Below are 109,711 nucleotides of genomic sequence, written 5' to 3'. Positions count from 1 at the left end.
GGACGATCAGATCGACGCCTTCCTGCGGGAGCATCTGGAAAGCGCCTATCATCCCTGCGGCACCTGCCGGATGGGCTCGAAGGACGACCCGATGGCAGTGGTCGATCCGGACACCCGCGTCATCGGCGTCGATGGCCTGCGTGTCGCCGACAGCTCGATCTTCCCGCACGTCACCTACGGCAATCTGAATGGCCCCTCGATCATGACCGGCGAAAAGGCGGCCGACCATATCCTCGGCAAGCAGAGGCTGGCCCGGTCCAACCACGAGCCCTGGATCAATCCACGGTGGGAGACGAGCGACCGATAACGGTATCGCTCGTCCTTTGTTGCCGCGAGTATCCAGTCTGCACACACAGGGTCAGCGAGCGAAGTGAAGTTCTGTAAGACAGTGTGACTATCTTAAGACCTCGTTTTTAAGCAGATTGTTCGAACAGAATCCGCAAGGACCTGTCCATCAATCTATCGGTCACAAGTCATATGCCCCCCATATACCGCAAGTCCAAGCTGCTCCGCCGTTCCCGCGTCTTCTGGGGTTCGTTTAATCTCTGGCGGCCGCGATTGGTGTTCGGGACGGGGGCTCTGGCGATCGGCGTCATCAGCGTCGGCTTTGCGAAACTCGCCGATCTGGCGCAACGCGCTTTCACCGGCCTGACCACGTCGGGAGAATGGACCTGGCTGCTGCCGCTCGTGCTGACGCCGCTCGGCTTCGTGCTGTCAGCCTATCTGGCCACGACCTTGTTTCCCAACGCGCAAGGGAGCGGTATTCCGCAGGCAATCGCGGCCCGGCACCTGCATCACGACGAGGACAGAACGAAACTGCTGTCGCTCAAGGTCGCTTTCGGCAAGATCGTGCTGACCATACTAGGGCTCTTTTGCGGCGCCTCGATCGGCCGCGAGGGACCGACAGTGCAGGTAGGCGCGTCCTTCATGCTGGCCGTTGCCCGGTTCGGCGGCATGGCACAGGCGAAGGGGTTGATTCTTGCCGGTTCCGCCGCAGGCATCGCGGCAGCATTCAACACGCCGCTTGCCGGTATCGTCTTTGCTATCGAGGAGATGAGCCGCACCTATGAATCGCGTGCCAATGGCCTGGTGTTGACGGCCGTCATCCTCTCCGGTCTTGCTGCACTCGGCCTTTCCGGCAGCTATAATTATTTCGGCACCGCCGATGCCGCGCCGACGATGCTCAGGGATTGGATCGTCATGCTGATCTGCGGCGTCGGTGGCGGCGCTCTCGGCGCCACCTTCAGTGGATTTGCGCTCTATACCGGCATCCGCATCCGTCGCTGGGCGCAGCCGCAGCCACTCCAGCGCATGCTGATCCTTGCCGGCCTGTGCGGCCTGGTCGTGGCCGCCATCGGGGTCCTCTCTGGCGGCCAGACCTTTGGCACCGGCTACGACCAGGCCCGCGGCGCTGTGGAGGGACATGCCCTGCCCACGCTCTTCTTCGTCGAAAAGCTGCTTGCGAGCTTCCTGTCGATGATCTCAGGCATTCCCGGCGGCATCTTCGCACCATCGCTTGCCGTCGGCGCCGGCTTCGGCAGCACCGTCGGCACGCTTGTCGGCGGCGGTGCCGCGCTTGCGGCCATCCTCGGCATGGCCGGCTATTTCGCCGGCGTCGTCCAGGCGCCGATGACAGCCTTCGTCATCATCCTTGAAATGACGGGCGACCATCAGGCAGTCATTCCAATCATGGCAGTCTCGATGATCGGTTACGTCACCTCGCGGCTGCTGTCGCGCGAGCCGCTCTATCACGGCCTATCGCGCGTCTTCATCGCGGCGGCGATCCGCGCGCGGCGTGCCATGGAGAAGGAAGCGGGGGAGGAAACCGCCGCTCACTAAAGGTCAGGCCATCAGCCTCGTCACCTCAGCACCGTCAGGCTGCGCCACCGCATCGGCGATGGTCGTCGAGAAAAGAACCTTGCGGGTCGCATCAGCGACCCTGGCGAAGACATGCCGGATTTCGCAGGTCTGCTCACCGTCACAATCGTCGCAACGACGATAGGCGGTGAGCGACAGACAGGGCAGCGGCGCCAGCGGCCCGTCGATGACGCGCAGGATCTCGCCGAAGGTGATTTCGTCGGCCGGCTTGCGCAGGAGGTAACCTCCCTGCTTGCCGCGCCGGCTGATCACGATGCCCTGATGTTTCAAGTCGAGAAGAATCTGCTCCAGAAACTTTTTCGGGATCCTTTGCTGCGCCGCGATATCGGAAATCATCATCGGCTCGCCTGCCTCGGACTGGGCAAGGGCCGATAGCGCACGCAGCGCATATTTTGCTTTCTGAGTAATCATTTCGAACCGCTTACACACACATGCGATACGTTCGGCCGATCGGTTCAGCCGGATCGTTTGAGAACTCTGCAGACTTCGTCCACGGCTAATTCCGGAGCGAAGACACCAATGGGGCAACGTCGGGAAAACGCTGGCAACCCAGCCTTGTTTTCATTCTTTTGTCGCTATGCTCATAGTTTAGCTCAAAATCCGCTAACACGCATCATTTTGGCCATCACTTCCGATTTCCGTTTGACAAGCTATGTGTAACTCTACTATTTCTATAGACATTAAAGCAAGCACTTAAAGATGGCTAGCCATTTCAGGTGCTTCCGAACAGCCGCTTCAGGTGGCAAAACGCCTTGGTTAACAGCCGAGGCGGTCGCTTTTCCTTATCGGCGCAGCTTCATGGAGATATTTACTCTCCAGCCGCTTGCTTTCGAAATCTATTTTTCTGTCCGCTGCCCTTACGAGCTGCGATACTCCTGAGAATATCAGGACAGGATCCCCCATGACTGCCATTACCCTTATTGAAGACGCCGCGACGCTGAACAGCCGCTTGGCATCGCTCGATCTTGCAGGCCGTCTGTCCCTGGTCGCCGGTCTCGGCGGCCGTGTCGTGTTCACGACCTCGCTCGGAATAGAAGATCAGGTCATCACGGCCGAGATCGGTAACCATCGTCTGCCGATCGAAGTCGCGACGCTGCAGACCGGCCGCCTCTTTCCCGAAACGCTTGCCTTGATCGACGAGACGCAGAGCCAGTACGACATCCATATCGTCCGCTACGAACCGGAACAGGCCGACATCGACGCCTATGCGGAGAAGTACGGTCTCAACGGCTTCTACGAGAGCGTCGAAGCCAGGCATGCCTGTTGTGGCGTGCGCAAGCTGAAGCCGCTTGCGCGCGCACTTTCCGGCGCCACCATCTGGATCACCGGCCTGCGCCGCGGCCAATCCGCCAACCGCGCCGATACGCCGTTTGCCGAATTCGATCCCGAGCGCAACCTGATCAAGATCAATCCGCTTGCCGATTGGGATATCGATGTTATCCGCACCTACATCGCGGATAACAGTGTCCCGGTGAACCCGCTGCATGCACGCGGCTATCCGTCGATCGGCTGCGAGCCCTGCACCCGCGCCATCAAGCCGGGCGAGCCCGAGCGCGCCGGCCGCTGGTGGTGGGAGAACGACGAAAAGCGCGAATGCGGCCTGCATGTTCACGAAGAGGCCGCGATCGCAGCGCAGTGACATACCCCGCCGGCTCCCGGCACCGATCCGAAGCGCGTTTCATCGCCGCCGATCTGCCGGGAACCAACGCAGCCATTCTTGCCGACCGGCCCTCCCGGTCGGGACAGTTGAAAGTTCTGGAGTCATACATGCCCGATAGCCGTCCGGATACGGAACTCTCCAATCCGCAAAGTGCCAAGCCGCCGCTCGATCCGCATCTGAAGGCGCTGGAAAACGAAGCCATCCACATCTTCCGCGAAGTCGCGGCCGAATTCGAGCGTCCCGTGATGCTCTATTCGATCGGCAAGGATTCCTCGGTGCTGCTGCATCTGGCCCGCAAGGCCTTCTATCCCGGCCGCATCCCCTTCCCGCTGCTGCACGTGAACACCGGCTGGAAATTCGCCGAAATGATCACCTTCCGCGACGAGATCGTGAAGAAATACGAGCTCGACCTGATCGAGCACATCAACCCGCGCGGCAAGGCCGAGAACATCACCCCCTTCACCCATGGTTCGGCTGGCTATACCGACATCATGAAAACGGAAGCCTTGCGTCATGCGCTCGATGCCGGCCAGTTCGATGCTGCCTTTGGTGGTGCCCGCCGCGACGAGGAGGCTTCGCGCGCCAAGGAGCGCATCTATTCCTTCCGCACGCCCGACCATCGCTGGGATCCGCGCAACCAGCGCCCGGAGCTCTGGAACGTCTATAACGGCCAGATCCGCAAGGGCGAAAGCGTGCGCGTCTTTCCGCTCTCCAACTGGACCGAGGTCGATATCTGGCGCTACATCCAGGCCGAAAACATTCCGATCGTGCCGCTCTATTTCGCCGCGAAGCGCCCGGTTGTCGAGCGCGACGGCATGATGATCATGGCGGCCGATCCGCGGCTCGAATTGTTGCCGGATGAAGTCAAGCGCGAGGAGCTTATCCGTTTCCGCACGCTCGGCTGCTTCCCGCTGACCGGCGCCATCCGCTCCACCGCCACGACCCTTGAAGAAATTATTGCAGAGCTGGAAATCGCCACGGTTTCCGAACGTCAGGGCCGCGCCATCGACCGCGACCAGTCCGGCTCCATGGAAAAGAAGAAGCGTGAAGGATATTTCTGAGATGACCGCAAACGCCAACGCCGTCGCAATGCCCGCTGTTGGGGCCGCCGCCGAGCCCGCCAAGGCCGTCCGCGACTCGCGCCCGCTTCGCCTGATCACCTGCGGCAGCGTCGATGACGGCAAGTCGACACTGATCGGTCGCCTGCTCTGGGATACCAAGGCGGTCAAGGAAGACCAGGCCGCCACGCTCCGGCGCGATTCCACCGGCAAGCAGAACGATCTCGGTCTGCCCGACTTTGCCCTGCTGCTCGACGGCCTGCAGGCCGAACGCGAACAGGGCATCACCATCGATGTCGCCTATCGCTATTTCTCGACCGACAACCGCTCCTTCATCGTCGCAGACACGCCCGGCCACGAGCAGTATACCCGCAACATGGCGACCGGTGCCTCCACCGCAGATCTCGCCATTCTGCTGGTCGATGCACGCCTGGGCATCCTCGAACAGACGCGCCGGCATGCGACGATCGCTTCGCTGCTCGGCATCAAGCAGTTCGTGCTGGCCGTCAACAAGATCGACCTGACGAACTACGACCGCGCCGGCTTCGAAAAGATCTCCCATGATTTCCGTGAATTCGCGCTGTCGCTCGGCGTCAAGCAGATCACGGCCATCCCAATGTCGGCGCTGAAAGGCGAAAATGTCGTCTATTCCGGCCAGGCCGTCATGCCCTGGTACGCAGGCCCGACGCTGGTCGAGGCGCTGGAATTGGCCACGGTGCGCTCGGCACAGGCGGTCGGTTTCCGGCTCTCCGTGCAGCGCGTCTCGCGCCCCGGCGAGAGCTTCCGCGGCTATCAGGGCACGGTTGCCGGCGGCTCGGTGAAGCCGGGCGACAGCGTCATGATCCTGCCTTCGGGCATGGTCGCCAACGTCTCGAAGATCGTCACCTTCGATCTCGTGCGCAACGCCGCCGTTGCCGGCGACGCGATCACACTCGTCCTTGACCGCCAGGTCGATGTGTCGCGCGGCGACATGATCGTCGCGATCGACAGCCAGCCGCAATCGGGCCTTTCCTTCGATGCGCAGATCGTTGCGCTACAGCCTGAGGGCATCGAGCCTGGCAAGCGCTACTGGCTGAAGAGCGGCAGCCGCCGCCAGCGCGTGCAGGTGCAGCCGATCGCTCAGCTCGAGCTGAAGACCGGCGCTTGGGCACCGGCGCAATCGCTGTGGATGAACGCCATCGGCAAGGTTCGCCTTTCCTTCGATGAAGCCGCCGTCTTCGACCCATACGACCAGAACCGCTTGACCGGCTCCTTCATCCTGATCGATCCCGAGAGCAACAACACGGTCGCCGGCGGCATGATCACCGGCAAGCGCACCGATGTCGGCGGCATCCACAAGGAGGGCCAGCGCGTTCTCCTGTCCCTGCCGGCCGATCTCGCCGAGCAGATCATGGCGAGCGAACTCTTCGCCAGCCGCCGCGACGAGACGGAAGTCCGCCGCGTTACCGCAGCGCAAGCCGCCGAAATCTGGACGAACGCGGCCAGCGATATCTGAACGCGGCACCGCGTATAGTAGCAACGAGGCCGGCCTTGGTCGGCCTCTCACAAATTCCGGCGCTGCTACGCTTGGGATCAGCGCAATATTTCGCCGAGAGCTGCGAGCAGCCGATCACATTCGGCGTCTGTTCCAATGGTGATGCGAAGGTAGTCACTGACGCGCTCCCCCGAAAAACGCCTTATCAGAATTCCCCGGCTCCTGAGTTGTGCCGCCAAGTCCGCACCCGATTGATCCGGGTGCCGCGCGAACAGGAAATTGGCGGATGACGGAAGAACCTGGAAGCCGAGTTCTCTTAGCGCGATGGCCAGGCGTTCCCGGCTGGCAATGATCAAATCGCGATGTTTCTCGAACCAGTCCCGATCTTTCCAGGCGGCGATCGCGCCTGCCAGGGCGAGCCTGTCGATAGGATAGGAATTGAAGCTGTCCTTGACCCGTTCCAGGGCTTCTATCAGCGGTCTTTGCCCGACAGCAAAGCCGACGCGAAGTCCGGCAAGGCCGCGCGACTTCGAGAATGTCTGGATCACAAGGAGATTGGGGTATTTGCGGACGAGCGGGATGGCGCTCTCACCACCGAAGTCCACATAGGCTTCATCGATGACGACCATCTGGTCAGGGCGCTCTTGAACCAGAGCTTCAACATCCGCCAGAGGTAGACCGATCCCCGTCGGTGCGTTGGGATTGGGCAGAATGATCGCGCCGCAGGGCCGGCGGTAATCGTCAAGCCGAACCCGCATCTCGGCATCGACGGGAACTTGCTGGAACTTGACTCCATAGAGACGGCAATAGGTCGGATAGAAGCTGTAGGTGATATCGGGGAAAAGCAGCGGCTCTTCGTGGTTCAAGAGCGCCTGAAACGTATGCGCCAGAACCTCGTCCGACCCATTGCCGATGAAGACTTCGTTCTTATCTAATCCATGGGTTGCGGCAATTGCTGCTCGCAGCCCCTGCGCTGTCGGGTCCGGATAGAGCCTAAGCGTGTCGGTCACGGCCCTCGAAATCGCCGCCAGTGCATGAGGAGACGGGCCGTATGGGTTTTCGTTGGTGTTCAGCTTGACGATATCGCTCACAGCGGGCTGCTCGCCGGCGACATAGGGGATCAAGGAGTGAACAATAGGACTCCAGAAACGGCTCATCGTGATTTCCAATTTTTGGCGGTTGCAGACGGGTTTGGTATCGCGTGGTTCAATGTTACGGTCTGATGTAGCAAATGCCACCATCGAACGGCATCTCTCGGCCCTAAGCGGTCAGTCAGATGGTCCGGCGATGATCGCTGATTAACACCTGTAACGATATTCCCACTCGCCAATGCCGTCGATCTTCAGCATCGTTGTTTCGGGGCTTTTACCAGCAGCTTCTTCTGAACATTTCGCCTTGAGAAATACATCAAGAGCACTTCGGTCAAAGCGGGGCAAAAAGATTATATTACGCCCGCTTGTCACCTCATGCCCGTGTTCCCGCGTGAACCAGGGAAGTGAACACACAAGAACACTGAATGCATCCTGGCCGGTTTCATCACCGATATAGAAGTCCATCCAGAATCCGAAGTCACTCAGGTCTTCAGGCTCCCAGTCATCGTCTTTAGGAATGTAGAACCCCTTATATTCCCAAGCCATGGTAACCAACATCAATGACAAATTACTGTTCGGGGGATAAGGGTAAAGGCCGACACGAATGCCTGCAAGCTTCCAGCGAGCAGTGACCGCAATTGGCGCAAAGTTGCCGCCAGACAAAGGCGGCAGTTGCTACCTCATTCGGCAATTTGGCGTAGCCGTTGAAGATTGGCCAACATCGGCCTTAGTTCATGCCTTGGGGGCAACGGGCAAGACTTCGCAGCTCTTTGCGAAAAGCCGCTCGCCAAGAAAGTCAACAAACACGCGAACCTTGGGCGACAGATGGCGGCTCGATGGCCAGAGCACATGGAAATGGCCGGGCTCGTCGATGAAATCATCGAGAACGGTTTGCAGCTTTCCTTCGGCAAGCGAACTGCGCACCAGGAAATCCGGCATGCATCCGATGCCGAGGCCGGCGACCGTGGCGCCGCGCACGGCCTCCATATTATTGCAGGAAAAAGCCGTTCGCAGGCGCAGTTCGGGCTCGCCCTCCGGCAAGGTCAATGGCCAATCCTGCAGCTTGCCGCTGTTCGGAAAGCGAAACCGCACCGCCACATGCTCATTGAGCGTGCGCGGGCAATCGGGAACGCCGTGGCGCTCCAGATAGCCGGGGGCTGCGCAAATCAGCATCTGGAACGGTCGCAAGGTGCGCGACATCAGACGCGAATCCGGTAGATCGCCGCTGCGGATGGCGACGTCGACACCCTCCTCGATCATATCGACGATGCGGTCATTGAAATCGATGTCGAGTTCGACATCGGGATAGCGCGCCACGAATTCCGGCACTACCGGCAGCAGGAAATGATAGCTGACGATCGGCACGCTGACGCGTAACCGTCCACGTGGCACCGCCACCGCCTGTGCCAGCGAAGCCTGAGCATCATCGAGATCGTCAAGTACGCGCCGGCAGCGCTCGTGAAAGAGGCGTCCTTCCTCCGTCAGCCGGATGCTGCGGGTGGAGCGCTGCAGCAGCCGAACGCCAAGCTGCCGTTCGAGATTGCTGACCGCCTTGCCGACCGCGGAGGCCGAAAGGCCGAGCACGCGGCCGGCGGCGGCGAAGCTGCCGAGATCCGCTGTTCGGACGAAAGCATTCAAGCCACTCAGGCGATCCATGCACACCTCATTCGAGCGTTTTTTTCCGGTATATGTGGAGTTATAGCCTCATTATCATCCAATTACAGTAAAACTATCTTCACTGGGTCATTTGAAGCCCATGGGCGAAGGCGTTCAAGCCTTCATCGTTCCCAAGACGCCCACGGGCTCGCCCTTGCTCAAACCCAACGGAAATCCCGATGACCCTCAGCAAGACAAAGGTCGCCACTGCGACCGAAAAACTCTTCGTCCTCGTCGCGGTCTGCTGCGCCGCAGCGGCGATGCCCCTGACATTCACCGGTCCGGCCGTTGCCTTGCCGGCCATCGGCCGAACGCTCGGCGGCAGCCCGATCGCCCTCAACTGGGTGACCAATGCCTTCATGCTGACCTTCGGCAGTTGCCTGATGGCTGCCGGCGCGCTTGCCGACAGTTTTGGCCGCCGCCGTATCTTCCTGACTGGAGTGGGTTGCTTCGCACTGTTCTCGGCCGGACTGGCCTTTGCCGGCAACATCGTCTGGTTCGACATATTGAGAGCTCTGCAGGGTCTCGGCGCTGCCGCCGCCTTTTCGGGCGGCATGGCGTCCCTCGCTCAGGAATTCGATGGCGCAGCACGTATGCGGGCCTTCAGCATTGTCGGCTCGAGCTTCGGCGTTGGTCTGGCTTTCGGGCCGATTGCCTCCGGCCTGATGATCGACGCGTTCGGCTGGCCCTCGATCTTCCTTCTCGTCGTCATACTGGCTCTATTCGCTCTCGGCCTCGGCGCACGCTTTCTACGCGAATCCAGCGATCCCGATGCGGCCGGGCTCGACTGGCCGGGAGCACTGAGTTTCACGCTTGCCCTGACGCTCTTCACCTATGGCGTGCTGCGCGCGCCGGAAACCGGCTGGAGCGACCTGCTTGTCATTGTCTTGCTCGCCGGCGCCGCATTGCTCTTCCTGGCCTTCGGCATCATCGAACGTAGCGTGAAGCGGCCGATGCTGGATCTCACTTTGTTTCGCTATCCGCGTTTCGTCGGCGTGCAATTGCTGGCGGCGGCGCCGGCCTATGCCTTCGTCGTGCTGCTGATCCTGCTGCCGGTGCGCTTCGTCGGTATCGAAGGCATGAGCGAGATTGCCGCCGGGCGCATGATGATCGCCCTTTCGGCGCCGCTTCTGATCCTACCGATCGTTGCCGGCCTTTTGACACGCTGGTTCAGTGCCGCCACGATCTGCGGTGCCGGCCTTGTCATCTCGGCTGTAGGTCTCTTCTGGCTCAGCCATTTCGCTGCCGGCTCGGCGTCGTCGGCGCTGATCGGCCCGCTGCTGACGATCGGCGTCGGCATCAGCCTGCCCTGGGGCCTGATGGACGGGCTGGCCGTCAGCGTCGTTCCGAAGGAACGCGCCGGGATGGCGACCGGTATCTTCAGCACCACCCGCGTCGCCGGCGAAGGTGTCGCCCTTGCGGTCGTCACCGCTGTTCTGAGCGCCTTCATACAGTCCAATCTCGGCACATCGGCGGGCGAGCACACAGCCGCCACAGCGCAACGGCTCGTCACCGGCGATCTTGCCGCCGCAGCATCGAACGCACCTGCGATCGGTCAAGCCGCACTGATCCAGGGTTATAGCGATGCCTTCAGCGCACTGCTTTGGCTCCTGACCGCCATCACCGCAATCACCGCAATCGTCGTCTTCTCTTCCCTCGGCCGAGGCTCGTCGGGCGGCGCCAGCGAAACCGCGAACCAGGTGCCCGACGACGAAGAGGCGCTCACGGCGTCGGAGGCATAAGCCGCCGCGACGCATGCCAGCAAGGCAAATCGAAGGCCAAAGAACGCAGAAATCTTTTCCACGACGCAACAGAATGTTTCGCCGCCACATAAATTGTGCGCGCCGCATCGCATCGATCGCAGCCTTTGGAATGGCAGAAGACTGGAGTTTAAATGTGCCGCTGGTATATGATATCCCAATGATATCAGACCGGTTTTTTAAGATTATCGCATGGACCTATATCGCGGCGCTCATCGCCGTGACCTTTGCGCATCTCAATTGGCAAGCCGAGTTTGGCAATCCCTTCGACCTATTTCGTGCCGGCGCGCTTTGCGTGGCCGGCATGCTTGCGCGACTGGCCTACCCGCAGTCGCCATCCTTCACCTGCCTGCTGATGATCGGCAGTGTGTTGGTACTTTGGCTTTCGCATTTCCTGGCGAGCGGCGACTCCGGTTCATCCCTTGATATCATCATCGGCATGATCAGCGGTCTTTGGGGCATCATGATCGGCGCGGCGCTCAGCAAGCTGATATCTCCGTCTTCGAAACGAACCGTATCGTATTGAGGAAACCGCCGTCCGCCTCCTAACGCGCCAGTTTGACGGTGGCGCAGGCACAGTGGCTTTTGCCCCAGCCTGAACGCGTGTCGTTCGATCTTTCCACCCTCATACCTCGCTCCCAGGGCGTTTCGAACAAGCGCCAAGGCCGTCCTTTTCAGCGATCTATTCTTAGTAATGACTATTGCGCAGCCAATATTATGGCGCCCTTACTATCTATGTTTGTAGATGTTGCTTTCCTGCAACTAGAATTTAAAAATCACGGAAAAGTCATTCTAAGAAAAATATATCATATAACTTTACAGGAATTCGTCTTTAATAACGACCAGAAGCGGGTGGGGCCCGTTTCTCCCGAGTCGGGGTTTTTAAACAGGGATAGGGTCAGGCACGTCGATTTTTCGGCGCGATAGCCTATGCCCAATCTATATTGGATTGGAGTTTTTATGAACATCAAGAGCCTTCTTCTCGGCTCCGCTGCTGCATTGGCAGTAGTTTCTGGCGCTCAGGCAGCCGACGCTGTCGTCGCCGCTGAGCCGGAACCGCTTGAGTACGTTCGCATCTGCGACGCATACGGCGCTGGTTATTTCTTCATCCCGGGCACTGAAACCTGCCTGAAGGTCGGCGGTATGGTTCGTACCGAAGGCAAGTGGTACAACGCTTACAACCCGGCTGACCGTTACGGCACGCTGTGGCACACCCGCGCTCAGCTGAGCGTCGACACCGCAAGCGACACCGAATACGGTCCGCTGAAGACCAACACCATCTACCGTTTCGACTGGCAGGATGGCGGCACGACTGGCGTCAAGCTGCTGTTCGCTAACATCAGCCTCGCTGGCTTCACCGTCGGTAAGCTCGACTCGCAGTATAACCTGTACATGGGTTATGCCGGCAACGTCATCAACGACGACGTTGTTTATGACGGCCCGTATGAACTGAACCAGTTGACCTACAACTACGATGCAGGCAACGGCTTCACGGCTGTCGTCTCGCTCGAAGACAGCAACTCCGGTTCTGGCGCCAAGGGCGTCAACGGCGAAGACAGCTCCGACCACTACGCTCCGGACGTTGTTGCCGGTGCCGGTTACAAGGCTGGCAACTTCGGCTTCAAGATCGTCGGCGGCTATGACTCCATCGTCGAAGAAGGTGCAGTCAAGGCTCGTGTCGATGCCGACTTCGGCGTCTTCAAGGCCTTCTTGATGGGCGGCTACAACACCGACGGCGACAAGCTGAACAAGTATGCAAGCTCGAACGGCGCTGGCCCGGCCAAGACCATCGGCTGGGGTGACTGGGCTGTTTGGGGCGGCGTCACCGTTCCGATCGACGCCAAGCTGCAGGCTAACGCACAGGTTGCCTACACCGACTCGAAGATCTTCGCAGCGACCGCCAACCTTCGTTGGAACCCGGTCAAGAACCTCCTGGTTCAGCCGGAAGTTTCCTACACCAACTGGGACTCCATCAACCAGGACCAGTGGGCTGGTATCCTCCGCTTCCAGCGTAGCTTCTAAGACCTCGTTTCCGAGATCTGATCTGACTTGACCCCTGATCGGATGGGGGCCTGCCCGACTTCCAGCGAAGTCGGGCAGGCCCTTCCGAGGCAGGGGTTAAATTTTGGGGTCCATGCCTCTCAAACGAACAGCAGCGGCATCCGCAGAAAATTGTAGAATATCTCACCCGGACCAACGATCCGCAAATAGGCGCTGAAGACCAGATTTGACAGTGAGATGGAATGGCGCCGCCGCGGCCAAACCTCTTTGATTTCCCCCACATCAACATCATCGACATCAAGCGTTTTTTGTCGTAGAGACAGCCCATGTCGATCACCTATGCATACGCCTCGCGATTTTATTCGTACCGCTGCTCTCAGCGGAGGCGGGCCTGTGCGTAGTTAAAATCGACGCGACATCAAAGACCCGAACAGCCGCTAGTCTACCTGGCGGCTTTTTTGTCGCCACGGTGACCCTACAAGGAACCGATACCGTGCTGAATTCCACTGATGATTTGCGCATTGTCGAGATCACGGCGCTCACGCCGCCCTCACGCATTATAGATGAGATCCCCCGCGACGCGGCCGTGACGACAACCGTCACCGAGGCGCGCAACGCCGTCCATAACATCCTGCACGATGACGACGACCGGTTGATCGTGGTCATAGGCCCCTGCTCCATCCACGATCCCGTCGCCGCGCGCGACTATGCGGCGCGATTGAGGGAGCAGCGCGACCGGTTCGCCGGCGATCTCGAAATCATCATGCGGGTCTATTTCGAGAAGCCGCGCACGACCGTCGGCTGGAAGGGGCTGATCAACGATCCCCACCTTGACGGCAGCTACCGTATCGAGGAAGGACTGCGCATCGCACGCAAGCTTCTGGTCGATGTCAATGAAATCGGTCTGCCGGCCGGTTGCGAATATCTCGATACGATCACGCCGCAATATATCGCTGATCTCGTAAGCTGGGGCGCGATCGGCGCGAGGACAACCGAAAGCCAGGTGCATCGTCAGTTGGCATCCGGCCTCTCCTGCCCCGTCGGCTTCAAGAACGGAACGAATGGCGATGTGCGGATCGCGCTCGATGCCATCGTCGCCGCTTCGCAGCCGCATCATTTCCCGGCAGTGACCAAGGAAGGCCTAGCGGCGATCGCCTCGACACGCGGCAACGAGGATTGCCACCTCATCCTGCGCGGCGGCAAAGAGCCGAATTACGATGCGGCCAACGTGCAGACCGTATCGGAACTGGCATTGAAAGCCGGGATCGAGCCGCGGATCATCATCGATGCCAGCCATGCCAATAGCGGCAAGAATCCGGAAAACCAGCCGGCGGTGGTCCATTCCGTCGCCGAGCAGGTATCGGCCGGCGACCGGCGCATCAAGGGCATGATGATGGAGAGCAATCTCGTCGCCGGCCGCCAGGATCTCGTTCCCGGCAAGGCGCTGGTCTATGGCCAGAGCATCACCGACGGCTGCATCGACTGGCCGACTTCCGTTCGCACGCTGGAGGACCTTGCACGGGCCGCTCAGGCGAGACGACGGCTGGCTCGATAAGGGGCAAGCCCCACCAGAACGGACGGCTTTGATTAAGCGCGTCGATAGTGCGCGAGGCTCAGGTAGTGCTTCCGAGGCCCGCGCACATGCCACATCTCGGCCCAGGCGTCCGGTCCTCGAAAGAAAAGACGGCCCCGGTAAAGATCGGGGCCGCAATGATGGACGACATGCTGCGACGCGCCGTCACCGATACGGATGAATTCGGCAAGATCGGGAAAGCGAACGATGAGATCTTCGGCCGTTCCGTCGAGCCGATAGGTGCGACTGCTTCTAAGCGTCGCGTGATCGCTGTGCGTGTCGCCATGTTCTTCGAACTGGACAGGCGTGACGAACGCCTGCCCTTCGAATGTGACCAGGGACCGATTGAGGCGGTCGATGATCCGGCGCGTCACATCCCATGTGCCGAGATAGGGGTTCAGCTGGCCGATTGAGCTGCTCCCCGTATCAGGATGCCGCGCGCTGCGCTGCGTCGGAATGCCGGACCGGAAGCTTCCAGCCGGGCCTGACGAAGTGGCAGGTATAGCCGTTCGGATAGCGTTCCAGATAATCCTGGTGTTCCGGCTCGGCTTCCCAGAAGTCGCTGACCGGCGCCACCTCGGTCACGACTTTGCCCGGCCACAGGCCGGAGGCGTCGACATCGGCGATCGTGTCCAGAGCGACCCGCTTCTGCTCCTCGCTCGTGTAGAAGATCGCCGAGCGGTAGCTCATGCCGACATCATTGCCCTGGCGATTGCGGGTGCTCGGATCGTGGATCTGGAAGAAGAATTCCAGAAGGTCACGGTAGCTGATCTTCTGAGGATCGAAAACGATCTCGATCGCTTCGGCATGCGAACCATGGTTGCGGTAGGTGGCATTGCGGACATCGCCGCCGCTGTAACCAACGCGCGTCGAGATGACGCCGTTGTAACGACGGATGAGATCCTGCATGCCCCAGAAACAACCGCCGGCGAGAACTGCACGCTCCGTAGTCATCTTACATCCTCCACTTGATCGATATAGGCACCATACCCCTCGGCTTCCATGCGGTCACGCGGCACGAAGCGGAGGGAGGCGGAATTGATGCAATAGCGCAGGCCGCCGCGGTCCTCCGGTCCATCCGGGAAAACATGGCCGAGGTGGCTGTCGCCATGCGCCGAGCGCACTTCGGTCCGCAGCATGCCATGCGAGATATCGCTTAGCTCGCTGACATTGGCGGGTTCGATCGGCTTGGTGAAGCTCGGCCAGCCGCAGCCGGAATCGAATTTGTCGGAAGAGGCAAAAAGCGGCTCCCCCGATACGATGTCGACATAGATGCCCGACTGCTTGTTGTAGAGAAGTTCGCCCGTGCCGGGGCGCTCCGTGCCGCTTTGCTGCGTCACGCGATATTGCTCAGGGGTAAGCTTGGCTATCGATTCTGCTGTCTTGCTATAATTGCCCATGTTGTTCTCCTTGCCCTTGGCACGCATTTCAAACTTGACCGGGACCAGTGAAAGGAGGCCGGGTTGGCGGACATCAAGCTCGATCAGCGTTATGGGAGTGGTTGCGAGGCGAAATATAGGTATCGCCGGACCAATTTGCCATATCGATCACGAGCGCGTGACGCTCCACGGTGCCGGCACTCAATCGTCCGTTTGGCAAGAGGCGGTGTAGATTGCCGCAAGCGCCTCGATGCCGGCCTGATCATCGCGATCGAAGCGGCCGGCAACCGGACTGTCGAGATCGATGACGCCGAAAACCTTTCCATTGCGGAATAACGGCACCACCAGCTCCGAGCGCGAGGCCGCATCGCAGGCGATGTGACCGGGAAAAGCATGAACATCCTCGACAAGGATCGACTCCGCCTTCTCGACCGCCGTTCCGCAGACGCCGCGGCCGACGGCTATGCGAACGCAAGCCGGCTTGCCCTGGAACGGCCCGAGCACAAGCTCGCCACCCGCCCGCAGGAAATAGAAGCCGGCCCAATTAAGGTCAGGCAACATCTGGAAGATCAGCGCGGATGTGTTGGCTGCATTGGCAATCGAATCCGCCTCGCCATCAAGCAAGGCTTGCAGCTGGCCGGCAAGCTCGCGATAGAATTCGGGCTTGCTGTCGTGCTCAATCGTCTTCTCTGCAAACATCGCACACTGCCTTCTTAAGGGTCTCTTCTTTCAGGACCAGCGTCAGTCCTTGTCATCCGGGTCGTCCGGCGGGCATGGCCAGACGGGAGGCGCCTGCAGCCAGGACGGCAGCTTCGTCGTCTTGTCGCCGCAGGCCAGATTGATCTGCGCCTGCTGGAGGCCTGTGGCATTCGTCAGATCAAGACCTTCGATGCGGGTCAGATACATGAAGGCCCCGCCGAACGAGACCTGCCCCTGCATCACCGCGCCGGCGAGCGTCGCGCGGGAGAGATTGGCGAAGGAGAAGTTCACGCCTGACAGGACAGCCTTGTCGAAATCCGCGCGGCCGAGCTCGGCCTTCTGGAAATCCGCATTGGCAAGCTGCGCGCCGCCGAATTCTGCCCGTTGCAGCTCTGAGTTGGCAAAAGAGGCGCCATTGGCCGAAGCGTTGCTGAAGTCAGAGCGATAGGCCTCGATCCTTGAAAAATTCGCGCCGTCGGCACGGACTTTCTTCAACCATGCGCGCACCAGCGTCGCCTTTTCAAGATTGGCGGAGGTCAGATTGGCGTCGCTCAGATCCGTGCTGTCAAAGTGAGCGCCGGCAAGATTGGCGCCGTGCAGATCGCTGCTCGGCAACATGATATTGGTCTTGCTGCATCCACTCCAGTCGAGACCGGGCGCTGCAACATTGCCGCAATCGGCGGCCCGCGCAGAAGTGCCCCCCGAGGCCAGGAGAAATGCGGCACTCAAAGCCAACACACCGAAGCCGGTTGCAACCGTCAACTTTTGTCCGATGGTATTGCGAGACCAGGCGCCACGCCACTGCCACGCAAGCCCCTCTCCGGCCAACCCAGCCACCCTTTCAACAAGACTCATCCCGTCACTCCGCTTCAACACCCGCAGGCCGTCCGATGGTCGAGTCGGATGCATGCGCCCGTTCTTTGTATATGGTGCTTTGGGCGACAAAAAGAGCCGGTTTTGCAAAAGCAGATCTTGAACGTGTTTTGGGTGTCAGTGGCGCGCGAATAACGGCGCCCAGATGTTTTCGTACTGCCGATCCTCGTGATAGAGATTATGCCTGTCAGGGGCGGCCGAGCAGGTCGACGGCGGAGCCTTCCTGAAATCGCTCTCCTCTCCCTTTGTCGGGCTGCGCTCCTGCCCGACGGGCGGCGCAACGGCGAAGAACGCGGCCGACTATCTCTCGCTGACGAACGTCATCTGCGTCACCGGCTCCTGAGTGGCGCCGGACGACGCGGTCAAGGCCGGCGGCGCAGGAGGTGGTGGCTGGCGAAGTCGAAGACCGTCTGCCCGCAATTGACGTGATCTCTTGAAAGTCAGACGATTATGAATCCTTGATAGGCGTCTTCAAACTGGCCTTTCTGGCCTTTCTGGTCTTTCAGTTTTATAGCAACCCACAAGGTGGGATTATTGGGCTGGAGAGCGTCAAGCGCAGGCTTAGCGACTAGTGGCCATACCTTATCTGTGCTGGTAGCAGATTTATCATGAACTACTTCGACGTTAACTTTATCGCTACCATCTGCCTTAGTAGATATATATACGTCCATCTCCTCACTGAAGCCGTAGCCTATGAGTGTAAAGTCCGTCCAACGACCTAATGGAGCTTCCACAGGGTCGGGGTCGCCGATGCGCTCAATTTTAACATTAGGTTTCGCGGCCATGTTAGCCTCCCTGGTCCGTCCTTATCCGCAATTAATCATTATCGCCCGATCTGCGAGGAATGAATCCGCCTGATCTGGACATTACGCCCCCGGAACGGGACAGAGCGCCGCCCGATCTGGACATTCCGCCGCTTGCCATTCCTCTGGGATCAGTCGAAGCCTCGGCCGAGAGCAGGATTTGCTCAAAGGTTCCCGTTTCGGCATCGAGTCTCATCGAGAGATCGCCCTTGTCGTAGATCCAAACCTTCATATCCTTGGCGAGAGCTCCAATTTGGGAACCGAGGCCCGTTCGTGCACTCGAACCTGGGGATCGATACAATCGGTCGTATTCGATATCACCGTCGACGTTCCTCGGTGGGGGATCGTCCGGAACCACGCCGCTGCCGTGGACAACGAAGATTGCCGGCCGACTCAGTTCAATAAAAGCTCCCTCGAACGAGAAAGCGTAGATTCGCGCGAGAGTCGCTTCATCCGCACTAAGCTGGTGCCTCAGAAAATTGTTCGCTCCTACTTCACGTCCGGTCAGAGTGTCGTAAACGCCGCCCCTAAAAATCAGATCGCTAAGTTCGCGCCCAAACAGATATACCGCTGATACGCCGAGCAAGGTTTCTTTGTCTGCCACTTCTCCCTCCATCTACCTGATTATTGACCGATGCCTAATCTCGACAGCAGAAATTTCTCGCGATAATTCATCTTCGGAAGCGCGAGATAATCTATCGGAAGTAACGTGCGCGCAGAGTGGACATGGCTGCGATGCTCGCCGCCTTTGATGTGCGCGCCGGCGTGCAACTCGCCGATGGCGCGCTGCCTGAAGTTTCTGCTGATGATCCTTGCGAATTGGCCGCCACTTTCGACCTGATCAATCGCAAGCATCGTTCTTGCGACGTCACCGTAGTCCAGAAAATCGGGAGCGAGAGCCCACAAGGTTTCCGCCAGATACGTGCCGACGATATCTCGTGCTTCGAGCAGTGCTTCGACAAATCCGTCTGAGTTCCGCGCGAAAGCGCGGTCGAAAGCATGCTGCACCGGCGCCTCAGCGGCCGGATCGAACTCGGCAATATCCGCGAGATTTTCGACGGCACGCGAGATCAGGCCCCGCGCTACCAGGCTCTCATGAAAGATGTCGACAAGGATGTCGAATATCGCGCCGGTGAGCGGCTGCGAGAGTTCGTGCTCGTCCTTCCAGCCACGAGCGAACTCGTCCATCGTCCGTTTGTTGTTTGCCGACCGTATCTGCCGATGCGGCGAAAATTCCGAAAAGCGCGACAGGCGATTTGCACGGTGGAGATTACCGTTTGTCTCCGCGAGAACATTGTCGATCACGGACGGAAAATGCATGGCTGCGATCAGCGACACGCAGTCGGAGAAGGCTTCCTGGAAGCCAAGATATTCGGGGTACTCGGCTCCAGGACGCGGCACGCCAAGCACGCTAAAGATAATCGCATGCCCCACCTCATGGGCAATGACGTCGAAGTCCAGGCTGAAGGGAAGGACGCGTCCGTCCTTCTCGAACTGGCTCCCAACTTCGAGGAAGCCATAGCCGTACTGGGCATTGTCCCATTGCGGAAGGATCGAGATTTGCAGACGGTCGAAGTGATCGTGAAAATGCCAGACAATCGGCTGTCCGAGATAACGCTCCCACACGTCCAATGTGAACCGCACGCAACCGAACACATGCGCGGCTTCGAAGCCAGGCATCCACGGTTGGAAGTGGTCGAAATTGCCATACCCGTCAGGAGCGGCCGGCTCGAGGATTTTTCCGGTCCAAGGTGGCAGATAAATGTACGGCGTTCCCAGCGGCCCGCGGTTGACGCCGTAAGGACGGGTCTTGCCGACCGGCTCCAAAACAAACATGCAGTTGTCGGCCGGACCAGCGGTCAGGCTACCCAGAGGGGAGGACACCTCAATGATCTCGGGCTCGGACCGAGCATCCTCAAATGGCGGCTGTACAAAAAGTCTGAACCGGGTGCCCATCCGCTCCCCCAAAAAGACTTTATTTGGCCAATTCAACCTAAAGTTTCGCAGCTTGGTGCAAGGTTTGGCAAGTCATGAAATAGTGGTAGAGACCTAAGCTAATGGTAGAAGGCTTCACTTGGAAAGCTCAACCAACTTCGAATAGCGCGGATGGTCGCGAATGGAATCAAGGTCGGAATCGTTCTTGAACCACAGCCTCATCTCCGCGCCGACTTGAGGCATCCAGGCTTCAAGCAAGTCGATCGCTCGGTCGATCTCGCCAAGCAGCGCATAAGTGCAGGCGGCATTGTATTGAATGTTTATATCGTTCGGATCGGTCGCCAGGGAACGCGCCAACCATTCCAATGCCCGATCTCGGACACCGAGAAAGGCGAGCGCGGTCGCTCCAAGGCAGGCGACATTGGCGTTCTCCGGATGTAGCCGCATTTCTTCCTCGGCTTTTTTTATCGCGATCCGAGCGTAGCTCTCGGCCTGATCTACCTGCCCGAGTGAACGAAAGACGTTCACAAGCATCATTGGCGCACCATAATCCGCGGGCTTGATTTCCATTGCGCGTTGAAAGTATGTCGCCGCTGGCTCAAACTGACCGTCGGTGACGCAAAACTCGGCATAGTACCGATTAGCCTCGTGGCAATTGGGGTCGAGCGACAAAGCCTGCTCGAATGCAGAAACCGCCTCGACGCGATTGCCGGCGACCGCCAACGCAAACCCCCTTGCCGCATGTGCCTCCGCCAGATTCGGATCGATAGCGAGCGCCTTCGCCGTGTTCGCAAGAATGTCATCCACCGGAATCTGCATGCCAAACTGGGACCGCAGACGCGCATCGCAAACCGCGACGCCGGCATAAGCGCGGGCATAGCGCGGATCCAATTCGATGGCTCTGCCGAAACTCTGTCTAGCCATAAGATGGTTTGAGCTCGAGGCAATGTGGTAGTACTCGCGCCCCCTCAGATAGTGCGTATAAGCTTCCACGCTCTCTGTCGGCGCTAGCTCGATTGCCTTCCTCTCCTCCGGAAGCAGCTTGACCTTAAGTTGCTCGACGATCGCCTTGGTGATCTCGTCTTGCACTTCGAAGATGTCGGTGAGGTCGCGGTCGTAACGCGCGGCCCAGACGTGACCGTCGCTAGCTGCTTCGATCAATTCCGCATTGATCCTCACACGGTTGCCGGCCCTGCGGACGCTGCCCTCGACTACGTAGGCGACGCCAAGTTCCCTGGCAATGAGCTGCAGGTTTTCGCTCCGGCCTTTCCACGTGAAGACGGTGTTACGGCTCAGCACAAATAGGCCTGAGACATTCGATAGATCAGTGATGATGTCCTCGGTGATGCCGTCGCTGAAAAACTCCTGCGCGGGATCGTTGCTGATGTTAGCGAATGGCAGGATTGCAACCGACGGCTTGTTGAAGGATGCCTGCGTGTGGCCACTTGCGGCAGGCGCGACCTCCTCGCCCGAGGCTACGTTGCCCCAATCGGCAAAATAGACGTGTACCGGGCGGGAAATGTTCTTGACTGTCTTGGCGCCCTGGTCTGCGAAATCGAGACCGAGCTTGTTCCCGACTTCGTGGCGCACAGCCGCCGAGCAGGCAATGCCGCCAGGCGCGGCAAGGGCTTGCAGGCGGACGGCCACGTTAACGCCATCCCCGTGAAAGTCATCCGCATCGAAGACGATGTCACCCAGATTTAGGCCTATCCGGAACGCGAAGTGCCTGTCCGCTGGAATCCCGATGTTGCGCTCCAGCATGCCGCGCTGGATTTCGACTGCGCAGCGTGCAGCACTGAGCACGCTGCCGAACTCCACCAGGAAACCGTCGCCCATTACCTTGATTATATGCCCGCCGTGGCTTGCAACGGCGGGATCGAAGAGCTCCCGGCGATGCTGACGAAGGGCATTAAGCGTGTCCTCTTCGTTGGCCTCAAGGAGACGGCTGTAGCCTACCACATCGGCAGCCAAGATAGCCGCCAATCGACGTTCAACATGCTCTGCGCACATGCCCCCGTCTCCCCGACCTGCTGTTAGCAATATTGCACAATTCAAGCGGCTAGCCAGCAATGTTGCCGGACGATTGTGGTACTGACAATGAAAATCTCCCTCTCCCATCAAACCGACAGTTAACATCTGGCAGATTTGGTTGTCTGCGTCACCGCGATGTCGACCCTGGACAATGATGCCGGCACGCCAGAGCCACTTGGCTTGCCCAAGCCGGCGTTGATATCGAGCAGGCAGCAGCATCTTTGGGGATGACGTCGGAGGAGTTTGAGCGGACCTACGCGCACGCAAGCCCTGACTTCCAACAGCAGGCAGCGAACGCTTTCTAACCGGTCCGCTGCTCAAGCGGTCCGTAATCTAGAAAATGGCTTTCGCGGAGGAAGTTTTGTTCGGGATCAAAGCCCTGATTTACAAGGCTTTAGCTGGTCGGAGTGGAGTGATTCGAACACTCGACCCCCACGTCCCGAACAATGAAACAGACGCAAGAAAGCCCGCATTTCCGGGCTTTTTCGCTTTCGTACGTCACATAAAAACACGTTCTGTTCCGCTCATTCATTGCCAATCGTTGCCGTAAGGCGTTTGGCCCCACCACCCGTCAGCATTGCTGGCGGGCGCGCATTCGTGCGCCGTAACCACGGAGAATATAATGCGGGTTCTGTATTGTCACAAACTCAAGGAAGCCAAACAACGTGACTGCGTGGCGTTTGTCGACTTCGAACTTAACGACCACATCAGGCTGTATGCCCTGCGGCTTGTCCGCCAGCCGGATGGTTCATTTTACCTCTACGCCCCGCAAGCCGGAACGCGTCGCACAGCCACGTTCTCGCCATCGCTGGCAGGTCGGCTAACCGAATTGGCTGTCGCAGCCTACGAGGCTGCCAATGACCGGTAAGACGCGAGGTTACGCCTTTGACGTCGATGCTTGGATACAGTTCCATCTCTTGCGATTGGCGTCTTTCCACCCAGAAACGACCAAGGCTGATATCGCAGTGCTTGCCGAGATAATACAGCGCTATTGGGGCAAGTACGGCAACGGCTGGGCTACGCATGAACATCTTGGCGCGGCCGCAGGCATCAGTAAATCCTCTGTTATCAGATCGAAACGTAACCTAGAACTTCTGGGATTCATCACCGTTGTTCAAGCTGGCCGCCGGGGCAGCGCCACCGTCTACAAACCCAATTTCGCGCTCGTCCCACAAAAGGGTGTCACGGATGACACCGAAACAAAGGGTAGCATAGATGACACCGAAACTATCGACATGGGTGTCAGCAATGACACCATAACTCACGAATATGGTGTCACGGATGACACCCCCTCCTATCTACATGACCGGCCCACAAGGGCCGAGTCACAGAAAGATAGAAATGAATTCACCGCGCCTACGGCGCCGCCTGCGGTTGGCCTAGCGGCCACCGCCGCGGTAGCGGCGAAAGATGGATTCGAAGAGCTATGGCGAAAATACGATTACAAGCAGCGTAAGCGCGATGCGAGGGCCGCCTACGACAAGATTGCCCCCAATGCTGAGCTACATGCTGAGATTTTAACTGCAGCCAGCCGGTGGCAAACGTCGTGGGCAGCGCAGGGCAAGACCGATGCGCCGCGCTTCACCTTAGCCAAATGGCTCGAGCGTGAAGAATATGAGTGCGATCCGCCGACCGCGTATCAGCCGAAAGAAAAGAAGCGGAAAGCCGAGCCGACCGCTGGGTTGAAGCCCGCGCCTGCCGAGCAAAAGCCCGCGCCTGACTTTACAATCTATCCAAACAAATTCTTGTCGGCCATCATCGACCACGTCGATGTAGATACGCATGAAGACGGCGCTCTGATAATGACTGTATGGTTCCGCACACCAGACGGCATTAATGTCGACCACATGGTCATCATCGAAAGCCCGGAGCAGCAAGAGCAGGCGCGCGGCAAGGATGAGCTAGGGCTATTGCTAAGCGCGGTCGGCTTGGAGGACATCAACGACTCATCCGAGCTAGTTGGCCTGCAGGCTGAGATTGAAGTCACTCACAATAATAAATTTGTCTCTTGTTCGAAGCCGTGGGTTCCGGCACCCCGGTATCCGCGCAATGTCCCGAAGTTTGCCGACGTGGTCAAAAATACGCCCATGCTAGGTTGGTCCACCAAAATCTGCACTTCGGTGGACGACGAGGAGGAACAGAAGGAGGCGGCATGACTATCGCCAGCCCAGCTCCGCGACATCGCCGATAGGCAGCACGCGCCCGATACAGGCGACCAAATGAGAAGAAAGTAAACGGCATAAAAAGGCCAGCATTCGCGCTGGCCTGGCAATCAACTAAGCACATTCAGGCAAAGCAAGAAGATTGTCGCTCCACTTGCCATCGGCGTGCGTCCGCACGTACTTGCCGTTCGGTCCATTCACGACTGCTATATCTGCCCGCTTGCCATTCACCAAGGTGTAGAAGGTGTTTGTTTTAGCTTCTATGGACTCAATCACCTGGGCCCTCGTCCACTTCCATCCACCGGAAGGGTTTCCAAGGTGGGTGATGCCTTCATGGCTGCTATTGCGATCCCGCTTGTTGACGCAGGTTACCTGTACATCTGCCATTTTTGTTTAGCTCCGAATTAGACAGCAACTAGCAGGCGGCAGACCGAGATCTGCCGCCGACATTTGTCGATGATCAGACGATTACCGCGTCTTAGTGGGATCCACGAGGCGATAAGTAGATCCAGCAAGCGGAGTAGGCGGCAGGGTCTTGCCCTGTACGCCCGTACGCTCCGCCCCTGCGCCGCCGCGGGGGCCAATAATCTGATACTGTCCGGACTTCGGGACGATATCGCCGGGACGAAGAGGAGGCTTACTCATAATTGCGCATTCCCTCTGGCCTTGCCAAATCAGCTAGTGGGCGCTATCTACGGAGCTGTCGAGACTACCGTTGCGAGGCACGGCTTGCTTAGCGGCAAGCCAGGCAACCGCAGCAAACACACAAAAGCACGTCGATTCGTCGACGTGCTTTTTTAATGCCTGATACAACAGGTTAAGGCAAGGTTAATTTTGGGTGCAATTCCCTATGATCGCGGTTATACCCCAATAGTTAACACTGTCAACGCGAATAGTTAACAAATGGATAATTTGTCGCACTTTCTCGCGGAAGAGGCAGCCTTGCCTCTTGAAATTTCAACCTCGAATTACCACTCGCTTGTGGGAAGCTGCTTAACCCACTGACCGGCATAGGAGGTGGGTGGTTTCGCTCATCGCCCGGTTGGCGCTCACTACGGATCGCACTAATGTACCGTTACCGGCTTCATTTCCATTAAAGGTAACAGATGGCAGAAGTTCTCCCAAGCCAAGTAGTCAGCGCAATAGAGAGCATGTTTGGGCCTATGCAAGGCGACCTGCATCAAGACCGGATCAGACTGCAACATCAAGTTGAAGTAAGGTCCCTTCTGGAAATAATTGAGGACGTGCCCCGTGACCTCATTGCGTTGCCATTTACTGATTATCTCGAATTTAAACGTTGTCGCGCGGTTCTTTCCGAGGCTGTGGCGAGATGGAACTTTGGAGACATCCGGCCGGCATTTGGTGTTATGGGCAAAGACCCGGTGGAGCGCATCAAGCGACTTATGGGAAAATGCAGCGACGAGCTTCCACCGCGAGAACCTTTGCTCACCTTCATCGAAGACGAAAATACTCGCCTTTCAATCGAAGATCAGATTAGAGCAGCTTGGACTGACTTCTCTGCGAACGAGTGGATGGGCGCTACAGTGTTCGCAGGAGCGGCGCTCGAGGGAATCCTTCATTGGGCGTTGAAAGGTCGAGTGGACGACGTGAATGGTATGCGTTTGGCCAAAATGATCGAGGAGGCGCGAAATTGCGGCTTGATCAGTGAGGAAGCCAAGCAGCAAGCGAAGCTTGCGAAGGACGCGCGAAATCTCATCCATCCCGGTTGCACTGATCGTTCGGGGAGTGTGTGCACGCGCGCTACCGCTCTGATGGCGCTTGCCGCTGTCTATCGGGTGAGCGACGATCTGCATCGGCATTTTGCCGCGCAAGCTTGATTCCCCTAAGAACAGAGGGGTGCCTCTTGCCTCTCCGGCCGCCTGCCCAAGGTACCGGTCGGCCCCAAACGCACGCATTTTTCCGATTGAAATGTTGAGGGTATCGGACAAAAGGGCCGCCCGTGGGGGACCAAACGGCGGCCCAGTGACTGTGTGGCAGTCGGTAGGCAAAGGTACCTACTATTAAATAATATCATTTACGATTTAAATTTCAACAGATTTTTGAATTAATTAAATTGTTGCGATCACAAATTACAATTTTTGTCAAGTGAAACATTGACAAATTTGTCAAAATAGCTTAAGCTGCTGAAATAATACGAAGCCCGAAACGGGCCACCATCGCCGCTTTTGCGGTCGCCTATAACCGGGAACTTGCGAAATCATGAAATCATCATCGGTACGGCTCATCGAGCCGGCGTTTGCCTATGTCTATGAGGCTGCCAACGACAACGAGCCACGATCACACAGCGCACCAATCACGGCTCGCGCCAAAGCTGGTAGGCTATTTTCATCCGCAGAAGAAAACATACTCGCTGTTCGTACCATCAATCGAATGGATGCGTTGCTGGCGGCGGCCGAGTCCGATCAAACTTATACGACCACCGAATTCGGCAGCATCTCGAGCGACGTGGAAGACTGCGACGACTGGGCGCTTGGGCCCGCGATCGTCGAGGTTGCAGGCAGAAGCGCGGAGCGTGTAATCGAAGACTTTCACAACGGTTCGGTCGCATACCATGACCAGAAGGAGCCTTCAGACTATCCGCCGCTCTATATTCACGGCCGATTCAAGTTTAACGTCGATGGAATAATCATTGGCTACCGGTTGAACCGGGAGAAGCGCGAAGATGATCGCGATATCTGGGTTAGCAAATCCAGCCCGAAGTTTCCCGATAACGTCGCTACGCCGCGTGACCGCGCAACGACAGATCACCGAGGGATTCAGCCAGGGAAAACATCTTCAGTCGAGATCGTGACGCCGGCCAACGACAATTATGATTCCCGGTCGTGCATCACGTGGATCAAGGCCAGGATGGCGCCGGAACACTATGAAGCGGTTTACGACACGACGGCGGGACTAGGCTTCAACGAGATCGGAGTAGCGGCTGGATTCTCAGGTAAGCAGGCGGACGCTGTCGGCAAGGATCGCGTTATTTGCGGGCTTCGGCAGGCGGCCCGATTGCTAGCCGAGTGGGACGACGCATCGTAGGTGCACCAAGAAAGCGTCGTCAGAATCTACTATATGAAAGATCACAATGCCCGCCCTCGTGGCGGGTTTCTTTTTGCCGCTGGCGCTTTCGCAAGTTCATCTGGTGGCCTTTTCTTCCCTACGTCCACGTGCTGCGGATAGCGGGAATGCCTGCCAGTTTATTGGAATTTTCTGGCAGGCAACAATTACTCCGCCCGCTACCCTCGCTCGGTAGCGGGTTTTTTCTTTCCCAAAACCTCAACCTCAAAATCAAAGGCACCAAACCATGGCTACGGCGCTTCAGGCGTGCGAAGCGCTCGACGCAGCGCTGCGCCTATCATCAAAAACAGCAACATGGCATGCCGCTCGCCTACGCGCCGCTGGCCTTTTGCCGTCCACGCAAGGCAAGCCAGAACAGATCAACGCAAAGCATATCGCCGCTATCCTCGTTGCGATCGTCGCGAGCTCGACAGTCGTTTCGGATTATTTCGAAATGCCTTGCTCGTCCGGCGGCGCCAAGTTCGGTGAGACGTTGGCTCACTACATTGAGCGACCCGAAGACCTTTTCGAGGTCGTCATCGACGCAAACTCGCCGGCAGCGACGATCACTTTTCGCGCGGCTGATCATGGAATCCAAACATTATCGTTCGAAGCGCGCGAGCGCCACCCACGGCCAGCATTCGATAAGCAGGTGCGGCTCGGGCCGGATGTCTTCATTCACTTAGCAGCCGCAATCAAGTCGGCGCCCGAGGTTCGAGCAGGGCGTCGACCACTTCGCGAGCGCTACAGGCCATACGAAACAACCACTAAATTTTAGGAAATCCAATGAAACAGAAAACTGTAGTCCGCTCCCTCGAGGACGCGGATGCATCATACGCGTCCGCGAAAGACTTGCTGACAAGGCTGCGTGCTAGCCTTTCGGCCCTTGACCGGGAGGCCGACGACATTCGCACGCGGTTGGCTAGCAGGCCAGTTGCAGCAGAGAAGACAAGTCGCGTCGCCGCTCTGCTCGGCGAGTCAGTCGACGATGACAATGTAGCGCCAGACGGCGTGAGCGCGCGCCTGAAGGCCATCGCAGGCGAACGCGTGGATCTTCGCGCGGCAATCGAGATCGCGGCACAGCGGTTAGCCACTGCCCGCCACGCCGCTTCCAAAACAATCTGCACCGAGATCAAATCAGACTATTCGGCACGCGTCAAAGCCGTGGCTGATACGCTCGTGGCGGCTCACCAAGCACACGCCGAATTGCTAGAATTGTCAGAGCAGTTGAATGATCGGGACATCGCTTGGAGCGGCATCTTGCCGCCAATGCACGCGCACGCGATTTTCGGTCATGATGGGGGCAGGATCTCCGGATATCTGCACGATGCAGTACAGGCAGGCTTCATTGAAAAGAAATCGATCCCGGTGGAGCTACAACGATGACGGAACGCCACTACGCCACTCGCGGTCGCGAAATCGCAACGAAAGGCTCCCGCTCAGCACGTTCCGAAACTGAGATCCGGCTCGTCGCCACCAAGGTCGGAACTAAGACTGAGATGCTGCCGGACGATCCATTCGCCGTTGCCAAGATCCTCAGCGCGCGCAATGCAAAGCGGACGCCTGCGCAGCGCGCAAAGCAGCGCATGGCAGCAGCGTTGAAGAAGCGTGGTCGTTGATGTGGTTCACGGAGTCCGGCAGACCACCGCGACCCGGTGCCAGGACGCTATCTGGATACGCACTGAAATGGAACGTTCGCTCGGCTGTTCGTCCTGATTACGACGAGGTATTCGTGCCTCATTCGCTGGATTTCCCGACCTATGTAACAGCCGATATCAACCACGAATGTGCGCGACAGATCGCCTCAACGACGGACGGCTCGCTGCGCCTGCGGTGCGATGACATAGGACTCTGGGTCGAATTGGATTGCCCAGATAGTCAAGAAGGCGACGCCATGCTGCACGGCTCGCGCTTCGGCACGTTCACTGCGTGGTCAATAGCCTTTCGGGCAACTCGAGAGCGATGGGATCGCAGTGGTTATCGACCTCTGCGCATCGTCGAGCGGGCCAACCTCGGCGCCATCGCCCTTGCCGACCGCGGCGCGCACGTTACCACCATCGGCATTAAGTCAAGGATGACGTAACCATAGAGGGAGGGGCGACTCTTGCCTCTCCGGCCTCTAGCCAGGGACCGCCGGTTCCCAAAAATAAACGCGCACGAATCCCCGGTTGAAATAATTTTTTGGAGGCCATGAAACATCCCAGAAAATCCACTCCCAAAGCCTCCGAAACACTTGCGCGCATCGACCGCGAAGTGGTTTCGAAGTGTCGTCGAGGCCTTCGATCTCGAGGCTCATGATGTCCGATTGCTGACATTGGCGGCTGAATCTTGGGATCGCGGCCAGCAGGCCAGAGAAATCGTCGATCGCGACGGCATGACTTTCGAAGACCGTTTCGGCCAACCGAAAGCACGTCCGGAAATTGGAATCGAGAGAGATAGCAGGATCTCATTCGCCAGACTTCTTCGCGAGCTCGGCCTTGGTATCGGCGCGCCTGATGATGGCCGTCCACCTGGCCTAGCATCGAACAGAGGAAACTAAATGCCACGCAAGTTCCGACAATCCAAACGCCGGCAGGCAACATCGGACGCGTGGCTTGCATGGGCCATCGGTGAACACATCGAGCAATCCGATCCCCGTTGGGCGGAATGCATTATCTTCGAATACATCTTCACTGATGACGATATCGAAGCTCTATGGCGCGCCGACGGGGAGCGCGTCGTTGCAGCTTGGGTCGCAGACTACCCCGGCACCCGGCCGGAACTCTGGTGGCGATTTGACGCGTCGGAAGATCGCCGAACACTGGATGGAAGAGAAGCGTCCTGCACTTTTCCGCGCAAGCGAAACGGTGCGGTTGCTGTTGGCGTGCCGGCTACATACGAGAGCCAGGCCGCCTATCTGGACCGTCTGGGCCTGCTTCCTTCTGGCGAACGAAAGCGCCTTTCTCCGGCAGACTATGAGCCGGAAGTGGTGCGTTAACACGCGCTGATCGCCGCCTAGCCACACACCACCCCACAACCCGACACCCCAGCCTGGCCGCGCGCCGGGCTTCTTTTCTATTGGAGATTCAATGTCACTTCCCCCACCGCTCGCGCCTTCAAGCGCCGGCGCGCCTCTCCACGACTTCAACGACGACACCACACCCGCCTCAGACGTCGACGCGGCTGCCTACGATTTTGGCGACGACAGCGATGATTCAACCTTTGACAATGATTGGAATTCTTAATGCGAGTAGCTCGTAGACTTGCTGGTATCGGCGCCGACGATCTCACCACCACCGCCGCTTTCGATGCATATGTCGGTCCATCTCGTGAAGTGACAGTCGACCCGGCGCGCGGCCTTATCAAACTGCATGATGGGTCGACCGCAGGCGGCATATTCCCTACAGGACTGCAAAGCAGCGTTGTTTCTCGTGCGGCTTTGGCGGCGTTAGATACAACGCAGGTAAAGGTTACCTACCTGAAAGAAGCCGGCCGCGAGGGGGCGTTCATATGGGTGACGGGCGACAAATCTGCACAGATCACGGCAGACACTGCGCAGGGCCTTTTCGTCAAGGCAACGGCAATTGCAGCAACATCAGGCGCATGGCAGCGCGTATATACTGGTCCTATTAGCCCGCTCTGGTTTGGGGCGACGATCGACGGCGTGAATAGCGCAACGGCGTTTGGCGCGTTCATTGATGCCATGACGTTCTTTGGTATTGCGGGCGAGCTGCCGGCGGGCATCATCGATATCAATGGTGCTGTCACGCGAAACATCGGCGCAAAACCGTTTGTCCTTCGCGGCCTTGGTCGGGATATTTCGAAGCTTCGTTTCAATAGCGGCTCGGGTGGTTTTGATATCACTGCGACGAGTGATGCGGCGCACACGCAAATTCAGCGATGCATTGAAGCGACTGACTTCATGTTGCTTACAAGTCAGGCGGGCGGCGGCGAGGCGTTCAAACTTACCATCTCCCCGACTATCGCTTCATCGGTTACCAACGGGTTTCGATTTGATATCGCCGTTCGTGGCGATAATGTTGCTGCCGACTACTGGAACAGTGGCATTCACGTTTTTGGCGGCTGGAACGGCGATATTGTCGGGTGCGACATTAAGGGGTTGGATGACGCCACCTATCCGTTTGATATGGAAGACGGCATCTTTCTTGAGCAGTGCAACGATTGTCGCGTAAACGGAAATCGCGTCTATCACGCAAATAAGGGCGTTCATCATAAGACAACGGTCGTTTCTTACGGCGACGGGACAACGATCAACGACAATCGCTTCGTCGGTGTCGGCTACGGCATTTACGGTGACAGCACCGTGGCAATTGTCGAGGAAGACATCAGCGGCAACCATATCAATGCTTATGTCAGCGGCATTAATATGACTAACTTGTCATCTACGCCGGTTACCAAAAATCTGATCTATAAAACGAATCTGTCCTCGCAACTCGACTGGTCGGGTATCGGGGTGGCAAACGGATCGTTCAACAGCTATGTCGAAAACCAGATTGGCACCCCAGGCGCTCCGGCTGTGGCCTCCAACTTTGGCATCATTCTCAGCAACTGCAACGATGAAATCGTCGGCTTCAACAGTTTCGTTCCGCTTACCGCTGGCGGCACGTTCTACGGAGTGTTCCTTAGCGGCACGTCAGATCGTTGCTCCGTGTTCAAGAATAAGGGACACACGGGAGTCATTACAAACATTGTCGGCTCAAATCCCACATCACTGGGCAAAGCAAACACCTTCGATGACAATAAGCCGTTGGCGGCGGCAGCAACAGCCTTTGCGGCTAACGATGCAACGCCGAGCGTTGGCAATGATCTGAACGGGCAGTGGAAGACTGCAAACTCGTCCGCCACGTCTATCACGACGCTTGACGATATGGCGCTAGGGCAGATAGTTCGTATTCAGATCAACGATACGAACACGACATTTGTCTACTCAGCCAATTTTGCGCTACGGGGCGGCGTCAATGTCACGGCGCCGGCCGGCGCCGGCTTTTTCATTGAGTTTATGAAAACTGCTTCCGGCGTCATCTCAGAAATTGGACGGGGATTCTGAGCGATTGAAGAACATGGCGCCCCAACGGCGCGCAATCTGGCGCAACTTGTAGTGGCGGTCGGTTGATAAAGGGGCGGCCTTCGAGCCGCCTCAAAATCAGTTCGCTGCCGCTGGTACTTTGACTTGAAGTTGCATTTGATATTCACTCGCTAAAATGGCGGGGCTCAATATGAATATCGAAAAGATCGATCCGATCCGGATCAGTTTTAAAGGCTTGGATGCAGACAACCACATGGTGGAGTTGGGCGCACTAGCTGCTTCGCTACAGGGCGCCGCTAAAATCATTGGGGCTGGCGGCCAAGTCGCGCTAACGGGCAGATATGCGAAGCGTGATGTTACCGGAAGCGTGCGAGTGCTCGGCCTGCCTCCGCAGCCTGGCTCATACGAATTTTGGGTAATGGTGACGTCGTATGGTGCTGCAAGCCTGACTCCCGTTCTCCCGATAATTGAGACGGCAGTGCGCACCGCAGCAACGAAAGCGACCGAAGCAATCGTGAACAACACCATTGCCCGGTGGGCGGGGAGAAGCAAAGACGTGGATCAGTCTAACGCCGTCGCCATCAAGGCTCTGGAGGAGATGGGCCATACCACTCGTGCTGCAATGGAAATGGTCGAGCGGGTCGCTCTGTCAAACCACACAGCGGCTAAGATGGTCGTAAACCCGATTGGTCTTTCCGCGGCAACCGTCCAGATAGGTCACATAAGCAGCGGCGCCTTCCCGGTCACGGAAGTAGATCGCCAGACCATTGAAAGAGCCGAGCCCATCGAGATTGGCGAAGAGCGAACGATGCAGGTGCATATCACCGAGTTGGATCTTGTAACCAAGTCTTGCAAGGTCTCGGTCGCAGAGAGCGACAAGCCCGGGAAGCGAATACCCGGCCAGATTACGGACCCGCAAGTGGCTCTCCCCGGCAACCCGTATTCAACCGCATTTGACTCTCAGCTAAAGATATCTGTCAGATGCAAGCCCCAATATTCCGATGGGGAGTTGGATCGTCTGTTCATCTCCGACATTGCTAGAGAGCAACCCTCAGCATCATAGCTATCTGCAGACGTATGTATGTTCGTACTCCGGCCGCCAGATTTCCGAGCTCGTCTTGATCTCGCAAACACGACCAGTCTGCTTAAACCACATTTGAGCGACCGCCTGGTGGGCCTGGACCACGGGATCCAACTTGACTAGGCCCAGCGTCATCCTACTGAACACGGCCGGTCCAGATATAGTCCCAGGTGATGGTGACGTCAGCATCTTCCCTTGATCAGATCGATCAAAGACCCAGAAATTGCCGCCAGGCGTGGGGACGACCCGCTTCCCGACCTTGTTGTATGTGTCCACGATGTAGCCGGCATTTTGGCAACCGGCCAAGCACGCAACCAAGACGGCCGCGCCAGCAATTTTGATTTTCATGATTTCCCTCTTTGCCCGAAGGGAATTACGCACGTGAGGCGAGAGGGATGAATGTAGATTTTCGCGCGCGACACGGCGTCGAGCCACCGCCGCGGTCATCGGCTGGCGCGCGCGAAAGGCGTCTGATTGATATATAAAGGAAATGAGATTCGGAGGCTGAACTTGGAAACCTTACTGAAGATACCTTATGAGCTTCAAATAGTCCTCGTCGCCGGCTATCTCGCCTACAAGATTATAACCATTGGAAAGGCCAGAAACCATCGGACAGAGGACTTCCTTTTGCAGGTTTTGAGCTTCGGAGTCGCTGCTCGTTCTACCACAGCCGCCGCCCTCTGGTTGATTCCAAAGCAAATGCCAATTGCTGTCGACGAGGCTATGTCTATCGCTATGGTCGCGCTTTTGACCTGCGGTATCGCCGCCATCTTTGGGATGGCGTGGCGTGCATTTGGTGAGAGAGCGGTGCGGCGGATCATGAATGCTGCGGGTGTATACCGCGACGATCACGAATCATCTGTATGGCAATCGATTATGAATCAGCCTGCAAAATGGACTGTCGTGCAGATTTTCTTGGAAGATGGGCTAGTATTGGAAGCCAATTTTGGCCAAATGAAACCGTTCCCGAAAGTGCCGGTTATAATGAACGACGATGGCGTGGCAATTTACGTTACGAGGCGATATGCCGCAGACAATACATTCGATAACTTTGACATCACTGGGAATGACGACGATGTCACCCTAACATATATCCCACGGTCATCGATCAAACGCGTAGATATCTCCTGGCAGCTACCGAGCCGCCACATCACTAAGATGGAGACTTAACGCTTCGGTGGCTTAGCGGGAGCGCCAGATCCAGTAGTTACCGGCTGAGCTGACGCGCCTTCGCCGCCGCTTGCAGGCTTAATCGTCATCGGACGCATGCTGTCACCAGTAAAAACGACTGGTTTATTTGCCATGTTAAAACCTCTGATTCTTGATTAACCAACACATCCACTCTGTCACTATTTGGCGTAGGGACACAACATCTCATTAGGTGGTTTGCGTACCCCGTTGGAAATGGTCCACATCTGCTTTGCGGGCTTGCTCTATTCGCGCTCTTGGCTTGAGATCGCAAAAGTCAACAAACACACGTTTTTTTGAATGTTGTGACAGCTTCTGTCTTGCGTGCTGACAGAAGCTGTCTTAGCATGGATTTGTTAGAAAATCAATCCCTTTTGAGTAATTGACCTTTAACCCGAGTCATCCAATATAGTCGTTATATCCGTACGCCCGTAGGCGGGCACGTTTAAAAACCCCTGGGGCGGCATGCTGCTCTGGGGGTTTTGATTTATGTCCAAGAAGGTTGCTGTGCTCATTGACGGAGGGCACACCCGAGTTTTGGCCAAAAGTGCTGGCTACACATATAATCCGGATTACATCGAGAAAATAGCCAAAGCCTGTATAGCAGCAGATGAAGAGCCACTTCGTTTTCTCTACTACGACTGCGCGCCATATGTCGGGAATGCCGTTCTGCCGGTTTCTGGCAGCCAAAAACAGTTCAATGGTTCCGATGTTTGGCTAAAAGAACTGGCGGCAAAGGATCTTTTTGCAATTCGACTTGGCGTCTTAAAATTTCGCGGATTCATACCTAAACAGATTCCTGTCGGTGCGGGCGCTCTGACCGATAATCATTTCAAGCCAAGTTTCGAGCAAAAGGGCGTTGATATGCGCATCGGCCTGGATATCGCAACATACTCCGCCAACAGGTCAGTGGAACGGCTAATTCTGCTGTCCGGCGATACAGATTGCATTCCAGCAATGAAGCATGCGCGCATTTCAGGGCTTCAGGTTGCTCTGGTAAGCTTTCCGAATAGAGCAGCATCACAGGAGATGCTGGGGCACTCCGATATCGAGAGACATATGGCATGGCCTGCGCAATAGATTGCAACGTCTCTGAAGCGAAGACCAAGTTAAGTAATTGCATCTAGAGCGTTTTTTGCCGCCGCCCTAACCGCCCTGCCGCTTCCTTGCGCCCGATGAGGCTCGGTTCGTCGCTACTCATTTGACCCTCTCACTTCTTCGCCCGTTCCCTCCGAAGCTTAGAGAGTGTTCTGGCAGAGCTCTTCATTGCGGAACGTTCACACCGACGCTCCATCCTGTCTATCTTTCGCTCTTCTTGCAGCAGAGCCGGGATGTCGTCGATTGCGATGAGCATGGAGCGGCCAATCTTCTTTGCAATGCCGAGCCGCTTGGCCTTCTCCCAGACCGTTCGGCCGGTCAAATGGATGCCGCTCGACGCTGATATGCGCTCGGCGATTTCGTCAGGCGTAAGAAGTCCTGCTAATAGATCCAAAGGAGCCATCCGCACCTCCAAAAGAAGAAACCATTGCCGCCGGCACGAATGCCGGAAAGCTTTTCAGTGTCCCTCGATGTGGTGGTGTGCGTGGGCTGGTGGCCGCCGTCGGTAGAGGCTAACCGGCGCGCGCTGGTGTGGTCAAGACCTAGTCGTATCGTCAGAACCAAGCCGCAAGAATCCATATCAGAAAGCTCATCACGGCCAGAACGGCACCGGTCCGATATTCGAAAAATAGCTGACGCCTGAACCAACTCCTTATTGGCTGCTCCGGATGGTCGACTTTATAGTAACGACGCATCTCAAAGGATGGCGGTCCGTACGGGAATTTCTCTGTGTCAGAATACAGTTCTGTGAACAGGTCAAACCATCCGCTCAATCGGAGCTGTGCCAATGATGCTAATCCTGCCAAAGCACTGGATGTGTTGAGAAGACGAGGGGTGACGTCGCTCCAGCCAAAAACGATGCCAGCGAGCCCCAACAAAAGAGATATTAGCACGAGAGTGAAGAGCGCAATGAAGAGGAACTTCTCGAAGGCACCCTGACTCACACGTGGAGCACCCATTCTAGCCGCCGCTCCCTGGTCCGCCGTCGCCTTCCAAGAATTCAGGATATTGAATCACTTCCGACTCTTCAATATCGGTCGCCGAACCAGCCGCGGCCCGCAGGCGCAACCCTGGCCCGCCAGGACCGGAATAGATGCCATCGAAAAATATGATGCCGGCTGCTTCTAAGGCGCTGCGAATAGCAGCTAGGTTGTTAGCTATCGGCGTTCGTTTACCCGTTTCAAAGTCGCGTATCGTGGAAACGGAAGCGCCGCTCAGTTCCGCAAGCTGCGGTTGGCTGATATTCAGTAGTGCGCGCGCGGCTCGGCTCTGTGCGGGGGTAATAGGCATATCTCCCTAACAACAATTTTTACAAATTTGTCAAGGTTGGTGCATCTTTGCGATGACATCATATTTTTATGTTTACCTCACGTGCGAATCATGCTTTTAATATGACATCATATTAAAAGGAGGACAAGAGATGAACGCGCACATCAGACCGGAAGCTCTCATGAGCTTGCGTACAATTCGAAACTACGAAGTAATTTGTGAATTTAAGCCCGGCGACCTTGTCACGCAAAGAGATGAATACGTCCCCTGCAGAGTCTTGAGACGATCGCTGTCGGCGCGCGGCCAACGCATATACTATCTGCAAACAATTGGTGAAGCCGAACTCCATTACCGATGGGCACCGGAATTGGCATTGAAAATCATCTTTACTTGGGATGATACCTTGGAGCTTCCGTTTTCGGAAAATCTTTCGATCGACTACGTGCACCGCCATCATCTTCGTCAGATGGAACCAGCTTAAATGGCAAAGCTCCCGCCAAGCTTCTCACTTCAAGCGTCTCCAATCCAATCAGCGCTCGCAGAGGGTCGGACAGAAGACGCCAAAAGAATGGTGGTGGACCTATTAAAGACAGGCCAGGCAGACCCCGTGGTGCAGGCCATTGCTGCGGATTTGATCCGACCGCCGAAGCGCGCCCGCGGCAGGCGGAAGACGCTACCCCAGTATTGGTTTGAGATCGCGCAGGATTTCTATCTTCTCCGCAGCGCTGGACGCGGGTACGAGGAAACATTGGCCGATCTGGCCGCGAAGTTCGGCTTCTCTGAGACTCACATTAGGAACGCCGTTGCCGAATATGACGCGGCCAAGCAAGCCCACGATGACGCTACCCGCACGTAATTGCCTTTTGTTTGCGTAAACAGCACCGAGTGAATCAGTCATCTGTCCTCCTGCCAACACATGAGGAGACAACGATGACAACTGCCATCATGAGCGAAAGAAGACTTCTGACCGGCGCCGATCCGCGCCGGAGAAGACCCGTGCCGGCTGCGCTCAACTTCAGAAGAGGAGACGGTATGAGTAACCTTGCCTGCCGAATTACATTCAGGCCTGAAAACCCAATAGTTCCATCGGTCGAGCTCTTGGCCGCTATGTGCATCATAAAAGATCGACCTCCTTTGCGTTTGCCGGGGCCGGCAAATGAAAACTTGCGGGCCAGCGCATGAGAGCACCGGCTCGCGCCGAATACGCGCCACCCGTCGCAGCCAACGATAACTTCCGGCCTGATGATCCAGTCAGGCTGGCGGATGTGGTTCCTGTTGCCTTTCCGCACGGAGGCATGACCGTTAGCGGTCTTCGCAAGGAGGCCGCGCGCGGACGCCTCGTGGTCACGCGAATTGCCGGAAAGGACTTCACCACACTGCGATCAATAGAGGAGATGAAGCAAGCATGTCGCGTGCCCGCAAACCAGCCCGGTTATGGCTACGGCCAGCAAGTAAAGACCGAGCTGCGGTCTGGATCATCCTCGACGACGGAAAGCAGTTCAGCACTGGCTGCGGCGCGGATGATCGTAGCGGAGCTGAAAAAGCCCTCGCCGAGCACATCGCCCGCCAGTTCATCGCAGCACCGGCAAAAAAGGACCGTGCAGCCTCAGACGTGAGCGTCGCCGAGGTAATAGCCCACTATCTGCAGCTGAAGCGAGACACAGCGACTCGGCCGAAAGAACTGGGTGCGCGAGCGGAAAACCTTCTCGCATACTGGGGTGACAAAACGCTCGACGATATCACCAGTGCGACGTGTGCCGAGTATGTGAAGAAGCGGAAGACGCAAAACGGTGCCCGGCGCGAGCTCGAGGATCTGCGTGCAGCATGCCGCCAGGCAATCGCTGACAACGTGACGCGCCAGTCGGTGACTGTCACCTTGCCGCCAAAAGCAAAGGGGCGAGTGAAGCATCTTGACCGATCGACGATGGCGAAGCTGATCTGGGCAGCATACCGCAAGCGAAGCACGTATCGCGGCCTGCCGAACAAGTGGCGCCCGGCCATCCACATCGCACGCTTCACGCTGTCAGCTGTTTATACAGGCAGCCGATCTGCGCGCGTCTGGCAAGCTTCCTTCATCAAGGAAGAAGGTCGTCCATACATCGACCTAGAAGCAGGCGTCTTTTATCGCGCGTGGGACGGCGAGGTAGTTGCCGCGAATAAGCGCGCGCCCCCGATCAGGCTGCCTGCCCGCCTGCTCGCCCACATGCGCCGCTGGCATCGCCTGGGCGCCAAATATGTTGTCGAGTTTAACGGCAAGCCAGCAGATCCTAAGCGCGCGTTCCGCAATCTCGTAGACACCGTGCTAGGAGAGGATGCCGACGGCGTTGTACGACACACGTTAAGGCATACAGCGGCAACGTGGCTAATGCAGGCGGCAACGGATAAATGGGAAGCGTCGGGCTACCTCGGCATGACACTTGAAACGTTGGAAAAGACCTACGGCCATCACCACCCAGATCATCAAGCAAATGTCGGAGCAGCTTTCACAACCGGGCGCGCTGGGCGCTCGAAAAAATGATCAATCGTTGCCGTATTCATTGCCGTGGAGAAGTCGGCTCGGAAGCCCAGAAACGAAAAAAGCCCGGAAATCCGGGCCTTTTCGCTGGTCGGAGTGGAGTGATTCGAACACTCGACCCCCACGTCCCGAACGTGGTGCGCTACCAGACTGCGCTACACTCCGTGACCAGCGGCGCTTCTATAGACCAGCCATTTTTGATGCACAAGCACCAATCTCAAAAAACCCTTTGATTTTTGACGAAAAGATTACAGGGCCGCTGCCTAGAAAATCGGCAGAAAACAGCCGTCGGAAGGGCCGGCGTGCAAAAGACGCAACAGATTGACTAAAATCCCACTTGTACACGCGGATGGGAATTTTCTTTTGCCGGCTTTGGCGCTAAAGCCCTAGGCGGGACAGGTGGAAACGTCGTGGGACAGCGACCTTTCCGCGACCGAATGCGTGACAGAAGCTCAAGGACGACACGATGAATATCCGCATGACCACCGCGGCGGGACTGTTGCTGGCGCTAGCCGGTTGCAGCACCACGACAGCAACGACAACAGGCCTGCCGCTGATGGCGAGCAACCCCGTTCAGGATCGCTGGGAAGGCCAGTCCGCTGGACGCTTCTTCGCGGCCTACGGCCCGCCGCTCTCCGACCGCGACGAAAGCGGCAATCGCGTCTATACGTGGCGCGGCGGCTACAAGACGATCACGATCGCGACCAAGGATGGCAAGAAGGGCGGCAAGCGCTACCTCAGCTGCAAGGCCGATATCGTCACCAACCAGAGCTATGTCATCCGCTCGGTCCACATCCTCGGCGACCAGCCGGGCGTCAGCGGTTCGTCCTATTGCGCCGAACTTCTGGCACCGCCGGAAAAGGCGAGCTGAAACAGGGACTTTATCGGGACATCAATTCGACGGGCGGCTCGAAGGAGCCGCTCGTTTGACTTCATGCGGCCTCAGCCATTTGCTGCGGCGAACTCGGCGCAGCTCTTCGGCGGCACGGCACCCGCAGGCGGCACGAAGGCCTTGTCGATGGCGTAGAGCTTGGCAAAGGGCGTTTCGGCAGTGAGCCGCACGCCGCTCGGGATCGTGCCGCCAAAGCGATCCTCGACATCCGCGTTCACAAGCAGGATGAAATCGAAGCGCTGCCGCCAATTGACGAGATAGGGCGCAAAGCTGCTGACGGTCCTGATCTCATCGGGGCAATCCAAGAGGCCAACGGAGAAGAGATTGTCTTCCGGCACTGCGATCTCGCTCCAGGGCGGCAGGACGGTCAATGGCTGCTTGCCCGTGGCGGTAAAAAGCGTCGGCACGAAGCTATGCGCATAGGGGACGGCGAGCGTCGGCAAATGCCTGAACGTATTCTGATTCCAGGCGAAGTAACGATGATCGATGACATGCGGTTTGCTCCTCTGCTGCCGCATGACTGGTAGGATCGCCGCGCCTTCCGGCACCGCGGCAAGCACGGTGCGAACGTCGGCGACCTCGGCCTCGCCCTGCCACCAGTTGAAGCCGATCCAGGCAGTCCTGCCGAGCGCAACCGCGGCAAGCACGGTGACGACAAGCAGGGCCTGCCGGCGCGACAGGCGAGGCAAGGGACATATCATCACCATGGCCGCCAGCGCCGCCATGATCGGGAAGCGCCAGCCGATCCAACCGGTTGCCAGCAGATGGCGCGGCGAGACACAGGCGAGGATCAGCAAGCCAACGGCCGTGACCACAAGACCGGCATGCAGCCGCAGCCGGCGTGTGCGCACAGCAAAGGTGCAAACGAGGATCAGCGGGATCAGGAACAGCGTATCCACCAGAAGCGTATAGCTCCAGAACGCCGACATCAGGTTGGCCAGGATCAAAAGCGGTGAATTGTTCCAGGAGGCGTCGAGATTGCCGTCACCATCGCCAGGCAGGACTGGCTGATACAGGAAAAGACAAATCGCCGGCAAGGCGCAGGCGAGCATCGCCACCGCCAGCCTGCCGCACAAGCGCATGAAATCGCGAAATGACTTCATCGCCGCCGTAGTCGGCGAAAACTCGAGCCCGCAGACGAGCGCCATATAGAAGCCGAGCGAAAAGATATGCATGGTGGTGAGCAGCAGACCGGCCAGCAGGCGCCAGACAAACAACGCGACCCGATTTCGCGATTGCAGGGCATGATCGGCTGTAGCGAAGAATAGCGCCATGCCCAGCCCGATCTGGAAATTGATGAAGCCGCCGATCAGCGTTGCGCACCAGGCGAAATAGAGGATGGCGATCTGCCAATAATAGCCGCCGCCAAACAAGCGCCTGTGCAGGGCGATCGCCCCGAGTGGCGGCAGCGCGATCGCCAGGAAAAGCAGGCCACGCGCCAGCAGCGAAACACCGATCAGCGGGCCTAGCCAATAGGCCATGAGATCGATGCCGACATTGGTGAACGTCCTGTTCCAATCGATCGCGTAGATCTGCTGAAACGGCGGCATATCGATGCCGCCGGCAAGCAGCCACATGCGCGCATAGTGGTTCGGATAGTCGAGGATCGGCGGGAATTTGAAAATGGCGACGAAGACGGCGACGACCGCCACGAAGGCAGCGATGACGACATCAGGCTTTTGCCTGACAATGGCAGCGTCAGCCTCGACGGTGATTTGCGTGGGCGCCTCATCCGACAGAGCCGTCGCCCCGCCCCATGACGAATTCGCGGATTGATGGGACATCAACGAGCTATCCTGACTTGCGCTGCGCTGTTTCCCGCCTCAGCCGGCCCGTCCAAAGCTTGCTCCAGTGCACGGCGTTTGGTCGCCGCATCCAGCTCGGAAAAATCGCCGGGGATATCGAGTGAGCGATTACCCTGCACGAGGCTTTCGATCATGAACATCGGCCGTCTCTTGTTCTCCTGCACCAGCCGGCCGACATATTCGCCGATGATGCCGATGCAGATAAGCTGGATGGCGCTGAAGGCGGCGATTGCGGCCATGATGCTCGACCAGCCCAGGACCGTCTCACCCTCCAGCCAGCGCACAAGCGTATAGACGAGCAGCAGGATCGCGCAGGCGGCGGAGACCATGCCAAGCCACGTGCTGATCCGCAACGGCACGGTGGAGAAGCTGGTGATGGCGTCAATCGCGAAATTGATCATGTTGCGCAGCGGATATTTGGTCGCGCCGGCGAAACGCGCATCGCGCTCATAGGGCAGCGCCACCTGCCGCCCGCCGATCCAGCTGACCATGCCGCGAATGAAGCGATCGCGCTCCGGCATCGACAGCAGGATATCGACCACCCGGCGGCTCATCAGCCTGAAGTCACCGACATCGCGCGGGATCGTGACTGACGCAAGCCGGGACAGCAGGCGATAGAAGAGCGAAGCGGAGGCGAGCTTGAACCAGCTCTCCCCCTGCCGGCGCACGCGCTGGCCATAGACGACATCCGCACCCCGATCCATGATCGGCATCATCATCAGAAGGAGTTCCGGAGGGTCCTGGAGATCGGCATCGATGAGCAGCACCCGCTCGCCACGCGAGGCGGCAAGGCCTGCGGTCGCGGCAAGCTGATGACCGTGATTGCGCATCAGACGCACACCGAGCACCTGCGGCGTCTGCTGCGCGAGCGAGGCGATGACCTCCCAGGTGCCATCGGTGGAACCATCATCCACCAGCACGACCTCGAAGGCATCGCCAGCCGCGCCCCGCGCCGTCGCGACCGTCCGCCGACAAAACTCCTTCAGCCCCTCCTCCTCATTGTGGCAGGGGGCAACGATGGAAAGCAGCATTTTTTGGGGGGTCTGGTTCATGATCGCCTGTATCGAGATGATGGCGATCAGAGTGGAGGAAAATGGTCAAACAATATTTAAGCGCTGGGAATAAAGGGGGACAGATACTGGGATTTCTTGGCGAATTTCATTCGTAAGCCAAAGAAAGACTTCTCCGTGTTTCACAAGACGGCAGCCTAAACCAGATGGAGAGGGATACTATGGCTGGGGCGCCTGGATTCGAACCAGGGATGGCGGTACCAAAAACCACTGCCTTACCGCTTGGCTACGCCCCACCAGAGTGAAATGGCTGGTATCTGCGCCAAATCACCGCCTGATTAGCAAAGGTCGCATCGGCTCACAATCATTAAGTTATAGGTGAGCACATATTTTTATACGCTTCCGGAGTGACTATGGTAGGTCTCGCTGCGCTGCAATCCAATCAGGAGATCCGATGAGCCAGTTTCGTGCCCGCCCGCCGGCTGTCCCGACCGTGCTTCTCGACGATGCTGTCGTGCGCATCACCCGCTGGGATTTCGAGCCGGGCGCCGATACCGGGCACCATGTCCACGGTCTCGGCTATGTCGTGGTGCCGATGACGGATTGTCAATTTCTTCTGGAGGAGGCAGGCGGCGGCCGGCGCGTCGACATGGCCAAGGGTGCTGCCTACCGGCGCGAGGCCGGCGTCGAGCACAATGTAGTCAATGCCGGCTCCGAGCCGATGTCCTTTATCGAAATCGAATACAAGCAATCATGAGCACGCCCGACTTCGACCTTGCCTTTGAGCCGGCCTATGGCCGAGCTGTTCCCGTTGCGCCCGGCATCGAACGGATGACGGTCAACAATCCCAGCGCCTTCACCTTTCATGGCACCAACAGCTACATCGTCGGCGGTTCGTCCGTGGCGGTTATCGATCCCGGACCGGAGAACGAAGAGCATTTTGCCGGCTTGATGGCGGCGCTGAAGGGACGCGAGGTCACGCATATCTTCGTCAGCCACACCCATCGCGATCACTCGCCGCTTGCAAAGCGGCTGAAAGAGGCGACGGGGGCACTCACGGTCGGCGAAGGGCCGCATCGCTCAGCACGGCCGCTCTATCACGGCGAGGTCAATCCCTTTGCCGAAAGCTCCGATATGGATTTCCGGCCGGATATCGTGCTTGGTGACGGCGAAAGCGTCTCGGAAGACGGCTGGCAGCTGACCGCGCTGCTGACACCCGGCCATACGGCCAATCACGCCTGCTTTGCGCTGGAGGGCAGCGGCATCGTCTTTTCCGCCGATCATGTCATGGCCTGGGCGACGTCGATCGTCGCCCCGCCTGACGGTTCGATGGCCGATTACATGGCCTCGCTCGAGCGGTTGCTTGTTCGAGAAGATCGCCTGTTTCTGCCCGGCCATGGTGGCCCGGTGAAGGAACCCGCTTCTTTCATGCGCGGCTTGAGAACCCATCGCCGCATGCGCGAACGCGCCGTACTGGAGCGCATCAAGTCCGGCGACCGGCTGATCCCCGATATGGTGAAAGCCATCTATCGCGATACGGACCCGCGCCTCCATGGCGCGGCAGCGCTTTCGGTGCTGGCGCATCTTGAAGATCTCGTGGAAAAAGGCCGGGTGGAAACCGATGGGCCGCCGGCGCTCACCGGGGCGTATAGACCCGCCTGAGCCGCCTCAGCCTCCGGCAATGCCGAGCAGTTCCGCATCCAGCGCCTTCAAGAAGCCGTCCGCCATATCGGCGCTCACGCCGAGATCATCCTGGCCGTAGCGGGAGGAAACGCGGATATCGACGAGCGTCGTCTCGGCCTCCTCGCGAAGACGGATCAGCACATCGCATGGGAGACCATAAATACGGGTTCGGGTCGCCCCCTGCAGAACAACGTCCGTGTTCTGACGGATCAGATCGGCCACGCCATCCCGAAAGGGGCGCGGCGTCGGCACCGGAACGATATCGGGCACGTCGCCGACAGCGCTGTCGTCCTGTGCCGGACCGGTGTTCTGCGGGCGGGTGCGGCGCCTCGGCTTCACATTGCCGTTCGGGTCGGCGACATCTGCGCCATCGGCCTTGACGATGGTGATATGACTGTCCCTCGCAACCTTGCGCACTGCCTCCAATACCCGGTCGGTGGCCCCCTCGTAGCGGCGGCTGATCAGGGCCGGATAGGCTTCAGATTGCGCATCGCGCTCCTGCTGCGTCACCAGATGGCGTGCCGGCAGCCAGATCTGCCTGGCATCCGGCGTCGCCAGCCACTCCGGCGGGTCGCTTAGATCGGTCGATATCTCGTAGATCGGGGGCCGGGTCCAAAAGCGCTCGGCACCGTAACCGACGATGGCCAGGGGCAAGGTGGCATAGATGAGTGCCTTGACGGCCGAAACGCCGCCGATGGCGGCGCTCTGCCAGAGCTGGGCAAGACCGATGATCGCAAGCAGTACCGCCAGGGCGGCACAGCCGGCTGAGATCAACAGCAGCAGCACGAAATAAGGCGTTTCCAACGGTCCGAAACGATGACCGATCAAGGTCACCCCGCAGAGCACCAGCGCAAAGGAAGCGATCAAACGCCCGGCGCGGGCGGCATGTGAAACGGGACGGTCGAAGCGAATGGTCATCAAGGGCTCATCGGCGCGTCGGATCGGAAGCCGGATGCACCGAATCCCGGAAAGCGATCTATGTTTAGAACAAGAAACAGTGAAAATAAATCGAATGTCATGGCGTCGATGAGCAATGTCCCGTCAGAGCTGAAGCCAGTAACGGCTAGAACAAAAATGTGAGCGCTTGCTTAAATTCCTAAAAAAGGCCATTCTTCCAGCGTTTTATCGAGGCTGTGAAAGGACTTGATGAGATGGAACCGATGCTTTCCAAAGACATCGCGGCCAAGTCGCTGCCGGGAGCGGCCATTGCCGCGGCCAATACAGCCGAGCCGATCTTGCCGCTTGAACTTCTCGAGCTTGAGCTTTCGCTCGAAGGTTTTTCCGGTGGCGAGGCCTCTTTCTGCCAAGCCGTGCGAAGCGCAGCTTCGGCCGTGAGCGGCGACTTCCTGTTCGATCTTCCCGCCACGGGGCTGATCCCGGATTGCCGCAGGCTGGCTGTCATCAGGATTCCCGAAGGAGACGCGGCGATGCGTACCCTCTTTGCGGCTCTCGATGAAGACGGCGCGGAAATCCGCCTGCTGCAACCGGATGAGGAAACCGAGCATCTGCTGCGTTTCGCCGATGCCTTCGTCGATCTGCTGCAGCGGCTGCCGGAAAAACCGAGGGAAGCTGCCTGAGCATTCGCGCCGGCAACCGATGATAGGCCTTTCGCGCGGTACCGCGCGGCGCTATAATTTGCGTCTGCATATTTGCGTTGAGGACATCAGGTCATGCGTATCATCGCTCCCGTACTCTCCCTTCTCGCCATGACGTTTGTGCTCTCGTCCTGCCAGACGGCGGAGGAGATTCGAGCGGCGGACGAGGCCAGATGCGGCAGCTACGGTTTTCGGCGCGGCTCGGAAAATTTCGCCAACTGCCTGATGAATCAGGATCTTAGCCGACGCGCAGATCAGCGTGCCTTCATGGAAAGCAATGATGATTTCTTCTGGGGACCGACGATCGTGGTCGGCGGACCGGGATATTACCGTCACCGCGGCTATTGGCGCCGCTGAGCGGCACGGCGTTCCGCCATTAGAGCATTTCCGCTTTTCTTCGAATCGCGAAAACGCTCTATCTTCTTGTTTTTTACGCATTCCGGACGGAAAACCGCTGCGCACTTTTCCTGGAAATGCTCTAGAGAATCAGGCTCGCCCCTTGATCGCCGCCTGTGCTGCCGCAAGCCGCGCGATCGGCACGCGGAAGGGTGAGCAGGACACGTAGTCCAGCCCGATATCCTCGCAGAAATGGATGGAGGCGGGATCGCCGCCATGCTCGCCGCAGATGCCGAGCTTCATGTCGTTGCGCGTGCGGCGGCCGCGCTCAGCGGCGATGCGGATGAGCTCTCCTACCCCGTCGAAATCGAGCGATATGAACGGATCGTGCTCGATGATGCCCTTGCGCTGATAGGTCGGGATGAAGGCGGCGGCATCGTCGCGTGACATGCCGAAGGTGGTCTGCGTCAGGTCGTTCGTGCCGAAGGAGAAGAACTCGGCGGCCTCGGCGATGATATGGGCACGCAGCGCCGCGCGCGGCAGCTCGATCATCGTGCCGACGAGATAATCGATCTTCATCATGGCTTCCGACATGACGGCGCGGGCCACCTCGTCGATCCGCGCCTTGACGTAGTCCAGCTCCGAGCGCAGGCCGACGAGCGGCACCATGATCTCGGGCACGACCGGGGCACCCGTTTCGCGCGCCGCCAGAACCGCCGCCTCGAAGATGGCTCGCGCCTGCATTTCGACGATCTCGGGATAGGAAATCGCCAGCCGGCAACCGCGATGGCCGAGCATGGGGTTGAACTCGTGCAAGGCATCGACGCGCTGGCGCAAAATAGCCGGCTCCATGCCCATGCTGCCGGCAACCTCGGCAATCTCCTCGTCCGTCTTCGGCAGGAACTCGTGCAGCGGCGGATCGAGCAGGCGGATGGTCACCGGCAGGCCGTGCATGATGGTGAACAAGCCGGTGAAATCAAGCCGCTGCATCGGCATCAGCTTGGCAAGGGCGGCGCGGCGGCCAGTCTCGTCCTGGGCTAGGATCATCTCGCGCATCACATGGATGCGGTCTCCCTCGAAGAACATGTGCTCGGTACGGCAGAGACCGATGCCTTCGGCGCCGAACGAGCGCGCTGCACGGGCATCGGCCGGCGTGTCGGCATTGGTGCGCACCGTCATGCGCCGCGAGCGGTCGGCCCAGGCCATGATAAGCCCGAAATCACCCGACAGTTCCGGCTGGATCATCGGCACCTCGCCCTTCAGCACTTGGCCTGTGGAGCCATCGATCGTAATAATATCACCCTTCTTCAAGGTGATGCCGATGCCGATCAGCTTTTCATTGCGCATATCGATGCGCATGGTGCCAGCGCCGACGACGCAGGGAATGCCCATGCCGCGGGCGACCACGGCTGCGTGGCTAGTCATGCCGCCGCGCGTGGTGAGGATCGCTTCGGCGGCATGCATGCCGTGAATATCTTCCGGGCTTGTTTCGATCCGCACGAGAATGGCCTTTCGGCCTTCCTCTTCGGCAATGATCGCCTCCTCGGCCGTGAAGACGATCTCGCCGGTGGCGGCACCCGGTGATGCGGGAAGGCCGGATCCTATGACCTCACGACGGACGCGCGGGTCGATGGTCGGATGCAAAAGCTGGTCGAGCGTCATCGGATCGATGCGCGTGACGGCTTCGTCTTCCGTGATCAACCCCTCAGCGACCATATCGACGGCGATCTTCATCGCCGCTTTGGTGGTGCGCTTGCCGGCTCGGGTCTGCAGCATCCAGAGCTTGCCGCGTTCGATGGTGAACTCCAGATCCTGGACGTCGCGGTAATGCGCCTCCAGCTGCGCGCAGATGCTGCGGAATTCGGCGAACGCCTCCGGCATCACCTTTTCCATAGACGGCCGGTCATAGCCGGACGCGATGCGGGCAGCTTCGGTAATGCTCTGCGGCGTGCGGATGCCGGCAACGACATCCTCGCCTTGCGCATTGACGAGGAATTCGCCGTAAAGTTCCTTCTCACCGGTCGACGGATTACGGGTGAAAGCCACCCCGGTCGCGGAGGCATTGCCGAGATTGCCGAAAACCATCGCCTGGATGTTGACGGCGGTGCCCCAGGCCTCGGGAATATTGTGCAGATGGCGATAGGTGACGGCGCGGGGATTCATCCAGCTGGAAAAGACGGCGCCGACGGCGCCCCAGAGCTGGACCTCCGGCTCCTGCGGAAAGGCCACGCCGAGTTCTTCCTCGATGACGGTCTTGTAGATGGAGACCACGTGCTGCCATTCGACGGCGGAAAGATCGGTATCGAACTCGTGACCGAAGCGGGCCTTCTCATCTTCCAAGATCTCTTCAAAGACCTCGTTGTCGAGTCCCATGACGACATCGGCATACATCTGGATGAAGCGGCGATAGCTGTCCCAGGCGAAACGCGCATCGCCGGCATCATGGCCGAGCGCCTGCACGGTGGCATCGTTGAGACCGAGATTGAGGACGGTATCCATCATGCCGGGCATGGAGGCGCGACCACCCGAGCGCACGGAGACCAATAGCGGCCGCTCCGTATCGCCGAACTTGCGCCCCGTGATGGTTTCCATCTGCTTCAGGCCCTGCATGACCTGTGGCTTCAGCTCATCGGAAACACTACGGCCATTCTTGTAATAGAAAGAGCAGGCTTCGCTGACGATCGTCAGGCCAGGCGGAACCGGCAGGCCGAGGCTGCACATTTCGGCAAGATTGGCACCCTTGCCGCCGAGCCTCTCAAAGTCTCCGGCGCCTCCCTCGGCTTTGCCGCCGCCGAATGTATAAACCCACTTCGTCATTGTCCCCGTCCAACTCCTAGGGTTGAACTTAATTCATTGAGCGGCAAATGAAAATCGACAAATGCGGCAAAATGTTGCGCTGCACAATAAATATGACCCACAGGCTCCCGATTTCAATCGATTGATCGAAATCGGCGCCTTCAGGCCATTCCAAAAGCGCGGGAGAGAGTGGGCAAGGGGCATTTCGTCGCTGCCGTCGGCCGGCATTTAAGCCCCCGCCTCCCGCCGCGCCAGGATCTTGTCGATCCGCATGCCGTCGAGATCGACGATTTCGAAATGCCAGCCGCCGAAGGTGAAGCTTTCGCCGACATCAGGCAGATGGCCGAACTGGTAAAGAGCGAAGCCCGCGAGCGTATGGAAAGTGACGTCTTCCTCGCCCTCGCGCAGGCCGAGCCTCGCAAAGGCATCATAGACCGGCATCATGCCTTCCATCAGCAACGAGCCGTCGGCGCGCTCGACGACATCTGGCGTCTCGTTATCCATATCGGGCAGATCGCCGGCGATCGCTTCCAGGAGGTCCGTCTGCGTGACGATGCCCTCCAGACTGCCATATTCGTCGATGACCATGGCGAGGCGCACGGGTGCGCGCTTGAAGCTTTCGAGCACCTTGAACACCGCCGTCGCCTCATGCACGACCAGCGGTTGGCGGATGACGGCCATCGGGTTCAGCGGCTCGCCGTTCAGCAGCTGATCGAGAAGATCCTTCTTCAGGATCATGCCGATAGGCTCGTCGATCGATCCGCGGGCGACCAGAAGCTGCTCGAAACGGCTTTCGCGAATAGTCTTGTGCATTTCTTCCGGCGTGTCGTCGGCATCGATCCAGTCGACCTCCAGCCGCGGCGTCATGATGTTGGAGACATCGCGATTGCCGATATTGAAGATGCGTTCGACCAGATCCTGCTGCGCTTGCTCCAACAGGCCGGCTTCCTGACTTTCGGCGATCAAAAGCTTGATCTCGGCGGGCGAATGCAGCGAGCCCTCGCCAGTCCCGGGCCGCAGCCCGAAGAGACGCAGGACCAGATTGCCAAGGCCGTTGAGGACTGTGATCGCCGGGCGCAGCAGGAAGAGGAAAAGGCCGAGCGGCCGCACCACGCCGAGGGCCGTATCCTCGCTGCGCTGCAATGCCAGGCTCTTCGGCGCAAGTTCGCCGAGCACGATGTGGAGCGCGGTGATGATGACGAAGGAAATGACGACGGCGATCGCATGGGAGCTGGCCGCGGCCCATGCTCCGGGAAGGAAATCGAGAAGCGGCTCCAGAAGATGGGCGAGTGCCGGCTCACCGACCCAACCGAGGGCGAGCGAGGAAATCGTGATGCCGAGCTGCGTGGCCGCCAGATTGGCGTCGAGATTGTCGACCGCCTTCTGCAGCGACTTGGCGTTCATCCGCCCTTCGGCAACCAGTTCCGTCACGCGGCTGCGACGAACGGACACCAGAGAAAACTCCGCCGCAACGAAAAAGCCGTTGGCGGCAACGAGCAGCAGCACGGCGAGTATTCCGAAGAAATCGAAAATACCGCCACCAGATCCAGACATGCTTCCCTTCCGGGCGGATTAGCGCCACATATTGTTGATCGAAAACAAAACTATCACGCTTTACGGCTGCACGGCAGCCGACACCGCAATTTCTTGTCGATATCAGAACAGTTTTTCCAGCCGGAGGAAAGGCGCTCAGGCGATCTCACGCAGCCGCTCGGCGGTCTGCAGGTCGACGGAGACGAGCTGTGACACGCCCTGCTCCGCCATGGTTACGCCAAAGAGGCGATCCATGCGGGCCATGGTGATGGGATTGTGGGTGATCACAACGAAACGCGTCTCGGTCGATGCGGCCATCTCGTCCATCAGATTGCAGTAGCGCTCGACATTGTGGTCGTCGAGCGGCGCATCCACTTCGTCCAGCACGCAGATCGGTGCGGGATTGGTGAGGAACACGGCGAAAATCAGCGCCATGGCCGTCAGCGCCTGCTCGCCGCCGGACAGCAGCGTCATGGTCTGCGGCTTCTTGCCCGGCGGACGGGCGAGAATTTCCAGGCCCGCTTCCAGCGGGTCGTCGGATTCGATCAGCTGAAGCTCGGCCGTGCCGCCGCCGAAAAGATGCGTGAACAGCCGCTGGAACTGCGCGTTGACGACATCGAAGGCGACGATCAGACGCTCGCGGCCCTCGCGGTTGAGGCTCTGGATTGCCCCGCGCAGCTTCCTGATGGCGTCGATGACATCGTCGCGCTCCTTGATCAGCGCCTGCAGCCGCTCGCTCAGCTCCCTGCTCTCCTCCTCGGCGCGCAGGTTGACGGCGCCCAGGCGCTCGCGCTCGATCTTCAGCCGCTCCAGCTCGCGCTCGACTTCGCGCAAATCCGGCGTGCTCTGCATCGCCGACAGGCCGGTGAGCCGGAGCGCTTCATGCGGTTCGACATTCAGGGTCTGGCGGATACGCAACTCGCTCTCCTGCCGGCGCTCGCGGGCGGACGCCAGCCGCTCCTCGACACGGCCGCGCTTTTCGCGGCTTTCCGCCAGTTCGGACAGTGCTGTTGCCGCGTGCCGATCGGCCTCGCGTTGAACGGTCTCCGCTTCGGCAAGGCAGTCGGCGGCCACGCGGCGCGCCTCCTCGGCCTTCTGCAATTCGTTCATCAACGCGCGGCGCTTGTCATCGAATTCATCCGGCGCGAGATCGAGCTCGGCAGCCTCGTCACGCGCTTCCTCTTCGCGGTCGCGCAGTGTTTGGATATGCTCCTCGGCGCTGGCGGCGCGCTGGCGCCAGGTATCGCGCTCCTGGTGGATCGCCAGGATGCGCCGCTGCCGCGCCTCGTTTTCCCGGTTCAGGCCCTCATGACGGGCGCGGGCCTCGGCCAAAACGCCGCGATCGGTCGCGACTTCGGCCTGCTGAGCATTCAGCTTCAGATCGATGGCTGCGAGATCGGGGGCATCTTCCAGCTCGATGCGGGCATTCTCGTCCTGCATCGCCATGTCTTCCAGCTGCTCCCGCAGCCGGCTGACCGCCTCGATGATCACATCCCGGCGGCGGATGAGATCGCCGGACGCGCGCTCGGCCGCAGCCAAGGCTTCACGGGCTTCAGCGAGATGACGGGCGGCAAGCCGGCTGGCGTCGCGAGCTGTGCCTAGACGCCCCTCTTCCGCCCGGATCGCCTCCGCGGCGGCCGACAGACGCTCTTCAGCCTCGATCAGCACGTCGCGTGCAAGCTCGGCCTCGGCTTCCAGCTCGGAGAGGCGGTTCTTCTGTGCCAGCCGCAGGGCTGCGGCACTCGGGGCATCGGCTCCGGTCACGTGGCCGTCCCAACGGAACACCGCGCCATCCTTGGTGACCAGCCGCTGCCCGGGCTTCAACGCCGGCATCAGCCGCTCAACGTCGCCCGCCGCGACGATGCCGATCTGACGCAGGCTCCGCGTCAATGCCGCCGGCGCACCGACATGTGAAATCAACGGCACGGCTCCGTCAGGCAGGGCCGGATCGGTCGCGCCGCTGCCGTTGTCGGACCAGTAAATCGGCGCCTGGGGATCAAGCGGCGATTCCAAATCATCGCCAAGCGCCGCGCCGAGCGCAATCTCGAAGCCGCGATCGACGCGCAGATCCTCCGCAACCGGCGAAAAGGCGCCTGACGTCTCGCCCGCCGCCAGCATCTTGGAAATGGTGCGCGCTTCCGTTTCAAGCGCGTTCAGCCCTGCTCGTGCCTGCTCGACCGGTCCACGCGACAGGGCTTCGGTTTCGCGCGCTTTGGAAAGAGCCGCTTCCACGAGCTGGATCGCAGCTTCCGCTTCCGCGACGACGTCTTCGGCCGCCTCGACCATGCTGCGCTTTTTGTCGGGGTCGGGCAGATCGGCCATCTTCTCGTCGATGGCGGCAAGCTCGCGGTTCGCCTCGTCGGCCTGGCGTTCCAGCCGCATCTTGCGGTCGGCAAGATCACGGATGGCGCGTTCAAGCTGGTTGCGGGCGGCTGCCGCCTCGGCACGTTCGGCCGTCAGTGCGGCGAAGATCCGTTCACTATCGGCGAGCTTTGCGGCCGCCGCCTCGAACACTTCTCGCGTCTCCTCGGCAAGACGGCCGGAATCGGCAAGGGTTTCGGCAAGATCGGCTTCTTCCGCGTCCAGCCTGGCAAGGATCGAGGCGTTATCGGCGACAAGGCGCTCCTCGCGGCTGATATCCTCGGCCAATTGCGCCAGCCGGCGGGTCAGCTCGTCGCGACGGCGCAGGATGCGGTTGGCATCCTCTTCCAGCTGGTTGCGGGCGAATTGCAGCCGTTGCAGCGCAGCGGCGGCCTTCGCCTCATCCTCGCGCAGTTCCGGCAGCTTGAAGCTGGCGATGCCCTGCGCCTTCGCCGCCTCCATCTGGATCTGTGCCTTTTCGGCAACCAGCACCGTCGCTTGATTGAGGGCGCTGTCGGACTCGGCTTCTGCTTCCTTCGCCTGCACCCAGCGTATATGCAGCAGCATGGCTTCGCGGGCGCGGATATCGGCTGATAACATCTTGAAGCGGCTAGCCTGACGCGCCTGACGCTTCAGGCTCTCGATCTGGCTTTCGAGCTGCGAGGTCACATCGTCCAGGCGCTCGAGATTGCCCTCGGCCGCACGCAAGCGCAGCTCAGCCTCATGACGGCGCGAATGCAGGCCGGAAATGCCAGCGGCCTCTTCCAATAGCTGGCGCCGTGCCTGGGGCTTGGCCTGGATCAGCTCGCCGATGCGCCCCTGCCCGACCATGGATGGCGAGCGCGCCCCGGTCGAGGCATCGGCGAAGAGAAGCTGCACATCCTTGGCGCGGGCCTCCTTGCCGTTGATGCGGTAAACCGAGCCCTGCTCGCGCTCGATACGGCGCGTCACCTGGATCTCGTCGCTGTCATTGAAGGCAGCAGGCGCGGTGCGATCGCTATTGTCGAGGTAAAGGCCGACTTCGGCGGTGTTGCGCGCCGGGCGGTTGCCGGAGCCGGAGAAGATGACGTCATCCATACCGGAGGCGCGCATGTTCTTGTAGGAATTCTCGCCCATAACCCAGCGCAGCGCTTCGACCAGATTGGACTTGCCGCAGCCGTTCGGCCCGACGACACCGGTCAGGCCGCGCTCGATGACGAATTCCCCCGGCTCCACGAAGGATTTGAAACCGACGAGTCTAAGCCTGTTGAATTTCATAGGCTGATCTCCACCCTCCCTTTGAGGGGGAGGGTCGGACCGAAGGTTCGGGGTGGGGTGATCATGCGTTCACCCCAGAAATCACCCCCACCCGCGCGTTCCGCGCGACCTCCCCCCTCGAGGGGGAGGTAATAGAAAGCAGGCGTGCGGCCTCGACCGCCCGCCTGTGCATCAAAAAGGCGCGGATCAGAGAAGGCCGTCGATGAGCTTCGACATGGCACCAACAGACATGTCCCCTGCGTAGCGCTTGCCATTGATCAGGAAGGTCGGTGTCGCATTGACGCCGAAGTCCTTGGCAGCACGTTCCCTTACGGAGTTGACATCATCCAGAAGCTTCTGGTTCGTCAAGCACTTCGTAAAGCTATCCTCAGTAAAACCGGCGAGTTTCGACATTTGCAGCAGTGCGGAGCGGCCATCGACATCCGGAGAAGCCCAGGCGATCTGCTGCTTGAACAGCATTTCGACCATCGGCATGTACTGTTCCTGCGGCGCGCAGCGGGCCAGCATGAAGGCTGCGGCGGCGCGCGGATCGAACGGGAATTCGCGGATGATGAAGCGAACCTTACCGGTGTCGATATACTTCTGCTTGATCGCGTCAAAGGTCGTGACGGCGAAATGCGCGCAGTGCGGGCAGGTCAGCGACATGTATTCGACGATCTTGACCGGAGCATCTTCCTTGCCGAGTGCGATTTCCGGCAGCGGGCCGGGCTTCAGCACTTCGCTCATGTTGACATCGCCATCCGCCGGAGGAACCGCGTCGTCGCCGGAGCTGGTGGTCTCCTGTCCGCCTGCGGCCGTCGAGGCATTTGCGGCGGATGCGGTGTCGGCAAAGACCGCGAACGCCACGGAAAGAGCTGCAACGGCAGAACCGCCCATCAGGTGGCGTTTGGTCAAGAGCATGTCGGACATCGGCATAGAGTCACCCGTCGTTAAAAGAGGTCTTCGAATGTTTCATGCGATATAACGGCTGGTTGCCGCTAACAAGGCACGGTTGGGCAACTTTCTTCAAAGAATTGTGACCTGGCAAAGACGGACAACTTAAATTTCTTCCACAATTCAAGATTTCCTCACCACGGCGCGTCAGCGTCGGAGCTTTCCAAGCAAAAACTTCCCTTATTCGTCTCGACGGCCCATCCGATCGATTTCTGACACATGTTGTCTCTAGCGCGCGCTAGAAAGACATCCAATCTATCAGCGGATAGACGTCCCGTTCCGCCTGCGTATCGACCTTGACGGCCTATCGAGCCGTAAGCCTCCTGACAGAAACTGGCAGGAGGTGGCGGTAAAATCTTCGCACCTACAAATGCGAAGGAGAACGTCATGCCGACCGATATCACCAACAATTTGCCCAAGGTCGTCGCCGATCACATCGCCGCCTGCAACGCTCATAACGTCAAGGCCTGGATGGCGACCCTCGCCCCAGACGCGATGCTCAATGATATCCAGCGTGAGTTCATCGGGACCGATGCGATCCATGGTTTCGGCGAAAAGGAGATTTTCGGGGATAATGTAACGATGGCCGTCCGTCGCGCCTGGGATCGCAATGGCGACATCACCGTCCATGCGGAGCTTGACGGGACCTACGACAAGACCGGCTTGCCTGACCCATTCATCTTGAGTTTCTATTTCAGTCTGCGGGGCGACAAGATCACGCAGCTCATCATCATTCACAACAAGACAGAGGTTTGAACCTCGAGGCTATCGTATTACCGCCGCTTCCAAACCATCGCAGTGCCCAGCCTTTGAATCGCGGCCCGCAACTTCTCGTCCTCGATGCCGTCCATCATGCCTTCGAGCTTCCGGGCCGCCTCGCCCTTCAGCGGCGGCGGCGTGCGGGACCGCTTCGACGCGACCGAGACCGGCTTCTGCACGATGCGGATCTGACTGATGGCGTGGAAGCCGAAAAAACCGTTGATGCGCTGGATGAGCTCGCCTTGCGCATGGGTGAGGAAGAGGGCGCGGGCGCCTTCGCAAGCGATGGTGAGTACGCCGGGCTGGTAGCGGCCGCCATCGCCCGAACCTCCATGCTTTGCCCAGGCGATCTTTTCCGGCCGCGTGCATTCCGCGAAATCCTCCCCGGCGATTTCGTCCCACGAACCGAGCAGCGCCGTGTTGATCCCGGCGCGCTTCGCCAGCACGGGATCGACGATGCCGTTGGTCAGCTCGGAAATCTGCTTCTCGCCACGACGTGACGTTTTCGTTGGGGCAGACCCACTCATTGGGAGGTTATAATCCACTCTTCGTCATCGCGACGATACATTGGCGTCAGCTGGAGCGTCAAAGAGACTCCCCTTTTTCATTTCGTAAAAGAGTGCGAAATGATCTCCACTCTTTCACTGCATTCTTACGCATCAGCACGGTTACAACAAGGCCAATGGAGAAAAACCCCAGCGCTAATAGTTGTAAGGGAAATATGTCCTTCTGGCCCGTATGCCAGGCAGCGACGAGCAATACCACCGATGAAGCGACGTATACACTTACCGCCATCGCAAGGAAGATGAGCACGCCGAAAGCATGATAAAACAACTGCGAGCAACGAGAGCGCCTCATTTGCAGCGGCTGAAACTCTTGCTTGAGATAGGCCAAGAGAAATTTGAACGGCCCGGTGTGCAGCAGTTTCCAAATCGCAGAACCCGCAAACAACAAGAAAAGAATTTCCAATACACAATGGTTCAAAAGCCGCAAATTAGGACTCACATCCACGAGACGATCGAAAAGCTCCATAAGCATGATGAATTCTCCTTCGAGGCTGGCTTTTAAGTAGCCTCATGTTTTCCGACTTTCACTTCCGAGACAATTGCGTCTAGAGAGTTGGATGTAGTCACTTCATCGAAGGAAGTTATGGATCTTTCGTCACAGATATCTTCCCTGAGTGGAAAGCTGCTTGCCTGGTACGACCGCCATCACCGAGACCTGCCCTGGCGCGTCTCGCCGCCCATGGCCGCGCGCGGCGTCAAGCCGGACCCCTATCGTATCTGGCTGTCGGAGGTGATGCTGCAGCAGACGACCGTGCCCGCGGTCAAAGCCTATTTCGTGAAATTCCTGGAGCGCTGGCCGACGGTCGGCGATCTCGCAGCGGCGGCGACCGACGACGTCATGGCGGCCTGGGCCGGGCTTGGCTACTACGCGCGGGCCCGAAACCTGAAGAAATGCGCTGAGGCGGTCGCGGCGGAGCATGGCGGGCGCTTTCCCGATACCGAAGACGGCCTGCGGGCTCTGCCCGGCATCGGCGATTATACCGCTGCTGCCGTCGCGGCCATAGCCTTCAACCGGCCGGCGGCGGTCATGGACGGCAATGTGGAACGCGTCATTTCCCGGCTCTATGCGATCTCGGCGCCATTGCCCGGCGCCAAGCCGCTGATGAAGCAAAAACTGGCCCTGCTGACGCCCGTCGACCGGCCAGGTGATTTCGCCCAGGCAATGATGGATCTCGGCGCGACGATCTGCACGCCGAAGCGCCCCGTCTGTTCGCTCTGTCCCTTTAATGGCGTCTGCGAGGCGCTGGCCGGGCATGATCCGGAGCATTTCCCAGTGAAGGCGGCGAAGGAAGACAAGCCGGTGCGGCAGGGAGCAGCCTTCGTGGCGGTCAATGGCGAGGGCGAAATCTATCTGCGCCGGCGCATCGCCAGCGGCCTGCTTGGGGGCATGACCGAAGTGCCGACCACCGGCTGGACGGCGCGTATCGACGGGGAGACCGGAACCGAGGCAGCCCCCTTTGCGGCCGACTGGCAGGCAGCGGGGACTGTGACCCATGTGTTCACCCATTTCGAACTGCGGCTATCAATCTATCGCGCTCAGGTAGCATCTGGCATCGGCCGCAATGACGGATGGTGGGAGCCGGTTACAAATCTTGAAGCGCAGGCGCTGCCGACAGTCATGAAAAAAGCGATCACTCAGGCTATTCCTCGCGCATTCATTAAAGCCAGTGCCTAAACATCAGGAACTCATTCATGACCACGGAAATACGGCATATCGTTTTCGATATCGGCAAGGTTCTTCTTCATTACGACCCCACCCTTCCCTACAGCCGAGTCATCCCGGACGATGCCGAGCGCGAATGGTTCCTGGCAAACGTATGCACCCATGAATGGAACATCGAGCAGGATCGCGGCCGTACATGGGAAGAAGCGGAAGATCTGCTGATCGCGGCGCACCCGGAGCGGGCCGAACAGATCCGCGCATTCCGCAAGCACTGGAACGAGATGGTGCCCCACGCCTATGACGACAGCGTCGCGATCTTCGAAGGATTGATCGCTGAGGGACGTGACGTCACCATGCTGACCAACTTCGCCTCCGACACGTTTCGCGAGGCTCAGGTGCGCTTTCCGTTCCTCAACAAACCGCGCGGCGTCACGGTCTCCGGCGATATCGGGCTGATCAAACCGGATGTCGCAATCTACGATGCGCATGCCAGGAGCTTCGGCCTCGACCCCGCGTCAACGATTTTCATCGACGATTCGCTCGCCAATGTCGAAGGCGCCAAGGCTGCCGGCTGGCATGCAGTCCATTTCACCGGCGCCGAGAAGCTGCGTAGCGATCTCGCCGCCCATGGCATTGAGGTTTGAACCATGATTTTCGATCCCGCAGAACGTATCGATCTGTTCCACGAGGCCATCAATCGTCTCGACTACGAGGCGATCGAGAATTTCTTCGCGGAGAACGCCACCTATGTATCCAACGGTGTCGGCAGCCTCTCCGGCCGCGCCGAAATCATGGAGGCCTTCCGTGGCTATTTCGATACCTATCCCGATCAGACGGCGTCCAATTCGCTGGTGGAAACGCTGACGCCGCTTTCGGGTCGTGCCGTCTGGTCCGTTCGCGCCACTAACAGCAAGACAGGCAAGCCGCTGATCCGCGAGGGCGAGGAAACGATCACCTTCGACGAGGACGGTCGCGTCGTGCGCGTCGACGTCACGGACTATCAGGACTTTTAAGTCCCGAAGCTAAAAGGACGCCCAGGGCTAGCGCTAGCCCTGGGCGTCTCGCCCTCTTCCCTAACTGGAGGTACACGACGGAAGAAGGCGGGTATGCGGATCTAGCGTAAGTGGCGTCCCGGAAACCGTGGGGCGGTTCTGCAACCGGGCGCGCCCAGGCTCGTGCCCGAGGCTATTCCACCTTTGCCATATCGCTGCGGATGATGGCCCGGAGCTCGTCGATCGGGCGCAGGGACTGCCCGTCGTCGACATGCCAGAACATCCATCCGTTGCATGCATCAAGGCCCTGGACCTTCGCGCCAAGGCGATGAATGGAACCGGCCTCTCCGCCGGAAGCGACCGTACCGTCGGCGCGGACGATGGCGCTATAACGACGCTTCGCATCCGTCAGCACCTGGCCGGGCTTGATGAGACCGCTTTCGATCAGCACGTTGAAGGCAACGCGAACCTCGGCCTTCTTGCCGGTCATGACAGTCAGCTCCGCCTTGCCGAGCGGCTCGACGGCGGCGATGCGGGCGCTGGCCGCATCGATATAATCCTGCTCACGCTCGATGCCGACGAAATGCCGACCGAGGCGCTTGGCAACCGCACCCGTGGTGCCCGATCCGAAGAAGGGATCGAGAATGATGTCGCCGGGCTTCGACGAGGCCATGATGACACGAGCGAGCAAGGCTTCCGGCTTCTGCGTCGGATGTACCTTCTTGCCGTCGTCGCCCTTCAGCCGCTCGTTGCCGTTGCAAATCGGAAACAGCCAGTCGGAGCGCATCTGCACGTCGTCGTTGGCGGCCTTCATGGCATCGTAGTTGAAGGTATAGCCCTTGACCTTGGCGTTCGGGCTCGCCCAGATCATCGTCTCATGCGCGTTCTGGAAACGACGGCCCTTGAAGTTCGGCATGGGATTGGTCTTGCGCCAGACGATGTCGTTGAGGATCCAGAAATTCAGATCCTGCATCGTCGCGCCGACACGGAAGATGTTGTGATAGGAGCCGATGACCCAGATCGTACCCGCCGGCTTCAGCACGCGGCGGCAGGCAAGCAGCCAGGCGCGGGTGAAGGCATCATAGGCTTCGAAGGAGGCGAACTGGTCCCATTCGTCATCGACCGCGTCGACAAGCGATTGGTCGGGACGATGCAGCGTGCCGCCCAGCTGGAGATTATAGGGCGGGTCGGCAAAAATGACGTCGACGGAATGATTGGGCAGTGCTTCAAGAGCCGCTACGCAATCGCCCTTGATGATCGTGTCGATCCAGGCCCCCGGAACTGCTGAGGTCCTGAGGTCGGCAAGCGGGAAAACTGACGCCATGTGATACTCGCTGTTACACTTACTCGATGCTCTTAACTGGGTGTTATGGTTACCTAACTTGGTTACCAAAGGCTAAAGCGGAGAGCATTTTCTCGAAATTCCGGTGGAATGGGTTAAATGGCGCCAACAACGCCAATGGCGCGCATGACCACCGGGGCGGTCCCTGGCAGTCGCAGCCAAAGATCAATCCGTTCGGCAATTTTCACGGCGCCGTCGACTTCGATCGAAGCTGCGTGTGCGCCGTTCGCTTTTGGCGAACTGGTCCTGGAGTTGCGTAGAAATAATAACATTGAGCGGTAAAGCTATCCCATGAAACGCTTTACCGCTCTGGAGTCGACGGAGACGCGGAAATCCGCGGCTCTGCCTTCATACACCTGGCGCCAATGCTTCAGCGAACCTCTTCACCGTATTGCATTGCGTCGAGATCGGCGATCAGCGACGGACCGGTCGGATGCCATCCGAGCCGTGCCCGGGTCTGAGCACTGGAAGCGGGGAAATCCATGCCGGCAAACGCCGACATCCATCCAAAATAATCCGCTATCTTCTCGCCGGAAATGGACACGGCTGGCACATTCAAGCCGCGGCCAATGGCCAGCGCGATTTCGCGGACTTCAACCCCCTCTTCATCAACCGCATTGTAACGTGCTCCCGGTTCCCGCTTTTCCAGCGCGAGCCTGTAGAGACGCGCCACATCGAGCAGGTGCGCGGCAGGCCAGCGATTGCGTCCCTCGCCGGGATAGACTGCGACGCCCTTTTCGCGAGCGATGGCGATGAGCGGCGTGATGAGGCCCTGCTTGCGCGTATCATGGACCTGCGGCAATCGGACCACCGATACGTTCACTCCCGCATTCAACAGCTCAGCGCCCGTCAGTTCGGAAGCGACGCGTGGATTGGGATGGCTGGTGTTGAAGACATCTTCGGTCCCGGGCTGGCCGGGCTCATGATTTCCCATGCCGGTGCCGGAGGTTATGACCAACGGTCGATCCGAGCCGGCAAGTGCGGCGCCGAGCGCCCGGATGGCGCGTCGATCCTTTTCGCAATTTTCCACGAACCTTGAGAAATCGTGGTCGAACGCTGTGTGGATCACGCCGTCCGCCTTCGCCGCGCCGCTGCGCAAGCTCTCCGGATCCTCAAGAGTTCCCCTGTGCACTTCGGCGCCCGCAGCCGCCAGCGATTGCGCTCCGGCGTCCGACCGGGTCATGCCGATCACCTGATGGCCAGCGTTTATAAGTTCAGGAACAAGGGCTGAACCGATAAAGCCGGTCGCACCCGTAAGAAAGATACGCACGATGACGTCTCCTTGTTGGTCGAGTACGCACTATCCGACCATCCTTTATTCTGTTAAAGTAGTGACCTCATCATATTATAATTGCTAACAGGATCGTCATGCCGATCAATACCGGCAACTCATTGGGAGCCTTCCTGAAGGATCGCCGCAACCGGCTTGATCCCGCGACCTTCGGCTTTTCGGGGCGTCGACGCACACCCGGACTGCGCAGGGAAGAGGTGGCCCAACGCGCCAACATAAGCCCCACCTGGTACACATGGTTGGAGCAGGGTCGCGGCGGCTCTCCCTCTTCGGACGTATTGAACCGGATCGCCACCGGGCTGATGCTGACCGAACCGGAGCGCGAACATCTTTTCATGTTGGGGCTCGGGCGGCCACCCGAGGTTCGCTACAAGACCGCCGAAGGCGTCACCCCCCGGCTGCAACGCCTGCTGGACTCGCTCGACGCAAGTCCTGCCTTGATCAAGACCGCCACCTGGGATGTCGTCGCATGGAACCGCGCCGCGGCCGTGGTCTTGACCGACTATGGCGCACTTCCCGTCGAGCAACGCAATATTCTGCGCCTGCTATTCGGCAATCCCGCCATTCGCACTGCACAGCATGACTGGGAGAACCTGGCCCGTTTTGTGGTCGGAGCCTTCCGGGCCGATGCGGCCCGCGCCGGCGCGGTGTCCGAAGTCAGCGAACTTGTCGATGAACTCTGCAAAGTCAGCTCGGAATTCGAAGCGTTGTGGCTTGAGAATAACGTTCACGTCCAGGGGGAAGGAATAAAGCACCTGCGCCATCCCAAACTTGGTCCTATCGAGCTGGAATATTCCGCCTTTGCTGTCGATGGCCGACCCGATCTTGGTTTGATCATCTATACCCCCGCCGACAGCTCGGTTGCCGACCGCATCCGCTCACTTGTCATGCAGGAGCTTTGACTTTGCCGAGGCCGACTATTAGGCCCCAGCCCTTTCGGCTGAATCATGAATTGCCCGGCTATCGGCCGGCGCCTCGTCCCGCTCGTTCATGCCGTAGTCGCGGACGACATGGGCGATACGCAGACGGTAGTCCGCAAAAACAGTTCCTCGACCGGCCTTCTGCGCCGCGCGGTGGGCTTCGCGGTTGCGCCACTCCTTGACCGCCGCCTCGTCGCGCCAGAAGGAAAGCGACAGGATCTTGCCGCTCTGGCTGAGACTCTCGAAGCGTTCGATGGAGATGAAACCATCGATCGTTTCGAGTTCGGCGCGCAGCTTTCCGGCTATGTCGAGATAGTGCTGACGCTCATCGGGATGGGGGACGACTTCGAAAATGACTGCGATCATGGCGATATCCTCGGAGTATGCGGCAGGGATACATTTTTCAGGAAAATACGATCCTCCTGCAAGATGAAACGCTCACGGCGGGAGAAATCGTGATTCGCCTGGGCGAGCGGATCGGCGGCCAGGCTCTTGCGATAGGCCTCGTAGGCGGCCAGGTTCTCGATATTGTAGACGCCGTAGGCTGTCGTCAAAGAGCCCTCATGCGGGGCGAAATAGCCGATGAGATCGGCACCGTTGCGCGGGATGATCTGGCCCCAGGCCTTGCCATACTCGGCAAAGGCATCCTGCTTGAAGGGGTCGATCTGGTAGCGGATGAAACAGGTGATCATGGCTTTCTCCTTTGCTGATGGGGGTGTTTTCGCACATTGCGGAACGGAGATGCTTCGGTTACGATCGAAGTATGAAGGAAGGTCCTGACATAGCGCAGATCGGCTCGCTGATGGGCGATCCGGCGCGGGCGAACATGCTGACGGCATTGATGGGCGGCCGTGCGCTGACGGCGACCGAGCTCGCGGCGGCGGCAGGCGTGACGCTGCAGACGGCAAGCTCGCATCTTGCCAAGCTCGAAGCGGGCGGATTGCTGACGCAACGCAAGCAGGGCCGGCATCGCTATTTCGCGCTGGCCGATGACGGCGTCGGCAAGCTGCTTGAGGGTATCATGGGTTTTGCCGCCAGCCGTGGCCATCTGCGTCATCGCCCAGGCCCGAAGGAGCCGGCGCTGCGCAAGGCGCGCATCTGCTACGATCATCTCGCTGGCGACTTTGGCGTGCGCATGCTCGACAGCCTGATAGAAGGCGGCTCGATTTCGGCCATGGGCGAAGGCCTGAGCCTGACGGCGCAGGGCGAGACCCACCTTGGTTCGATCGGCATAGACGTATCCGGATTGCGGTCGAGCCGGCGTCCGCTCTGCCGATCCTGCTTGGACTGGAGTGAACGCCGCGCCCATCTCGCCGGCAGTCTCGGCAAGGCACTTCTTTCGAATTTTCTCGACAAGGGCTGGGCGCGGCGAACCGAAAACAGCCGCTCGATCTTCTTTACCCCGGAAGGCGAGCGCCGTTTTCTGGCGCTCTTTCCGATCGAGGCGAGCGACCTCTCTTAGGCGTGGCCGATCAGGACGTCGGCGAAATTTCCGGCAGCAATTCGGCTGCAGAGATCTCCCCATTCGCAACCAAGGCAGGCGTGGCGAATCTCGCCGCTGGCGAAATTCCGCCGCAGTTTTGCAAGCAAGGCGGCATCTGGCACCAGTACCGCGCCTATTTCGATTTCTTCGCCCAGCTGGGCCACCACGTCCGCAAGAGCGGCAGCGTCCCGCTCGATGACCGACGTCTTGAAACAGTGCGGCTCCATCTCGTCCAGAAGCGGTGCGCAGATATCGTCCGGGCCGGAGACCAGCTTGATCTCCTCCCCTTTTGTCAGACGCTCGGCGATGCGGCGATAATTGTCGGTGAAAACAGGCGTATAGCCTTCACCGACGAACGTCAGCATGCAGAGCAGATGGTGGGCGCGAAGCCGAACGGTCAATTCAGCTTTGCCTTGCCGCCATAGACCTTGGTCGCCTTCAGCGCAGCCGCCGCAAGGGCGGATTTCAGCACGGCGCCGAGGATGAAGGGAGCGACGCCGAAGAGCCAGCCCTTTTCAGCGCCGATCAGAGCTGCAAGCCATGCGCCACCGATCGCAAGGCACAGGATATTGGCCGAGAGATGGGCGAGGAAACTACGCACGACGCGGTCGCCGTTCCAGCCGCGCTCGGCAAGCCAGCCGACCAGCGCACCAATGATCGGGAAGGAGACGAGATAGCCGGCCGTAGGCCCCATGAAGGGCGCGATGCCGCCTGCGCCACCGGCGAGCACCGGAAAACCGACCATGGCTTCGCCAAGCCACGCCAGAATAGTGATCGCGCCGAGACGCCAGCCGTAGAGAGCGCCGATCATGGTGATCGCAAAGGTCTGCATGGTGATCGGCACCGGCACCATCGGCACCGAAATCTGCGACGCGAGCGCCAGCGCTAGCGTTCCGGCGAGAACGAAGGCGGCCTTGACGACCAGCGACCGTTGAGCAATGCGCAACGGGTCAAAGGCGGTTTCTTCATGATGATGCAGCAGGGACATAAGCTCTCCTTTTAGAAATTATAGATAATTTTTAATTCCCATCTATTTTATGGCCGAGTTTATAGGTCAAGGCAAGCGGAGGCAGTGTAAAATTGCGCTATGGGCAAGATGCCTGGAAATCTGGGGATTCAAAAGGAAAAAAATAGTGGGCGCGCCCTCAGACACAGAGATTTAAATCAGGCTCTGCACCGCCGCTAAGATGGAAAGAGCCGACTCCAGCCGTCGACGGATGAGCCGCGCGAGCGCTCCCACTTCAAATTATCTATAATTTTTTGGACGCTTAACCGACGATCGCGAAGGCTTCACGCGTCGACCCAGAGGGCGTGCGCACAGGAGCGCGACCGATCCATTGGACGTGCTTCTGCAGGATGGCGGCAGCCTCGTCGGTTCGCCCTTGGCGAAGGGCGGCCAGGATGGCGCGATGATCATGGTCCGTGCGCTTTTCCCAGCCGGATTGCCATGCCGAGAAAAGAAAGCGGGCGCTGGCGGCGTGCAGATCGTCGATTGCGGCCAGCAAGCGCGCCATGCCGCAGGGCGCCAGGATGAGACGATGGAAGCGGCGATTGGCCTCTTCCCAGGCACGGACATCGCCGGCGGCATCGCCTTCCCGCGTCGCCTCCTCGGCGGCATCCAGCATGGCAGGCGTCAGGTGCTGCGCCGCATGCTTCAAGGCGAGACCCTCGAGTGCCGCGCGCATTTCGGCGACTTCGCGGACCTCCTTGAGATCGAAGGAGGCGACGCGAACGCCGCGACGCGGCAAGTTGATCGCCAGGCCCTGCGCTTCCAGCCGCCGGAATGCCTCGCGCACCGGCACATGGCTGGCGCCGAACTCCTCGGCGATATGATCCTGCCGCAGCCGGGCATCGGGCGCGATCTCGCCACGGATGATGCGGTCGGCAAGCACCCGGCTGATGCGGCTGGCAATGGTGTCGTCACGCTCCTTGGCCATGGCTGATCCTTAAAGCCGGGCTTACGGATTGTCGAGCGACAAGCCGCAGTCATGAAGCCTTTTGAACTTTGCCGACCCCTTCCCTCAGCGCAGCACAGCCATGCCCGCCAATTGGTTGAGCTTTGCCGGCTTATCGTGTAAAGCGCGACGGTCATTTTTCTGAGCATGTTTCGAGACACGGGCGGTTTTGCCGGAACATGCCGTACCCAGCCCTCATCAAAGGCAGCAATTCTCATGAGCAATGGATTCGACCTCATCATCTTCGACTGTGACGGCGTTCTGGTCGATTCGGAAATCATCGCGGCAGACGTCGAATCCAAACTGCTGACGGATGCAGGCTATCCGATCAGCACCGAGGAAATGGGCGAGCGCTTCGCCGGCATGACCTGGCGCAACATTCTGTTCGAAGTCGAGCGCGAAGCCAGCATCCCGCTCTCCGCATCGCTGCTCGACAAATCGGAAAAACTGCTGGATCTGCGGCTCGCCAACGATGTCCAGGCGATTCCCGGCGTTCCGCTCGCGCTGTCGCGACTGCCGATGCCGCGCTGTGTCTGCTCAAACTCCAGCTCCGCCCGCCTCGACATGATGCTGACCAAGGTCGGCTACATCAAGCTGTTTGCGCCGCATATCTACTCCGCCAAGGATCTCGGCGCCGACCGTGTGAAGCCCAAGCCGGACATTTTCCTGCACGGCGCCGAGCAGATGAACGCCAATCCCGCCAACACAATCGTCGTCGAAGATTCGGTCCACGGCGTCCAGGCGGCGCGCGCCGCCGGCATGCGTGTCATCGGCTTCACCGGCGCTTCGCACACCTATCCTTCGCATGCCGACAAGCTGACCGATGCCGGCGCGGAAACCGTGATTGCCCGCATGGTCGACCTGCCTGGCATCGTCATGGCTCTGGCCGAATGGGATGGCGTTTTGTGAGACATCGCAGGCTGCAAAGAAAAGGCCCTGCCTCGCGGCAGGGCCTTTTCTTTTTCATTTCATCGCGAATGACATATGCGCCCACACAATCGCGGCGCAGGCCGGATGCGCGGGCGACGTGTGCTTAGTGGCGCTTCTTGCGTGCCGGCTTCTCACCCTTGTCAGGCTTCTGCGGCCCCTGGTCGAAACTGACCTGGACGATGGTAAAACCGCCAGAACCACCGGTGACGCTGATATCGTCGTCCGTGAAGAGGAACTGGGCCGTGCTCTCGCCCGGCGGAATTTCAGCTGTGTAGTTGATGGTCTTGCTGTAAAGCGCGGTCTCGTTGTCCATGACAGCGACATGGATCGGCAGGGTCACCTTGCCGGAGCTACCCATCGGGCCGGCGACCAGACGCCCTTGCACGGCGACATGAATCCCGAGATTGGTGCCATCGGTCGTGCACTGGCGCGTCGCCTGCGCCAGCGAGGCCTGATAGGTCAACTGGTTCGGATCATCCTTGGCGCCCTTGGCGTAAATCCGGTAGACGCCTGCCTGGTCGGGGATGGTAACCTGCGGGCATTTGCCGGCGACATAGGCCTGACCGCCGGTTACCTGCGGAGCAGCCCCGATGGTACCCGCCTGCGGTGCGACTGTAACATCCGTTCCCGGCTGCTTGTCACTGCTGCCGCCAAGACCAAGAGAGCTGCAACCAGTCAGCAATACCAGAAGCGAAGCGGAAAAAAGACGACGCGAAACCCTGCCAAACACTATTATTCCACCCTCTCCATACAATTCACATTATCGGCTTGAAGCCTGTCCGACGGGCCTTTTATGACACTTGGCGATGGTCTATACCAGCGACGCAGCGAAAAATCGATTGGGTAGACACCGTTTTGGCTCACTTTTCGAGATCGACATATTGGCACAAACTGCCGCCGGCCGGCGCTGATCCCACGCGCCTTGCGCAAACGCGAAAACCACGCGGCTGATCCGACGCAAAAAGACAGGCTACCGTCGCTTCGTTCCTCTACTCTCTCAACCGAACACTCAGGCAATTTTGCGACCAAAGGAATTCTAGACCGTGGACTATATCTCAACGCGGGGAGAAGCCCCTGCCCTTGGCTTCTGCGACGCCCTCCTGGCCGGCCTTGCCCGTGACGGCGGGCTCTACGTTCCCCGTGAATGGCCTATCCTGACGAAAAAAGAGATCCGCGCCTTCCGCGGCAAGAGCTACCAGGACGTCGCCTTCGCCGTCCTGTCGCCCTTCACCAACGGCGAAATCCCGGCCGATGTCTTCCGCGGCATGATCGACGATGCCTACGCCACCTTCCGCCATCCGGCGGTAACGCCATTGGTGCAGACCGGCCCGAACAGCTTCATCATGGAGCTGTTCCACGGCACGACGCTCGCCTTCAAGGATGTCGCCATGCAGCTGCTCGCGCGGCTGATGGACCATGCGCTGGAAAAGCGCGGGCAAAAGGCAACGATCGTCGGCGCCACATCGGGCGATACCGGCGGCGCGGCGATCGACGCTTTTGCCGGCCGTGAGCGCACCGACATCTTCATTCTCTTTCCGCATGGCAAGGTCTCGCCGGTACAGCAGCGGCAGATGACCACCTCGACCGCAGCCAATGTGCATGCGCTGGCGATCAACGGCAATTTCGACGATTGCCAGAACCTCGTCAAAGCCATGTTCAACGATGCCGGCTTCCGCGACAAGGTCAGGCTTTCCGGCGTCAATTCGATCAACTGGGCGCGAATCATGGCGCAGGTGGTCTATTATTTCACCGCCGCCGTCGCGCTTGGCGGCCCCGATCGGAAAATTTCCTTCACCGTACCGACAGGTAATTTCGGCGATATTTTCGCCGGCTATGTCGCCAAGCGGATGGGCCTGCCGATCGACCGCCTGGTGATCGCCACCAACGAGAACGATATCCTCGCTCGCATGCTGAAGACCGGCCGCTACGAGATGCGCGAGGTCAAGGCCACCAGCGCGCCGTCGATGGATATTCAGATCTCCTCCAACTTCGAGCGACTGTTGTTCGAAGCGCATGGCCGCGATGCCTCAAAGGTGCGCGCCGCGATGGAAAGCCTGAAGCAGTCGAACGGTTTTTCGATCAGCGAAGATGCGTTGAAGTTCATCAAGAAGGACTTCCGCGCCGGCCGTGCCAGCGAAAAGCAGGTGGCCGAGACGATCCGCAAAACACTGGCAGAAACGGGTTATCTGCTCGATCCCCACACGGCCATCGGCGTCTTCGTGGCAGAGAAGAACGAGCGGTCGACGAGCCCGATGGTGACGCTTGCCACCGCGCATCCGGCAAAATTCCCCGCCGCAGTAAAATCCGCATGTGGTATTGACCCAGCGCTTCCAACGTGGCTTGCTGGTCTGATGACCAGGGAGGAGCGTTTCGACGTTCTCGATCCGGAGCTTAAAGCCGTGGAAAGTTTTATCGGCAAGCATGCCCGGGCCGGGGAACAACAGACGCGGAAAGACAAGCGATGACAGTGGAATGCACCCGGCTTGCGTCCGGGCTGACAGTAGCAACCCAATCGATGCCACACCTCGAAAGCGTGGCACTCGGCGTTTGGATCAAGTCGGGTTCGCGTAACGAAACCGAGGCAGAACACGGGATCGCGCATCTGCTCGAGCATATGGCGTTCAAGGGTACGGCGCGGCGCTCCGCCCGGCAAATCGCCGAGGAGATCGAGAATGTCGGCGGCGAAGTCAATGCCGCTACCTCGACCGAAACGACCTCCTATTATGCGCGCGTGCTGAAGGACCATGTACCGCTCGCGGTCGATATTCTTGCCGACATCCTGACGGAGTCCGCCTTCGAAGAGGAGGAGCTGGCCCGCGAAAAGCAGGTTATCCTGCAGGAAATCAATGCGGCGAACGACACGCCGGATGACGTAGTCTTCGACAAATTCTCCGAGGTCGCCTATCGCGGCCAGACACTCGGCCGTGCAATTCTCGGTACGCCGGAAACCGTCGTCTCGTTTTCGCCGGAGCAGATTCGTAGTTACCTCGGCCGCAACTACACGACCGATCGCATGTTCGTCGTGGCTGCCGGTGCGGTCGACCATGAGAGCTTCGTGCGTCAGGTCGAAGAGCGCTTTTCCAGCCTGCCCCTGAAACCGTCCGCTCCACCTGTTATCGAGCCTGCGCGTTATATCGGCGGCAACATCCGCGAAACGCGCGACCTGATGGATGCGCAGATCCTCCTGGGCTTCGAAGGCCGTGCCTACCACACGCGCGACTTCTACTGTTCGCAGATCCTTGCCAATATCCTCGGCGGAGGCATGTCCTCGCGTCTCTTCCAGGAAGTGCGCGAATTCCGGGGTCTCTGCTATTCGGTCTACGCATTTCATTGGGGCTTCTCCGATACCGGCATCTTCGGAATCCACGCCGCCACCGGCGGCGAGAACCTGCCGGAGCTGCTGCCCGTCATCGTGAACGAGCTGCATAAGTCCTCACACGACATCCAGCAGCAGGAAATCGAGCGCGCCCGCGCCCAGATCCGCGCGCAGCTGTTGATGGGCCAGGAGAGCCCGGCTGCCCGTGCCGGCCAGGTCGCCCGACAGATGATGCTTTATGGCCGCCCCATCCCGAACCAGGAGATGCTGGAGCGCCTGGAAGGCATCACCATCGAACGCCTGACGGATCTTGCCGGCCGACTGTTCTTCGATACAGTACCGACGCTTTCGGCGATCGGGCCGCTGGAACAGCTTGCACCGATGGAAGACATCGTCATGTCGCTGTCGTCACCGGCGCCTGCCTCCAGAAGCGCGAGCGGCTAAGGCCACGCCGCGGGCCGATGGGTTCAATTCTCGGGGGAGTGCTTGGCGGCATGCAAAAATCTGTCTTTCGGTTTCTCTCACGTCATCCGGACGCGGTTGAACTCGAAAACGACCAATATTTGCTGCGCCTGCCGCGCTACTCCGATTTCAATCAATGGCACAGGCTGAGAGCCGAAAGCCGCCGCTTCCTGGAACCTTGGGAACCGACCTGGCGGCATGACGAGCTGACGGAAGGTGCCTACCGGGCGCGCATCATCAGGGGCAAGCAGGAATATAGTTCCGGCCAGGCCATACCACTATTCATTTTCCTTCGGGAAAACATGACGTTGGTCGGAGGCATCACGATCGGATACATTCGCCGCGGTGCTGCGCAGAGCTGCATGATCGGATACTGGATGGGCGAGCGCTATTCCGGTCAGGGTCATATGTTCGCCGCACTTCAGTTGGTTATACCCTATATCTTTTCCGGACTTGAGTTGCACCGTATTGAAGCAGCCTGTATTCCGGATAACGAGCGTAGCATGCGGCTTTTGGAAAAGGCCGGTTTCCAGCGAGAAGGTCATTTGCGCGGTTATCTAAAAATCAACGGTCAGTGGCGCGACCATGTGATGTTTTCAAGGTTGGCAGCGGATGCCGACCCGAACCGAAAATACGACCAGCGATGACCACCGGATTGATGCCGACAATGCCGACTGCCAAGCGGCTTTGCGCGCTGCTCGCAACGCTTGCGGCCACCATGCTGCTCCTGCTTGCCGGCATGGCGCACGCAGCCGAGCCCGTGAAGATTTCCCGCGACGATACAGCACTCGACCTGACGGCGACAACGGAGATCTACACCAACCAGGGCGAGGCCTTTCAGGTCTCAACAGCCGCCGGCGCCGACGGCATCCGACGCCGTATTGAGGTACGATCCTCCTCGCCGAACCATCAGGGAGACTGGGCCGTTTTCGCGCTCGCCAATGTTTCCGAAGAGCAGCTGGAACGCGTCATCGTCGCCCCGCATTTCCGGCTGGTGAATTCGAAGGTCTTCTGGCCGGACTTAGGCTCGCAGCGCATCGTTGCCATCACGCCGAGCGAAGGCTTTGCGCTCGACCGGCAACCGAGCGACGAGGCCGATGTGTTCCGCATCACGCTGAACCCCGGCGCGGTCGTCACCTTCGTGGCCGAGCTCTCGTCTCCGAACCTGCCGCAGCTCTATCTCTGGGAGCCCAACGCCTACAAGGATACGGTCAACGCCTTCACGCTCTATCGAGGCATCGTGCTTGGCATTGCCGGCCTGCTGGCGGTGTTCCTGACCATTCTCTTCGTCGTCAAGGGCACCTCGATGCTGCCAGCGACGGCAGCGCTCGCATGGGCGGTGCTCGGCTATATTTGCGTGGATTTCGGCTTCCTCGGCAAGCTCATCATGATCACGTCAAGCGATCAGCGAATATGGCGCGCCTGTGCGGAGGTGGCGCTCGCTTCAAGCCTGGTGATCTTCCTGTTCACCTATCTCAATCTCAATCGCTGGCATGCGCATCTGGGCTACGTCACGCTCGCCTGGGTCCTTGGCCTCGCCCTGCTCTTCGGCGTGGCGATCTACGATCCGTCGATCGCGGCCGGCATCGCCCGGTTGTCGCTGGCATTGACCGCGACGGCGGGCCTGCTGCTCATCATCTATCTCGGCTTCAGCCGCTATGACCGCGCCATCCTGCTGGTGCCTGCCTGGGCACTGATCCTCGTCTGGCTCTTCGGCGCCTGGATGACGGTGACGGGCAAGCTCGACAATGACATCATCCAGCCAGCACTCGGCGGCGGCCTCGTGCTGATCGTCCTCCTGATCGGCTTCACGGTCATGCAGCATGCCTTTGCCGGCGGCGCATTCCAGCAGGGCCTGTTCTCGGATCTCGAACGGCAATCCCTGGCGCTTACCGGCTCCGGCGACACCGTCTGGGACTGGGACGTGGCGCGCGACCGCGTGGTGACGACGCCCGACATCTCGACGAAGCTCGGCCTGTCGCCCGGCACCATGCATGGCGCGGCGCGCAACTGGCTGCCGCGGCTGCATCCTGACGATCGCGACCGCTTCCGCGCCACACTCGACGTGCTTCTCGAACATCGTCGCGGCCGGCTGAACCACGAATTCCGCATCCGCGCCGAAGACGGACATTTCCACTGGCTGTCGATCCGCGCGCGGCCGGTGCTTGGATCGAACGGCGAGATCATTCGCTGCGTCGGCACCATCGTCGATATCACCGAGCAGAAGAATTCGGTCGAGCGGCTGTTGCACGACGCGGTGCACGACAATCTGACCGGGCTGCCGAACCGCCAGGTCTTTCTCGATCGCCTGCAGGCGGTTCTGACGCTGGCGCCGGAGGGCAACCAGCTGCGGCCGACCGTCATGGTGATCGACATCGACCGCTACAAGCTTGTCAACGACACGCTCGGCGTCGCTGCGGGCGACAACATCCTCATCGCGCTAACGCGACGCCTTCGCCGCCTGCTGAAACCTCAGGACACGCTCGCGCGCCTTTCCGGCGACCAGTTCGGCCTCATCCTCGTTTCCGAGCGCGATCCGGCCAAGGTGGCCGACTTCGCCGACGCGATCAGCAAGGCGATCATGGTGCCGATCAACTTCGCCAATCGCGAGATCATCCTGACCGCGTCGGTCGGGCTCACATCCTGGGTCGACCAACAGGAAAATGCAGCCGGCATGCTCAGCGACGCCGAACTTGCCATGTACCGCGCCAAACGCGCCGGCGGCAACCGCGTCGAGCCCTTCCAGCCCGCCTTCCGCAGCTTCGGCACGGACCGCCTGCAGCTCGAAACAGACCTGCGCCGCGCCGTCGAACGCAAGGAACTCTCGCTGGTCTATCAGCCGATCGTGCGGCTTGAAGACGCCGAGGTGGCCGGCTTCGAGGCGCTGATGCGCTGGGAACATCCGAAGCGCGGCAATATTCCGCCAACGGAATTCATCCCCATCGCCGAGGCCTCGGACATTATCGGTCCGCTTGGCATGTTCGCGATGGAGCAGGCGACCAACGATCTGATGGCTTGGCAGCGACAGACCGGCGACCTGCCACTCTTCGTATCCATCAATCTCTCCAGCGTGCAGCTGCTCAACAATGAGCTCTACGACGATATCCGCGCCCTGCTCGCCAAGACCCATTGCGATCCGAGCCGCATCAAGCTCGAGCTGACGGAATCGCAGGTGATGGAGAATCCGGAGCAGGCGCGGCTCGTGCTCGACAAGCTGCGCGAAGCCGGCATCGGCTTGGCGCTCGACGATTTCGGCACCGGCTATTCCTCGCTCGCCTACCTCACCCGCTTCCCCTTCGACATGATCAAGCTCGACAAGGCGATGGTCCGCGACGAGAGCGACAAGAAGGCCATCCTTCTGCGTTCCGTCATTTCCATGGCGCGCGAACTCAACATGCGCGTCGTCGCCGAGGGTATCGAATCCGAAGAGGATGCACTGGAGCTCGCCAAGATCGGCTGCACCTACGGTCAGAGCTTCATCTTCGGGCCGCCGATGGGCTCGGATTCCGTGCTCAGGCTGTTGAAGGAACGCTTTCCCCTGACGAAGCGCGCGTAGGCTTTCTCACTTCGCGCAAAGGGACTGGAGATCAGGCGCTGTTGATCAGGCTGCGGACATATTCGAGCTTCGCGATCACCGGCGGCGACAGGATGAAGGGGTAGGAATCCGGCTGTCCCATGCTGCGCTGGATGGCGTTGATCGCAACGCTCAAGGGGATCCAGGCGTTGACGAGCTGGTCGGCGCTTTCGGCCCTGTAGGGATTGAAATCCACCTCCGCCGCCATTTCGTGATAACCAAAGGGATCGACCGCCAAACCGAAAGAGCGCGCGGTCTCCAGCGTATCGACGACATGCAGGTAATGCGCGAAGCATTCCGCAAAATCTTCCCAGGGATGGGCGCTGGCATAGGCGCTGATGAAGTTTTCCTGCCAGTGCGGCGGCGGACCATTGTCATAGTGATGTTGGAGCGCCATGCCGTAATCCGCTCCCTCGTCTCCGAAGACCGCGCGGAAGGCATCGAACTGGCCGCGGTCGCGAACGAGCTTGTTCCAGATGAAGTGGCCGGTCTCATGGCGGAAATGGCCGAGCAGCGTGCGGTATGGCTCGTTCATGGAGGCGCGCGCCTGTTCGCGTGTCACGTCGTCGGCTTCGGCGGCGCGAATGGCGATCAGCCCCTCTTCATGGCCGGTCCTGGCGGGCACGACATTGCTGCCCTGCATCTCATCTTCAAGAAAATCGAACACCAGCCCGCCCTGAGGATCCTGCTGCCGATCAGGATGCGGCAGGTTCCAACGCAGCAACGAATAGAACAGATGCCGCTCTGCCTGGCCGATACGCCGCCAGCGGTCTATGCCCTGCTGCGTATCGGTATTCGGCACCAGGCGGTTGTGACGGCAGGCTATGCAGAAGGGCTGCGGGTCGTCCGCATCGACAAGCCAATTGCAGATATCGAGTTCGGCGTTGGCGCAGAAACGGACATGGCGGGTCGGCTCGGCGACCAGATGCCAATTCGCTCCTTCCTCAGCCTCCAGCGCATATATTGCCAGCCGATCCGGGACGAAGCCGAGCTGATGACCACAGCGGACGCACCGCCTGTTGTCGAAATGCACCGGCTGGCCGCAATGGTCGCAAGTGAAAAGCCGCATGGAAACCCTCTTCGAAATAACGCCCCATCGACACGAAAGAGCCCGTCGCGTCTCCGAGACAGGCTCTACTTAGCGGGCCGCTTCTGCGGCATTATCTCAGATTGCACAGCGACCTGAAATTGGCGAGTAGCAAGCAGCCGGATCACATCCGGTCAACTGCACCCTTGACCTTATCCTTGGCCTTGCCGACGGCGCTCTGCACCTTGCCCTTGGCTTCCTGGGCCGCGCCTTTTGCGCGCAGCTCCTTGTCGTTCGTGGCCTTGCCGGCCATCTGCTTGGCCTTGCCTGCCACTTCGTTGACCTTGCCGGATACCTTGTCGGTCGTGCTGCCCATGTCAAACACCTCCATAATTGGCACAGCGTCATTGCCGTTGCCCTGTCATGAAAACGTCACGGGCGTTACTTCGGTTCCAATATAATGCAAGTTGGCTCAGCCATGCCCCGCATGCGGCGACAGCATTGCGGGGTTGATACCCATCAGAGCCAAGGCGCGCTCATATTTGTCGTCGAGGCTGCGGTCGAAGATCAATTCCTCTGCGGCGGGGCAATTCAGCCAGCCATTGTTGCCAATCTCGGCCTCCAATTGACCAGCGCCCCAGCCGGCGTAACCGAGCAGCATGGTGGCGCGTTTGGGGCCGCTTCCCTTGGAGATGGCCCGCACAATATCCAGCGTCGCCGTCAGGCTGATGTCGTCGCTGACCGGAATACTGCTGTCGCTGATATAGTCGTCCGAGTGCAGGACGAAGCCGCGGCCGCTTTCGACCGGTCCCCCGGTCTGGATCGGGAAATCCCGCGCGACGGGCGGGAGGACGATCGCATCGTCGTCCTTGATCATATCGAGATGCAAAAGGACATCCGTAAACGTCAGCTTCTGAGCCCGGTTGATGACGAAGCCCATGGCACCGGCATCGGAATGAGCGCAAATATAAATAACCGTCCGGTTGAAGTTCCGATCCTCCATGCCGGGCATGGCGATCAGGAACTGACCGTCGAGAAAACCTCTTTCGCGTCTATTCTTCAGCGTCGATAGGGACATCGTGCCTCCTGACCGCAGTCCATAGCTGCACCGCTAAAAAAATAAGATGGGGCAATGTCATAAATCAATCAACTGAAAATGATCATTTCTTTTTTCCGCCGCGCTGGCTCCGGGCCGGCCAATCCGCTAAATCCTCCTCTCATGATCGGAACAGTCACCCTCTCCCGCCTGGCGACGCTTCTTGCCGGAACGCTCGCCGCAATCCTATGCATCGGTACCGCCGCTTTCGCTGCAACGAGTGATTGGGTGGACAATCCGGGCGGCCGCATGCGCCTGGTGGCGCTGGCACCGGACGCCGAAGGGCATATCCGCGCCGCGCTGCAGATCGAACCCCAGCCCGGCTGGATCACCTATTGGCGCGAACCTGGCCAGAGCGGCATCCCGCCACAGGTGACGCTGGCCCCCAATAGCGGAATAAAGCTGGAGAAGACAGGCTATCCAATCCCGAAAAGGATCACCGTCGGCGCCATCCAGGAAATCGGCTATGACGCGCCCGTGACATTACCGCTCGATCTCCGTGTCGAGGGCAAGACGCCGGCAAAACTGGAATTGACCGCCTTCATCGGTCTCTGCAAGGAGATCTGCATTCCCTTCCAGGCCGAGTATTCGCTGGCGCTGCCGACGAGCGAACAGCCGACGACGCATGAACTGGCACTGCTGAATGCCGCGAAGGCTACCCTGCCGCAGGCTCCATCCTCCGATTTCGCCCTTGAGAGCCACAGCCTCTCAGCGGATGCGAAAAGCCTTTCGCTGCACCTCACCCTGCCTGACGCGACCGGAGAGGCACCGGCGATCTATGTCACCGGGCCGACGGGTTATGTGTTCTTCCAGCAGGCGAATGCGAAGCGGGAAGGCACGACCTACTCGGCCGATATCGCGATCGCCAAACTGCCGAAGAATTACGATATCAAAGGCAAGACCTGGGGCGTCCTCGTCGTCGACGGCGATCGCGCCATGGAAACCACGCTTGCGTTCGAATAGCCCCGATCTATAGTTCGCCCAACAATCCCTATCCAATCGGCGGCCGTTCAAACGCCTCCGAGATCGCCCCCAAGGAGAAAGCCATGACCATCGCAATCGGCGATAAACTGCCTGCCGCCACCTTCAAGGAAAAGACCGCCGACGGCCCGGTGGAAATCAGCACCGAGCAGCTTTTTGCCGGCAAGCGCGTCGTGCTTTTTGCCGTTCCTGGCGCGTTTACGCCCACCTGCTCGCTCAACCATCTGCCTGGCTATCTCGAAAACCGGGACGCCATTCTCGCCAAGAGCGTCGATGATATCGCCGTCATCTCGGTCAACGACTGGCATGTGATGGGCGCCTGGGCGCAATCATCAGGTGGCATGGGCAAAATCCACTTCCTTGCCGACTGGGACGGCTCCTTCGCCAAGGCGCTCGGCCTCGATATCGACCTCTCCGTTGGCGGCCTCGGCATCCGCTCCAAGCGCTATTCCATGCTGGTGGAAGACGGCGTGGTGAAGACGCTGAACATCGAGGAAAGCCCCGGCCAGGCAACGGTTTCGGGTGCTGCCGCGATGATCGAGCAGCTTTGAGATTTCAAGAATGCTGCCAGCAAAAGGGCGCCTCTCGGGCGCCCTTTTTGTTTCCAACGGCCATCCTGGCGACAGATACTCCGATGCAGTCATGATCAATGCTAAATCTGGCGTCCGCCTCTTTTTCGCCATATTCCTTCGGCTACAACACGTAATGTTATTACATAAATGAAAGCCCCCAGCATGCCGCTCAATCCCGATCCCTTCGCGTCCTCCCTGATGGGGCGTTCCGCCTTGACGCGCCTTGCCTATGTCGCGGTCGGCATAGCAGTGCTCTGGGCGGCCATCGGCTGGGCGGTGGCCTTGGCATGAGCGATCTGATCCGTCTCGACAATCTCACTGTCACCTATGAACGCCACCCCGCCGTGCACCACATTTCCGGCACCTTCCGGACCGGCAGCCTCACGGCCATCGCCGGGCCGAATGGCGCGGGCAAGTCGACGCTGTTAAAAGCGATCGTCGGTGAACTCAGGCCGGCGGGAGGATCGATCGATCGCGGGGCGTTGACCCGCAACGATTTCGGCTATCTGCCGCAGGCCGCCGATATCAACCGCCGTTTTCCGATCTCGGTCGCCGACACGATCATGCTCGGCGCCTGGAAGAATTCCGGCGCATTCGGCCGCTTCTCCCGCGAGGATGCGGAGCGGGCGCGCGAGGCGCTTTCGGTCGTCGGGCTTTCCGGTTTCGAGAACAGGCATATCGGTTCGCTCTCGGCCGGGCAATTCCAGCGCGTGCTCTTCGCGAGGTTGCTGCTGCAGGACGCGCGCGTCATCCTGCTGGACGAGCCATTTACCGCCATCGACCAGCGCACGACGCGCGACCTGCTCGACCTCGTTCTGCGATGGAACAAGGAAGGGCGTACGGTGATTGCCGTGCTGCATGATTTCGATCAGGTGCGCGCGCATTTTCCCGAGACGATGCTGATTGCCCGCGAGCTGGTCGGCTGGGGGCCGACGCAGAATATCATGAGCTCCACAAACCTCATCAAGGCACGGGCCATGGCCGAGCGCTGGGACGAGGAGGCCGAGGCATGCCTGCCGGAGGATGGGCTTGCCGAAGGTGATCTCGCAAAGCGGGAGCCGGCCGAATGACCGCTTACGACATATTCTTCGCGCCCTTCGCGGATTATGGCTTCATGCGGCGCGCGCTCATCGCCTGCCTCTGCCTCGGCCTCGGTTCCGGCCCGATCGGCGTCTTTCTGATGCTCAGGCGCATGAGCCTGATGGGCGATGCCATGAGCCATGCGGTGCTACCCGGTGCTGCCATCGGCTATCTCATCGCCGGCTCACTGTCGCTGACGGCCATGGGGCTCGGCGGGCTGGTGGCCGGCCTTTCCGTGGCGCTGCTCTCCGGCTTCGTCAGCCGCATGACGGTGCTGCAGGAGGATGCGAGCTTCGCCAGCTTCTATCTCACGTCGCTGGCGCTCGGCGTGCTCATCGTGTCGCTGCGCGGGTCGAATATCGATCTCCTGCACGTGCTCTTCGGCACGATTCTTGCGATCGACGCCCCTGCCCTTTATCAGATCGGCGCGATCACCACCGTGACGCTGCTGGCACTTGCCGTCATCTACCGGCCGCTCGTCATGGAATGCTTCGATCCGGGCTTCCTGCGCGCCGTCGGCGGGCGCGGGCCGGTCTATCATTTCCTGTTTCTGCTGCTCGTCGTCCTTAATCTTGTCGCCAGCTTCCAGGCGCTCGGCACGCTGATGGCCGTGGGGCTGATGATGCTGCCGGCGGCGATCGCGCAGCTCTGGTCGCGCAGCCTGCCCGTGATGATGGTGATCGCGACGGGGACGGCGGCGGCGGCCGGCTATATCGGCCTCATCGCGTCCTATCATCTCGAATTTGCTTCAGGGCCGACCATCATCATCACGGCAAGCCTGATCTACGGCTTCTCCATCCTCTTCGCACCTTCGGGCCTTGCCCGGCGGTTCTTTCCCCGTCCCCATCTCCGGGGCTAATCCGAACAAGGAGACTTGCATGAACAAACAGAGACTGCTCCTCTCAGCCGCTGCAGCGGCCTTTGTCGCCTTCGGCGTCGCCGGCCCGGCCTCCGCCGAGACGCTTGATGTCGTCGCTTCCTTCACCGTGCTCGCCGATGTCGTCAAGCAGGTCGGCGGCGACCATGTGAAGGTGTCGAGCCTCGTCGGCCCGAATGGCGATCCCCATGAATTCGAGCCGTCGCCTGCCGATGCCAAGAGGCTCAACGCCGCAAAAGTCACCTTCGTCAGCGGCGAAGGCCTGGAAGGCTGGATGGATCGGCTGATCACCGCATCGGGCTACAAGGGAACGCCCGTCGTCGCCTCCGAAGGCATCAACACCCGCACCATGGTCGATGACGGCAAGACGGTCACCGATCCGCATGTTTGGAATAGCCCGGTCAACGTAAAGGTCTGGGTCGCCAACATCGAAAAGGCGCTGTCCGCTGCCGATCCGGCTGATGCCGCCGATTTCAAGGCCAATGCCGAGCGCTACACCAAGACGCTCACCGAGCTGGATGCCTACGCGCACGGCAAGTTCGACAAGATCGCTGACGATCGCCGCAAGGTGCTGACCAGCCACGATGCCTTCGGCTATTTCGGCCGCGAATACAATGTCAGCTTCCTGTCGCCGCTCGGCGTTTCGACGGAAACCGAAGCCTCGGCCGCCGAGGTCGCCAAGCTGATCGAGCAGATCAAGACCGAGCATGTGAAGACCTATTTCTTCGAGAACTCCAACGATCCGCGCCTGGTCAAGCAGGTTGCCAAGGCCACCGGCGCCGAGCCGGGCGGCGAGCTCTATGTCGAATCGCTTTCCAAGGCCAACGGCCCGGCTTCGACTTACGAGAAAATGTTCCGTTATAACGTTGACCAGCTGGCCGCCGCGATGGCGAAGTCGAGCTGAGCCGACTGAACCAACACCGAGCAAACCGGGTCGCAGGTATGTTTTGCCTGCGGCTTGTTCTGCTTAAAGCCCGCTCTGCTTAAAGATTGAGATCGAAGACCAGCAGCCCGGCCAGGCCGCCATCGGTCGAAGAGACGATCCGCTCGCCGACGGCGACATGCTGCGGATGCACCAGATAGGCATCCCGCGCTTCCGGGCTCTCAAACGTCACGGCAAAGCCATCGACAAAGCCGCCATGCAGCCCTTCCGGCGAGACGTTCGGCCCGTATTTGACATCGATGATGCCGGGAATGACCTGCTGCAAAGCGGCCACGGATTCGAAAAGAGCTTTCTTCTCATCCTGTGTCATGGCGGATTTAAGCCGCAAGAAAACGCAGTGCAGGATCATGGATACAGCCTCCCTGGATGTTGGGGTCAGCATAGAGGGAAAGGGGTATTGGGCAAGGTGGGGTGGTGCGATGTTTGTGCTTTTTGACGATGGCTGACTCGATGTTCTCAGTAGACCAGAAGCGGACTTTGAGGGCCTGGCAAAGTCGGTCCTCTTCCCCTACCCCAAAGGCTGATTGGATATGTCCGTATTTCGATGGACGATCCGCCCGAGAACCATTGTTAAAATTGCGATCCCCACCGTTATCTATTTTATGATTGGCCTTCCGGGTGCCATGTTTCAGCGCAAAAGAGCCTTCATAGAGACAACTTGATCGAAGGCTTTCAATCGGTTCTGGAGATAGCATGAAGAAGCTGATGGGCATTGCGATCTTGTGCGCTTGTCTTGTCGTAGGAACGCTCTATGCCACTGCAGGTGGCGATTATCCGCCGCTTCAAGACGGTGATCTGATTTTTCAGACATCGACCAGTAGCCAATCAAGCGCGATCATATTCGCCACTGGCTCCGCTTTTTCGCACATGGGCATCATCAAAAACGACAGTGGCGCAATCACGGTCATCGAGGCCGCGGCACGGGTCAAAGAAACACCGCTGAAAACCTGGGTCAATCGCGGCTTGTTGAGGCGAGTGGCGATCTATCGCGACCCGCCTCACACCCGAAAAAGCGCGGCAACTTCTGTCCTACTCCCGCACGCTCTACGGCAAACCCTACGACCTCTTTTTCTCCTTCAACAACGATGCGATTTATTGCAGCGAACTGCCCTATCTCGCCTACAAGGCTGCCGGCATCGACATTGGCAAGGCACAGAAAATATCTGAGCTAAACATCGATAACATGCTTGTCAAAAACCTGGTTCAGTCGCGATGGCAGCGCGATAGCGAATGCACCGAACGCGGTTACGATTTCGATCAGTGCTATAAATACATCCTCAATCAGAGCCTCGTGACTCCAATCAGCATCGCCAAAGATCCAAATCTCAGGATGATCTATTCGGACTACCCACTGTGATGGATCCGATGCTGACGGCTGACAAAAATCGACGATCGGAGTGGCCTTAAGGGAGAAAATCTGGGCCGAGAACGAACGACACCCACCCCTACTTCCGCTTAAACGGCTCCATCCCCTTCCGCGCCAGCTCATCAGCCCGCTCATTCTCCGGATGCCCGGCATGGCCCTTCACCCAGTGCAGCGTCACCTGATGCCGGTTGCGGGCTTCCTCCAGCGCCTGCCAGAGTTCGGCGTTCTTCACCGGCTTCTTGTCGGCGGTCTTCCAGCCGTTTTTCTTCCAGCCGAAAATCCATTTGGAGATGCCGTCCATCACATATTTGGAATCGGTATGAAGATCGACCTCGCAGGGGCTCTTCAGCGCGTTCAAGGCCGAGATCGCCGCCAGCAGCTCCATGCGGTTGTTGGTGGTCTCCGCCTCGCCGCCGAACAGTTCCTTTTCCACGTCGCCATAGCGCAGCACCGCGCCCCAACCGCCGGGGCCGGGATTGCCGGAGCAGGCGCCGTCCGTGAAGATATCGACATGCTTCATGCCTTCAGCCCGTATTCGGCAGCGGAGGCGATCTGGCGGTGGAAGCGCAGCTTGCGCAGATATTCGATCGGGTCCTTCTTGGTGACCATGGCGCCGGCCGGTGTCGTCAGCCAATCGTAGAGGCGGGTCAGGAAGAAGCGCAGCGCTGAGCCGCGCGCGAGCGTCGGCAACGCGGCGATCTCGGCAGCGTTCAGCGGGCGCACGCTCTGATAGCCGTCCAGCAGCGCCATGCCCTTGGTGATGTTGTAGGCGTGGTCCTTCTCGAAGCACCAGGCGTTGAGGCAGATCGAGACATCGTAGGCGAGCTGATCGTTGCAGGCAAAATAGAAGTCGATCAGGCCGGAAAGCGTATCGCCCAGGAAGAAGACATTGTCCGGGAAAAGATCGGCGTGGATCACTCCGCCAGGCAGGTCCTTCGGCCAATGGTGGCCGAGGAAATCGAGCTCGCTGCGGATCTCGCCCTGCAGGCCGGGCTCGACCTCGTCGGCGCGCGCCTCGGATTTCTCCCAGAGCCCTTGCCAGCCCTTGAGCGAGAGCGCATTCGGGCGGCGGATTTCAAAACCCTCGCCGGCGACATGCATGGCGGCCAGCGCCTTGCCGACCTCGCGGCAATGATGCGCCTCGGGCTTGCGCAGCCACATGCCCTCGAGGAAGGAGATCAGGGCCGCCGGGCGGCCGGAGAGATGGCCGAGCAGCTCGCCGTCACGACGCGGCAGCGGCAGCGGGCAGGAGAGACCCCGGCTTGCTAAGTGCTGCATAAGCCCCAGGAAAAACGGCAGGTCGCCCTTGTCGACGCGCTTCTCGTAGAGTGTCAGGATCAGCGGATCGCGCGTCGTGTGCAGCAGGAAGTTCGAATTCTCGACGCCCTCGGCAATGCCCTTGTAGGAAAGCAGTTCGCCGACATCATATTCCGTCAGGAACCACTTCAAATCGTCTTCGGTAATATCGGTATAAACAGCCACGAAATATTCCCTGTTCGATATACGCCGGCCACCGTCACCACCCGCCATCGTGGTTCGAGACGGCCCTGCGGGCCTCCTCACCATGAGGGCTGATCTTCGGTGCCTGGCGGCGAAACTCTTGTCCCCTCATCCTGAGATGCCCTAGCGATGCAGCGTCAGCGCAAGCGGCAAGGCCTCGAAGGACGAGGTGGCCATTCTTCAATCTCCGTTGACGAAGGCCATGTCAGCACTCGTCAGCTCGATGCTGCGCAGCTCGCGATTGACGAGGAAATTCTCGGTTTCCTTGACCGTCTCGGCAAGCTCCACCACGGCATTGTAGCGGGCGCGGAACGCTTCGATGATCTCGTTGACGATGACCTCTGGCGCAGATGCGCCAGCCGAAAGGCCGACGGTGCTGATATCGCCGATATTGTCCCAGTCGATCTCCGAAGCGCGCTGGACGAGCACCGATTTCGTCGCCCCTGCCCTCAGCGCCACTTCGACGAGACGTTTGGAATTGGAGGAATTCGGCGCGCCGACGACGATGAAGAGATCGCAGCCGGGCGCCGCCTCCTTCACCACTTCCTGACGGTTTGTCGTGGCATAGCAGATCGAATCGGCTGATGGCGCGGTGAGATTGGGAAAGCGCTCCTGCAGCCGCGCGATGACGCCGGCGGTGTCATCAACCGAGAGCGTCGTCTGGGTCACGAAGCCGAGATTGTCGGGATCGGCGGGCTCGTAGACGTCGGCATCCTCGACAGTCTCGATCAGCGACACGGCGCCTTCGGGAAGCTGGCCCATGGTGCCGATCACTTCCGGATGGCCGGCATGGCCGATGAGGACGACATGGCGGCCGAGGCGATTGTGGCGCATGGCCTGCTTGTGCACCTTGGAAACCAGCGGACAGGTGGCGTCGAGATAGAAGAGATTGCGCGCATCGGCATCGGCAGGCACGGATTTCGGCACGCCATGCGCGGAGAAGACGACCGGCTGGGCGCGATGCTCGGCCGGGATCTCGTCCAGCTCCTCGACGAAGATGGCGCCCTTGGCTTCCAGCCCCTCGACGACATAGCGATTATGCACGATCTCGTGGCGGACATAGACCGGCGCGCCATAGGCCTTCAGCGCCAGCACGACGATCTGGATGGCGCGATCGACGCCGGCGCAAAAGCCGCGCGGCCCGCAAAGCCGGATGGTCAGGTCAGGTTTGGAAACGGCTATGTTCATGTCTCTTCCGAAATCCACGACGATGGCAGAGCTATAGATAGGTGTGCCCTGCCGCTTGTCCCATTAGTCCGCATGATCTTATCCAAAAGCCGCTGCGCACTTTTTGGGATCATCCTCTAGCCGAATATTCCATCGAAATGAAGCTATTCTATTGCATGCCTCTATTGTGAAGGCGCGTCCGGATGATGTTTGCGCCACCAGGAAATCGCGACGATAGCGACCAGCGCCACCGCCAGGCCATACCAGGTCACCGCATATTGCAGGTGGCTGTTCGGCAGATCGATGATGGTCACGCCGCCGATCGGCAACCCCTCGGGATTGGGCGTCTTGTCGGCATCGATGAAGAAGGGCAGCACCTTGTCCTTCGGCAGCCCGACGCTGGACGCCATCGCATCCAGGTCCCTCCAGAAGAATATGTTCTTGACCGGATCATTGTCCGGCATGCCCGAGGGCTGATCGGCGAGCTTGGCGCGTGCAAGGCCGGTGACGGTCTGTTCGTCGGTCAGCTGCCCCTGCTTGCGCATTTCCGGCTCTTTGGCTTCGGAGGGCACGAAGCCCCGGTTGACGAAGACATAGCGGCCATCGTCAAGCTGCAAAGGCGTATAGATGTGAAAGCCCGGTTCCTCTGCATAGGTGGCGAGGAAATCTCGTTCCTTGTTGTTGAGATAGTGGCCGGTCGCGGTCACCACGCGATATTCGATATCGCCACCGGAGGCAGCCATCGTCTCGATCACCGAGAGCGGCACGGGCGGCGTGTCCTTGCGCGCGGCAATGTCGGCCAGCAGGCCTTCCTTCCAATGCAGCCGCTGGACCTGCCAGGTGCCCAACCCCACCAGGATGACGAGGACGGCAAGCAGGATCAGCGCCTTGCCGATTTGCCACAGAGGGTTGGCGCGGCGCAGGGGCATAGCGGACTCAGTCACGACTGATCTGCCCTTCACTTGCTTTGTGGCGATACTGCAGCGCTATCAGAATGCCCTTGCACCAGCGCAAGGACAGCAGCGACAGAATGATGGTGAGCGGCGCAAACAGCACGATATAGACCCAGACCGGCGGCGCATAATTGATCTGCATCCACAGGACCAAACCGATGACGATGAAGCCGACGATCAGGATGACGAAGACCGCCGGTCCATCGCCGGCATCGGCAAACGTATAGTCGAGATTGCAGGCGGAGCAACGCGGCTTTATCGACAATAATCCATCGAAGAGCTTGCCATGGCCGCAACGCGGACAACATCCCTGGATGCCGACCTTGAACGGATCGACGGGAGCAAAGAGGGTGCTGTCATCATGGGGTGCCCCGTCGGGGCCTTTGTCTTGCTCTGAGGTCAAAGTTCGGTCTCGATCGGCCTGCCATTGCGGACGAGCATGCTGATCTCGCCCCTGTCATCATCAGTAGCGGCGATGGGTGCGTCCGTCCAATCGAAAAGCTTCGACATCGCCTCGTTCGAGCCGGAATATATGCGAAAGAGACCTATTTCATGGAACACAGCGACGGTGGCTCAGCGGGTCGCATCATCATCCTGAACGGTGCGCCGCGGTCCGGAAAATCCAGCATCGTCGAGGCCATCCAGGCCGGATTCGACGGCATGTGGATGAACCTCGGCGTCGATGCCCATATCAGGCACATCACGCCGGCGCGCTATCGTCCGGGGATCGGCCTGCGCCCGGGCGGTGAGCGGCCCGATCTCGAACCACTCATTCCGCGCTTTTATGCCGCACTGTATGCGTCGATCGCCGCTCACAGCCGCATGGGCTTGAATGTCGTCGCCGAGTTCGGCCATCACGACGCCTATTCGCGCCCGCTCGGCATTGTGGCGGATTGCGCCAGGCAATTGGCCGGGCTGCCCGCTCTGTTCGTCGGCGTGCGCTGTTCGCTCGATGTGATAATGCAGCGGCGGCTGGCGGAAGGCCCGGAGAGGCAAGACAGCTACGTTCCGGTCAGTCCGGATATGGCGGTTCCGGCACCGGTGCTTGCCTGGCAGGAGCAGGTGCATAGACCAGGGATTTACGATCTTGAGGTCGACACCTCAACGAATAGTCCTCAGGCATGCGCGGAAGACATCAGGCAGGCTCTCAATCGTGGCATTCCACGACCGTCAGCATTCGAGCGGTTGGCAGCCGGTAGCTGATCAAGCGTAGCGCATCACGGTCCTAGGATTCGAGCAACCGGATATAGCGTTCAGCGGAACGGGCGACACTGTCCTTTGCGTTGCTCGATATGAACTTGTCTCTCCAGGGGCCGTAGATGCGATCGAAGCGTATTTCTACTGCGCGGTCTGCGATACGCCGAACTTCACGTGCCGGCAACGGGATCAGATTTGGGAAGGAATACATAAAGGTAACCCACCCTCTCTCGGCGACCACGTGAATGGTGTCGCCAACAAGCAGGGCGCCCTTCCCGCTAGCGCCGCCCTGCCACTCCAGAACGCTGCTCCCTTCGAAATGTCCGCCGAGCCGATGCAGGGCAATGCCAGGCAACACGTCATGGCGATCACCCTGCCAAGGCTGAATATGCGCACTCGGGCGCGTAACATAGGCAAGATCGGCCTGGTGCAGCAGGATCGGCACGCCACCCAGGGCTTCGCTCCACTCCACCATGCCGGTGTAGAAATGCGGGTGAGACAGGCAGATGGCCTTGATGCCACCGAGCTCCAGAATGCGATCGCGTGTTTTCTTGTCGAGGATTGCAGTGCAATCCCAAAGGATATTTCCATGGGGGGAAAGCACCAGAAGCGCCCTTTGCCCGATACCGATCGCTGGGGAAACGGCGATTTCGATCAGGTTCGGTTCCAGCTCGCTCCATTCATTTGCATGCGTGGTGACCAGCGCTTCCCGCGCAAGCCATTCCTGGCCGCCTTCAGGAACAAATTGCCGTTCATCCTCGCAAATAGGACAGCTCGCGGGAGGGGCGTCGTTCGGCGGGAAGTGTGCTCCGCATGTCTTGCAGATCCAAATGGCCAACGGAGCAAACCTCCACGAGACGACAGGGGTCCGAGAGCTGTGGCGAGCGAATTGATCTCGTGGCTCTCTCGAAAAAAAAGCCGCCGCAAGAGCCTCGAATAAGGATGGCTTTTGCGGCGGCGGTTATTTCACATTTCGTCTAGGTATCAGCCGACCTTAGCCGGCCGCGACCGGCGCACCCCAGCTGCCCCAGATATAGATGCAGAAGAACAGGAACAGCCAGACGACGTCGACGAAGTGCCAATACCAGGCGGCGGCCTCGAAGCCGAAATGCTGCTTCGGGGTGAAATCGCCCCTGATGGCGCGGCCGAGGCAGACCAGCAGGAAAATCGTGCCGATCAACACGTGGAAGCCGTGGAAACCGGTCGCCATGAAGAACGTCGCGCCATAGATCGAGTTCTTGAACTCGAAGGGTGCATGCGCATATTCGTAGGCCTGCACGCAGGAGAACAGCGCGCCGAGCAGGACTGTCAGCGTCAGGCCCTGGATCATGCTCTTGCGGTCGCCGTGCAGCAGCGCATGGTGCGCCCAGGTGACGGTCGTGCCCGACAGCAGCAGGATGATGGTGTTGTAGATCGGCAGGTGCCAGGGATCGAGCACCTCGACGCCCTTCGGCGGGAACTGGCCACCGAGGAAGGCCGTGCGCGACGCCTGGATCGCCTCGTTCGGGAACAGGCTGACGTCGAAATAGGCCCAGAACCAGGCGACGAAGAACATCACCTCGGAGGCGATGAACATGATCATGCCGTAGCGCAGGTGCAGCGAGACGACGCGTGTATGGGCGCCCTCATGCGCCTCCTTGATCGTGTCCGACCACCAACCGTACATGACGTAGAGGATGACAGCCAGGCCGATGAAAAACAGCCAGGGCTGGGCAAAGTTGATCCCGAACAGATGCAGCGCGCCGCCATTGAGGTAGCGCATGAAGCCGACGCCGCCGAAGGTGATCACGAAGGCCCCAATGGCCGCAATGATCGGCCACGGGCTGGGATCGATAATATGATAATCGTGTTTCTTCTGATGCGCTTCGGCCATGTCAGCAATCCCCGAATAACTTTTTCCCATATTGCTTCCGGTGAAACCGAAAAGCACTCTCCATCAAAGTTTTTTTTCCGCCGGCTGCACTGCGCCGTCATTCGATGCCACGGGCTTTGCGCCCTCCCGCGGGTAGAATGTGTAGGACAGTGTCAGCGCGTTGATCGTCTTGGTTTCCGCAGCCTTGGTGATTTCAGGATCGACGTAGAAGACCACCGGCATCTCGCGCTTTTCCCCGGGCGCGAGGTCTGTTTCATTGAAGCAGAAGCATTGGACCTTGTTGAAATAGACACCGGCTTCGAGCGGCGTAACATTGAAGATCGCCTGGCCACGTTCCACCTTGTCGGACTTGTTTTCCACCAGGAACTTGACCTCGATCGTCTCACCGATCTTCGGGTTCACCGATTTTTGCACCGGCTTGAAATCCCAGGGCAGGCCGGGCGCGACATTGGCGTCGAAGGAAACCTGGATCGACTTGTCGAGAATGACGCTGGATACCTGTTCCGTACGCTGCGTGGTGCCGTTGTAGCCAGTCACCTGGCAAAACATGCGATAGAGCGGCACGGCGGCGGCACACATGGCGCTCATGCCGATGACGAAGCTCAGGCACATGGCAACGACCAGCCCGTTGTTACGGCTGCCGGTTCTTGCGCTCTTCGTGACCTCCTCCTCCATCATCCCTCCTCAAACGTGTCCGGTGCCGACCTTGATGATGGTGATCGTGTAGAACAGGATCACCAGGCCGGCCAATACCAGGCCGAGCGCTATGTTGCGCCCTCGCCGCGATTTCTTCTGCGCTTCTGTCAATTTGACGAGGTCGATCATAGCCAGCCTCCGCCGCCGCTCGACATCAACACGGCAACGAGCCGGTCGATCAGCAGCGCGGAAAAGATCGCAAAGAGGTAGAAGATGGAAAAGCCGAAGAGCTTCTTTGCCGGAACCATCTTCTTGTCGCCATCGGCCATGCGCCAGACGGCGATGGAACAGTGCACGAAGATCGCGCCCAGCACTGCTGCGACGACACCGTAACCCAGGCTCGCAAAGCCCATGAAGGCCGGTACCACGCCGACGATGGCGGTCAGCACGGCATAGACGACGATCTGGTTCTTGGTCGTCGGGATACCAGCGACGTTCGGCAGCATCGGGACACCGACGGCCTCATAGTCGCCTATCTTGAACAGGGCCAGCGCCCAGAAATGCGCCGGCGTCCAGAGAAAGATGATGAGGAAGAGCACAATGCTCTCGATCGACACACTACCGGTGACGCAGGCCCAGCCGATAACAGGCGGAAAGGCGCCGGCGGCGCCGCCGATGACGATATTCTGCGGCGTCGAACGCTTCAGCCACATCGTGTAGATGACGGCATAGAAGAAAATCGTGAAAGCGAGGATCCCGGCGGAGAGCCAATTGATGGCAAGACCGAGGATCACCACCGAAAAACCTGACAGCACGAGGCCGAACGCCAGCGCTTCAGACGCTTTAATGCGGCCCGATGGTATCGGCCGGCGCGCGGTGCGGCTCATCACCGCGTCGATATCGGCGTCATACCACATGTTCAGCGCGCCGGATGCACCGGCACCCACGGCTATGCAAAGAATGGCGATGAAACCGAGAACGGGATTGAGATGACCGGGCGCCAACACCAGGCCGGTAAACGCAGTGAAGACGACCAGCGACATGACCCGCGGCTTCAAAAGCTCGAAATAATCGCGCGCACTCGCTTCCGACAAGCCGGTTTCGCCTTTCTTTGCGAGCGCTTCGTGATTGTCGATGACCGTCATACTCTCTTCCAATTGTCAATTGAGCCGGACGCCGCTCATCACGGCGTCCGGAAACAGGCTACTTGATGCGCGGCAACTCTTCCCACTGGTGGTGCGGCGGCGGCGACGAAAGCTGCCACTCGAGCGTGGTTGCACCCTCACCCCAGGGATTGTTGCCTGCAACGCGCTTCTTCACGAATGCATCTATAACGCCCCAGAAGAAGAAGCAAACGCCTACAGCTGCGACATAGGAGCCGATGGAGGACACGAAGTTCCATCCCGCATAAGCATCCGGATAATCGATGTAGCGGCGCGGCATGCCCGCGCGGCCGAGGAAGTGCTGCGGGAAGAACACCATGTTCACACCGACGAAGGTGATCCAGAAGTGCCAGTTGCCGATCCGCTCGTTGTACATGTAGCCGGTCATCTTCGGGAACCAGTAGTACCAGGCAGCGAAGATGGCGAAGACGGCGCCAAGCGACAACACATAGTGGAAGTGTGCCACTACAAAGTAGGTCGCGTGCAATTCACGGTCGAGGCCGGCATTGGCGAGCTGAACGCCGGTGACGCCACCGAGCGTGAACAGGAAGATGAAGCCGAGCGCCCAGATCATCGGCGTGCGGAACTCGATGGAGCCGCCCCACATCGTCGCGATCCACGAGAAGACCTTCACGCCGGTCGGAACCGCGATGACCATCGTCGCGAACACGAAATAGCGCTGCGTGTCGAGCGAAAGGCCGGTCACATACATGTGGTGGGCCCAGACGACGAAGCCGACCGCGCCGATCGCGACCATGGCATAGGCCATGCCGAGATAGCCGAAGATCGGCTTGCGCGAGAAGGTGGAGATGATGTGGCTGATCATGCCGAAGCCAGGCAGGATCAGGATGTAGACTTCCGGATGACCGAAGAACCAGAAAAGGTGCTGATAAAGCAGCGGATCGCCGCCACCTTCCGGCGAGAAGAACGTCGTGCCGAAGTTGCGGTCGGTCAGCAGCATGGTGATCGCGCCGGCAAGAACAGGCAGCGACAGGAGCAGCAGGAAGGCGGTGACCAGCACCGACCAGGCAAACAGCGGCATCTTATGCAGCGTCATGCCCGGAGCGCGCATGTTGAGAATGGTGGTGATGAAGTTGATCGCGCCAAGGATCGACGAGGCGCCGGCGAGATGCAGCGCGAAGATCACCAGATCGATCGCCGGGCCCGGATGGCCGACGGTACTCGACAACGGAGCATACATCGTCCAGCCTGCGCCGGCACCGTAAGCACCCGCGGGACCCTCGACGAACATCGAAAGAATGAGCAGCAGGAAGGCGGGAACGATGAGCCAGAAGGAAATGTTGTTCAGGCGCGGAAACGCCATGTCCGGCGCGCCGATCATGATCGGCACCATCCAGTTGGCAAAGCCGCCGATCATCGCCGGCATGACCATGAAGAAGATCATGATCAGCGCGTGCGCCGTCACGAAGACGTTGTACATCTGCTTGCCGCCATCGAGGGCAGCATCGCCCGAATAGCCATAGACCATGGACGCCAGACCGCTGAAGATCTGAATGCCGGGTTCCTGCAATTCCATGCGGATGGCGACGGACAGGAGGAAGCCGATCACGCCCGCGAAAATCGCGAAGATCAGATAGAGCGTGCCGATGTCCTTGTGATTCGTCGAATACAGCCATCGCTCGGCGAAGCTCGGCGTGTGGGCGTGATGATCGTCATGCGCGTGAGCGTCCTGAAGATCGTGCGAATGATCGTCGTGTGCCGTGGATCCAGCCATTGTTCCTACCCCTCCTTATTTCGCCGTGTTTTCAGCGACCTTGACGGTTGCCGGTTGGTCGACGGCGGCCATCAGAGCCTTGTTCGCCTTGTTCAGATCAGTTGCAGCGGAGGCCATCCACTGCTTGTACTGATCGTCGGAGACGACACGGATGGCGATCGGCATGAAAGAGTGATCCTTGCCGCAGAGCTCGGAACACTGGCCGTAAAACAGGCCTTCACGGTCAGCCTTGAACCAGGTCTCGTTCAGACGACCAGGAATAGCGTCGATTCTGATGCCGAAGGCGGGCATGGCGAAGGAATGGATGACATCGGTCGGCGCGGCAGTGACGAGAACACGGACGTTCTTGCCGATCGGCACCACCATCTCGTTATCGACGGCGAGGAGCCGAGGATATTTCGACTTGTCTTCCTTGCCGGCGGTCGCCCGATCCGGCTCCTTCAACATGAACGAATCGAAGGCGAGCGGCGTCGCACCGCTGTTCTCGTATTCATAGTTCCACTGCCACTGCGTCGCCGTCGCCTTGACGGTCACGTCCGTCTGCTCCGGGAAAGTCAGCTGATCAGTGAGAAGGTTGAAGGAAGGAATAGCCAGGAACAGAAGGATGAGGACAGGACCTATGGTCCAGGCGACCTCGACCAGCGTGTTGTGGCTCGTCTTGGAGGGCACCGGGTTCTTGGAAGCCCGGAACTTCACGATGACGACGACCAGAAGGACGAGAACAAACAGTGTGATCGGAATGACAAACCAGAGCGTGTATGCCTCAAACCAGCGGATTTGATGCATATTGCCGGTTGCCGCCTCCTGCATACCGGTTTCCCAAGGTCTCGGCTGATCAGCATAACTGCCTGTCGCGAAAAGCAGACAGATCAGAGCCGTCAGAGCCGCGTAAGCTCTCTTAATCACGATGTCTCTCCCTCCAGCGTTTGATCCCAGATCAACCTCAAACGCAGTATCCCTACAGTCTATTGCGCTTCAAACCACAGTTTGGGGTACTCCGCAACAACTCCCGCCATTTGTTAGTGCGGCATTTTTGCGCGAATATGCTGTCCCCTTTTGCCAGCCGGACATGGCAAGCATTTCATCATCATACGAAAAATTGCATCGCGGTCCATGGCGCCACACGGACAAAATGGAGTACACGTCGTATTTCCGCCGTAGTCGATTGGAATCCAGCACGCGGGGCTTTTCATTTGCCAGCCTGGGCTTCAACAATATCGGCACTGATTCGAATCTAGAGGTTTCCATGGGTTTTCGTTCCCTTGCCCGGCTTTGGCTTGTTACCGGCAGCATCGCGGCATCGATCGCTGTGCCTGCATGGGCGCAGCAGGCACAGCAGACTCAGCCGGCGCAGCAGACCCAACAGCTGCAGCCCCAGCAGCAGGGCCAGCCGCAGCCGCATACGCAGCAAGTTCCGACCAGCCAGGTTCCACAACCTCCGGGCACGGTGCGCTCGAGCCACGGGGCCTGGTCCGTCGTCTGCGACAAGCCGGCGGGTGCTTCGGCCGAGCAGTGCGCCCTGATGCAGAACGTGATCGCCGAGGATCGCCCGGAGATCGGCCTTTCCGTCGTGGTGTTGAAGACCGCTGATCGCAAGTCCAAGATCCTGCGCGTGCTCGCGCCGCTCGGCGTGCTTTTGCCGAACGGCCTCGGCCTCAATATCGACGGCAAGGATATCGGCCGCGCCTATTTCGTGCGCTGCTTTGCCGACGGCTGCTATGCGGAAGTCGTGCTCGAGGACGAATTGCTGAAGACGCTGCGCAGCGGCGCCACCGCGACTTTCATCGTCTTCCAGTCACCGGAGGAAGGCATCGGCATTCCGGTCGATCTGAAGGGCTTTGCCGAAGGCTACGACGCCCTTCCCTGACGGCATGGACTTGCTCTTGCGCCATGCGAAGCCTACATCCGCTCTGAACGGAGCACCTGACCCATGAATACCGATCTCCTTACTCTTTTCGATGCCGATGAAACCAAGCTGCGCGGCATCGTCGCCGAGGCGCTTTCGGGCGCCGATGACGGCGAGCTCTTCGTCGAGCATGTCCAGGCGGAATCGCTGACATTCGACAATGGGCGGATGAAGGGCGGCAGCTTCAACACAGAACAGGGCTTCGGCCTGCGCGCCGTCGCCGGCGAGGCCGTCGGCTACGCCCATGCGGGCGATCTCTCCGAAGCTGCGCTGAAGCGGGCCGCCGATGCCGTGCGCGCCGTCACGACGGGTTACGCCGGCTCCTATGCGGCCGCGCCACAGCGCACCAACAAGGTTCTCTACAGCGACGAGAACCCGATCGGCGCGCCGACATTCGAGGATAAGGCGAAGCTGCTTCAGCAGATCGACAGCTATCTGCGCGACAAGGACGGCAAGGTGCGTCAGGTGACGGCATCCATCGCCGCAAGCTGGCAGGTGGTCGACATTCTGCGCGCCGACGGCCATCGCGTGCGCGATATCAGGCCGATGACGCGCATCAATATCTCCGTCGTCGTGGGTGACGGCGACCGGCAGGAGTCCGGTTCCTTCGGCACGGGCGGCCGCATCGGTTTCGGCGATTTCATCACGCAGGACAACTGGCGCCACGGCGCCGACGAGGCACTGCGCCAGGCACTCGTCAATCTGGAGGCGATCGATGCCCCCGCCGGCACGATGGATGTCGTGCTCGGATCCGGCTGGCCTGGTGTGATGCTGCATGAAGCCGTCGGTCACGGGCTGGAAGGCGATTTCAACCGCAAGAAAACATCGGCCTTTGCCGGACTGCTGGGTCAGATGGTCGCCGCACCCGGTGTCACCGTCGTCGACGACGGCACGATCGAAAGCCGCCGTGGTTCGATCACGGTGGACGACGAAGGCACGCCTTCGGCCTATAACGTGCTGATCGAGAACGGCAAGCTGGTCGGCTACATGCAGGACCGGCAGAATGCCCGGCTGATGGGCATGAAGGCGACGGGCAACGGCCGCCGCCAGGGCTATGCTCACACGCCGATGCCGCGCATGACCAACACCTATATGCTCGGCGGCGACAAGACGCCCGAAGAGATCATCGCCTCGGTGAAGAAGGGCGTCTACGCCGTTTCCTTTGGCGGCGGCCAGGTGGACATCACGTCAGGAAAGTTCGTCTTCGGCTGCACCGAGGCCTATCTGATCGAGAACGGCAAGGTCGGCGCGCCGATCAAGGGCGCCATGCTGATCGGCAACGGGCCTGACGCCATGAAGCGCGTCTCGATGATCGGCAACGACATGAAGCTCGATACCGGCATCGGCAATTGCGGCAAGGGCGGCCAATGGGTCCCCGTCGGCGTAGGCCAGCCGCATCTGAGGATGGATCAGGTGACGGTGGGCGGGACGAAGGCCTAGACCGCCCCGCCCCTCACCCTCAATCCTCACGAGGGCGAAAGCACCATTTGCGCTCTATTGCGGCAGCAAGATCGAGGCCGTTTCGGTGGGCGAAGAGCAAGACATGGCCGAGCAGATCGGCCGTTTCGTCGGCGAGCGCCGTCGCCAGTTGTTCGTCGCTCATGCCCTTGCGTCGCCCGCGGCCTGTCGTCTTGTTCCAGATCTGCGTCAGCTCGCCCATCTCCTCCTGAAGTTTCAGGAGGAACCAGTCGTCGTCGCGCTCCAGGCCGTTGTCGGCGGCATAGGTCGCAGAGGCCGTTTCGAATTGCTGCATCAGATCGGATAGCATCTATCGTTCCCTCTATGTTCCAGGTATTAGTGAACGATTCCATACAAAAAGTCGAGCCGGCGGAGTTTTTGCCCCGCCGGCTCGACTTTTCAAACTCTTGCTATGCTCAGCCCTTGTTCGGCAGCAGCATGCAATCGAAATCCTTGCGCTTCAGCGCAGCACAAGCCGAGCTTGCGTCGTCACGGGTGGAGAAACCAACGAAACGAGCGCGATAGACCGTGTTGCCACCCTTGCCGAACGCCTCCGTATAGGGCGAGGCGTTGGCGAGAGCATTGCCAGTCCGAGACTTCGCCTCGGACAGAAGGTCCTTGGCGGCCTGTGCGCTCGGGGTCGCGGCGATCTGCACCTGCCAGCCGCCGGTCGCAGCAGGCTTGCCGGCACTCATGATTTCGTCCATCGCGACGGGACGATCCATCGGCACGGTGACGTTCGACGTGGTGGCATATGCCAGCGGAGCGACTGGAACGACCTCCAGACGCTTGCGCGTCGTGGCGGTGGTCTGCGCGTCGATATCCACGGCGACATCGTCGGACGCCGATGCCACTTCGACCTGCTTCGTTCTCACATTGCCGATGCTTGCAACAAGCCGCGATGTCGAAACCGAGCTCGCCTTCGGCACATTGCGATCAAGCAGCGACGCCATCAGGGCATCTCGGCTGCGCGCAGTCGCGCCGCCCATGACGACGCCGATCACGCGACGGTTGCCGTCACGCACGGCGCTGACGATGTTGAAGCCGGAGGCGTTGGTGTAGCCGGTCTTGATGCCGTCCATGCCCTCATAACGATACATGAGGTTATTATGGCCGCGAACGTAATGGCCACGATAGTTGAAGCTTGCCTGCGAGAAGAGCCGGTATTCCTGGGGGTAGTTGTTGATAAGGGCGACGGCAAGTGTCGACATATCGCGGGCGGTGGTCACCTGCTGCATGTTCGGAAGGCCCGAAGCATTCACGAAAACGGTGCGGCGCATGCCGAGTTCGCGTGCCCTCTGCGTCATCAGCCGGGCAAAGCCGCTTTCGCTGCCGCCAAGAGCTTCGCCCATCGCAGCGGCTGCATCATTGGCTGACTTGATGATCATGCCGTCGACGGCTTCGCGCACGGTGACCGTCCCGCCGGGCTTCAAGCCGAGTTTGGTCGGGGGCTTGGAAGCGGCGGCGTTCGACACCGGGATCCTGGTGTTCCAGCTCAGCTTGCCGCGATGGATCGCCTCGAAGGCCAGGTAAAGCGTCATCATCTTGGTCAGCGATGCAGGATGGTTGAGATCATCCGCGTTGCTTGATGTCAGCACCTTGCCGGTCTTCGCGTCCATGATGAAATAGGCACTGCCCGCGAAGCTTGCCGCAGGAGCGCTCAATAGCAAGACGGCCGCCGACAGGGCCATCAAAAGTCTTTTCATAATTGTCCCCAACCGAATGAATGCCAACACACCGCATCAATCCCTGTATGATTTTGCGACAAAAAACCTGATATCGGTGCGATATTGAGGCAACAGCCTCGATAGTTCCTCAATTTTGCCTTTCCTGGTAAAATAACCATTAACGCATTGGAAATACGGCAAAGATTCAGTAAGACTTAACGGAGGATGCGCTAAAGCCTTGACATTCGTCAACCGGGTCAAGCCGCATGGAACCAGGCATCAAGGTCCGCCTCAAGCGCACGATGATCTCCGGCGGGCTGGAAGTTGCCGCAATTCTTAAGGGCGCGGGCCTAATGCGTGACGTTGCCGGCATGGGCGTCATATTCACCCTGCACCATGTTCGCCCCGCCCTTGCCCGCCGCTTCGCCCCCAATGCGCATCTCGAGGTTTCGCCCGATTTTCTCGACCGCACGATCGTCCGGTTGAAGCAGGATGGCTATGATTTCATTGCCCTCGATGCGCTGCCGGAGCGGGTGGCGAACGCTCACGGCAAACCGCCCTTCGTCGCTTTCACGCTCGACGACGGCAATCGCGACAATCTCGACCATGCCCTGCCGATCTTCGCCCGCCACGACACGCCGTTCACCGTTTTCGTTGCCCAGGGGCTTTCAGAGCGGACCCATAGCCTATGGTGGGAAACGCTGGCCGTGCTGCTTGGCCGGCTGGATCGGCTGACCTTCGATTTCGGTGCCGGTGAGGAATTTCTGCCGCTCGGCAAGGAGAGCCAGCGATACGCCGCCTTTGCGCGCTTCGCCGCCTTCGTTCATGACAGCGACGAAACCGAAGCCATCGCCCGGATCGATGACGTTGCGCGAAAGACGGGACTGGAGCCGCTCGACATCGTGAGCGCGTCGATCATGGACCGGACGGAGTTGAGGCATCTCGCCCGTCATCCGCTGGCTTCGCTCGGCGCGCATAGCGTGAGCCACCGGGCGCTGGCCAGGCTGCCCGAAGCGGAGGCTGCGGTCGAAATGGCGCTCTCGGCCGACTATGTAGCCGATATTACGGGACGGCGGCCGATGGCGATCGCCTATCCCTATGGCACGGCCCAGGCGGTCTCGTCGCGCGAAGGCAGCCTTGCCGCGGAGCTCGGCTTCTCGGTCGGCGTTACGACACGCCCCGGAACGATTACAGCAAACGGCAATGCCCTCACGCATTTGCCGAGACTATCCCTGAACGGTCATTACCAGAAGGCGCGCTACGCCTCGGCCCTCGCCTCCGGCATCCCCCTGCGGCTGATGGGTCGCAGGGAAACGGCGTAGGCCCGCCGCCGGATTGGCGTAGACCTTACGGATACATCCGCACCTTTTGCCAGGCGCCTTCCGGCACGTCGCGGCGAAATTCGATGCGGTCGTGCAGGCGGAATTGGCGATCGTGCCAGAATTCGATCGACAGCGGCCGAATACGGAAGCCGGACCAATAGGGCGGGCGTGGAATGTCGCCTATGACATAACGGGCCGTATATTCTGCAACAGCCTTTTCCAGCGCAAACCGACCCTCCAGAGGACGAGACTGTTTCGAAGCCCAGGCGCCGATGCGGCTGCCCCGCGCCCTCGTCTTGTAGTACTCATCGGCCTCCTTGTCGCTCACCACTTCAACCAATCCGCGCAGGCGCACCTGTCGGCGCAGCGATTTCCAGTGGAAACACATGGCTGCTTTCTTCTGGGAAAGAATTTCTTGACCTTTCTGGCTTTCGAAATTCGTATAGAATACGAATCCGTCGCTATCAAAACCCTTCAAAAGGACCATGCGGACATTTGGCAATCCATCCTTATCCACCGTTGCCAGGGCAACCGCATTCGGATCATTTGGCTCTGTGGTCTCTGCTTCGCGCAGCCAGGCCGCAAAAAGAGTGAAAGGCTCGTTCTGTTCGGTGAAGTCACCGCTTGTTAACTCGTTTTCCGACATATTAGTTCAAATACTCCGCAATTCCTAAAAATCGCCAGCCCCTCAGGCAGGCCAAGATATTCGGGTGGAAGTCATAGCAAAGTCGACCGTTCATACAAAGCGCAAGCTTGCAAAAGGCGTGACGACGGCTGTCGCCCTTGTCTCCTTTTTCACCCTTGGCGGCTGCGTCGGCGGCGGCATGGACTATCTGAGCTCGGCCAAGGTCGACCGCAGCGTATCAACGGGCACGGTCCCGACTGCTCCGGTGACCACCGACAGTATCTCCGACGAAGCCACAGTGCGCAACGCTGTGACCTCGGCGGATCTTCACAAGCTCAACGGGCAACCCATTCCCTGGGCGAATGCCTCCACCGGCAGCGCCGGCGTCATCGACACGATCGTTGAGAACAATGCTGCGGGTCTTGTCTGCCGCCAGTTTCGCACGACCCGTCATTCCTATGACGGCATCGCCAATTTCTCCGGCCGGACCTGTCTCGTCGGTCAGGGCGAATGGCAGTTGCTGAGCTTTCAGCAGGCCGGCTGACCGCCGCTCCTCTCTCTTTTTCCTGCTCGCGAAGAGACCTGGCGGAACAATGCGTTCCGCATCCAATCCCATATCCGGCAGCGATCGTTAGTAATTGGCTAACCATCCCCGAAGATGGAGGGCGCCACCCCCTGTCCGACGTAACGCCTGATTAGCAACTATTCCCGCAGGATCAGCTCGTACGCGCATCGACCTTGCCCCTCCGGGGACGCGAGAAAACGAGGTGCGGTCGTTGTGTTTTTGTTTCGGGGTGCCGCCGTGGGGCCAGGCACCTCCATAAGACGGTGGCTACAGGAATGCGCGATCCTTACAAGATACTAGGCGTAAAAAGAGATGCCGAGGCGAACGAAATCAAGGCAGCCTGGCGAAATCTCGCAAAGACCGCCCATCCCGATCACAATATGGGAGATCCGACGGCAACGGAGCGCTTCGCCGAAATCGGCCGCGCCTATGAAACGTTGAAGGATCCGCAAAAGCGCAGCCGCTACGATCAAGTCGCCCGTATGGCCGAAGCGAAGGGCCAGACCGCGGAGCAGACCATCATGCAACAGCGACAGGCTGCCCGTGAAGCCGCGGAGCGCGCCAGGGTTGCCCGCGCCAATGCCGAAAAGGTCATGGAGGAGCTTGCCCGCGCAAACGCCCGCAAGGCAGCGGCAGCCGCCGCTTCGGGCCAGCAGGCCGGCGCAGGCGAGACGCCCGAAGATATGGTCGAGCGCATCTTCGGCGTGAAAGCCGGCCGCGCGCAGCAGGACCAGGCTGCACCCGAGATGAGCGCGCAACAGGCAGAGAAGCAGCGCGAGCCGAACGCGGCCGCGATGGAAGAACAGCAGGCGGAAGAAGAGCAGCTGGCAACGGCGACTGCCTCGGTCGGAGCCCGCTCCCCCTTCGGCATCCTCGGCTCCATCGTGCGTCGCTTCACGGGCAGCGTGCCGGACAAGGCGCCCGAAAAGACCCCGGAGGTCGCGGCCGAAGCGACTGTGACGCTCGACGATATGCTGAAGGGGCGATGGATCACCGTTCCGCTATCCGATGGTCGCGAGGCGCGCTTTCAGGCGACGACGGATATTGGCAACGGCCAGGTCCTTCATCTGAAGGGACAGGGATTGAAGCTTCAGGGGATGCTGCGTGGCGATGTGGCGGTCACCGTCCATCTCTCCACCGACGCGCGTTTCACACTCGACGGCCATGACATCCGCACGACGCTGCCCGTTACCATCGAAAATGCAGTGCTCGGTTGCGAGACGACGGTCGAAGGATTGAGCGGCCCGGTCAAACTCACGGTGCCCGCCTGGTCCGGTTCGGATCAGATTATCCGTGTCCACGGCGAGGGATTACCGGACGGAAATGGCGGAAATGGCGATCTCATCGTGGAATTGCGACTGATGCTGTGGGAAAAACCGGATGATAAGATCACCGATTTGATGCGCAGCATGCGCGAGGGCCTTTTCCTGTGAAATTTTGGTGAAAACAGCACCCTTTGTTACGATCCCTAACAGTTGATGATCTTTACGATGCTTGAACAGGGGGACGGCCTATGCCATAGGCAGGATCATTCGAAAGTTCAAGGGAGCAGAATATGGCTCAAACCACTGGCCTCATGGCAGGCAAGCGCGGCGTCATCCTCGGCGTAGCAAACAACCGTTCGATAGCGTGGGGTATTGCCAAGGCCTGTTCGGAAGCCGGAGCCGAAATAGCATTGACGTGGCAGGGCGACGCCTTGAAGAAGCGCGTCGAGCCGTTGGCTCAGGAGCTGGGCGCCTTCATGGCCGGCCATTGTGACGTTACCGAGCCCGCGACGATCGATGCAGTCATCGACGCGCTGGAAGCGAAATGGGGCAAGATCGATTTCGTCGTGCACGCCATCGCCTTCTCCGACAAGGATGAGCTGACCGGCCGTTACCTCGATACCAGCCGCGATAACTTCGCGCGGACGATGGACATCTCCGTCTATTCCTTCACCGCCGTAGCCCAGCGCGCCGAGCGAATCATGAATGATGGCGGCTCGATGATCACCCTGACCTATTATGGTGCAGAGAAGGTCATGCCGCATTACAACGTCATGGGTGTCGCCAAGGCAGCTCTGGAAGCAAGCGTGCGCTATCTCGCCGTCGATCTCGGCGGCCGCGGCATTCGCGTCAACGCGATTTCGGCAGGCCCGATCAAGACGCTCGCCGCTTCCGGTATCGGCGATTTCCGCTATATCCTGAAGTGGAACGAGTACAACGCGCCGTTGAAGCGGACCGTGACGATCGACGAGGTCGGCAACTCGGCACTTTACCTCCTGTCCGACCTGTCGACGGCCGTCACCGGCGAAATCCATCATGTCGATTCCGGCTATCACACGGTCGGCATGAAGGCTGTGGACGCGCCCGACATTTCCGTCCAGAAGGACTGATCAACAGGAAATCTGACCGTGCCGCCCATCCTCTATGTGATCCGACACGGTCAGACCGACTGGAATGCCGAGCGCCGTCTGCAAGGGCAGAAGGACATCGACCTTAACGCCATCGGCCGAGAACAGGCGCGGCAAAATGGCATCGACCTTCGCGAAATCCTCGCATTCGAAAACCGGTCTTTCGATTTCATCGCAAGCCCGCTGCGCCGCACCCGCGAGACCATGGAGATCGCGCGGGAGGCCATGGGCCTGCCGCCCAAGGATTATCGCACCGACGAACGGCTGGTCGAGGTATCCTTCGGCGCCTGGGAAGGCTTCACGCTTAGGGAATTGAAGGCTGCCGAACCCGAGCGCCTTGCCGAGCGCAAGGCCGGCAAATGGGATTTCATTCCCCCTGGCGAAGATGCGGAAAGCTACGAAATCCTCTCCTGGCGCGTCGGCTCATGGCTGACCTCAGTCGAACGGCCAACCGTCTGCGTCACGCATGGCGGCGTCATCCGCACATTGTTCCGTCTGGTCGGCGATGTCGCAAAGGAAGAGGCCGCCGAAATCCCGATACATCAGGATCAGATCCTGAAGGTCGATCTGCAGATGAAGATCATCGGCTGGATCTGAGGCAGTCCCGGAAAACTAGGCGGCAGCTTTCTTTCCGGAACCGGATAAAACAACACGTCAACACAGCCGGTGACACGGTTCACGAGCCGCCAGTTGTGCGGCGGCATCAATATTTACTGAACGATGTCGAGATCGTTGACGACGCGTTTGCCGTCGACCTCAGTGTAGAAGACAACCACCTTCACGCCGGCCTTCAGACCGTTGAAATCGAAATCCTCCGGCACCTGATAGTTCTTGCCGTCGTCCAGCGTGATGCTGAAATTCTTCGTATCGACCTTCTTGATCGTGGACTCGACATCAGCGCTTTCGGCAAAGGCCGCGACGGGAGCAAGCAGGCTTGCCGTGGCCAAAAGCGTCGCTACAAAAAAGCGCATGGTCGTACCCTTTTACGTCAGTTCGATTTTGATTTGTTATGCAGCCTAAAGAACACTTCGAATATGGCAGAAATTGCCCACAACGGTGGCGTTGCTTGCCCAATTGATGAATGCATCGTCACAATCCACAGTGCGGCTTAATCTTTGTTTACCATGCCGATGAGGCAATGGCAGAGGTTCGAGGCTGGCTCTCCGCCATCTCGGAAAGAAAGATTTTGTCTTGCAGGCTTTTTGTCCTATGAGTGTGCCGCAATCGCAAGAGACAAGACGCGGTCTGCCCGACAGGCCGCACCAATCCGGTCGTTTTCCATGTCGCACAATACATTCGGTCATCTTTTCCGTGTCACCACCTGGGGCGAAAGCCACGGGCCGGCGCTCGGCTGCATCGTCGACGGCTGCCCTCCCGGCCTTCGCTTCAGGCTCGAGGATATCCAGGCCTGGCTCGACAAGCGCAAACCCGGCCAATCGCGCTTCGTGACGCAACGACGCGAGGACGACCTCGTCAAGGTGCTGTCCGGCGTGATGATGGACGAGGACGGCGAGACGATGATCTCGACGGGCACGCCGATCTCGATGCTGATCGAGAATACCGACCAGCGCTCGAAGGATTATGGCGAGATCGCGCGCCGCTATCGCCCGGGCCATGCCGATTATACCTATGACATCAAATACGGCATTCGCGACTATCGCGGCGGCGGCCGATCGTCTGCCCGCGAAACGGCAGCGCGGGTTGCCGCCGGCGGCATCGCCCGCCTCGTCGTGCCCGGCGTCACAGTCCGCGGCGCGCTGGTGCAGATCGGCAAGCACAAGATCAACCGCGCCAACTGGGATTGGGCGCAGGTGAACCAAAACCCGTTCTTCGCCCCCGATCCGGCGATCGTGCCGGTATGGGAGGAGTATCTCGACGGCATCCGCAAGGCTGGCTCCTCGGTCGGCGCCGTGGTGGAAGTCGTGGCCGAAGGCGTGCCGGCGGGTCTCGGCGCGCCGATCTATGGCAAGCTCGACCAGGATATCGCCTCGCTGCTGATGTCGATCAATGCCGTCAAGGGCGTCGAGATCGGCGAAGGCTTCGCGTCCGCCGAACTGACCGGCGAGGAAAACGCCGACGAAATGCGTATGGGCAATGACGGCAAGCGCATTTTCCTGTCCAACCATGCAGGCGGCATTCTGGGCGGCATTTCCACCGGCGAGCCTGTCGTCGCCCGCTTCGCTATCAAGCCGACCTCCTCGATCCTGACGGAGCGCCGGTCGATCGATGCTGATGGCAACAATGTCGACGTGCGCACCAAGGGGCGGCACGACCCATGCGTCGGCATTCGCGCCGTGCCGATCGGCGAAGCGATGGTTGCCTGCGCCGTCGCCGATCATTATCTGAGAGATCGCGGCCAGACGGGCCAGCAGAGATAGGGATTTCTTGATGCCTTACGACCAGAAGCGTGTTGTCGATGCCATCCGGGCTTTTGAAGCCGGCGAAATCGTCGTCGTCATGGATGACAACGACCGCGAGAACGAGGGCGACCTGATCGTCGCCGCGGTCCATTGCACGCCGGAAAAGATGGCCTTCATCGTTCGCCATACATCCGGCATCGTCTGCACGCCCATGCCGCGCGAGGAGGCCAAGCGCCTGAACCTCAACGCCATGGTGGCGGAAAACGATTCAGCCCATACGACCGCTTTCACCGTCTCCGTCGACTTCAAGCACGGCACGACGACGGGCATTTCCGCAGACGACCGGACGCTGACGGTGCGCAACCTCGCCAATCCGAATGTCGGCCCTGCCGATTTCGTCCGCCCCGGCCATATTTTCCCGCTCGTCGCCCGCGAAGGCGGCGTGCTGATGCGCTCGGGCCATACGGAAGCCGCGGTCGACCTCTGCAAGCTCGCCGGACTGCCGCTGATCGGCGTCATCAGCGAACTCGTCAATGACGACGGCACGGTGACGCGCGGCCCGCAGGTGGTGGAATTCGCCGAGCAGCACGGGCTGAAGCTCGTCTCCGTCGCCGATCTCATCGCCTATCGCCAGCGCAAGGAAACGCTGATCGAACTCGGCACTAGCTTCGATATCGACACGCCGTTCGGCAAGGCGCGCGCGCATACCTATTCGCTGCCCTGGGACACGATGCAGCACCTTGCCGTCGTCTTCGGAGACATCCGGGACGGTGCCGACATTGCGGTGCGCCTGCATCCGGAAAGTGTTGCCGAGGATATCTTCGGCAAGCGCCGCCCTGTCGATTTCTACATGAAGAAAATTGCCGAGGAAGGCCGCGGCGTCATCGTTTACCTGCGCGAAGGCTCGGTCGGCGTCGGCCATTTCGACAACGGCCGCAAAGCGCGCCAGGCCGAGCGTGAAAGCCATGCCGAGGCGCAAGCCCGCGACAGCGAATGGCTGGAAATCGGCCTCGGCGCACAGATCCTCAAGGATCTCGGCGTCAGCTCCATCAAGCTGCTCACCAGCCGCGAGCGACACTATGTCGGCCTCGAAGGCTTCGGCATCAAGATCGCCAAGACAGAGATCTGCTGATTTTCACCCTCCACTTGAGGTAGGGGTCGGAGCAAAGCTCCGGGGTGGGTTGATCCTTCGAAATCTCGGGTTGTCACCCCCACCCGCGCGTTCCGCGCGACCTCCCCCCTCAAGGGGGAGGTGGTTAGCCCCGCCAGCCCTCGAGAAACACGACCTTCTCGACGCCGGTGAAACGGGCGACACGCTCCAGCTCCGCTTCCAACCTCTCAAGCCGGCCGACGGATGCCTTGACGCCGGGCTCCAGCCACAGACGCTTGACGTCCAATGTACCCGCCTTGCGGTCGGCCTTCATGTCAATCCGGCCGATCAGCCGGTCGCCTTCCAGCAGAGGGAAGACGTAGTAGCCGTATTCCCGCTTGGGCTCCGGCACGAAAATCTCGATGCGGTAGAAGAAACCGAAGAGGCGTTCGGTGCGGTTGCGGTCGCGCAGCACCGGGTCGAAGGGACTGAGCACGCGGATACGCGCCGGCGCTTCCGGATAACTGTCGAGCGTGGCATGGAAGTCGGTGAACGCGAAGGAGGGGCGCGGCTTGCCGCCGATGGCCGGTTCGATCAGCATTTCCGTCAGTTCGTCGCGATGTGTCTCCACCCATGTCTTAGCTTCCTGCGGCGTCACCAGATCCCAGAAGGCAGCAATTTCGCCTGAGGTGGCAAAGCCCAGGCGCTGCAAAGCGCTGCGGCAAGCCCATTCGACGAACTCCTCATGATCGACCTCCGGTGTATGGACATGATCCGGCAAGACGCGCTCGACCAGATCATAGACCTTCTGGAAGTTCGTGCGACCGGCGATCGCGAATTTGCCGGTGCGCCAGAAATATTCGAGCGCGGTCTTGTTCGGATGCCAGTTCCACCAGCCGCCCGAGACATGGCCGTCCGCCTTGATCTCACGCGCCATGATGGCGCCGTTCTTCAGCACACGCTCGTAGGTCTCTTCAAAAGCAGACTCGAAGCCCTCACCGCGCCATTTGCGCCACCGCTCGACGAGCGCCAACTCCTCGCGGCGGAACCGGTGCTTCCAATAAACGAAGAAAGCGCTCGGCAGGATCGAGGCGTCGTGCGTCCAATGTTCGAACAGCGCACCATCTTTTTCGAGCAACTCGGTCAGATGTTCGCGTCGATAGGTCTGATTGCGCGAGAACAGGATCTGGTGATGCGCCCGCTCGACGGTGCCGATGCTGTCCACCTGCACGAAGCCGATGTCGTGGATGAGCTGCAGCAACCCCGCCTTGGTCAAGGCGCGGTTCGGCGGATTGGCAAGCCCCTGCTTGGCAAGGAAGACGCGGCGGGCGTCGCGATTCGAAAGCAGATTCGTCATAAGGGGATCATAGGCATAAATTCCCATGCTTTCAAACAGCCCGCGATTTGATAAATGACCGCGATGCGCTATAGGACCGCGACACCACCACGGAACAGGGAAGCCGCTTGGATATCCGCTTCGACAATGCCGGCGTCGACTATGGCAAACGGACCGCGCTCTACCCGCTGAACCTGACGCTTCAGGAGAAGCGCGTCGGGATCATCGGCCTCAACGGTTCCGGCAAGACGACCTTTGCGCGGCTGATCAACGGGCTCGCCAAGCCGACCACCGGCCGCGTCGTCGTTGACGGGCTCGATACGGCCAACGATGCCGCCTCCGTGCTCGGAAAGGTCGGCTATATCTTCCAGTCGCCGCAGAACCAGATCATCCTGCCCATCGTGCGCGACGACATCGCCTTCGGGCTCAAGGCACGCGGTTTGGACAAGACGCAGATCGAGACGGCGGTGGACGGCATCCTCGAACGGTTCGGTGTCAGCCATCTCGGCGCGCGGCGTGCGCATGAACTTTCGGGCGGCGAGCTGCAGATGGCCGCCCTCTGCTCGGTGCTCGTCACCGGCCCCGACATCCTCATCCTCGACGAACCCACCAACCAGCTCGACTTGAAGAACCGGGCGCTGGTGCAGAGGACCATCGCAGCGCTGCCGGAAAGCGTCATCGTCATCAGCCACGACCTGCCGCTGCTCGAGGATTTCGACCGCGTGCTGCTATTCGATCAGGGCCGCCTCGTTGTCGACGCACCGGCGGCGGAAGCCATCGCCCGCTACAAGGAGATGGCGAGCTGATGCAAACGCTGCACGTGGACGCGGATACATGGATGCATCGGCTGACACCGCGCGTGAAGCTCGTAACGCTCGCCGCGCTCGGCATTCTATTGTTCCTGACGGATTCCACCGCGCTGCTCGGGCTTGCGAACCTCATCGGTGCCGGCCTCTATTTTCGCACCGGCCTTTCTGTCGGCGAGGCATTGAGGCGGCTCCGTCCGATCCTCATCTCCATTGCCGTGCTTACGCTCTTGAACCTGTTCTTCAGTCCGTTTCACCTTGTCCTCGTGGTGGCGCTGCGGCTGACCGCGCTTGCGCTGTTTGCAGCCACTGTAACGGCGACGACATCGACGGCCGCCTTCATCGACGAAATCACCGTTCTTGCGACGCCACTCGAGAAGATCGGCTTGCTCAGGGCCGCGGATATCGGGCTTGCGGTCGGGCTCGTCCTGCGTTTCGTGCCTGAGATTCTCGACCGCTATCGCGCCATCCGCGAAGCACACGAAGCGCGGGGGATCAAAATACGCCTGGCAACGACGCTTGTGCCGCTGATCATCCTGACGCTGCGCGACGCGGACAATATCGCGGCTGCGATTGACGCGCGCGGCATTCGGCGGCATTGAACATAAATCTTTTTCGGATGGAGCCGCCATGAATACCCGCGATCTTGTCCTCTCCGCACTCTTTGCCGCCATCATCGTGGCGCTCGGCCTGCTACCGCCGATCCCGATCGGCATCATTCCCGTGCCGATCACCGCGCAGTCGCTTGGCGTGATGCTGGCCGGCGTGGTGCTCGGCGCCCGGCGCGGTACGATTGCGGTGCTGATCGTCGTCCTGCTGGTGATAATCGGCTTGCCGGTACTATCGGGCGGCCGTGGCGGCCTTGCCGTCTTTGCAGGCCCGACGGCGGGTTTCTTCATCGGCTGGATATTCGCTGCCTTCGTGACAGGCTATCTCTCTGAGCGGCTGGTGAAGCCGGAGCAAAGCAGCCTCAACCAGGGCATCGGCTTCTTCATCGCCGCCGTCGTCGGCGGCGTCGTGGTGCTCTATGCCTTCGGCATTGCCTGGCTGGCCATCAACATCGGCTTCACCAAAGCGTTCTTCGGCTCCCTGGGCTTTGTGCCCGGGGATCTCGTCAAGGCGGTTGTTGCAGCTCTGGTCGGCCGCGCCGTCATGGCCGGCTATCCGCTTCTGCCGCAGCGGAGCTGAACTCGGCTCAGGGCGGAAAAACCGCAGCCGGCGAGCGCGTCACGTCAGATATTTGTAGAGCCAGTCGCGGGTGTCCTCGGGCAGCGGCACGGGGTCATTCTCG

The 109,711-nt window shown here is 59.7% G+C and carries 120 protein-coding genes, 2 tRNA genes and 2 pseudogenes (2 of these 124 running past the window's edge); 64 read left to right on the top strand and 60 right to left on the bottom strand.

Annotation, left to right across the window (positions count from 1 at the left end):
- Both betA and JTP94_RS08790 read left to right on the top strand, forming a co-directional pair.
- Positions 1–307: the 3' portion of a choline dehydrogenase gene (betA, locus tag JTP94_RS08795; RefSeq protein ID WP_204850132.1), read on the top strand. It extends 1,346 nt beyond the left edge of the window; 307 of the gene's 1,653 nt are visible here — the last part of the coding sequence; its start codon lies beyond the left edge, outside the window; it ends in the stop codon at positions 305–307.
- 170 nt (positions 308–477) lie between these two features.
- On the top strand, positions 478–1,839 hold the full coding sequence (locus JTP94_RS08790; RefSeq protein ID WP_204850131.1) for a chloride channel protein: 1,362 nt from the start codon (positions 478–480) through the stop codon (positions 1,837–1,839).
- A 3-nt stretch (positions 1,840–1,842) separates the two neighbouring features.
- On the opposite strand, the gene JTP94_RS08785 is transcribed toward JTP94_RS08790, so the two are convergent.
- The gene (locus JTP94_RS08785; protein ID WP_204850130.1) at positions 1,843–2,289 is read right to left on the bottom strand and encodes an Rrf2 family transcriptional regulator; all 447 of its coding nucleotides are present in this window, start codon (positions 2,287–2,289) and stop codon (positions 1,843–1,845) included.
- A 490-nt stretch (positions 2,290–2,779) separates the two neighbouring features.
- On the opposite strand from JTP94_RS08785, the gene JTP94_RS08780 reads away from it, so the two are divergent.
- The 3 genes from JTP94_RS08780 to cysN all read left to right on the top strand — a co-directional run bounded on the left by JTP94_RS08780 (position 2,780) and on the right by cysN (position 6,091).
- Positions 2,780–3,517 (top strand): phosphoadenylyl-sulfate reductase, encoded by a 738-nt coding sequence (locus JTP94_RS08780; RefSeq protein ID WP_204850129.1) that lies wholly within the window; start codon positions 2,780–2,782, stop codon positions 3,515–3,517.
- A gap of 128 nt (positions 3,518–3,645) precedes the next feature.
- Positions 3,646–4,599 (top strand): sulfate adenylyltransferase subunit CysD, encoded by a 954-nt coding sequence (gene cysD / locus JTP94_RS08775; RefSeq protein ID WP_204850128.1) that lies wholly within the window; start codon positions 3,646–3,648, stop codon positions 4,597–4,599.
- A gap of 1 nt (position 4,600) precedes the next feature.
- On the top strand, positions 4,601–6,091 hold the full coding sequence (gene cysN / locus JTP94_RS08770; protein ID WP_204850127.1) for a sulfate adenylyltransferase subunit CysN: 1,491 nt from the start codon (positions 4,601–4,603) through the stop codon (positions 6,089–6,091).
- 77 nt (positions 6,092–6,168) lie between these two features.
- Here the strand turns inward: cysN and hisC are convergent, their stop codons facing one another.
- The 3 genes from hisC to JTP94_RS08755 form a co-directional block, all read right to left on the bottom strand.
- Positions 6,169–7,227 carry a histidinol-phosphate transaminase gene (gene hisC / locus JTP94_RS08765; RefSeq protein ID WP_204850126.1) on the bottom strand — a complete coding sequence of 353 codons (1,059 nt, stop codon included), beginning with the start codon at positions 7,225–7,227 and terminating at the stop codon, positions 6,169–6,171.
- 141 nt (positions 7,228–7,368) lie between these two features.
- Complete coding sequence (locus JTP94_RS08760) at positions 7,369–7,824, bottom strand: Imm8 family immunity protein (RefSeq protein WP_204850125.1); 456 nt, start codon at positions 7,822–7,824, stop codon at positions 7,369–7,371.
- Between the two features lie 69 nt (positions 7,825–7,893).
- Positions 7,894–8,817, bottom strand: coding sequence for a LysR family transcriptional regulator (locus tag JTP94_RS08755; RefSeq protein WP_204850124.1), 924 nt, complete (start codon positions 8,815–8,817; stop codon positions 7,894–7,896).
- Between the two features lie 179 nt (positions 8,818–8,996).
- Here JTP94_RS08755 and JTP94_RS08750 point away from each other — a divergent pair, with 179 nt between their 5' ends.
- The 4 genes from JTP94_RS08750 to JTP94_RS08735 all read left to right on the top strand — a co-directional run bounded on the left by JTP94_RS08750 (position 8,997) and on the right by JTP94_RS08735 (position 14,133).
- Positions 8,997–10,559, top strand: a complete 1,563-nt coding sequence (locus JTP94_RS08750; protein ID WP_204850123.1) for an MFS transporter — start codon at positions 8,997–8,999, stop codon at positions 10,557–10,559.
- A gap of 154 nt (positions 10,560–10,713) precedes the next feature.
- Positions 10,714–11,103: a hypothetical protein gene (locus tag JTP94_RS08745; RefSeq protein ID WP_312038142.1), complete on the top strand. Its 390-nt coding sequence runs from the start codon at positions 10,714–10,716 to the stop codon at positions 11,101–11,103.
- Between the two features lie 434 nt (positions 11,104–11,537).
- The gene (locus JTP94_RS08740) at positions 11,538–12,599 is read left to right on the top strand and encodes a porin (protein WP_204850122.1); all 1,062 of its coding nucleotides are present in this window, start codon (positions 11,538–11,540) and stop codon (positions 12,597–12,599) included.
- A 472-nt stretch (positions 12,600–13,071) separates the two neighbouring features.
- Positions 13,072–14,133 (top strand): 3-deoxy-7-phosphoheptulonate synthase, encoded by a 1,062-nt coding sequence (locus JTP94_RS08735; RefSeq protein WP_204850121.1) that lies wholly within the window; start codon positions 13,072–13,074, stop codon positions 14,131–14,133.
- A gap of 32 nt (positions 14,134–14,165) precedes the next feature.
- On the opposite strand, the gene JTP94_RS36010 is transcribed toward JTP94_RS08735, so the two are convergent.
- From JTP94_RS36010 to JTP94_RS08710, 5 genes are all read right to left on the bottom strand, one after another.
- Positions 14,166–14,525, bottom strand: a complete 360-nt coding sequence (locus tag JTP94_RS36010) for a DUF6314 family protein (RefSeq protein WP_409456595.1) — start codon at positions 14,523–14,525, stop codon at positions 14,166–14,168.
- Between the two features lie 52 nt (positions 14,526–14,577).
- Positions 14,578–15,105, bottom strand: coding sequence for a peptide-methionine (S)-S-oxide reductase MsrA (gene msrA, locus JTP94_RS08725; RefSeq protein ID WP_204850119.1), 528 nt, complete (start codon positions 15,103–15,105; stop codon positions 14,578–14,580).
- Positions 15,102–15,551: a peptide-methionine (R)-S-oxide reductase MsrB gene (gene msrB / locus JTP94_RS08720; RefSeq protein ID WP_204850118.1), complete on the bottom strand. Its 450-nt coding sequence runs from the start codon at positions 15,549–15,551 to the stop codon at positions 15,102–15,104. The genes msrA and msrB overlap by 4 nt, the downstream gene beginning before the upstream one ends.
- A gap of 180 nt (positions 15,552–15,731) precedes the next feature.
- Positions 15,732–16,229 (bottom strand): GAF domain-containing protein, encoded by a 498-nt coding sequence (locus JTP94_RS08715; protein ID WP_204850117.1) that lies wholly within the window; start codon positions 16,227–16,229, stop codon positions 15,732–15,734.
- Positions 16,230–16,271: 42 nt separating this feature from the next.
- Entirely contained in the window at positions 16,272–17,084 is an 813-nt protein-coding gene (locus JTP94_RS08710; RefSeq protein ID WP_204850116.1) for a pentapeptide repeat-containing protein, read from the bottom strand.
- A gap of 214 nt (positions 17,085–17,298) precedes the next feature.
- Here JTP94_RS08710 and JTP94_RS08705 point away from each other — a divergent pair.
- Positions 17,299–17,442: pseudogene (locus JTP94_RS08705) on the top strand (keto-deoxy-phosphogluconate aldolase); the annotation flags it as partial.
- A 100-nt stretch (positions 17,443–17,542) separates the two neighbouring features.
- Here JTP94_RS08705 and JTP94_RS08700 read toward each other — a convergent pair.
- The 4 genes from JTP94_RS08700 to JTP94_RS08685 form a co-directional block, all read right to left on the bottom strand.
- Positions 17,543–17,887 (bottom strand): hypothetical protein, encoded by a 345-nt coding sequence (locus JTP94_RS08700; RefSeq protein WP_204850115.1) that lies wholly within the window; start codon positions 17,885–17,887, stop codon positions 17,543–17,545.
- A 31-nt stretch (positions 17,888–17,918) separates the two neighbouring features.
- A complete protein-coding gene (locus tag JTP94_RS08695) occupies positions 17,919–18,521 on the bottom strand; it encodes a hypothetical protein (RefSeq protein ID WP_204850114.1) in 603 nt (200 codons plus the stop codon).
- Positions 18,522–18,529: 8 nt separating this feature from the next.
- A complete protein-coding gene (locus JTP94_RS08690; RefSeq protein ID WP_204850113.1) occupies positions 18,530–19,861 on the bottom strand; it encodes a hypothetical protein in 1,332 nt (443 codons plus the stop codon).
- Positions 19,862–19,975: 114 nt separating this feature from the next.
- On the bottom strand, positions 19,976–21,850 hold the full coding sequence (locus JTP94_RS08685) for an adenylate/guanylate cyclase domain-containing protein (protein WP_204850287.1): 1,875 nt from the start codon (positions 21,848–21,850) through the stop codon (positions 19,976–19,978).
- A 643-nt stretch (positions 21,851–22,493) separates the two neighbouring features.
- On the opposite strand from JTP94_RS08685, the gene JTP94_RS08680 reads away from it, so the two are divergent.
- Together JTP94_RS08680 and JTP94_RS08675 are read left to right on the top strand one after the other, a co-directional pair.
- On the top strand, positions 22,494–22,739 hold the full coding sequence (locus tag JTP94_RS08680) for a hypothetical protein (RefSeq protein ID WP_204850112.1): 246 nt from the start codon (positions 22,494–22,496) through the stop codon (positions 22,737–22,739).
- The gene (locus JTP94_RS08675; RefSeq protein WP_204850111.1) at positions 22,729–24,027 is read left to right on the top strand and encodes a hypothetical protein; all 1,299 of its coding nucleotides are present in this window, start codon (positions 22,729–22,731) and stop codon (positions 24,025–24,027) included. The genes JTP94_RS08680 and JTP94_RS08675 overlap by 11 nt, the downstream gene beginning before the upstream one ends.
- A gap of 120 nt (positions 24,028–24,147) precedes the next feature.
- Here JTP94_RS08675 and JTP94_RS08670 read toward each other — a convergent pair whose 3' ends face one another.
- Entirely contained in the window at positions 24,148–24,420 is a 273-nt protein-coding gene (locus JTP94_RS08670) for a DUF3892 domain-containing protein (RefSeq protein ID WP_204850110.1), read from the bottom strand.
- A 719-nt stretch (positions 24,421–25,139) separates the two neighbouring features.
- On the opposite strand from JTP94_RS08670, the gene JTP94_RS08665 reads away from it, so the two are divergent.
- The 6 genes from JTP94_RS08665 to JTP94_RS08640 all read left to right on the top strand — a co-directional run bounded on the left by JTP94_RS08665 (position 25,140) and on the right by JTP94_RS08640 (position 29,179).
- On the top strand, positions 25,140–25,871 hold the full coding sequence (locus JTP94_RS08665; RefSeq protein WP_204850109.1) for a hypothetical protein: 732 nt from the start codon (positions 25,140–25,142) through the stop codon (positions 25,869–25,871).
- 382 nt (positions 25,872–26,253) lie between these two features.
- Positions 26,254–27,078, top strand: coding sequence for a hypothetical protein (locus JTP94_RS08660; protein WP_204850108.1), 825 nt, complete (start codon positions 26,254–26,256; stop codon positions 27,076–27,078).
- A gap of 265 nt (positions 27,079–27,343) precedes the next feature.
- Positions 27,344–27,874 carry a hypothetical protein gene (locus JTP94_RS08655; RefSeq protein WP_204850107.1) on the top strand — a complete coding sequence of 177 codons (531 nt, stop codon included), beginning with the start codon at positions 27,344–27,346 and terminating at the stop codon, positions 27,872–27,874.
- Positions 27,875–27,882: 8 nt separating this feature from the next.
- A complete protein-coding gene (locus tag JTP94_RS08650; protein WP_204850106.1) occupies positions 27,883–28,482 on the top strand; it encodes a hypothetical protein in 600 nt (199 codons plus the stop codon).
- Entirely contained in the window at positions 28,479–28,715 is a 237-nt protein-coding gene (locus JTP94_RS08645) for a hypothetical protein (RefSeq protein ID WP_204850105.1), read from the top strand. Before JTP94_RS08650 ends, JTP94_RS08645 begins: the two co-directional genes overlap by 4 nt.
- Complete coding sequence (locus JTP94_RS08640; RefSeq protein WP_204850104.1) at positions 28,715–29,179, top strand: HK97 family phage prohead protease; 465 nt, start codon at positions 28,715–28,717, stop codon at positions 29,177–29,179. Before JTP94_RS08645 ends, JTP94_RS08640 begins: the two co-directional genes overlap by 1 nt.
- A gap of 36 nt (positions 29,180–29,215) precedes the next feature.
- Here JTP94_RS08640 and JTP94_RS35395 read toward each other — a convergent pair whose 3' ends face one another.
- Positions 29,216–29,497: a hypothetical protein gene (locus JTP94_RS35395; RefSeq protein ID WP_246754762.1), complete on the bottom strand. Its 282-nt coding sequence runs from the start codon at positions 29,495–29,497 to the stop codon at positions 29,216–29,218.
- Between JTP94_RS35395 and JTP94_RS08635 the strand changes: the two genes are divergently transcribed.
- From JTP94_RS08635 to JTP94_RS08605, 7 genes are all read left to right on the top strand, one after another.
- The gene (locus JTP94_RS08635; protein ID WP_312038143.1) at positions 29,402–29,635 is read left to right on the top strand and encodes a P27 family phage terminase small subunit; all 234 of its coding nucleotides are present in this window, start codon (positions 29,402–29,404) and stop codon (positions 29,633–29,635) included. The genes JTP94_RS35395 and JTP94_RS08635 overlap by 96 nt on opposite strands.
- Entirely contained in the window at positions 29,636–30,073 is a 438-nt protein-coding gene (locus JTP94_RS08630) for a hypothetical protein (protein WP_204850103.1), read from the top strand.
- Between the two features lie 91 nt (positions 30,074–30,164).
- Positions 30,165–30,320 carry a hypothetical protein gene (locus JTP94_RS08625; protein WP_204850102.1) on the top strand — a complete coding sequence of 52 codons (156 nt, stop codon included), beginning with the start codon at positions 30,165–30,167 and terminating at the stop codon, positions 30,318–30,320.
- On the top strand, positions 30,320–32,143 hold the full coding sequence (locus JTP94_RS08620; RefSeq protein ID WP_204850101.1) for a NosD domain-containing protein: 1,824 nt from the start codon (positions 30,320–30,322) through the stop codon (positions 32,141–32,143). Before JTP94_RS08625 ends, JTP94_RS08620 begins: the two co-directional genes overlap by 1 nt.
- 169 nt (positions 32,144–32,312) lie before the next feature.
- Positions 32,313–33,185, top strand: coding sequence for a hypothetical protein (locus tag JTP94_RS08615; protein ID WP_204850100.1), 873 nt, complete (start codon positions 32,313–32,315; stop codon positions 33,183–33,185).
- A gap of 528 nt (positions 33,186–33,713) precedes the next feature.
- A complete protein-coding gene (locus JTP94_RS08610) occupies positions 33,714–34,373 on the top strand; it encodes a hypothetical protein (protein WP_204850099.1) in 660 nt (219 codons plus the stop codon).
- A 507-nt stretch (positions 34,374–34,880) separates the two neighbouring features.
- The gene (locus JTP94_RS08605; protein ID WP_204850098.1) at positions 34,881–35,471 is read left to right on the top strand and encodes an NYN domain-containing protein; all 591 of its coding nucleotides are present in this window, start codon (positions 34,881–34,883) and stop codon (positions 35,469–35,471) included.
- A 130-nt stretch (positions 35,472–35,601) separates the two neighbouring features.
- Here JTP94_RS08605 and JTP94_RS08600 read toward each other — a convergent pair whose 3' ends face one another.
- The 3 genes from JTP94_RS08600 to JTP94_RS08590 form a co-directional block, all read right to left on the bottom strand.
- Positions 35,602–35,892, bottom strand: coding sequence for a hypothetical protein (locus JTP94_RS08600; RefSeq protein WP_204850097.1), 291 nt, complete (start codon positions 35,890–35,892; stop codon positions 35,602–35,604).
- A gap of 151 nt (positions 35,893–36,043) precedes the next feature.
- Complete coding sequence (locus JTP94_RS08595; RefSeq protein WP_204850096.1) at positions 36,044–36,448, bottom strand: hypothetical protein; 405 nt, start codon at positions 36,446–36,448, stop codon at positions 36,044–36,046.
- Between the two features lies 1 nt (position 36,449).
- The gene (locus JTP94_RS08590) at positions 36,450–36,779 is read right to left on the bottom strand and encodes a DNA-binding transcriptional regulator (protein ID WP_204850095.1); all 330 of its coding nucleotides are present in this window, start codon (positions 36,777–36,779) and stop codon (positions 36,450–36,452) included.
- A 130-nt stretch (positions 36,780–36,909) separates the two neighbouring features.
- Between JTP94_RS08590 and JTP94_RS08585 the strand changes: the two genes are divergently transcribed.
- Positions 36,910–37,239, top strand: a complete 330-nt coding sequence (locus tag JTP94_RS08585; protein ID WP_204850094.1) for a hypothetical protein — start codon at positions 36,910–36,912, stop codon at positions 37,237–37,239.
- A gap of 192 nt (positions 37,240–37,431) precedes the next feature.
- Here the strand turns inward: JTP94_RS08585 and JTP94_RS08580 are convergent, their stop codons facing one another.
- Positions 37,432–37,656 carry a hypothetical protein gene (locus JTP94_RS08580; RefSeq protein ID WP_204850093.1) on the bottom strand — a complete coding sequence of 75 codons (225 nt, stop codon included), beginning with the start codon at positions 37,654–37,656 and terminating at the stop codon, positions 37,432–37,434.
- Positions 37,657–38,163: 507 nt separating this feature from the next.
- On the opposite strand from JTP94_RS08580, the gene JTP94_RS08575 reads away from it, so the two are divergent.
- The gene (locus JTP94_RS08575; protein ID WP_204850092.1) at positions 38,164–39,276 is read left to right on the top strand and encodes an integrase; all 1,113 of its coding nucleotides are present in this window, start codon (positions 38,164–38,166) and stop codon (positions 39,274–39,276) included.
- A gap of 85 nt (positions 39,277–39,361) precedes the next feature.
- On the opposite strand, the gene JTP94_RS08570 is transcribed toward JTP94_RS08575, so the two are convergent.
- Positions 39,362–39,438 (bottom strand) — tRNA-Pro (locus tag JTP94_RS08570).
- 301 nt (positions 39,439–39,739) lie between these two features.
- Between JTP94_RS08570 and JTP94_RS08565 the strand changes: the two genes are divergently transcribed.
- Positions 39,740–40,144 (top strand): hypothetical protein, encoded by a 405-nt coding sequence (locus JTP94_RS08565; RefSeq protein ID WP_204850091.1) that lies wholly within the window; start codon positions 39,740–39,742, stop codon positions 40,142–40,144.
- Positions 40,145–40,215: 71 nt separating this feature from the next.
- Here the strand turns inward: JTP94_RS08565 and JTP94_RS08560 are convergent, their stop codons facing one another.
- The 3 genes from JTP94_RS08560 to JTP94_RS08550 form a co-directional block, all read right to left on the bottom strand.
- Entirely contained in the window at positions 40,216–41,949 is a 1,734-nt protein-coding gene (locus tag JTP94_RS08560; RefSeq protein ID WP_246754729.1) for a hypothetical protein, read from the bottom strand.
- A complete protein-coding gene (locus tag JTP94_RS08555; protein ID WP_204850090.1) occupies positions 41,949–43,022 on the bottom strand; it encodes a glycosyltransferase family 2 protein in 1,074 nt (357 codons plus the stop codon). Before JTP94_RS08555 ends, JTP94_RS08560 begins: the two co-directional genes overlap by 1 nt.
- 180 nt (positions 43,023–43,202) lie before the next feature.
- Positions 43,203–43,276: transfer RNA gene (locus JTP94_RS08550), tRNA-Gln, on the bottom strand.
- Between the two features lie 158 nt (positions 43,277–43,434).
- On the opposite strand from JTP94_RS08550, the gene JTP94_RS08545 reads away from it, so the two are divergent.
- Both JTP94_RS08545 and JTP94_RS08540 read left to right on the top strand, forming a co-directional pair.
- Complete coding sequence (locus JTP94_RS08545) at positions 43,435–43,737, top strand: cupin domain-containing protein (protein WP_034508177.1); 303 nt, start codon at positions 43,435–43,437, stop codon at positions 43,735–43,737.
- Positions 43,734–44,642 carry an MBL fold metallo-hydrolase gene (locus JTP94_RS08540; protein WP_204850089.1) on the top strand — a complete coding sequence of 303 codons (909 nt, stop codon included), beginning with the start codon at positions 43,734–43,736 and terminating at the stop codon, positions 44,640–44,642. Before JTP94_RS08545 ends, JTP94_RS08540 begins: the two co-directional genes overlap by 4 nt.
- A 6-nt stretch (positions 44,643–44,648) precedes the next feature.
- Here the strand turns inward: JTP94_RS08540 and JTP94_RS08535 are convergent, their stop codons facing one another.
- Positions 44,649–45,581, bottom strand: coding sequence for a DUF1499 domain-containing protein (locus JTP94_RS08535; RefSeq protein ID WP_204850088.1), 933 nt, complete (start codon positions 45,579–45,581; stop codon positions 44,649–44,651).
- 242 nt (positions 45,582–45,823) lie between these two features.
- On the opposite strand from JTP94_RS08535, the gene JTP94_RS08530 reads away from it, so the two are divergent.
- Together JTP94_RS08530 and JTP94_RS08525 are read left to right on the top strand one after the other, a co-directional pair.
- Positions 45,824–46,240: a hypothetical protein gene (locus JTP94_RS08530; protein ID WP_204850087.1), complete on the top strand. Its 417-nt coding sequence runs from the start codon at positions 45,824–45,826 to the stop codon at positions 46,238–46,240.
- 93 nt (positions 46,241–46,333) lie between these two features.
- The gene (locus tag JTP94_RS08525) at positions 46,334–46,615 is read left to right on the top strand and encodes a hypothetical protein (protein ID WP_204850086.1); all 282 of its coding nucleotides are present in this window, start codon (positions 46,334–46,336) and stop codon (positions 46,613–46,615) included.
- A gap of 129 nt (positions 46,616–46,744) precedes the next feature.
- Here JTP94_RS08525 and ppdK read toward each other — a convergent pair whose 3' ends face one another.
- The 4 genes from ppdK to JTP94_RS08505 all read right to left on the bottom strand — a co-directional run bounded on the left by ppdK (position 46,745) and on the right by JTP94_RS08505 (position 55,456).
- A complete protein-coding gene (ppdK, locus tag JTP94_RS08520; RefSeq protein WP_204850085.1) occupies positions 46,745–49,411 on the bottom strand; it encodes a pyruvate, phosphate dikinase in 2,667 nt (888 codons plus the stop codon).
- Positions 49,412–49,618: 207 nt separating this feature from the next.
- Positions 49,619–50,944, bottom strand: a complete 1,326-nt coding sequence (locus JTP94_RS08515; RefSeq protein WP_204850084.1) for a hemolysin family protein — start codon at positions 50,942–50,944, stop codon at positions 49,619–49,621.
- Positions 50,945–51,079: 135 nt separating this feature from the next.
- Positions 51,080–54,541, bottom strand: coding sequence for a chromosome segregation SMC family protein (locus JTP94_RS08510; RefSeq protein WP_204850083.1), 3,462 nt, complete (start codon positions 54,539–54,541; stop codon positions 51,080–51,082).
- A gap of 186 nt (positions 54,542–54,727) precedes the next feature.
- On the bottom strand, positions 54,728–55,456 hold the full coding sequence (locus JTP94_RS08505) for a DsbA family protein (RefSeq protein ID WP_204850082.1): 729 nt from the start codon (positions 55,454–55,456) through the stop codon (positions 54,728–54,730).
- A gap of 405 nt (positions 55,457–55,861) precedes the next feature.
- On the opposite strand from JTP94_RS08505, the gene JTP94_RS08500 reads away from it, so the two are divergent.
- Complete coding sequence (locus JTP94_RS08500; protein WP_204850081.1) at positions 55,862–56,230, top strand: nuclear transport factor 2 family protein; 369 nt, start codon at positions 55,862–55,864, stop codon at positions 56,228–56,230.
- Positions 56,231–56,247: 17 nt separating this feature from the next.
- Here JTP94_RS08500 and JTP94_RS08495 read toward each other — a convergent pair whose 3' ends face one another.
- Positions 56,248–56,760 (bottom strand): DUF721 domain-containing protein, encoded by a 513-nt coding sequence (locus JTP94_RS08495; RefSeq protein WP_204850080.1) that lies wholly within the window; start codon positions 56,758–56,760, stop codon positions 56,248–56,250.
- Between the two features lie 58 nt (positions 56,761–56,818).
- Positions 56,819–57,271, bottom strand: coding sequence for a hypothetical protein (locus JTP94_RS08490; protein WP_204850079.1), 453 nt, complete (start codon positions 57,269–57,271; stop codon positions 56,819–56,821).
- Between the two features lie 111 nt (positions 57,272–57,382).
- On the opposite strand from JTP94_RS08490, the gene mutY reads away from it, so the two are divergent.
- Genes mutY through JTP94_RS08475 form a run of 3 tightly spaced genes read left to right on the top strand, consistent with a single transcriptional unit; the run spans position 57,383 to position 59,475 of the window.
- The gene (gene mutY, locus JTP94_RS08485) at positions 57,383–58,474 is read left to right on the top strand and encodes an A/G-specific adenine glycosylase (RefSeq protein WP_204850078.1); all 1,092 of its coding nucleotides are present in this window, start codon (positions 57,383–57,385) and stop codon (positions 58,472–58,474) included.
- 17 nt (positions 58,475–58,491) lie between these two features.
- On the top strand, positions 58,492–59,106 hold the full coding sequence (locus tag JTP94_RS08480) for an HAD family phosphatase (protein WP_204850077.1): 615 nt from the start codon (positions 58,492–58,494) through the stop codon (positions 59,104–59,106).
- A gap of 3 nt (positions 59,107–59,109) precedes the next feature.
- The gene (locus JTP94_RS08475; RefSeq protein ID WP_204850076.1) at positions 59,110–59,475 is read left to right on the top strand and encodes a nuclear transport factor 2 family protein; all 366 of its coding nucleotides are present in this window, start codon (positions 59,110–59,112) and stop codon (positions 59,473–59,475) included.
- Positions 59,476–59,647: 172 nt separating this feature from the next.
- On the opposite strand, the gene JTP94_RS08470 is transcribed toward JTP94_RS08475, so the two are convergent.
- Positions 59,648–60,778, bottom strand: coding sequence for a site-specific DNA-methyltransferase (locus JTP94_RS08470; protein WP_204850075.1), 1,131 nt, complete (start codon positions 60,776–60,778; stop codon positions 59,648–59,650).
- Positions 60,779–61,166: 388 nt separating this feature from the next.
- Positions 61,167–62,066 (bottom strand): SDR family oxidoreductase, encoded by a 900-nt coding sequence (locus JTP94_RS08465; RefSeq protein ID WP_204850074.1) that lies wholly within the window; start codon positions 62,064–62,066, stop codon positions 61,167–61,169.
- A gap of 98 nt (positions 62,067–62,164) precedes the next feature.
- Between JTP94_RS08465 and JTP94_RS08460 the strand changes: the two genes are divergently transcribed.
- Positions 62,165–62,989, top strand: coding sequence for a helix-turn-helix transcriptional regulator (locus tag JTP94_RS08460; protein ID WP_204850073.1), 825 nt, complete (start codon positions 62,165–62,167; stop codon positions 62,987–62,989).
- Positions 62,990–63,007: 18 nt separating this feature from the next.
- On the opposite strand, the gene JTP94_RS08455 is transcribed toward JTP94_RS08460, so the two are convergent.
- Positions 63,008–63,373: an antibiotic biosynthesis monooxygenase gene (locus JTP94_RS08455; protein ID WP_204850072.1), complete on the bottom strand. Its 366-nt coding sequence runs from the start codon at positions 63,371–63,373 to the stop codon at positions 63,008–63,010.
- Positions 63,370–63,699 carry an NIPSNAP family protein gene (locus JTP94_RS08450; RefSeq protein ID WP_204850071.1) on the bottom strand — a complete coding sequence of 110 codons (330 nt, stop codon included), beginning with the start codon at positions 63,697–63,699 and terminating at the stop codon, positions 63,370–63,372. Before JTP94_RS08450 ends, JTP94_RS08455 begins: the two co-directional genes overlap by 4 nt.
- Positions 63,700–63,770: 71 nt before the next feature.
- On the opposite strand from JTP94_RS08450, the gene JTP94_RS08445 reads away from it, so the two are divergent.
- On the top strand, positions 63,771–64,469 hold the full coding sequence (locus JTP94_RS08445) for a helix-turn-helix transcriptional regulator (protein ID WP_204850070.1): 699 nt from the start codon (positions 63,771–63,773) through the stop codon (positions 64,467–64,469).
- Here JTP94_RS08445 and JTP94_RS08440 read toward each other — a convergent pair.
- From JTP94_RS08440 to JTP94_RS08430, 3 genes are all read right to left on the bottom strand, one after another.
- Positions 64,466–64,891 (bottom strand): DUF1284 domain-containing protein, encoded by a 426-nt coding sequence (locus JTP94_RS08440; protein ID WP_204850069.1) that lies wholly within the window; start codon positions 64,889–64,891, stop codon positions 64,466–64,468. The genes JTP94_RS08445 and JTP94_RS08440 overlap by 4 nt on opposite strands.
- The gene (locus tag JTP94_RS08435) at positions 64,888–65,478 is read right to left on the bottom strand and encodes a biotin transporter BioY (protein ID WP_204850068.1); all 591 of its coding nucleotides are present in this window, start codon (positions 65,476–65,478) and stop codon (positions 64,888–64,890) included. Before JTP94_RS08435 ends, JTP94_RS08440 begins: the two co-directional genes overlap by 4 nt.
- Positions 65,479–65,758: 280 nt before the next feature.
- Positions 65,759–66,427, bottom strand: a complete 669-nt coding sequence (locus tag JTP94_RS08430; RefSeq protein WP_204850067.1) for a GntR family transcriptional regulator — start codon at positions 66,425–66,427, stop codon at positions 65,759–65,761.
- Between the two features lie 234 nt (positions 66,428–66,661).
- On the opposite strand from JTP94_RS08430, the gene JTP94_RS08425 reads away from it, so the two are divergent.
- Positions 66,662–67,354 carry an HAD family hydrolase gene (locus JTP94_RS08425; RefSeq protein ID WP_204850066.1) on the top strand — a complete coding sequence of 231 codons (693 nt, stop codon included), beginning with the start codon at positions 66,662–66,664 and terminating at the stop codon, positions 67,352–67,354.
- A gap of 124 nt (positions 67,355–67,478) precedes the next feature.
- Here JTP94_RS08425 and JTP94_RS08420 read toward each other — a convergent pair whose 3' ends face one another.
- Positions 67,479–68,105, bottom strand: coding sequence for a hypothetical protein (locus tag JTP94_RS08420; protein ID WP_204850065.1), 627 nt, complete (start codon positions 68,103–68,105; stop codon positions 67,479–67,481).
- A 313-nt stretch (positions 68,106–68,418) separates the two neighbouring features.
- Between JTP94_RS08420 and thrC the strand changes: the two genes are divergently transcribed.
- From thrC to JTP94_RS08400, 4 genes are all read left to right on the top strand, one after another.
- Positions 68,419–69,840, top strand: a complete 1,422-nt coding sequence (thrC, locus tag JTP94_RS08415) for a threonine synthase (protein ID WP_204850064.1) — start codon at positions 68,419–68,421, stop codon at positions 69,838–69,840.
- Positions 69,837–71,135, top strand: a complete 1,299-nt coding sequence (locus JTP94_RS08410) for a pitrilysin family protein (RefSeq protein WP_204850063.1) — start codon at positions 69,837–69,839, stop codon at positions 71,133–71,135. The genes thrC and JTP94_RS08410 overlap by 4 nt, the downstream gene beginning before the upstream one ends.
- A gap of 50 nt (positions 71,136–71,185) precedes the next feature.
- Positions 71,186–71,800 (top strand): GNAT family N-acetyltransferase, encoded by a 615-nt coding sequence (locus tag JTP94_RS08405; RefSeq protein WP_034508238.1) that lies wholly within the window; start codon positions 71,186–71,188, stop codon positions 71,798–71,800.
- Positions 71,801–71,871: 71 nt separating this feature from the next.
- Entirely contained in the window at positions 71,872–74,709 is a 2,838-nt protein-coding gene (locus tag JTP94_RS08400) for an EAL domain-containing protein (RefSeq protein WP_246754744.1), read from the top strand.
- A 31-nt stretch (positions 74,710–74,740) separates the two neighbouring features.
- On the opposite strand, the gene JTP94_RS08395 is transcribed toward JTP94_RS08400, so the two are convergent.
- The 3 genes from JTP94_RS08395 to JTP94_RS08385 form a co-directional block, all read right to left on the bottom strand.
- Positions 74,741–75,796, bottom strand: coding sequence for a putative zinc-binding metallopeptidase (locus JTP94_RS08395; protein WP_204850061.1), 1,056 nt, complete (start codon positions 75,794–75,796; stop codon positions 74,741–74,743).
- A gap of 142 nt (positions 75,797–75,938) precedes the next feature.
- A complete protein-coding gene (locus tag JTP94_RS08390) occupies positions 75,939–76,130 on the bottom strand; it encodes a CsbD family protein (protein ID WP_204850060.1) in 192 nt (63 codons plus the stop codon).
- A 96-nt stretch (positions 76,131–76,226) separates the two neighbouring features.
- Positions 76,227–76,832, bottom strand: coding sequence for a YqgE/AlgH family protein (locus JTP94_RS08385; RefSeq protein WP_034508246.1), 606 nt, complete (start codon positions 76,830–76,832; stop codon positions 76,227–76,229).
- Between the two features lie 141 nt (positions 76,833–76,973).
- Here JTP94_RS08385 and JTP94_RS08380 point away from each other — a divergent pair, with 141 nt between their 5' ends.
- The 6 genes from JTP94_RS08380 (at position 76,974) to JTP94_RS08355 (ending at position 81,264) form a co-directional block, all read left to right on the top strand.
- A complete protein-coding gene (locus JTP94_RS08380) occupies positions 76,974–77,813 on the top strand; it encodes a protein-disulfide reductase DsbD domain-containing protein (protein ID WP_204850059.1) in 840 nt (279 codons plus the stop codon).
- Between the two features lie 83 nt (positions 77,814–77,896).
- The gene (locus JTP94_RS08375; protein WP_204850058.1) at positions 77,897–78,382 is read left to right on the top strand and encodes a peroxiredoxin; all 486 of its coding nucleotides are present in this window, start codon (positions 77,897–77,899) and stop codon (positions 78,380–78,382) included.
- Positions 78,383–78,550: 168 nt separating this feature from the next.
- Positions 78,551–78,694 carry a hypothetical protein gene (locus JTP94_RS08370; protein WP_204850299.1) on the top strand — a complete coding sequence of 48 codons (144 nt, stop codon included), beginning with the start codon at positions 78,551–78,553 and terminating at the stop codon, positions 78,692–78,694.
- Positions 78,691–79,473, top strand: a complete 783-nt coding sequence (locus JTP94_RS08365) for a metal ABC transporter ATP-binding protein (RefSeq protein WP_204850057.1) — start codon at positions 78,691–78,693, stop codon at positions 79,471–79,473. Before JTP94_RS08370 ends, JTP94_RS08365 begins: the two co-directional genes overlap by 4 nt.
- Complete coding sequence (locus JTP94_RS08360; RefSeq protein ID WP_204850056.1) at positions 79,470–80,342, top strand: metal ABC transporter permease; 873 nt, start codon at positions 79,470–79,472, stop codon at positions 80,340–80,342. Before JTP94_RS08365 ends, JTP94_RS08360 begins: the two co-directional genes overlap by 4 nt.
- Positions 80,343–80,361: 19 nt before the next feature.
- Positions 80,362–81,264 (top strand): metal ABC transporter solute-binding protein, Zn/Mn family, encoded by a 903-nt coding sequence (locus tag JTP94_RS08355; protein WP_204850055.1) that lies wholly within the window; start codon positions 80,362–80,364, stop codon positions 81,262–81,264.
- Between the two features lie 79 nt (positions 81,265–81,343).
- On the opposite strand, the gene JTP94_RS08350 is transcribed toward JTP94_RS08355, so the two are convergent.
- Positions 81,344–81,652 carry a Dabb family protein gene (locus JTP94_RS08350; RefSeq protein ID WP_034508259.1) on the bottom strand — a complete coding sequence of 103 codons (309 nt, stop codon included), beginning with the start codon at positions 81,650–81,652 and terminating at the stop codon, positions 81,344–81,346.
- A 344-nt stretch (positions 81,653–81,996) separates the two neighbouring features.
- On the opposite strand from JTP94_RS08350, the pseudogene JTP94_RS36005 reads away from it, so the two are divergent.
- A pseudogene (locus tag JTP94_RS36005) lies at positions 81,997–82,299 on the top strand (YiiX/YebB-like N1pC/P60 family cysteine hydrolase); the annotation flags it as partial.
- Positions 82,289–82,660 (top strand): YiiX/YebB-like N1pC/P60 family cysteine hydrolase, encoded by a 372-nt coding sequence (locus JTP94_RS36000; protein ID WP_409456597.1) that lies wholly within the window; start codon positions 82,289–82,291, stop codon positions 82,658–82,660. The pseudogene JTP94_RS36005 and the gene JTP94_RS36000, both read left to right, overlap by 11 nt.
- 88 nt (positions 82,661–82,748) lie before the next feature.
- Here the strand turns inward: JTP94_RS36000 and rnhA are convergent, their stop codons facing one another.
- From rnhA to JTP94_RS08320, 5 genes are all read right to left on the bottom strand, one after another.
- Positions 82,749–83,189, bottom strand: a complete 441-nt coding sequence (rnhA, locus tag JTP94_RS08340) for a ribonuclease HI (RefSeq protein WP_034508264.1) — start codon at positions 83,187–83,189, stop codon at positions 82,749–82,751.
- The gene (locus JTP94_RS08335; protein WP_204850053.1) at positions 83,186–84,151 is read right to left on the bottom strand and encodes a homoserine kinase; all 966 of its coding nucleotides are present in this window, start codon (positions 84,149–84,151) and stop codon (positions 83,186–83,188) included. The genes rnhA and JTP94_RS08335 overlap by 4 nt, the downstream gene beginning before the upstream one ends.
- Before the next feature lie 198 nt (positions 84,152–84,349).
- Entirely contained in the window at positions 84,350–85,357 is a 1,008-nt protein-coding gene (gene ispH, locus JTP94_RS08330) for a 4-hydroxy-3-methylbut-2-enyl diphosphate reductase (protein ID WP_204850052.1), read from the bottom strand.
- 161 nt (positions 85,358–85,518) lie between these two features.
- The gene (locus JTP94_RS08325) at positions 85,519–86,265 is read right to left on the bottom strand and encodes an SURF1 family protein (protein WP_204850285.1); all 747 of its coding nucleotides are present in this window, start codon (positions 86,263–86,265) and stop codon (positions 85,519–85,521) included.
- 7 nt (positions 86,266–86,272) lie between these two features.
- A complete protein-coding gene (locus JTP94_RS08320; protein WP_204850051.1) occupies positions 86,273–86,692 on the bottom strand; it encodes a DUF983 domain-containing protein in 420 nt (139 codons plus the stop codon).
- A 149-nt stretch (positions 86,693–86,841) separates the two neighbouring features.
- Between JTP94_RS08320 and JTP94_RS08315 the strand changes: the two genes are divergently transcribed.
- On the top strand, positions 86,842–87,492 hold the full coding sequence (locus JTP94_RS08315; protein WP_204850050.1) for a chloramphenicol phosphotransferase CPT family protein: 651 nt from the start codon (positions 86,842–86,844) through the stop codon (positions 87,490–87,492).
- A gap of 22 nt (positions 87,493–87,514) precedes the next feature.
- Here the strand turns inward: JTP94_RS08315 and JTP94_RS08310 are convergent, their stop codons facing one another.
- The 7 genes from JTP94_RS08310 to coxB form a co-directional block, all read right to left on the bottom strand.
- Complete coding sequence (locus JTP94_RS08310) at positions 87,515–88,324, bottom strand: hypothetical protein (protein WP_204850049.1); 810 nt, start codon at positions 88,322–88,324, stop codon at positions 87,515–87,517.
- A 156-nt stretch (positions 88,325–88,480) separates the two neighbouring features.
- Positions 88,481–89,359: a cytochrome c oxidase subunit 3 gene (locus JTP94_RS08305; protein WP_204850048.1), complete on the bottom strand. Its 879-nt coding sequence runs from the start codon at positions 89,357–89,359 to the stop codon at positions 88,481–88,483.
- A 63-nt stretch (positions 89,360–89,422) separates the two neighbouring features.
- On the bottom strand, positions 89,423–90,034 hold the full coding sequence (locus JTP94_RS08300; RefSeq protein WP_204850047.1) for a cytochrome c oxidase assembly protein: 612 nt from the start codon (positions 90,032–90,034) through the stop codon (positions 89,423–89,425).
- Between the two features lie 9 nt (positions 90,035–90,043).
- Positions 90,044–90,184: a hypothetical protein gene (locus JTP94_RS08295; RefSeq protein WP_034508275.1), complete on the bottom strand. Its 141-nt coding sequence runs from the start codon at positions 90,182–90,184 to the stop codon at positions 90,044–90,046.
- Entirely contained in the window at positions 90,181–91,140 is a 960-nt protein-coding gene (locus JTP94_RS08290) for a heme o synthase (protein ID WP_204850046.1), read from the bottom strand. The genes JTP94_RS08295 and JTP94_RS08290 overlap by 4 nt, the downstream gene beginning before the upstream one ends.
- A 58-nt stretch (positions 91,141–91,198) precedes the next feature.
- A complete protein-coding gene (gene ctaD / locus JTP94_RS08285; RefSeq protein WP_204850045.1) occupies positions 91,199–92,893 on the bottom strand; it encodes a cytochrome c oxidase subunit I in 1,695 nt (564 codons plus the stop codon).
- 15 nt (positions 92,894–92,908) lie between these two features.
- Complete coding sequence (gene coxB / locus JTP94_RS08280) at positions 92,909–93,799, bottom strand: cytochrome c oxidase subunit II (RefSeq protein ID WP_204850044.1); 891 nt, start codon at positions 93,797–93,799, stop codon at positions 92,909–92,911.
- Between the two features lie 340 nt (positions 93,800–94,139).
- On the opposite strand from coxB, the gene JTP94_RS08275 reads away from it, so the two are divergent.
- Positions 94,140–94,760 (top strand): invasion associated locus B family protein, encoded by a 621-nt coding sequence (locus JTP94_RS08275; protein WP_037198632.1) that lies wholly within the window; start codon positions 94,140–94,142, stop codon positions 94,758–94,760.
- 63 nt (positions 94,761–94,823) lie between these two features.
- Positions 94,824–96,239 (top strand): metalloprotease TldD, encoded by a 1,416-nt coding sequence (gene tldD, locus JTP94_RS08270; protein ID WP_204850043.1) that lies wholly within the window; start codon positions 94,824–94,826, stop codon positions 96,237–96,239.
- Positions 96,240–96,258: 19 nt separating this feature from the next.
- Here the strand turns inward: tldD and JTP94_RS08265 are convergent, their stop codons facing one another.
- Positions 96,259–96,567: a pyrophosphatase gene (locus JTP94_RS08265; protein ID WP_204850042.1), complete on the bottom strand. Its 309-nt coding sequence runs from the start codon at positions 96,565–96,567 to the stop codon at positions 96,259–96,261.
- 106 nt (positions 96,568–96,673) lie between these two features.
- Positions 96,674–97,963: a D-alanyl-D-alanine carboxypeptidase gene (locus JTP94_RS08260; RefSeq protein WP_204850041.1), complete on the bottom strand. Its 1,290-nt coding sequence runs from the start codon at positions 97,961–97,963 to the stop codon at positions 96,674–96,676.
- A gap of 227 nt (positions 97,964–98,190) precedes the next feature.
- Here JTP94_RS08260 and JTP94_RS08255 point away from each other — a divergent pair, with 227 nt between their 5' ends.
- A complete protein-coding gene (locus JTP94_RS08255; protein WP_204850040.1) occupies positions 98,191–99,246 on the top strand; it encodes a polysaccharide deacetylase family protein in 1,056 nt (351 codons plus the stop codon).
- Positions 99,247–99,271: 25 nt separating this feature from the next.
- Here the strand turns inward: JTP94_RS08255 and pdxH are convergent, their stop codons facing one another.
- The gene (gene pdxH, locus JTP94_RS08250) at positions 99,272–99,892 is read right to left on the bottom strand and encodes a pyridoxamine 5'-phosphate oxidase (protein WP_204850039.1); all 621 of its coding nucleotides are present in this window, start codon (positions 99,890–99,892) and stop codon (positions 99,272–99,274) included.
- Positions 99,893–99,956: 64 nt separating this feature from the next.
- Here pdxH and JTP94_RS08245 point away from each other — a divergent pair, with 64 nt between their 5' ends.
- The 4 genes from JTP94_RS08245 (at position 99,957) to JTP94_RS08230 (ending at position 103,425) form a co-directional block, all read left to right on the top strand.
- Positions 99,957–100,415: an RT0821/Lpp0805 family surface protein gene (locus tag JTP94_RS08245; protein ID WP_204850038.1), complete on the top strand. Its 459-nt coding sequence runs from the start codon at positions 99,957–99,959 to the stop codon at positions 100,413–100,415.
- 296 nt (positions 100,416–100,711) lie between these two features.
- The gene (locus JTP94_RS08240) at positions 100,712–101,869 is read left to right on the top strand and encodes a DnaJ domain-containing protein (protein WP_204850037.1); all 1,158 of its coding nucleotides are present in this window, start codon (positions 100,712–100,714) and stop codon (positions 101,867–101,869) included.
- Positions 101,870–101,991: 122 nt separating this feature from the next.
- Positions 101,992–102,810, top strand: coding sequence for an enoyl-ACP reductase FabI (fabI, locus tag JTP94_RS08235; RefSeq protein ID WP_034508294.1), 819 nt, complete (start codon positions 101,992–101,994; stop codon positions 102,808–102,810).
- 18 nt (positions 102,811–102,828) lie between these two features.
- A complete protein-coding gene (locus tag JTP94_RS08230; RefSeq protein WP_204850036.1) occupies positions 102,829–103,425 on the top strand; it encodes a histidine phosphatase family protein in 597 nt (198 codons plus the stop codon).
- Positions 103,426–103,538: 113 nt separating this feature from the next.
- Here the strand turns inward: JTP94_RS08230 and JTP94_RS08225 are convergent, their stop codons facing one another.
- Positions 103,539–103,799 carry a DUF1344 domain-containing protein gene (locus JTP94_RS08225; RefSeq protein WP_068384882.1) on the bottom strand — a complete coding sequence of 87 codons (261 nt, stop codon included), beginning with the start codon at positions 103,797–103,799 and terminating at the stop codon, positions 103,539–103,541.
- 309 nt (positions 103,800–104,108) lie between these two features.
- Between JTP94_RS08225 and aroC the strand changes: the two genes are divergently transcribed.
- Positions 104,109–105,206 carry a chorismate synthase gene (gene aroC, locus JTP94_RS08220; protein WP_204850035.1) on the top strand — a complete coding sequence of 366 codons (1,098 nt, stop codon included), beginning with the start codon at positions 104,109–104,111 and terminating at the stop codon, positions 105,204–105,206.
- Positions 105,207–105,216: 10 nt separating this feature from the next.
- Positions 105,217–106,320 (top strand): 3,4-dihydroxy-2-butanone-4-phosphate synthase, encoded by a 1,104-nt coding sequence (gene ribB / locus JTP94_RS08215; protein WP_204850034.1) that lies wholly within the window; start codon positions 105,217–105,219, stop codon positions 106,318–106,320.
- Positions 106,321–106,444: 124 nt separating this feature from the next.
- On the opposite strand, the gene JTP94_RS08210 is transcribed toward ribB, so the two are convergent.
- Positions 106,445–107,635 (bottom strand): winged helix-turn-helix domain-containing protein, encoded by a 1,191-nt coding sequence (locus JTP94_RS08210; RefSeq protein ID WP_204850033.1) that lies wholly within the window; start codon positions 107,633–107,635, stop codon positions 106,445–106,447.
- Between the two features lie 107 nt (positions 107,636–107,742).
- Between JTP94_RS08210 and JTP94_RS08205 the strand changes: the two genes are divergently transcribed.
- From JTP94_RS08205 to JTP94_RS08195, 3 genes are read left to right on the top strand one after another with little or no spacing between them, the layout of a single operon-like run.
- Complete coding sequence (locus tag JTP94_RS08205; RefSeq protein WP_204850032.1) at positions 107,743–108,420, top strand: energy-coupling factor ABC transporter ATP-binding protein; 678 nt, start codon at positions 107,743–107,745, stop codon at positions 108,418–108,420.
- Positions 108,420–109,022: an energy-coupling factor transporter transmembrane protein EcfT gene (locus JTP94_RS08200; protein WP_204850031.1), complete on the top strand. Its 603-nt coding sequence runs from the start codon at positions 108,420–108,422 to the stop codon at positions 109,020–109,022. Before JTP94_RS08205 ends, JTP94_RS08200 begins: the two co-directional genes overlap by 1 nt.
- 28 nt (positions 109,023–109,050) lie before the next feature.
- Positions 109,051–109,608: a biotin transporter BioY gene (locus tag JTP94_RS08195; protein WP_204850030.1), complete on the top strand. Its 558-nt coding sequence runs from the start codon at positions 109,051–109,053 to the stop codon at positions 109,606–109,608.
- A 39-nt stretch (positions 109,609–109,647) separates the two neighbouring features.
- Here the strand turns inward: JTP94_RS08195 and JTP94_RS08190 are convergent, their stop codons facing one another.
- Positions 109,648–109,711: the final stretch of a thioesterase family protein gene (locus JTP94_RS08190; protein WP_204850029.1), read on the bottom strand. The gene runs 338 nt beyond the window's last position; only the last 64 of its 402 coding nucleotides appear in the window; its start codon lies beyond the right edge, outside the window; the stop codon is at positions 109,648–109,650.

The organism is Martinezella lusitana (assembly GCF_016901135.1).
Taxonomy (GTDB): domain Bacteria; phylum Pseudomonadota; class Alphaproteobacteria; order Rhizobiales; family Rhizobiaceae; genus Rhizobium; species Rhizobium lusitanum_D.
This window is presented reverse-complemented; position numbering and strand designations above follow the sequence as displayed.

Bases quoted from the DNA above. Each gene is read 5' to 3' on its own strand.
- JTP94_RS08790 (WP_204850131.1), top strand. From the start codon at position 478: ATGCCCCCCATATACCGCAAGTCCAAGCTGCTCCGCCGTTCCCGCGTC.
- JTP94_RS08785 (WP_204850130.1), bottom strand. From the start codon at position 2,289: ATGATTACTCAGAAAGCAAAATATGCGCTGCGTGCGCTATCGGCCCTT.
- JTP94_RS08780 (WP_204850129.1), top strand. From the start codon at position 2,780: ATGACTGCCATTACCCTTATTGAAGACGCCGCGACGCTGAACAGCCGC.
- cysD (WP_204850128.1), top strand. From the start codon at position 3,646: ATGCCCGATAGCCGTCCGGATACGGAACTCTCCAATCCGCAAAGTGCC.
- cysN (WP_204850127.1), top strand. From the start codon at position 4,601: ATGACCGCAAACGCCAACGCCGTCGCAATGCCCGCTGTTGGGGCCGCC.
- hisC (WP_204850126.1), bottom strand. From the start codon at position 7,227: ATGAGCCGTTTCTGGAGTCCTATTGTTCACTCCTTGATCCCCTATGTC.
- JTP94_RS08755 (WP_204850124.1), bottom strand. From the start codon at position 8,817: ATGGATCGCCTGAGTGGCTTGAATGCTTTCGTCCGAACAGCGGATCTC.
- JTP94_RS08750 (WP_204850123.1), top strand. From the start codon at position 8,997: ATGACCCTCAGCAAGACAAAGGTCGCCACTGCGACCGAAAAACTCTTC.
- JTP94_RS08740 (WP_204850122.1), top strand. From the start codon at position 11,538: ATGAACATCAAGAGCCTTCTTCTCGGCTCCGCTGCTGCATTGGCAGTA.
- msrA (WP_204850119.1), bottom strand. From the start codon at position 15,105: ATGACTACGGAGCGTGCAGTTCTCGCCGGCGGTTGTTTCTGGGGCATG.
- msrB (WP_204850118.1), bottom strand. From the start codon at position 15,551: ATGGGCAATTATAGCAAGACAGCAGAATCGATAGCCAAGCTTACCCCT.
- JTP94_RS08715 (WP_204850117.1), bottom strand. From the start codon at position 16,229: ATGTTTGCAGAGAAGACGATTGAGCACGACAGCAAGCCCGAATTCTAT.
- JTP94_RS08710 (WP_204850116.1), bottom strand. From the start codon at position 17,084: ATGAGTCTTGTTGAAAGGGTGGCTGGGTTGGCCGGAGAGGGGCTTGCG.
- JTP94_RS08700 (WP_204850115.1), bottom strand. From the start codon at position 17,887: ATGGCCGCGAAACCTAATGTTAAAATTGAGCGCATCGGCGACCCCGAC.
- JTP94_RS08695 (WP_204850114.1), bottom strand. From the start codon at position 18,521: ATGGAGGGAGAAGTGGCAGACAAAGAAACCTTGCTCGGCGTATCAGCG.
- JTP94_RS08690 (WP_204850113.1), bottom strand. From the start codon at position 19,861: ATGGGCACCCGGTTCAGACTTTTTGTACAGCCGCCATTTGAGGATGCT.
- JTP94_RS08685 (WP_204850287.1), bottom strand. From the start codon at position 21,850: ATGTGCGCAGAGCATGTTGAACGTCGATTGGCGGCTATCTTGGCTGCC.
- JTP94_RS08680 (WP_204850112.1), top strand. From the start codon at position 22,494: ATGCGGGTTCTGTATTGTCACAAACTCAAGGAAGCCAAACAACGTGAC.
- JTP94_RS08675 (WP_204850111.1), top strand. From the start codon at position 22,729: ATGACCGGTAAGACGCGAGGTTACGCCTTTGACGTCGATGCTTGGATA.
- JTP94_RS08670 (WP_204850110.1), bottom strand. From the start codon at position 24,420: ATGGCAGATGTACAGGTAACCTGCGTCAACAAGCGGGATCGCAATAGC.
- JTP94_RS08665 (WP_204850109.1), top strand. From the start codon at position 25,140: ATGGCAGAAGTTCTCCCAAGCCAAGTAGTCAGCGCAATAGAGAGCATG.
- JTP94_RS08660 (WP_204850108.1), top strand. From the start codon at position 26,254: ATGAAATCATCATCGGTACGGCTCATCGAGCCGGCGTTTGCCTATGTC.
- JTP94_RS08655 (WP_204850107.1), top strand. From the start codon at position 27,344: ATGGCTACGGCGCTTCAGGCGTGCGAAGCGCTCGACGCAGCGCTGCGC.
- JTP94_RS08650 (WP_204850106.1), top strand. From the start codon at position 27,883: ATGAAACAGAAAACTGTAGTCCGCTCCCTCGAGGACGCGGATGCATCA.
- JTP94_RS08645 (WP_204850105.1), top strand. From the start codon at position 28,479: ATGACGGAACGCCACTACGCCACTCGCGGTCGCGAAATCGCAACGAAA.
- JTP94_RS08640 (WP_204850104.1), top strand. From the start codon at position 28,715: ATGTGGTTCACGGAGTCCGGCAGACCACCGCGACCCGGTGCCAGGACG.
- JTP94_RS08630 (WP_204850103.1), top strand. From the start codon at position 29,636: ATGCCACGCAAGTTCCGACAATCCAAACGCCGGCAGGCAACATCGGAC.
- JTP94_RS08625 (WP_204850102.1), top strand. From the start codon at position 30,165: ATGTCACTTCCCCCACCGCTCGCGCCTTCAAGCGCCGGCGCGCCTCTC.
- JTP94_RS08620 (WP_204850101.1), top strand. From the start codon at position 30,320: ATGCGAGTAGCTCGTAGACTTGCTGGTATCGGCGCCGACGATCTCACC.
- JTP94_RS08615 (WP_204850100.1), top strand. From the start codon at position 32,313: ATGAATATCGAAAAGATCGATCCGATCCGGATCAGTTTTAAAGGCTTG.
- JTP94_RS08605 (WP_204850098.1), top strand. From the start codon at position 34,881: ATGTCCAAGAAGGTTGCTGTGCTCATTGACGGAGGGCACACCCGAGTT.
- JTP94_RS08600 (WP_204850097.1), bottom strand. From the start codon at position 35,892: ATGGCTCCTTTGGATCTATTAGCAGGACTTCTTACGCCTGACGAAATC.
- JTP94_RS08595 (WP_204850096.1), bottom strand. From the start codon at position 36,448: ATGGGTGCTCCACGTGTGAGTCAGGGTGCCTTCGAGAAGTTCCTCTTC.
- JTP94_RS08590 (WP_204850095.1), bottom strand. From the start codon at position 36,779: ATGCCTATTACCCCCGCACAGAGCCGAGCCGCGCGCGCACTACTGAAT.
- JTP94_RS08585 (WP_204850094.1), top strand. From the start codon at position 36,910: ATGAACGCGCACATCAGACCGGAAGCTCTCATGAGCTTGCGTACAATT.
- JTP94_RS08580 (WP_204850093.1), bottom strand. From the start codon at position 37,656: ATGACTGATTCACTCGGTGCTGTTTACGCAAACAAAAGGCAATTACGT.
- JTP94_RS08575 (WP_204850092.1), top strand. From the start codon at position 38,164: ATGTCGCGTGCCCGCAAACCAGCCCGGTTATGGCTACGGCCAGCAAGT.
- JTP94_RS08565 (WP_204850091.1), top strand. From the start codon at position 39,740: ATGAATATCCGCATGACCACCGCGGCGGGACTGTTGCTGGCGCTAGCC.
- JTP94_RS08560 (WP_246754729.1), bottom strand. From the start codon at position 41,949: ATGTCCCATCAATCCGCGAATTCGTCATGGGGCGGGGCGACGGCTCTG.
- JTP94_RS08555 (WP_204850090.1), bottom strand. From the start codon at position 43,022: ATGAACCAGACCCCCCAAAAAATGCTGCTTTCCATCGTTGCCCCCTGC.
- JTP94_RS08545 (WP_034508177.1), top strand. From the start codon at position 43,435: ATGAGCCAGTTTCGTGCCCGCCCGCCGGCTGTCCCGACCGTGCTTCTC.
- JTP94_RS08540 (WP_204850089.1), top strand. From the start codon at position 43,734: ATGAGCACGCCCGACTTCGACCTTGCCTTTGAGCCGGCCTATGGCCGA.
- JTP94_RS08535 (WP_204850088.1), bottom strand. From the start codon at position 45,581: ATGACCATTCGCTTCGACCGTCCCGTTTCACATGCCGCCCGCGCCGGG.
- JTP94_RS08530 (WP_204850087.1), top strand. From the start codon at position 45,824: ATGCTTTCCAAAGACATCGCGGCCAAGTCGCTGCCGGGAGCGGCCATT.
- JTP94_RS08525 (WP_204850086.1), top strand. From the start codon at position 46,334: ATGCGTATCATCGCTCCCGTACTCTCCCTTCTCGCCATGACGTTTGTG.
- ppdK (WP_204850085.1), bottom strand. From the start codon at position 49,411: ATGACGAAGTGGGTTTATACATTCGGCGGCGGCAAAGCCGAGGGAGGC.
- JTP94_RS08515 (WP_204850084.1), bottom strand. From the start codon at position 50,944: ATGTCTGGATCTGGTGGCGGTATTTTCGATTTCTTCGGAATACTCGCC.
- JTP94_RS08510 (WP_204850083.1), bottom strand. From the start codon at position 54,541: ATGAAATTCAACAGGCTTAGACTCGTCGGTTTCAAATCCTTCGTGGAG.
- JTP94_RS08505 (WP_204850082.1), bottom strand. From the start codon at position 55,456: ATGCCGATGTCCGACATGCTCTTGACCAAACGCCACCTGATGGGCGGT.
- JTP94_RS08500 (WP_204850081.1), top strand. From the start codon at position 55,862: ATGCCGACCGATATCACCAACAATTTGCCCAAGGTCGTCGCCGATCAC.
- JTP94_RS08495 (WP_204850080.1), bottom strand. From the start codon at position 56,760: ATGAGTGGGTCTGCCCCAACGAAAACGTCACGTCGTGGCGAGAAGCAG.
- JTP94_RS08490 (WP_204850079.1), bottom strand. From the start codon at position 57,271: ATGCTTATGGAGCTTTTCGATCGTCTCGTGGATGTGAGTCCTAATTTG.
- mutY (WP_204850078.1), top strand. From the start codon at position 57,383: ATGGATCTTTCGTCACAGATATCTTCCCTGAGTGGAAAGCTGCTTGCC.
- JTP94_RS08480 (WP_204850077.1), top strand. From the start codon at position 58,492: ATGACCACGGAAATACGGCATATCGTTTTCGATATCGGCAAGGTTCTT.
- JTP94_RS08475 (WP_204850076.1), top strand. From the start codon at position 59,110: ATGATTTTCGATCCCGCAGAACGTATCGATCTGTTCCACGAGGCCATC.
- JTP94_RS08470 (WP_204850075.1), bottom strand. From the start codon at position 60,778: ATGGCGTCAGTTTTCCCGCTTGCCGACCTCAGGACCTCAGCAGTTCCG.
- JTP94_RS08460 (WP_204850073.1), top strand. From the start codon at position 62,165: ATGCCGATCAATACCGGCAACTCATTGGGAGCCTTCCTGAAGGATCGC.
- JTP94_RS08455 (WP_204850072.1), bottom strand. From the start codon at position 63,373: ATGATCGCAGTCATTTTCGAAGTCGTCCCCCATCCCGATGAGCGTCAG.
- JTP94_RS08450 (WP_204850071.1), bottom strand. From the start codon at position 63,699: ATGATCACCTGTTTCATCCGCTACCAGATCGACCCCTTCAAGCAGGAT.
- JTP94_RS08445 (WP_204850070.1), top strand. From the start codon at position 63,771: ATGAAGGAAGGTCCTGACATAGCGCAGATCGGCTCGCTGATGGGCGAT.
- JTP94_RS08435 (WP_204850068.1), bottom strand. From the start codon at position 65,478: ATGTCCCTGCTGCATCATCATGAAGAAACCGCCTTTGACCCGTTGCGC.
- JTP94_RS08430 (WP_204850067.1), bottom strand. From the start codon at position 66,427: ATGGCCAAGGAGCGTGACGACACCATTGCCAGCCGCATCAGCCGGGTG.
- JTP94_RS08425 (WP_204850066.1), top strand. From the start codon at position 66,662: ATGAGCAATGGATTCGACCTCATCATCTTCGACTGTGACGGCGTTCTG.
- JTP94_RS08410 (WP_204850063.1), top strand. From the start codon at position 69,837: ATGACAGTGGAATGCACCCGGCTTGCGTCCGGGCTGACAGTAGCAACC.
- JTP94_RS08405 (WP_034508238.1), top strand. From the start codon at position 71,186: ATGCAAAAATCTGTCTTTCGGTTTCTCTCACGTCATCCGGACGCGGTT.
- JTP94_RS08400 (WP_246754744.1), top strand. From the start codon at position 71,872: ATGCTGCTCCTGCTTGCCGGCATGGCGCACGCAGCCGAGCCCGTGAAG.
- JTP94_RS08395 (WP_204850061.1), bottom strand. From the start codon at position 75,796: ATGCGGCTTTTCACTTGCGACCATTGCGGCCAGCCGGTGCATTTCGAC.
- JTP94_RS08390 (WP_204850060.1), bottom strand. From the start codon at position 76,130: ATGGGCAGCACGACCGACAAGGTATCCGGCAAGGTCAACGAAGTGGCA.
- JTP94_RS08385 (WP_034508246.1), bottom strand. From the start codon at position 76,832: ATGTCCCTATCGACGCTGAAGAATAGACGCGAAAGAGGTTTTCTCGAC.
- JTP94_RS08380 (WP_204850059.1), top strand. From the start codon at position 76,974: ATGATCGGAACAGTCACCCTCTCCCGCCTGGCGACGCTTCTTGCCGGA.
- JTP94_RS08375 (WP_204850058.1), top strand. From the start codon at position 77,897: ATGACCATCGCAATCGGCGATAAACTGCCTGCCGCCACCTTCAAGGAA.
- JTP94_RS08370 (WP_204850299.1), top strand. From the start codon at position 78,551: ATGAAAGCCCCCAGCATGCCGCTCAATCCCGATCCCTTCGCGTCCTCC.
- JTP94_RS08365 (WP_204850057.1), top strand. From the start codon at position 78,691: ATGAGCGATCTGATCCGTCTCGACAATCTCACTGTCACCTATGAACGC.
- JTP94_RS08360 (WP_204850056.1), top strand. From the start codon at position 79,470: ATGACCGCTTACGACATATTCTTCGCGCCCTTCGCGGATTATGGCTTC.
- JTP94_RS08355 (WP_204850055.1), top strand. From the start codon at position 80,362: ATGAACAAACAGAGACTGCTCCTCTCAGCCGCTGCAGCGGCCTTTGTC.
- JTP94_RS08350 (WP_034508259.1), bottom strand. From the start codon at position 81,652: ATGATCCTGCACTGCGTTTTCTTGCGGCTTAAATCCGCCATGACACAG.
- rnhA (WP_034508264.1), bottom strand. From the start codon at position 83,189: ATGAAGCATGTCGATATCTTCACGGACGGCGCCTGCTCCGGCAATCCC.
- ispH (WP_204850052.1), bottom strand. From the start codon at position 85,357: ATGAACATAGCCGTTTCCAAACCTGACCTGACCATCCGGCTTTGCGGG.
- JTP94_RS08325 (WP_204850285.1), bottom strand. From the start codon at position 86,265: ATGCCCCTGCGCCGCGCCAACCCTCTGTGGCAAATCGGCAAGGCGCTG.
- JTP94_RS08315 (WP_204850050.1), top strand. From the start codon at position 86,842: ATGGAACACAGCGACGGTGGCTCAGCGGGTCGCATCATCATCCTGAAC.
- JTP94_RS08305 (WP_204850048.1), bottom strand. From the start codon at position 89,359: ATGGCCGAAGCGCATCAGAAGAAACACGATTATCATATTATCGATCCC.
- JTP94_RS08300 (WP_204850047.1), bottom strand. From the start codon at position 90,034: ATGGAGGAGGAGGTCACGAAGAGCGCAAGAACCGGCAGCCGTAACAAC.
- JTP94_RS08295 (WP_034508275.1), bottom strand. From the start codon at position 90,184: ATGATCGACCTCGTCAAATTGACAGAAGCGCAGAAGAAATCGCGGCGA.
- JTP94_RS08290 (WP_204850046.1), bottom strand. From the start codon at position 91,140: ATGACGGTCATCGACAATCACGAAGCGCTCGCAAAGAAAGGCGAAACC.
- ctaD (WP_204850045.1), bottom strand. From the start codon at position 92,893: ATGGCTGGATCCACGGCACACGACGATCATTCGCACGATCTTCAGGAC.
- JTP94_RS08275 (WP_037198632.1), top strand. From the start codon at position 94,140: ATGGGTTTTCGTTCCCTTGCCCGGCTTTGGCTTGTTACCGGCAGCATC.
- tldD (WP_204850043.1), top strand. From the start codon at position 94,824: ATGAATACCGATCTCCTTACTCTTTTCGATGCCGATGAAACCAAGCTG.
- JTP94_RS08265 (WP_204850042.1), bottom strand. From the start codon at position 96,567: ATGCTATCCGATCTGATGCAGCAATTCGAAACGGCCTCTGCGACCTAT.
- JTP94_RS08260 (WP_204850041.1), bottom strand. From the start codon at position 97,963: ATGAAAAGACTTTTGATGGCCCTGTCGGCGGCCGTCTTGCTATTGAGC.
- JTP94_RS08255 (WP_204850040.1), top strand. From the start codon at position 98,191: ATGGAACCAGGCATCAAGGTCCGCCTCAAGCGCACGATGATCTCCGGC.
- pdxH (WP_204850039.1), bottom strand. From the start codon at position 99,892: ATGTCGGAAAACGAGTTAACAAGCGGTGACTTCACCGAACAGAACGAG.
- JTP94_RS08240 (WP_204850037.1), top strand. From the start codon at position 100,712: ATGCGCGATCCTTACAAGATACTAGGCGTAAAAAGAGATGCCGAGGCG.
- fabI (WP_034508294.1), top strand. From the start codon at position 101,992: ATGGCTCAAACCACTGGCCTCATGGCAGGCAAGCGCGGCGTCATCCTC.
- JTP94_RS08225 (WP_068384882.1), bottom strand. From the start codon at position 103,799: ATGCGCTTTTTTGTAGCGACGCTTTTGGCCACGGCAAGCCTGCTTGCT.
- aroC (WP_204850035.1), top strand. From the start codon at position 104,109: ATGTCGCACAATACATTCGGTCATCTTTTCCGTGTCACCACCTGGGGC.
- ribB (WP_204850034.1), top strand. From the start codon at position 105,217: ATGCCTTACGACCAGAAGCGTGTTGTCGATGCCATCCGGGCTTTTGAA.
- JTP94_RS08210 (WP_204850033.1), bottom strand. From the start codon at position 107,635: ATGACGAATCTGCTTTCGAATCGCGACGCCCGCCGCGTCTTCCTTGCC.
- JTP94_RS08200 (WP_204850031.1), top strand. From the start codon at position 108,420: ATGCAAACGCTGCACGTGGACGCGGATACATGGATGCATCGGCTGACA.
- JTP94_RS08195 (WP_204850030.1), top strand. From the start codon at position 109,051: ATGAATACCCGCGATCTTGTCCTCTCCGCACTCTTTGCCGCCATCATC.